95 protein-coding genes and 4 pseudogenes (2 of these 99 running past the window's edge) are annotated in these 114,428 nt (G+C 73.2%); 59 read left to right on the top strand and 40 right to left on the bottom strand.

From position 1 onward, the window contains the following. The 7 genes from ACSLIC_RS00770 to nagB form a co-directional block, all read left to right on the top strand. On the top strand, nt 1-118 hold the end of the coding sequence (locus ACSLIC_RS00770; protein ID WP_436735729.1) for a FadR/GntR family transcriptional regulator. 602 nt of this gene lie to the left of the window's left edge; only the last 118 of its 720 coding nucleotides appear in the window; the start codon falls outside the window, past its left edge; the stop codon is at nt 116-118. A gap of 264 nt (nt 119-382) precedes the next feature. Next, nucleotides 383-1,405, top strand: coding sequence for an acetylxylan esterase (locus tag ACSLIC_RS00765; RefSeq protein ID WP_436735728.1), 1,023 nt, complete (start codon nt 383-385; stop codon nt 1,403-1,405). A 26-nt stretch (nt 1,406-1,431) separates the two neighbouring features. Continuing rightward, complete coding sequence (locus ACSLIC_RS00760) at nt 1,432-2,901, top strand: exo-alpha-sialidase (protein WP_436735727.1); 1,470 nt, start codon at nt 1,432-1,434, stop codon at nt 2,899-2,901. Between the two features lie 112 nt (nt 2,902-3,013). Next, the gene (locus ACSLIC_RS00755) at nt 3,014-3,973 is read left to right on the top strand and encodes a dihydrodipicolinate synthase family protein (RefSeq protein ID WP_436735726.1); all 960 of its coding nucleotides are present in this window, start codon (nt 3,014-3,016) and stop codon (nt 3,971-3,973) included. Continuing rightward, nucleotides 3,970-4,917, top strand: a complete 948-nt coding sequence (locus tag ACSLIC_RS00750; protein WP_436735725.1) for an ROK family protein — start codon at nt 3,970-3,972, stop codon at nt 4,915-4,917. Before ACSLIC_RS00755 ends, ACSLIC_RS00750 begins: the two co-directional genes overlap by 4 nt. Next, a complete protein-coding gene (locus ACSLIC_RS00745) occupies nt 4,914-5,600 on the top strand; it encodes an N-acetylmannosamine-6-phosphate 2-epimerase (protein ID WP_436735724.1) in 687 nt (228 codons plus the stop codon). Before ACSLIC_RS00750 ends, ACSLIC_RS00745 begins: the two co-directional genes overlap by 4 nt. A 104-nt stretch (nt 5,601-5,704) precedes the next feature. After that, a complete protein-coding gene (gene nagB / locus ACSLIC_RS00740; RefSeq protein WP_436735723.1) occupies nt 5,705-6,490 on the top strand; it encodes a glucosamine-6-phosphate deaminase in 786 nt (261 codons plus the stop codon). 346 nt (nt 6,491-6,836) lie between these two features. On the opposite strand, the gene ACSLIC_RS00735 is transcribed toward nagB, so the two are convergent. The 4 genes from ACSLIC_RS00735 to ACSLIC_RS00720 all read right to left on the bottom strand — a co-directional run bounded on the left by ACSLIC_RS00735 (nt 6,837) and on the right by ACSLIC_RS00720 (nt 10,480). After that, nucleotides 6,837-7,211: a VOC family protein gene (locus ACSLIC_RS00735; protein ID WP_436735722.1), complete on the bottom strand. Its 375-nt coding sequence runs from the start codon at nt 7,209-7,211 to the stop codon at nt 6,837-6,839. Between the two features lie 227 nt (nt 7,212-7,438). After that, the gene (locus tag ACSLIC_RS00730; RefSeq protein WP_436735721.1) at nt 7,439-8,944 is read right to left on the bottom strand and encodes a tripartite tricarboxylate transporter permease; all 1,506 of its coding nucleotides are present in this window, start codon (nt 8,942-8,944) and stop codon (nt 7,439-7,441) included. Nucleotide 8,945: 1 nt separating this feature from the next. Beyond that, entirely contained in the window at nt 8,946-9,500 is a 555-nt protein-coding gene (locus ACSLIC_RS00725) for a tripartite tricarboxylate transporter TctB family protein (protein WP_436735720.1), read from the bottom strand. Then, nucleotides 9,497-10,480, bottom strand: a complete 984-nt coding sequence (locus ACSLIC_RS00720) for a Bug family tripartite tricarboxylate transporter substrate binding protein (protein WP_436735719.1) — start codon at nt 10,478-10,480, stop codon at nt 9,497-9,499. The genes ACSLIC_RS00725 and ACSLIC_RS00720 overlap by 4 nt, the downstream gene beginning before the upstream one ends. Nucleotides 10,481-10,688: 208 nt before the next feature. Here ACSLIC_RS00720 and ACSLIC_RS00715 point away from each other — a divergent pair, with 208 nt between their 5' ends. Beyond that, nucleotides 10,689-11,378, top strand: coding sequence for a response regulator (locus ACSLIC_RS00715; RefSeq protein WP_436735718.1), 690 nt, complete (start codon nt 10,689-10,691; stop codon nt 11,376-11,378). A gap of 101 nt (nt 11,379-11,479) precedes the next feature. Here the strand turns inward: ACSLIC_RS00715 and glpK are convergent, their stop codons facing one another. From glpK to ACSLIC_RS00700, 3 genes are all read right to left on the bottom strand, one after another. Further along, nucleotides 11,480-12,997 (bottom strand): glycerol kinase GlpK, encoded by a 1,518-nt coding sequence (gene glpK / locus ACSLIC_RS00710; protein ID WP_436735717.1) that lies wholly within the window; start codon nt 12,995-12,997, stop codon nt 11,480-11,482. Between the two features lie 24 nt (nt 12,998-13,021). Continuing rightward, a complete protein-coding gene (locus ACSLIC_RS00705; RefSeq protein ID WP_436735716.1) occupies nt 13,022-13,867 on the bottom strand; it encodes an MIP/aquaporin family protein in 846 nt (281 codons plus the stop codon). 146 nt (nt 13,868-14,013) lie between these two features. Continuing rightward, nucleotides 14,014-15,312, bottom strand: a complete 1,299-nt coding sequence (locus ACSLIC_RS00700) for an MFS transporter (protein ID WP_436735715.1) — start codon at nt 15,310-15,312, stop codon at nt 14,014-14,016. A 408-nt stretch (nt 15,313-15,720) separates the two neighbouring features. Between ACSLIC_RS00700 and ACSLIC_RS00695 the strand changes: the two genes are divergently transcribed. From ACSLIC_RS00695 to ACSLIC_RS00670, 6 genes are all read left to right on the top strand, one after another. After that, nucleotides 15,721-16,068, top strand: coding sequence for a BatC protein (locus tag ACSLIC_RS00695; protein WP_436735714.1), 348 nt, complete (start codon nt 15,721-15,723; stop codon nt 16,066-16,068). Next, the gene (locus ACSLIC_RS00690; protein WP_436735713.1) at nt 16,065-17,282 is read left to right on the top strand and encodes a cupin domain-containing protein; all 1,218 of its coding nucleotides are present in this window, start codon (nt 16,065-16,067) and stop codon (nt 17,280-17,282) included. Before ACSLIC_RS00695 ends, ACSLIC_RS00690 begins: the two co-directional genes overlap by 4 nt. Further along, a complete protein-coding gene (locus ACSLIC_RS00685; RefSeq protein ID WP_436735712.1) occupies nt 17,275-18,171 on the top strand; it encodes a sucrase ferredoxin in 897 nt (298 codons plus the stop codon). Before ACSLIC_RS00690 ends, ACSLIC_RS00685 begins: the two co-directional genes overlap by 8 nt. 379 nt (nt 18,172-18,550) lie before the next feature. Then, nucleotides 18,551-19,327, top strand: a complete 777-nt coding sequence (locus ACSLIC_RS00680) for a LamB/YcsF family protein (RefSeq protein ID WP_436740232.1) — start codon at nt 18,551-18,553, stop codon at nt 19,325-19,327. A 1-nt stretch (nt 19,328) separates the two neighbouring features. Further along, nucleotides 19,329-19,943: a 5-oxoprolinase subunit B family protein gene (locus ACSLIC_RS00675; RefSeq protein WP_436735711.1), complete on the top strand. Its 615-nt coding sequence runs from the start codon at nt 19,329-19,331 to the stop codon at nt 19,941-19,943. Next, on the top strand, nt 19,940-20,803 hold the full coding sequence (locus ACSLIC_RS00670) for a biotin-dependent carboxyltransferase family protein (protein ID WP_436735710.1): 864 nt from the start codon (nt 19,940-19,942) through the stop codon (nt 20,801-20,803). Before ACSLIC_RS00675 ends, ACSLIC_RS00670 begins: the two co-directional genes overlap by 4 nt. A 441-nt stretch (nt 20,804-21,244) precedes the next feature. Here ACSLIC_RS00670 and msrA read toward each other — a convergent pair whose 3' ends face one another. After that, a complete protein-coding gene (msrA, locus tag ACSLIC_RS00665) occupies nt 21,245-21,760 on the bottom strand; it encodes a peptide-methionine (S)-S-oxide reductase MsrA (protein WP_436735709.1) in 516 nt (171 codons plus the stop codon). Between the two features lie 257 nt (nt 21,761-22,017). Here msrA and ACSLIC_RS00660 point away from each other — a divergent pair, with 257 nt between their 5' ends. Beyond that, a complete protein-coding gene (locus ACSLIC_RS00660; protein ID WP_436740231.1) occupies nt 22,018-22,578 on the top strand; it encodes a sugar O-acetyltransferase in 561 nt (186 codons plus the stop codon). A gap of 82 nt (nt 22,579-22,660) precedes the next feature. Here ACSLIC_RS00660 and ACSLIC_RS00655 read toward each other — a convergent pair whose 3' ends face one another. From ACSLIC_RS00655 to ACSLIC_RS00640, 4 genes are all read right to left on the bottom strand, one after another. Beyond that, on the bottom strand, nt 22,661-23,770 hold the full coding sequence (locus ACSLIC_RS00655; RefSeq protein WP_436735708.1) for an AI-2E family transporter: 1,110 nt from the start codon (nt 23,768-23,770) through the stop codon (nt 22,661-22,663). Nucleotides 23,771-24,104: 334 nt separating this feature from the next. Next, the gene (locus tag ACSLIC_RS00650) at nt 24,105-25,475 is read right to left on the bottom strand and encodes an amidohydrolase family protein (protein WP_436735707.1); all 1,371 of its coding nucleotides are present in this window, start codon (nt 25,473-25,475) and stop codon (nt 24,105-24,107) included. A 98-nt stretch (nt 25,476-25,573) separates the two neighbouring features. After that, nucleotides 25,574-26,491, bottom strand: a complete 918-nt coding sequence (locus ACSLIC_RS00645) for a DMT family transporter (RefSeq protein ID WP_436740230.1) — start codon at nt 26,489-26,491, stop codon at nt 25,574-25,576. 229 nt (nt 26,492-26,720) lie between these two features. After that, on the bottom strand, nt 26,721-27,599 hold the full coding sequence (locus ACSLIC_RS00640; protein ID WP_436735706.1) for an NAD-dependent epimerase/dehydratase family protein: 879 nt from the start codon (nt 27,597-27,599) through the stop codon (nt 26,721-26,723). A 109-nt stretch (nt 27,600-27,708) separates the two neighbouring features. Here ACSLIC_RS00640 and ACSLIC_RS00635 point away from each other — a divergent pair, with 109 nt between their 5' ends. Next, nucleotides 27,709-28,629: a LysR family transcriptional regulator gene (locus tag ACSLIC_RS00635; protein WP_436735705.1), complete on the top strand. Its 921-nt coding sequence runs from the start codon at nt 27,709-27,711 to the stop codon at nt 28,627-28,629. A gap of 238 nt (nt 28,630-28,867) precedes the next feature. Here ACSLIC_RS00635 and ACSLIC_RS00630 read toward each other — a convergent pair whose 3' ends face one another. Continuing rightward, nucleotides 28,868-29,491, bottom strand: coding sequence for a helix-turn-helix domain-containing protein (locus tag ACSLIC_RS00630; protein ID WP_436735704.1), 624 nt, complete (start codon nt 29,489-29,491; stop codon nt 28,868-28,870). Between the two features lie 146 nt (nt 29,492-29,637). On the opposite strand from ACSLIC_RS00630, the gene def reads away from it, so the two are divergent. Next, nucleotides 29,638-30,258 (top strand): peptide deformylase, encoded by a 621-nt coding sequence (gene def / locus ACSLIC_RS00625; RefSeq protein WP_436740229.1) that lies wholly within the window; start codon nt 29,638-29,640, stop codon nt 30,256-30,258. 166 nt (nt 30,259-30,424) lie between these two features. Here the strand turns inward: def and ACSLIC_RS00620 are convergent, their stop codons facing one another. Next, nucleotides 30,425-30,934, bottom strand: coding sequence for a hypothetical protein (locus tag ACSLIC_RS00620; RefSeq protein WP_436735703.1), 510 nt, complete (start codon nt 30,932-30,934; stop codon nt 30,425-30,427). Nucleotides 30,935-31,549: 615 nt separating this feature from the next. Continuing rightward, nucleotides 31,550-32,182: a TetR/AcrR family transcriptional regulator gene (locus ACSLIC_RS00615; protein ID WP_436735702.1), complete on the bottom strand. Its 633-nt coding sequence runs from the start codon at nt 32,180-32,182 to the stop codon at nt 31,550-31,552. 129 nt (nt 32,183-32,311) lie between these two features. Here ACSLIC_RS00615 and ACSLIC_RS00610 point away from each other — a divergent pair, with 129 nt between their 5' ends. Continuing rightward, nucleotides 32,312-33,763: an amidase gene (locus ACSLIC_RS00610; protein WP_436735701.1), complete on the top strand. Its 1,452-nt coding sequence runs from the start codon at nt 32,312-32,314 to the stop codon at nt 33,761-33,763. A 259-nt stretch (nt 33,764-34,022) separates the two neighbouring features. Here the strand turns inward: ACSLIC_RS00610 and ACSLIC_RS00605 are convergent, their stop codons facing one another. Then, entirely contained in the window at nt 34,023-34,586 is a 564-nt protein-coding gene (locus ACSLIC_RS00605; RefSeq protein ID WP_436735700.1) for a TetR/AcrR family transcriptional regulator, read from the bottom strand. Nucleotides 34,587-34,900: 314 nt separating this feature from the next. Between ACSLIC_RS00605 and ACSLIC_RS00600 the strand changes: the two genes are divergently transcribed. From ACSLIC_RS00600 to ACSLIC_RS00585, 4 genes are all read left to right on the top strand, one after another. After that, a complete protein-coding gene (locus tag ACSLIC_RS00600; RefSeq protein ID WP_436735699.1) occupies nt 34,901-35,971 on the top strand; it encodes an aldo/keto reductase in 1,071 nt (356 codons plus the stop codon). A gap of 113 nt (nt 35,972-36,084) precedes the next feature. Further along, nucleotides 36,085-36,264, top strand: coding sequence for a hypothetical protein (locus ACSLIC_RS00595; protein ID WP_436735698.1), 180 nt, complete (start codon nt 36,085-36,087; stop codon nt 36,262-36,264). A gap of 259 nt (nt 36,265-36,523) precedes the next feature. Then, nucleotides 36,524-37,141, top strand: coding sequence for a TetR/AcrR family transcriptional regulator (locus ACSLIC_RS00590; RefSeq protein WP_436735697.1), 618 nt, complete (start codon nt 36,524-36,526; stop codon nt 37,139-37,141). A gap of 55 nt (nt 37,142-37,196) precedes the next feature. After that, entirely contained in the window at nt 37,197-37,847 is a 651-nt protein-coding gene (locus tag ACSLIC_RS00585; protein ID WP_436735696.1) for an NAD(P)H-binding protein, read from the top strand. 797 nt (nt 37,848-38,644) lie between these two features. Here ACSLIC_RS00585 and ACSLIC_RS00580 read toward each other — a convergent pair. From ACSLIC_RS00580 to ACSLIC_RS00570, 3 genes are all read right to left on the bottom strand, one after another. After that, the gene (locus tag ACSLIC_RS00580; RefSeq protein ID WP_436735695.1) at nt 38,645-39,610 is read right to left on the bottom strand and encodes a pirin family protein; all 966 of its coding nucleotides are present in this window, start codon (nt 39,608-39,610) and stop codon (nt 38,645-38,647) included. 46 nt (nt 39,611-39,656) lie between these two features. Beyond that, the gene (locus ACSLIC_RS00575; protein ID WP_436735694.1) at nt 39,657-40,754 is read right to left on the bottom strand and encodes a type III polyketide synthase; all 1,098 of its coding nucleotides are present in this window, start codon (nt 40,752-40,754) and stop codon (nt 39,657-39,659) included. An 88-nt stretch (nt 40,755-40,842) separates the two neighbouring features. Then, complete coding sequence (locus tag ACSLIC_RS00570; RefSeq protein WP_436735693.1) at nt 40,843-42,066, bottom strand: cytochrome P450; 1,224 nt, start codon at nt 42,064-42,066, stop codon at nt 40,843-40,845. Nucleotides 42,067-42,429: 363 nt separating this feature from the next. Between ACSLIC_RS00570 and ACSLIC_RS00565 the strand changes: the two genes are divergently transcribed. The 3 genes from ACSLIC_RS00565 to ACSLIC_RS00555 are packed head-to-tail and all read left to right on the top strand — an operon-like array spanning nt 42,430 to nt 44,725. Continuing rightward, on the top strand, nt 42,430-43,113 hold the full coding sequence (locus tag ACSLIC_RS00565) for an ABC transporter permease (protein ID WP_436735692.1): 684 nt from the start codon (nt 42,430-42,432) through the stop codon (nt 43,111-43,113). After that, nucleotides 43,110-43,781 carry an ABC transporter permease gene (locus ACSLIC_RS00560; RefSeq protein WP_436735691.1) on the top strand — a complete coding sequence of 224 codons (672 nt, stop codon included), beginning with the start codon at nt 43,110-43,112 and terminating at the stop codon, nt 43,779-43,781. The genes ACSLIC_RS00565 and ACSLIC_RS00560 overlap by 4 nt, the downstream gene beginning before the upstream one ends. Then, nucleotides 43,781-44,725, top strand: coding sequence for an ABC transporter substrate-binding protein (locus tag ACSLIC_RS00555; RefSeq protein WP_436735690.1), 945 nt, complete (start codon nt 43,781-43,783; stop codon nt 44,723-44,725). Before ACSLIC_RS00560 ends, ACSLIC_RS00555 begins: the two co-directional genes overlap by 1 nt. 15 nt (nt 44,726-44,740) lie before the next feature. On the opposite strand, the gene ACSLIC_RS00550 is transcribed toward ACSLIC_RS00555, so the two are convergent. Continuing rightward, nucleotides 44,741-45,904 (bottom strand): ATP-binding cassette domain-containing protein, encoded by a 1,164-nt coding sequence (locus tag ACSLIC_RS00550; protein ID WP_436735689.1) that lies wholly within the window; start codon nt 45,902-45,904, stop codon nt 44,741-44,743. A 132-nt stretch (nt 45,905-46,036) separates the two neighbouring features. On the opposite strand from ACSLIC_RS00550, the gene ACSLIC_RS00545 reads away from it, so the two are divergent. The 12 genes from ACSLIC_RS00545 to ACSLIC_RS00490 all read left to right on the top strand — a co-directional run bounded on the left by ACSLIC_RS00545 (nt 46,037) and on the right by ACSLIC_RS00490 (nt 57,905). Further along, nucleotides 46,037-47,350 (top strand): alpha/beta fold hydrolase, encoded by a 1,314-nt coding sequence (locus ACSLIC_RS00545; RefSeq protein WP_436735688.1) that lies wholly within the window; start codon nt 46,037-46,039, stop codon nt 47,348-47,350. A 51-nt stretch (nt 47,351-47,401) separates the two neighbouring features. Next, entirely contained in the window at nt 47,402-48,133 is a 732-nt protein-coding gene (locus ACSLIC_RS00540) for a PIG-L deacetylase family protein (RefSeq protein ID WP_436735687.1), read from the top strand. A gap of 64 nt (nt 48,134-48,197) precedes the next feature. Next, on the top strand, nt 48,198-48,833 hold the full coding sequence (locus ACSLIC_RS00535) for a helix-turn-helix domain-containing protein (RefSeq protein ID WP_436735686.1): 636 nt from the start codon (nt 48,198-48,200) through the stop codon (nt 48,831-48,833). A 164-nt stretch (nt 48,834-48,997) separates the two neighbouring features. Continuing rightward, entirely contained in the window at nt 48,998-49,966 is a 969-nt protein-coding gene (locus ACSLIC_RS00530) for an NADPH:quinone oxidoreductase family protein (protein WP_436735685.1), read from the top strand. After that, on the top strand, nt 49,963-51,147 hold the full coding sequence (locus ACSLIC_RS00525) for an acyl-CoA dehydrogenase family protein (protein WP_436735684.1): 1,185 nt from the start codon (nt 49,963-49,965) through the stop codon (nt 51,145-51,147). The genes ACSLIC_RS00530 and ACSLIC_RS00525 overlap by 4 nt, the downstream gene beginning before the upstream one ends. Further along, on the top strand, nt 51,144-52,265 hold the full coding sequence (locus ACSLIC_RS00520; RefSeq protein ID WP_436735683.1) for an acyl-CoA dehydrogenase family protein: 1,122 nt from the start codon (nt 51,144-51,146) through the stop codon (nt 52,263-52,265). Before ACSLIC_RS00525 ends, ACSLIC_RS00520 begins: the two co-directional genes overlap by 4 nt. Before the next feature lie 153 nt (nt 52,266-52,418). Continuing rightward, nucleotides 52,419-54,026: an ABC transporter substrate-binding protein gene (locus ACSLIC_RS00515; protein WP_436735682.1), complete on the top strand. Its 1,608-nt coding sequence runs from the start codon at nt 52,419-52,421 to the stop codon at nt 54,024-54,026. Nucleotides 54,027-54,058: 32 nt separating this feature from the next. After that, nucleotides 54,059-55,024, top strand: coding sequence for an ABC transporter permease (locus ACSLIC_RS00510; protein ID WP_436735681.1), 966 nt, complete (start codon nt 54,059-54,061; stop codon nt 55,022-55,024). Continuing rightward, nucleotides 55,017-55,886: an ABC transporter permease gene (locus ACSLIC_RS00505; RefSeq protein WP_436735680.1), complete on the top strand. Its 870-nt coding sequence runs from the start codon at nt 55,017-55,019 to the stop codon at nt 55,884-55,886. Before ACSLIC_RS00510 ends, ACSLIC_RS00505 begins: the two co-directional genes overlap by 8 nt. Beyond that, a complete protein-coding gene (locus tag ACSLIC_RS00500) occupies nt 55,883-56,884 on the top strand; it encodes an ABC transporter ATP-binding protein (RefSeq protein ID WP_436735679.1) in 1,002 nt (333 codons plus the stop codon). Before ACSLIC_RS00505 ends, ACSLIC_RS00500 begins: the two co-directional genes overlap by 4 nt. Then, a complete protein-coding gene (locus ACSLIC_RS00495; protein WP_436735678.1) occupies nt 56,877-57,590 on the top strand; it encodes an ABC transporter ATP-binding protein in 714 nt (237 codons plus the stop codon). The genes ACSLIC_RS00500 and ACSLIC_RS00495 overlap by 8 nt, the downstream gene beginning before the upstream one ends. Nucleotides 57,591-57,710: 120 nt before the next feature. Next, nucleotides 57,711-57,905, top strand: coding sequence for a hypothetical protein (locus tag ACSLIC_RS00490; RefSeq protein ID WP_436735677.1), 195 nt, complete (start codon nt 57,711-57,713; stop codon nt 57,903-57,905). A 379-nt stretch (nt 57,906-58,284) separates the two neighbouring features. On the opposite strand, the pseudogene ACSLIC_RS00485 reads toward ACSLIC_RS00490, so the two are convergent. After that, nucleotides 58,285-58,540 (bottom strand): annotated as a pseudogene (locus ACSLIC_RS00485) (IS1380 family transposase); the annotation flags it as partial. Between the two features lie 114 nt (nt 58,541-58,654). After that, nucleotides 58,655-59,278 (bottom strand): TetR/AcrR family transcriptional regulator, encoded by a 624-nt coding sequence (locus ACSLIC_RS00480; RefSeq protein ID WP_436735676.1) that lies wholly within the window; start codon nt 59,276-59,278, stop codon nt 58,655-58,657. 733 nt (nt 59,279-60,011) lie between these two features. Here ACSLIC_RS00480 and ACSLIC_RS00475 point away from each other — a divergent pair. The 3 genes from ACSLIC_RS00475 to ACSLIC_RS00465 all read left to right on the top strand — a co-directional run bounded on the left by ACSLIC_RS00475 (nt 60,012) and on the right by ACSLIC_RS00465 (nt 62,988). Further along, a complete protein-coding gene (locus ACSLIC_RS00475) occupies nt 60,012-61,022 on the top strand; it encodes an alpha/beta hydrolase (RefSeq protein WP_436735675.1) in 1,011 nt (336 codons plus the stop codon). Between the two features lie 130 nt (nt 61,023-61,152). Then, on the top strand, nt 61,153-62,172 hold the full coding sequence (locus ACSLIC_RS00470) for an SDR family NAD(P)-dependent oxidoreductase (protein ID WP_436735674.1): 1,020 nt from the start codon (nt 61,153-61,155) through the stop codon (nt 62,170-62,172). A gap of 39 nt (nt 62,173-62,211) precedes the next feature. Next, on the top strand, nt 62,212-62,988 hold the full coding sequence (locus tag ACSLIC_RS00465; RefSeq protein WP_436735673.1) for an SDR family NAD(P)-dependent oxidoreductase: 777 nt from the start codon (nt 62,212-62,214) through the stop codon (nt 62,986-62,988). Between the two features lie 617 nt (nt 62,989-63,605). Here the strand turns inward: ACSLIC_RS00465 and lepB are convergent. Both lepB and ACSLIC_RS00455 read right to left on the bottom strand, forming a co-directional pair. After that, a complete protein-coding gene (gene lepB, locus ACSLIC_RS00460) occupies nt 63,606-64,178 on the bottom strand; it encodes a signal peptidase I (RefSeq protein WP_436735672.1) in 573 nt (190 codons plus the stop codon). Nucleotides 64,179-64,416: 238 nt separating this feature from the next. After that, nucleotides 64,417-65,322 (bottom strand): SDR family oxidoreductase, encoded by a 906-nt coding sequence (locus ACSLIC_RS00455; RefSeq protein ID WP_436735671.1) that lies wholly within the window; start codon nt 65,320-65,322, stop codon nt 64,417-64,419. A gap of 314 nt (nt 65,323-65,636) precedes the next feature. Between ACSLIC_RS00455 and ACSLIC_RS00450 the strand changes: the two genes are divergently transcribed. The 3 genes from ACSLIC_RS00450 (at nt 65,637) to ACSLIC_RS00440 (ending at nt 68,238) form a co-directional block, all read left to right on the top strand. Then, on the top strand, nt 65,637-66,800 hold the full coding sequence (locus ACSLIC_RS00450; RefSeq protein WP_436735670.1) for a tetratricopeptide repeat protein: 1,164 nt from the start codon (nt 65,637-65,639) through the stop codon (nt 66,798-66,800). Then, nucleotides 66,797-67,921: a polyprenyl synthetase family protein gene (locus tag ACSLIC_RS00445; protein WP_436735669.1), complete on the top strand. Its 1,125-nt coding sequence runs from the start codon at nt 66,797-66,799 to the stop codon at nt 67,919-67,921. The genes ACSLIC_RS00450 and ACSLIC_RS00445 overlap by 4 nt, the downstream gene beginning before the upstream one ends. Nucleotides 67,922-68,064: 143 nt before the next feature. Beyond that, the gene (locus tag ACSLIC_RS00440) at nt 68,065-68,238 is read left to right on the top strand and encodes a hypothetical protein (protein ID WP_436735668.1); all 174 of its coding nucleotides are present in this window, start codon (nt 68,065-68,067) and stop codon (nt 68,236-68,238) included. A gap of 210 nt (nt 68,239-68,448) precedes the next feature. Here the strand turns inward: ACSLIC_RS00440 and ACSLIC_RS00435 are convergent, their stop codons facing one another. After that, on the bottom strand, nt 68,449-69,825 hold the full coding sequence (locus tag ACSLIC_RS00435) for a globin domain-containing protein (protein WP_436735667.1): 1,377 nt from the start codon (nt 69,823-69,825) through the stop codon (nt 68,449-68,451). A 580-nt stretch (nt 69,826-70,405) separates the two neighbouring features. Here ACSLIC_RS00435 and ACSLIC_RS00430 point away from each other — a divergent pair. From ACSLIC_RS00430 to ACSLIC_RS00415, 4 genes are all read left to right on the top strand, one after another. Continuing rightward, entirely contained in the window at nt 70,406-71,296 is an 891-nt protein-coding gene (locus tag ACSLIC_RS00430; protein ID WP_436735666.1) for a peptidoglycan recognition protein family protein, read from the top strand. A gap of 129 nt (nt 71,297-71,425) precedes the next feature. Then, the gene (locus tag ACSLIC_RS00425; RefSeq protein WP_436735665.1) at nt 71,426-73,051 is read left to right on the top strand and encodes a sigma-70 family RNA polymerase sigma factor; all 1,626 of its coding nucleotides are present in this window, start codon (nt 71,426-71,428) and stop codon (nt 73,049-73,051) included. An 88-nt stretch (nt 73,052-73,139) separates the two neighbouring features. Continuing rightward, nucleotides 73,140-74,480: an LAETG motif-containing sortase-dependent surface protein gene (locus tag ACSLIC_RS00420; protein ID WP_436735664.1), complete on the top strand. Its 1,341-nt coding sequence runs from the start codon at nt 73,140-73,142 to the stop codon at nt 74,478-74,480. 434 nt (nt 74,481-74,914) lie between these two features. After that, the gene (locus ACSLIC_RS00415; protein ID WP_436735663.1) at nt 74,915-76,024 is read left to right on the top strand and encodes a right-handed parallel beta-helix repeat-containing protein; all 1,110 of its coding nucleotides are present in this window, start codon (nt 74,915-74,917) and stop codon (nt 76,022-76,024) included. 89 nt (nt 76,025-76,113) lie between these two features. Here ACSLIC_RS00415 and ACSLIC_RS00410 read toward each other — a convergent pair whose 3' ends face one another. Genes ACSLIC_RS00410 through ACSLIC_RS00390 form a run of 5 tightly spaced genes read right to left on the bottom strand, consistent with a single transcriptional unit; the run spans nt 76,114 to nt 80,170 of the window. Beyond that, nucleotides 76,114-76,710 (bottom strand): hypothetical protein, encoded by a 597-nt coding sequence (locus ACSLIC_RS00410; protein WP_436735662.1) that lies wholly within the window; start codon nt 76,708-76,710, stop codon nt 76,114-76,116. Beyond that, nucleotides 76,707-78,017 carry a hypothetical protein gene (locus tag ACSLIC_RS00405; RefSeq protein ID WP_436735661.1) on the bottom strand — a complete coding sequence of 437 codons (1,311 nt, stop codon included), beginning with the start codon at nt 78,015-78,017 and terminating at the stop codon, nt 76,707-76,709. Before ACSLIC_RS00405 ends, ACSLIC_RS00410 begins: the two co-directional genes overlap by 4 nt. Continuing rightward, nucleotides 78,014-78,808, bottom strand: coding sequence for an ABC transporter ATP-binding protein (locus tag ACSLIC_RS00400; protein ID WP_436735660.1), 795 nt, complete (start codon nt 78,806-78,808; stop codon nt 78,014-78,016). The genes ACSLIC_RS00405 and ACSLIC_RS00400 overlap by 4 nt, the downstream gene beginning before the upstream one ends. A 25-nt stretch (nt 78,809-78,833) precedes the next feature. Then, nucleotides 78,834-79,634, bottom strand: coding sequence for a hypothetical protein (locus ACSLIC_RS00395; RefSeq protein ID WP_436735659.1), 801 nt, complete (start codon nt 79,632-79,634; stop codon nt 78,834-78,836). Then, complete coding sequence (locus tag ACSLIC_RS00390) at nt 79,631-80,170, bottom strand: RNA polymerase sigma factor (protein ID WP_436735658.1); 540 nt, start codon at nt 80,168-80,170, stop codon at nt 79,631-79,633. The genes ACSLIC_RS00395 and ACSLIC_RS00390 overlap by 4 nt, the downstream gene beginning before the upstream one ends. Nucleotides 80,171-80,614: 444 nt before the next feature. Here ACSLIC_RS00390 and ACSLIC_RS00385 point away from each other — a divergent pair. Next, a pseudogene (locus tag ACSLIC_RS00385) lies at nt 80,615-81,234 on the top strand (PAS domain-containing protein); the annotation flags it as partial. A 671-nt stretch (nt 81,235-81,905) separates the two neighbouring features. Then, nucleotides 81,906-83,123 carry an FAD-dependent monooxygenase gene (locus ACSLIC_RS00380; protein WP_436735657.1) on the top strand — a complete coding sequence of 406 codons (1,218 nt, stop codon included), beginning with the start codon at nt 81,906-81,908 and terminating at the stop codon, nt 83,121-83,123. 100 nt (nt 83,124-83,223) lie between these two features. Here the strand turns inward: ACSLIC_RS00380 and ACSLIC_RS00375 are convergent, their stop codons facing one another. The 6 genes from ACSLIC_RS00375 to ACSLIC_RS00350 all read right to left on the bottom strand — a co-directional run bounded on the left by ACSLIC_RS00375 (nt 83,224) and on the right by ACSLIC_RS00350 (nt 90,866). After that, entirely contained in the window at nt 83,224-83,952 is a 729-nt protein-coding gene (locus ACSLIC_RS00375) for an ABC transporter ATP-binding protein (RefSeq protein WP_436740228.1), read from the bottom strand. A gap of 8 nt (nt 83,953-83,960) precedes the next feature. Beyond that, nucleotides 83,961-84,800 (bottom strand): ABC transporter ATP-binding protein, encoded by an 840-nt coding sequence (locus ACSLIC_RS00370; RefSeq protein ID WP_436735656.1) that lies wholly within the window; start codon nt 84,798-84,800, stop codon nt 83,961-83,963. After that, the gene (locus tag ACSLIC_RS00365) at nt 84,797-86,839 is read right to left on the bottom strand and encodes an ABC transporter permease (protein WP_436735655.1); all 2,043 of its coding nucleotides are present in this window, start codon (nt 86,837-86,839) and stop codon (nt 84,797-84,799) included. The genes ACSLIC_RS00370 and ACSLIC_RS00365 overlap by 4 nt, the downstream gene beginning before the upstream one ends. Before the next feature lies 1 nt (nt 86,840). Further along, nucleotides 86,841-88,040: an ABC transporter substrate-binding protein gene (locus tag ACSLIC_RS00360; protein ID WP_436735654.1), complete on the bottom strand. Its 1,200-nt coding sequence runs from the start codon at nt 88,038-88,040 to the stop codon at nt 86,841-86,843. Nucleotides 88,041-88,143: 103 nt separating this feature from the next. After that, the gene (locus ACSLIC_RS00355; RefSeq protein WP_436735653.1) at nt 88,144-88,548 is read right to left on the bottom strand and encodes a roadblock/LC7 domain-containing protein; all 405 of its coding nucleotides are present in this window, start codon (nt 88,546-88,548) and stop codon (nt 88,144-88,146) included. Further along, entirely contained in the window at nt 88,548-90,866 is a 2,319-nt protein-coding gene (locus tag ACSLIC_RS00350; protein WP_436735652.1) for a sensor histidine kinase, read from the bottom strand. The genes ACSLIC_RS00355 and ACSLIC_RS00350 overlap by 1 nt, the downstream gene beginning before the upstream one ends. 867 nt (nt 90,867-91,733) lie before the next feature. On the opposite strand from ACSLIC_RS00350, the pseudogene ACSLIC_RS00345 reads away from it, so the two are divergent. From ACSLIC_RS00345 to ACSLIC_RS00325, 5 genes and pseudogenes are all read left to right on the top strand, one after another. Continuing rightward, nucleotides 91,734-91,799, top strand: a pseudogene (locus ACSLIC_RS00345) (RNA polymerase sigma factor); the annotation flags it as partial. Between the two features lie 178 nt (nt 91,800-91,977). Continuing rightward, complete coding sequence (locus ACSLIC_RS00340; RefSeq protein WP_436735651.1) at nt 91,978-92,829, top strand: MBL fold metallo-hydrolase; 852 nt, start codon at nt 91,978-91,980, stop codon at nt 92,827-92,829. Between the two features lie 162 nt (nt 92,830-92,991). Continuing rightward, nucleotides 92,992-94,032 carry a vWA domain-containing protein gene (locus ACSLIC_RS00335; RefSeq protein ID WP_436735650.1) on the top strand — a complete coding sequence of 347 codons (1,041 nt, stop codon included), beginning with the start codon at nt 92,992-92,994 and terminating at the stop codon, nt 94,030-94,032. A 741-nt stretch (nt 94,033-94,773) separates the two neighbouring features. Next, nucleotides 94,774-95,133 (top strand): AQJ64_40280 family protein, encoded by a 360-nt coding sequence (locus tag ACSLIC_RS00330; protein ID WP_436735649.1) that lies wholly within the window; start codon nt 94,774-94,776, stop codon nt 95,131-95,133. A gap of 458 nt (nt 95,134-95,591) precedes the next feature. Further along, on the top strand, nt 95,592-95,831 hold the full coding sequence (locus ACSLIC_RS00325) for a hypothetical protein (protein WP_436735648.1): 240 nt from the start codon (nt 95,592-95,594) through the stop codon (nt 95,829-95,831). A 566-nt stretch (nt 95,832-96,397) separates the two neighbouring features. Here the strand turns inward: ACSLIC_RS00325 and ACSLIC_RS00320 are convergent. Then, complete coding sequence (locus ACSLIC_RS00320) at nt 96,398-107,170, bottom strand: amino acid adenylation domain-containing protein (RefSeq protein ID WP_436735647.1); 10,773 nt, start codon at nt 107,168-107,170, stop codon at nt 96,398-96,400. Then, entirely contained in the window at nt 107,130-108,494 is a 1,365-nt protein-coding gene (locus ACSLIC_RS00315; RefSeq protein WP_436735646.1) for an MFS transporter, read from the bottom strand. Before ACSLIC_RS00315 ends, ACSLIC_RS00320 begins: the two co-directional genes overlap by 41 nt. A gap of 520 nt (nt 108,495-109,014) precedes the next feature. Between ACSLIC_RS00315 and ACSLIC_RS00310 the strand changes: the two are divergent. Beyond that, nucleotides 109,015-109,245 (top strand): annotated as a pseudogene (locus ACSLIC_RS00310) (WhiB family transcriptional regulator); the annotation flags it as partial. 106 nt (nt 109,246-109,351) lie between these two features. Continuing rightward, entirely contained in the window at nt 109,352-110,278 is a 927-nt protein-coding gene (locus tag ACSLIC_RS00305) for an Imm49 family immunity protein (protein WP_436735645.1), read from the top strand. A 266-nt stretch (nt 110,279-110,544) separates the two neighbouring features. On the opposite strand, the gene ACSLIC_RS00300 is transcribed toward ACSLIC_RS00305, so the two are convergent. Together ACSLIC_RS00300 and ACSLIC_RS00295 are read right to left on the bottom strand one after the other, a co-directional pair. Further along, entirely contained in the window at nt 110,545-111,129 is a 585-nt protein-coding gene (locus tag ACSLIC_RS00300; RefSeq protein WP_436735644.1) for a hypothetical protein, read from the bottom strand. 398 nt (nt 111,130-111,527) lie between these two features. Continuing rightward, nucleotides 111,528-112,196 (bottom strand): RNA-binding domain-containing protein, encoded by a 669-nt coding sequence (locus ACSLIC_RS00295; RefSeq protein ID WP_436735643.1) that lies wholly within the window; start codon nt 112,194-112,196, stop codon nt 111,528-111,530. Between the two features lie 114 nt (nt 112,197-112,310). Between ACSLIC_RS00295 and ACSLIC_RS00290 the strand changes: the two genes are divergently transcribed. From ACSLIC_RS00290 to ACSLIC_RS00280, 3 genes are all read left to right on the top strand, one after another. Next, nucleotides 112,311-112,553 (top strand): hypothetical protein, encoded by a 243-nt coding sequence (locus ACSLIC_RS00290; RefSeq protein ID WP_436735642.1) that lies wholly within the window; start codon nt 112,311-112,313, stop codon nt 112,551-112,553. Nucleotides 112,554-112,678: 125 nt separating this feature from the next. Next, nucleotides 112,679-113,338: a hypothetical protein gene (locus ACSLIC_RS00285; protein ID WP_436735641.1), complete on the top strand. Its 660-nt coding sequence runs from the start codon at nt 112,679-112,681 to the stop codon at nt 113,336-113,338. A 323-nt stretch (nt 113,339-113,661) separates the two neighbouring features. Beyond that, a protein-coding gene (locus ACSLIC_RS00280) for an ALF repeat-containing protein (protein WP_436735640.1) crosses the window boundary here: on the top strand, nt 113,662-114,428 show its 5' portion. 2,680 nt of this gene lie beyond the right edge of the window; only the first 767 of its 3,447 coding nucleotides appear in the window; its start codon is at nt 113,662-113,664; its stop codon lies beyond the right edge, outside the window.

Raw genomic sequence — 114,428 nt, 5'->3', positions numbered from 1 at the left:
CCACCGGCGCATCGTGGACGCCGTGCGCGACCGGGACCCGGCCGAGTTCGCGGCAGCGCTGACGGAGCACTACGCGCCGGTCCGCCGGCGGATCGCGGAGGCCCGCGCCCGCCGCTGACCGGCGGTGAGTACAGAACAAGGCACCCCTCGGACGGAGGGGTGCCTTCGTCGTGCTCCGGGGCGGGTGGGTGCGAGGAGGTGCGGACGGCCTGACGTGCGGGGGCACTTGACGGTCGGCGTCCGGGTCTCTAGTGTCCCGGAATCAAGGACATCAGACGTCTGACTTCCTTGCTCCGAGGCCGGCTCGACCGGCCTCCGCTCCCTTCCCCACCTCCCGCTCCCAGCGGCGCGCCCCGCGCCCGCCTCACCCCCCGGGCCCCTCATGCCACTCATGGACCTCACCCTCGCCGAATGCCTCGCGCTCCGGCCCGAGCTCGACGAGCCCGCCGACCTCGACGCCTTCTGGTCCCGCACCCTGCACGCGGACCGCGCCGACGGCACCGCCCCGCGCTTCACCCCCGTGGAGACCGGCCTGGTCCAGGTCACCACCTACGACGTGGTCGTGCCGGGCTTCGCCTCGGAACCGGTCCGGGGCTGGCTCCACCTGCCCGCCGGGGCCCGTGAACCGCTCGGCTGCGTGGTGGAGTTCCTCGGCTACGGACGCGGGCGCGGCCTGCCGCACGAGCAACTGCTCTGGGCCAGCGCGGGCTACGCGCACTTCCTCATGGACACGCGGGGCCAGGGCTGGTCCACCGCCCACGGGGACACCCCCGACACCGCCCCGCTCTCCGGCAGCGTGCCCGGCTTCCTCACCCGGGGTGTCGAGACCCCGCAGGACCACTACTACCGGCGGGTCTTCACCGACGCCGTGCGCTGTGTGGAGGCGGTCCGGGCCCACCCCGCCGTCGACCCGGACAAGGTCGTGGTGACCGGCGTCAGCCAGGGCGGCGGCATCGCCCTCGCGACCGCCGCGCTCGTCCCCGGCCTCGCCGGCGTCATGCCCGACGTCCCGTTCCTGTGCGACATCCGGCGCGCCGTGCGCATCGCGGCCCAGCCGCCCTACACGGAGGCGGCGGAGTACCTCCGCCTGCACCGCGACCGCGCCGAGACCGTCCTCGACACCCTCTCCTACGTCGACGCGGCCCTGCTCGCCTCCCGCGCCACCGCCCCGGCCCTCTTCTCCATCGCCATGATGGACGAGATCTGCCCGCCCTCCACCTGCTTCGCCGCCTACCACCGGTACGGCGGTCCCAAGGACCTGCGTGTCTACGAGTTCAACGGACACGAGGGCGGCGGCGGCCACCACCGGCGCGAACAGCTCACCTGGGTACGCGAACTGCTCGCCACCCCCCGCCCGGCGGCCACCGACGCTCCCCCCACCCCGCACGACCCCCAACTCGCCTGATCCGCCCACCGAGAAGAGGTCCGTCCATGCAGCGCCGCACCCTCCTGGCCGTCGTCCCCGCGACCCTCGTCCTCCTCACCGCCACCGTCCCCACCGCCCAGGGCGCCACCGGCCCGGCAACCGCCGACTTCACCTCGCAGGACATCGCCACGGCGGGCACCGGCTCCCCCTACTACCGCATCCCCGCCCTGACCCGGACCACCAAGGGCACCCTGCTCGCCGCGTACGACGCCCGCCCCACCCTCGGCGACCTGCCCGGCAACCTCGGGGTCGTCCTGCGGCGCAGCACCGACGGCGGCGCCACCTGGCAGCCTCAGCAGGTCGTCCGCAAGGACCCCGCGCCCAAGGGGTACGGCGACCCCAGCCTCCTGGTCGACCGGGAGACCGGGCGGATCTTCGTCTTCTACGCGGCCGCCGTGAACCAGGGCTTCTTCGGCTCCGCCACCGGCAACGACGAGAGCGACCCCGACGTCCTCCAGGCCGACTACAGCTACTCCGACGACGACGGCCTCACCTGGCACCACGAGCGGATCACCGCCGACATCAAGAACCCCGCCTGGGCCGGCATGTTCGCCGCCTCCGGCGAGGGCATCCAGCTGCGGCACGGCACCCACAAGGGCCGCCTGATCCAGCAGTACGCCATCCGGAACGACGGCGCCAACTACGCCGTCAGCGCCTACAGCGACGACCACGGCGCCACCTGGAAGATGGGCACACCGGTGGGACCCGGCGGCGACGAGAACAAGACCGTGGAGCTCTCCGACGGCCGCGTCCTGCTCAACAACCGCTCCGCGCCCTACCGCACCGTGGCGTACTCCACCGACGGCGGCGTCACCTACACCCCCTTCAAGCAGGACACCGAACTGCCCGACCCCGCCAACAACGGCTCCATCACGCGCTTCGCGCCGGACGTTCCCGCCTCCCACCCGCGCGCCTCCTGGCTGCTGTTCAGCAACACGGCGACCACCAGCGGCCGCAGCAACCTCACCGTCCGCCTCTCCTGCGACAACGGAGAGACCTGGCCCGTCCGCAGGACCGCCGAGGCCGGCTCCGCCGGCTACTCCACGCTCACCCCGCTCAGCGACGGCACCGGCGCCAACCCCCGGGTCGGCATGGCCTGGGAGCGCGCGAACAACCAGCACATCACCTACTCCTCCTTCGACCTGCGCTGGCTGGGCGGCGTCTGCGCCCCGGTCACCGTCACCCCGCCCGCCGCCCTGCCCGCCGGGACCACCACCGACGTCACCGTCCGCGTCACCAGCCAGAACGACGTGGACCTGCCCGCGGGCAGCGTCTCGCTCTCCCTCCCCCAGGGGTGGAGCGCCCCGACCGTCACCATGCCCGCGCTCAAGCCCGGCCAGGGCGCCAACGTCAAGATCCCCGTCACCGTCCCCGCCGGCACCGCCGCGGGCGGCGTCAAGGCCACCGCCACCTACCAGGTGCGCGGCTCCCAGCACGCGTACGGCGACACCAACCTCACCGTGACCGCTCCCTAGGGCCCTGTCCGGCCCCAGCCTCCCCGACCACGGCCCGCCCGCCGTCCGCCCGACGGGCGGCGGCCGGGCCGTCTCCACCCGTACCACCATTTCGCACAGCCCAGGAGTCCTCATGTCCCCGTCCCAGCCCCTCCGCGGTGTCGTCCCGCCCGTCTGCACCCCGCTCGACGCGGCGGGAGAGGTCGACACCGCCTCGCTCGCCCGGCTCGTCGAGCACCTCGTCGGCGGGGGAGTGCACGGGTTGTTCGCCCTGGGCTCCAGCAGTGAGGTCGCCTTCCTCACCGACCCGCAGCGGGAGGTGGCGCTGCGGACCGTGGTCGAGGCCGCCGCCGGCCGCGTCCCCGTCCTCGCCGGCGTCATCGACATGACGACCCCGCGCGTCCTCGCCCACGCCGAGGCCGCCCGCGAGGCCGGTGCCGACGCCCTGGTCGCCACCGCCCCCTTCTACGCCCGCACCCATCCCCGGGAGATCGCCCGCCACTTCCGCACCGTCCGGGACCGCTCCGGCCTGCCGCTGTACGCCTACGACCTCCCCGTCTCGGTCCACAGCAAGCTGTCCCCGGCCCTGGTGCGCGAACTCGCCGAGGACGGCACCCTCGCCGGGCTCAAGGACAGCAGCGGTGACGAGGGCTCCCTGCGCCGGCTCATCGTCGAACTCGGCGGCCGCGACGGCCGTGCCGACGGGCCCGCCCCCGCCTTCAGCATCCTCACCGGCTCCGAACTCACCGTGGACGCCGCCCTGCTCGCCGGCGCCGACGGCGTCGTCCCCGGCCTCGGCAACGTCGACCCCGCCGGCTACGTACGCCTCTACGACGCGATGCGCGCCGGCGAACTGGACCGCGCCGTGGCGGAACAGGAGCGGCTGGTCACCCTCTTCGACCTGGTCGACGCCGGGCCGGAGAGCGAGATGGGCCGCAACTCCTCCGCGATCGGCGCGTTCAAGCACGCCCTGCGACTGCTCGGGGTGTTCACCCACGGCGCCACCGCGGCCCCTCAGATCCCGCTGGACGAGACGGCGGTCGCCCACGTCGAGCGGCGGCTGCGCGCGGCCGGCCTGCTCCCCGTCCGATGACGGCACCGCACGGCACGGGTCCGGTCGTCGGCCTCGACCTGGGCGGCACCAAGATCGCCGCCGCTCTGGTCGCGCCCGACGGCACCGTCCTCACCCGGCGGACCGAGCCCACCCCGGCGACACGGGGCCCCGAAGCGGTGCTCGACGCCCTCGCGGCCGCCGCCCGCGCGGTCGGGGCGGACGGCGCCACCGCGATCGGCGTCGCCGCCGCCGGCGTGATCGACCCGGTCTCCGGGACGGTGGTCAGCGCCACCGACACGATCAGCGGCTGGGCCGGCACCCCGCTGGGCCCCGGCCTCGCTGCCCGCACCGGCCTCCCCGTCGCCTGCGACAACGACGTCCGCGCCGCCGCCGCGACCGAACTGGCGACGCTGCCGGAGGCGGCCGTCCTGCTGTACGCCGCTGTCGGCACCGGGGTGGGCGGCGCCGTCGCCGCCTCGGGACGGCTGCTCCACGGCACCGCAGGCGTCGCCGGCCACCTCGGGCACCTCCCCAGCCCGGAGGCGGACGGGCTGCCCTGCACCTGCGGTGCGACGGGCCACCTGGAGGCGATCGCGGCGGGCCCCGCCATCACCGCGTACTACCGGCGGATCAGCGGCGAACCCGCCGAGAGCCTGCACACCGTCGCGGGGCGCGCGGCCCAGGGCGACCCGCTTGCCGCGTCCGCCGTCACCCACGGCGCCCGAGCCGCGGGCCGGGCCCTGGGCGGCCTCGCCAACCTGCTCGCCCCGCACCGTGTCGTCGTCGCCGGCGGCGTGCCGCGCATCGGCGCCCTGTACTGGGACGCCCTGTGCGACGCCTTCACGGCCGAACTCATGCCACCCCTGCGCGGACTGCGCCCCGCCCCGCCGCACGGCGGGGCCGACGCCGCGGTCCTCGGCGCCGCCGCTCTGGCGCGCACTCTGCCCCCGCGTCCCGTCCCGACCACCGGAGCCCTGTCATGACCCCCCCGCCGACCCCCTCCCCGCTCGCGGCCCTGACCGGCCGTCTGATCGTCTCCTGCCAGGCCCCGCCCGGCGACCCGATGCGCCACACCGACACGCTGGTCCGCATGGCCCGATCCGCGCAGGCCGGCGGCGCGGCAGCGGTCCGGGTCAACGAGCCGGAGGTCGTCGCGGCCACCGCCGCCGCCGTGGACCTCCCCGTGATCGGCCTCTGGAAGGACGGTGACACGGGCGTCTACATCACCCCGGGCGTCCGCCACGCCCTCGCCCTCGTGGACGCCGGAGCGGTGATCGTCGCGGCCGACGCCACCGCGCGCCCGCGCCCCGACGGCAGCACCTTCGCGGAGCTCGTCGCCGCCGTCCACGCCGCCGGGGCGTACGTCATGGCCGACGTCGCGACCCTGGACGAGGGACGCGAGGCCGCCGCCCAGGGCGCCGACCTCGTGTCGACGACCCTCTCCGGCTACGCGCCGGGCTCCCCCCGGCAGACCCTGCCCGACCTGGAGCTGGTCGCCGCACTGGCCCGGGCGATCGACGTCCCGGTGGTGGCGGAGGGGCGCGTCGCCACCCCGGACCAGGCAGCCGCCGCGCTGGCGGCGGGCGCCACGAGTGTGGTGGTGGGCACCGCGATCACCGCCCCCACCGCCCTGACCCGGCTGTTCGCGGCGGGCCTGACGCCCTGACCGCGCACCGGGAGAAGGGGGAGGCGGGCGCGCGGGCCCCACACCGCCGTCCGCCTCCCCCTTCGCACCCTGTCTCCGAACGTCTTTGAATCGGTGGAACCAGCATGGAAGTTGTCATCGTCGAGGACGCCGCGGCGGGCGGCGCCCTCGTGGCCGAGGCCGTCGCCCGGCTGCTCGCCCGCCGACCCGACGCCCTGATCGGGGTGGCCACCGGCTCGACCCCGGTCCCGGTGTACGCAGCGCTCGCGGCCATGGCCCGGCGCGGCGAGGTGGACCTCTCCCGCGCCCGCGTCGCCCAACTCGACGAGTACGTCGGGCTCCCGCCGGGCCACCCCGAGTCCTACCGCTCGGTCCTCGCCCGCCAGGTGCTGGAGCCCCTGGGCATCCCCGAGGAGTCCTTCCTCGGACCTGACGGGGCGGCCGACGACCTCCCCGCGGCCTGCGCGGCGTACGACCGGGCGCTCGCCGCCGCCGGCGGAGTGGACCTGCAACTGCTGGGGATCGGCACGGACGGGCACATCGGCTTCAACGAGCCCTGTTCCTCGCTGTCCTCGCGGACCCGGCTCAAGACGCTCACCGAGCGGACCCGCGCCGACAACGCCCGCTTCTTCGGCCGCGACGCGGGCCAGGTGCCCCGGCATGTGATCACCCAGGGCGTCGGCACCATCCTGGAGGCGCGCCACCTGGTCCTCCTCGCCACCGGCGAGGCCAAGGCCGAGGCGGTGGCGGCGACGGTCGAAGGGCCGCTCTCCGCGAGATGCCCGTCCTCCGCCCTGCAACTCCACCCGCACGCCACCGTCGTCGCCGACGAGGCGGCGGCCTCCCGTCTGGAACTGGGCGACTACTTCCGCCACACCTTCGCGGCCAAGCCGCCGTGGCAGGGGATCTGACGGACGCGACCCGCCTCGTCAGGAGGTCCACCCGGTCCGCCTTCGCCGGCCAGGTGCCGAAGGCGGACCGGGAGCGGCCCGGGGGAGGTCCGGACGCTCGACCGCCAGAGGCCGGTTCGCCCGCGGCCTCTTTCGTGGACAGACCGGAGAACTCGCGGTCCTCGAAGCCGGCCACGGCGGCGTCGTGCCGGCCGGCCGCGTACCCGGGCCGGCCGACGCGCGCCACCGAGTGGTCGGAAGTCGCAGCGGGCACGGCGCGCAGGAAGTGAACAGGACGCAGCCCGCGAGGGGAAGAAGACGGGCGCCTCCTTGCGGGCCCGGCCGGCGCGCGGAGCCGGGTAGATCCCTACGCGGCCCGGTCGGAGGCGCTGCGCAGCACGCAGAACTCGTTGCCCTCCGGGTCGGCCAGGACCGCCCACCCCGAACCGTCGGGAGCGCGGCGGTCGGCGACGAGTGTCGCGCCGAGGCCGAGGAGCCGCTCCACCTCCTGCTCGCGCGTGGTCTCGGGACGCAGGCACAGGTGGAGCCGGTTCTTGACCGTCCTGGGCTCGGGCACGTGGTGGAAGTAGAGCGCCGGGCCCCCGGCCGGCGTCACCTGGACCTCCGGATCACCCGGGCGGTCGCCTGGCCCCAGCGGGCCCCCCGTCACCTCGCTCCAGAAGCGCGCCAGCTCATACGCGTCCGCACAGTCGATCGCCACGTTCTGCACCACGGAAGACATGCCGGCGATCTTTTCTCATCGTCGTCTCGCGCGCCAGCGCGTCGGCCCTCACTCCCCGCGCCACGACCCGCCGCGGCTGGCCGCGGACGGCCCCGGGCCGCTCCCGCACCGGCTCGTGCCCCCCACCTCGGCCCCGTGCGAGCGCCTGGTGCGCCGGAGTGCCCGCGCCCGTACACGCGAAGCGGCCCGCCCGGGTCACCAGGCGGGCCGTCAGACGGGCGCGGGGGTCAGCCCCGGCGGGCCGAGGCGCGCGGGCGGGCGGGGAGCAGCCTGCGGAGCAGGGGCCAGGCCAGGATCAGCAGGATCAGGGCGTAGACGGTCACGGAGAAGGGGGTGTTGACGAGGCCGGAGACACTGCCGTCGCTGATCTGGAGGGCCCGGCGCAGCTGCTGTTCGGCGGCCGGGCCGAGGATGACGCCGATGACGGCGGGCAGCACCGGCAGCCCGTACCGCCGCATGCCGAACCCGATCAGGCCGATGACCAGCAGGATCACCAGGTCGATCGACTCGCCGCCCACCGCGTAGGCGCCGACCGCCGCGAAGAAGAGGATGCCGGCGTAGAGGTAGGGGCGGGGGATGCGCAGCAGCTTGGCCCAGACCGGGGCGAGCGGCAGGTTGAGGGCGAGCAGCAGCACCATGCCGACGAAGAGCGAGGCGATCAGGCCCCACACCAGCTCGGGTTCGCGCTCGAAGAGCAGGGGGCCCGGCTGGATGCCGTACTGCTGGAAGGCGGCGAGCATGACGGCGGCGACGGCGGTGGTCGGCAGACCCAGGGTCAGCATGGAGACGAGGGTGCCGGCGGCCGAGGCGGAGGCGGCCGACTCGGGGCCCGCGACGCCCTCGATGGCGCCCTTGCCCCACTCGTCCTGGTGCTTGGAGAGCCGCTTCTCGCCGACGTACGAGAGGAAGGTCGGGATCTCCGCGCCGCCCGCGGGGATGGCGCCGAACGGGAACCCGATGAACGGCCCGCGCAGCCACGGCTTCCAGGTGCGCCTCAGGTCCTCGCGGCCGAGCCAGGGGCGGCCGACCGGGATGGCCTCGGCGCTCGTGCGGCGCAGGTGCGCGGCGACCCACAGGGCCTCGCCGATCGCGAAGAGGCCGACCGCGACGATGACCACGTCCACGCCGTCGGCCAGCTGGAGCGAGCCGAAGGTGAGGCGCTGCTGCCCCGTCATCTGATCGAGCCCGACCAGGCCGATGGTGAGGCCGATGAGGAGCGAGGCGAGGCCGCGCACCCGGGACGAGCCCAGGACGGAGGTGACGGCGATGAAGGCCAGCACCATGATCGCCAGGTAGTCGGGGGCGCCGATGTCGACGGCGAGGGAGGCCACCGTCGGGGCCAGCGCGACCAGCAGGACCGTGCCGATCATGCCGCCCGCGAAGTGGCCGATGGCGGCGGCCGCCAGCGCTTGGGCGCCCCGGCCCGCCTTGGCCATGGGGTTGCCCTCCATGGCGGCGACGACGGCGGCGGACTCGCCGGGGGTGTTGAGCAGGATGGAGGTGGTCGAGCCGCCGAACATCGCGCCGTAGTAGATCCCGGCGAACATGATGAAGGCGCCGGTCGGGTCGAGTCCGTAGGTGACGGGCAGCAGCAGGGCCACCGCCATCGCCGGCCCGATGCCCGGCAGGACGCCGATGGCGGTACCGAGCAGGACGCCGACCGCCGCCCAGAGCAGGTTGAGCGGGGTGAGGGCGGTGCCGAAGCCGTCCATCAGGGAGGAGAAGGCGTTCATGTCACAGCACTCCCATCAGTGGTCCGCCGGGCAGCGGCACACCGAGCAGGTTGTTGAAGACGACGTAGGTGAACAGGGCGAGGACGGCGGCGATCAGCGGGTCCCGGTCGACGCGGCGGCTGCCCAGGGCGTAGGCCGTGCCCCAGAAGAGCAGCGCGCCGGCGATGGGGAAGCCCACCGGCTCGATCAGGACGGCGGTGGCCAGGAAGACCCCGACCAGCAGCAGGACGGTGCGCAGGTCGGCCGGTTCGTCCAGGTCGATGTCCTCGCCTCCCTCGGCCTCGCCACGGCCGCCGCGCAGGACGTCCACGGCCAGCAGCAGCGCGACGACCAGCAGGCCGGCGCCGATCACGAGCGGGACGGTCCGCGGGCCGACGGGGCCGCGCTGGGAGATGTCGACGTCCATGGCGAGGGCGTCGGTGAGGACCAGCACGCCGAGCGCCAGCAGCAGTACGCTGACGCCCAGTTCGGAGTGGTCACGCAGCCAGGCCCGGCGCCCGGACGGGGCCGGCCCCTCCTCGGGCACGGGGCGGGGGGCGGTGGGTCCGGCGGTCACAGTCCCAGCTCCTTCAGTACGTCGACGACCCGCTGGTCCTCGGCGGCCAGGAAGTCACCGAAGGCGTCACCGGTCAGGAAGGCGTCGTCCCAGCCGTTCCGCTTCATCGACTCACGCCACTGGGGCGAGTCGTGCAGCTCCTCCAGCAGCCCGACGAGCCTGTCCCGTTCGGCCTCGGTGAGTCCGGGCGGGGCCACCACGCCCCGCCAGTTGGTGAAGTTCACGTCGTACCCGGCCTCCTGGAGGGTCGGCGCGTCCAGGCCCTCGGCGCGCTCCGGTCCGGTGACGGCCAGCAGCCGCAGCTCCCCGGACTCGATCTGGTCGAGGTACTCGCCGACCCCGGAGACCCCGAAGCCGATCTTGTTGCCCAGGATCGAGGCGAGCAGTTCGCCGCCGCCGTCGAACGGTACGTAGTTGACGTCCTTCGGCGGGATGCCCGCGGCCCGCGCCATCTGCATCGGCGCCAGGTGGTCGGGTCCACCGGGCGCCGAGCCGCCGCCCACGGAGACCTTGCCCGGGTCCTCCCGCCAGGCGTCGACGAGCTGGTCGATCGTCCTGTACGGCGAGTTCTTGGCGACCACCACGACATCCGGCTCCTCGGTCAGCCGGGCGACGGGTGTGGTGTCGGCGAGCGTGCTGGGGGAGTGGTTGGAGCGGGCCGCGCCCACCACCCCCAGCCCCATGGACATGGCGAGCTTGCCGTTGCCGCGCTCGGAGACGAGCCGGCTGAGGCCCACCGTGCCGCCGGCCCCGGGCAGGTTGAACACCTCGACGCCGCGGATGAGTTCCGCGTCCTCGGCGTCCTTGACCAGGGTGCGGGCGGTGATGTCGTACCCCCCGCCGGGGGAGTTGGGAACCATGACGCGGAGTCCGGGGATGTGAGTGCCGGTGTCGGCGCCGCTGCCCTTGGTGAGCAGCGGCGGTCCGGTGAGTACCAGCAGCGCGGCCCCGAGCAGGGCGAGGGGAGTGCGCAGACGCACGCGTGCCACCACCTGTCGGTCGAGTACGGGGGACCCGGGGCTCGGCCCACGGGTCCGGTGCGGGTCCTGTCCTTGCGAAGGCTCAAGTCCGCTTCGTTGCGGGCGAAGCGGCGAGGTGGCCCACATGTTGCCCGCGTGTCGACGCGCTGTCGCCCTTCCGCAAACAACGGACGTTGTGGTCGTTGTGATCGCGCCCTACGCTGGCGCGATGCTCAGGGTGCTGGTGGTCGACGACGACTTCATGGTGGCGAAACTGCACAGCCGGCAGGTGGCCGCGACGCAGGACTGCACGGTCGTCGGCGTGGCCCACACCGGCGCGGACGCGCTGCGCGCCGCCGAACGGCTCCGCCCCGACCTGCTGCTCCTCGACGTCTACCTGCCCGACATGGACGGCATCAGCGTCCTGCGGGAACTGCGCGCGGCGGAGGAACGCACACTGGCCTCGGGCCCGGGGACCGACGCCCTGTTCATCACGGCGGCCCGGGACGGCGCGACCGTACGCTCCGCGCTGCGCGCCGGAGCCCACCACTACCTGCTCAAACCCTTCCACCAGGCGGCCCTGCGGGAGCAGTTGCGGCACGTGGCGGCGGCGCGGTCCCGGCTCCGCGCGCTGGACGTCGCCCGGCAGGAGGACGTGGACCAGCTCTTCGGCACCCGGCCGCCCGGCTCGCGGGAACTGCCCAAAGGGCTGGCCGCGCACACGGCGGACCTGGTCGAGCGGACGCTGCGGGACCATCCCGCCGGGCTCTCCGCAGCCGAGTGCGCGGGCGCCGGCGCGCTCTCCCGGGTCAGCGCCCGCCGCTACCTGGAGTTCTTCGCCGAGACCGGCCGCGTCCAGGTCGCCCTGCGGTACGGCGGGACAGGACGCCCCGAGCGCCGGTACACGTGGGTGGCGTAGGGTCCCGGGTCAGTTCTCCCGCACCGCCGTCCCGGGCGTGACCCCGTACGCCTCCGTACGACAGCGAAGCGGGGGAATCATGTACGTCGGCGGGTGCCCCGTCAGGGCACCCGCACCCAGTCCAGGGTGCGTTCGACGGCCCGCTTCCAGTCCGCGTACCCCGCCGCGCGCCGCTCCTCGGTCCACTCGGGTTCCCAGCGCTTCGACTCGTGCCACTGCGTGCGCAGTTCGTCCGTGTCGCGCCAGAAGCCGACGGCCAGCCCGGCCGCGTAGGCGGCGCCGAGGGCGGTGGTCTCGGCGACCACCGGGCGGCTGACCGGGACGCCGAGGACGTCGGCCTGGATCTGCATGCACAGGTCGTTGGCCGTGACACCGCCGTCGACCTTGAGGACGTCGAGGTGGACGCCGGAGTCCTGCTCCATCGCCTCCACCACGTCGCGGCTCTGGTAGCAGATGGCCTCCAGCGTCGCCCGCGCCAGGTGGCCGCCGCTGTTGTACCGGGCCAGACCGACGATCGCGCCCCGGGCGTCCGAACGCCAGTAGGGGGCGAACAGGCCCGAGAAGGCGGGGACGAAGAACGTACCGCCGTTGTCCTCGACGGTCCGGGCCAGCTCCTCGCTCTCCGGCGCCGACTTGATGATCCTCAACTGGTCGCGCAGCCACTGCACCGCGGAACCCGTCACCGCGATGGAACCCTCCAGCGCGTACACCACCGGCTCGTCGCCGAACTTGTACGCCACCGTGGTCAGCAGCCCGTGCTCGGAGCGGACCAGCTCCGTCCCGGTGTTCAGGACGAGGAAGTTGCCGGTGCCGTAGGTGTTCTTGGCCTCGCCTGGCGCGAAGCAGACCTGGCCGACGGTGGCAGCCTGCTGGTCGCCGAGGACCCCGCCGATGGGCACGGCGCCGCGCAACGGCCGCGAGGTGCGCGTCGTGCCGTACGCCCGGGCGTCCGAGGACGGGTTGATGGCGGGCAGCATCGACCGGGGGATGCCGAAGAAGCCCAGCAGCTCGTCGTCCCAGTCGAGGGTCTCCAGGTCCATCAGCATGGTGCGGCTGGCGTTGGTCACGTCGGTGGCGTGGATGCCGCCGTCCGGACCACCGGTCAGGTTCCACAGGACCCAGGCGTCGGTGTTGCCGAAGAGCGCGTTGCCCGCCTCCGCGGCCTCCCGCACGCCCTCGACGTTCTCCAGAATCCACTGGATCTTGCCGCCGGAGAAGTACGTGGCCGGCGGCAGGCCCGCCTTGTGGCGGATGACGTCGCCGCGTCCCGAGCGTTCGAGGTCGGCCGCGATGGCGTCGGTCCGGGTGTCCTGCCAGACGATGGCGTTGTAGTAGGGCCGCCCGTTGCGCGGGTCCCAGACCACCGTCGTCTCACGCTGGTTGGTGATGCCGATGGCCGCCAGGTCGCTCGCCGACAGACCGCCGAAGCGCAGGGCGTTCTGCATCACCGAGTTGGTGCGCTCCCAGATCTCCACCGGGTCGTGCTCCACCCAGCCGGAGCGAGGGAGGATCTGCTCGTGCTCCAGCTGGTGCTTGGCGACCTCGTTGCCGCTGTGGTCGAAGACCATGAACCGTGTGCTGGTGGTGCCTTGGTCCACCGCACCGATGAAGTCCGCCATGGTGTGCCCTTCCGCCTGGTGCCGTCAGCTCTCGGGATTCGGGGTGCGTCCCGGGGGCTCGGGGACGTCGCTGGGCAGGAACCGCCCGACCAGGGCCTTGTACAGGCCCGCACCGAGCAGGCCGCCGACCAGCGGCCCCAGAATGGGTACCCAGAAGTAGAGATTTCCGTACTGGTCGCGCCAGGCCCCTCCGTACCCGGTGAGGAAGCTCGCCAGCCTGGGGCCGAAGTCGCGGGCGGGGTTGATGGCGTAGCCCGCGTTGGTGCCCCACGCCATGCCGATCGCCACCACGACCAGGCCGATGACGAACGGGCCCATGTTGGCGCCCGGCGGTGTGTTGAGCAGGTCGGTGATGGCCATGATCAGCAGCAGCAGGATCGCGGTGCCGATGACCTGGTCCCGGAAAGCGCCCCACTCGTGCACCGGCAGCGCGGGGTTGCCGTTGGCGGGCAGCGTGGAGAAGACCGACTGCGTCTTGATGGTGTGCCCCGGGTCCGCCTTGGCCAGCGCCTCGCTGTAGTTCCAGCGCACCAGGAGGGCGGCGACGAACGCGCCCGCCGTCTGGGCCAGCGCGTAGGGCAGCACCTTCCCCCAGGAGAAGCCCCGGAACGCGGCGAGGGCCACGGTCACCGCGGGGTTGAGGTGGGCGCCGCTGAGCCGCGCCGCCGTGTAGACGCCCAGGGTGACGCCGAGGCCCCACGCCCACGAGATGCTGTCGTGGTCCCCGAGGCCGCCGGGAGGGTCGGTCAGATCCCCGCCCGCGGCCACCTGGGCCACCACGCCGCATCCGAAGAGGATGAGGATCATCGTGCCGACGAACTCCGCCGACATCTCACGCAGCAGTCCGGACTTCGCACCTGGCTCAGCCATGGAAGCTCGCCCTCCGCCGGCCGAACCGGCACTTGACTTTCCGACCAGTGCGAGCAGGCTATGATTCCGGGCCCATCGCCGCACACCAGGACGAACCCTGCGTGGCAGACGGGTGGTGCGGCGCGAAGGGCGGGTCCCGGCGCCCCTCAGACGGTGTCCGGCAGTTCCTCGCCGGACGTGGGGATGTGCGCGTCGCGGCGGCGCAGGGCGTCCTCGTCGGTGTGGGCGTCGTACGTGACGAGCCTGGGCAGCACGGCGGTGAGCAGACCCACTGAGACGACGCAGGCGAGGCCGCCGGTCCAGATGGCCGGGCGGGCCCCGGTCCAGCCGGCCATCGCGCCCGCCCGCACCTGGCCGAGCTGGGGGCCGACGCTGTAGGAGAGGACCTCGATCCCGGCCAGCCGGCCGCGCAGTCCGTCGGGGATGGTCTGGTTCCAGATGGTGGAGCGCCCCAGTCCGCTCAGCATGTCGCCCGCCCCGGCCAGCGCCAGGCAGACCAGCACCAGCCAGACGTTCGACATCCACCCGGCCGCCGCGATGGCCAGCCCCCAGCCGGTGGCGCCGAACACCACCAGCAACCCGTGCCGCCGCATCCGCGAGGCCCAGCCGCTGGTCAGGCTCACCAGCAGGGAGCCCGCCGACCCGGCCGCGTACATCAGGCCCAGCGACCAGTCGGCGTCCAGTTCGTCGGCGAGGAAGGGGAAGATCGTGTTCGGGAAGGCGAAGCACATCGCCGCCAGGTCGATCGCGTACGTCCCCAGCAGTACCGGCCGTGACCAGGCGTAGCGCGCCCCCTCCGCGATACCCCGCAGCGACGGTTTCGCGGCGTTCTCGAAGGGCGGGGCGGGCGAGAGCCTGAGGCACATCAGCACCGACACGGCGAAGCAGGCGACCGTGGTGGCGTACGCCGGTACGTTGCCCGCGTACGCCACGATCAGGCCCGCCGCGGCGGGGCCGGCGATGGCGCCGGCCTGCCAGCGCAGCGCGTTCAGCGCGGCCGCCGCCGCGAGCTGCTCGTGCGGCACGATCCGGGCCAGCAGGGAGTCCAGGGCGGGCCGTTGCAGCCCGGCCAGTGCGGCCACACCCGCCGCGACCGCGTACAGCGGCCACAGCATCGGCTCCGGCAGCGTCGAGTTGACCAGCAGGACCAGCGCCAGCAGCCCCAGCCCGGCCTCGGTCGACACGATGACCTTGGCGCGGTCGACGGCGTCCGCCAGCGCCCCGCCGTACAGCCCGAAGACGACCAGCGGTACGAGCTCGACCGCGCCCATCGCCCCCACGGCCAGCGGCGACCCGGTCAGCTCCTTGATCTGGAGCGGCAGCGCGACCAGCGCCATGGTGCTGCCGAAGAAGGTGATCAGGCCCTGCCCCCACAGCAGCCGGAAGTCACGGGAGGTGCGCCAGGGGGAGAGGTCGGGCAGGACGGTCGAGAGCATCGACTTCATGAGCGGCCGCCTTCACGCGGGCGGGACGGAGGCAGGGCGGTACTCCACGAGGTGCTGGGGCCGCAGGTGCCGGTTCACCCGCGCCCGGCCACGGGGCGGTCGTCGTGGAGCGGTCGCGCGGAGCCGGAGCGGGCAACTTGGGCAGGTCCTACTTGCGGGGTGCACTGTGGAAGTCTGCCCGCCCCTGCCGCAATCGATGGATCGGGACACTCGATGTAGTGATCCGGGCAGGCCCGCGCCCGCTCTCCCTCTCACCTCCGGCACGTCCCGCCCCGACCTCCCCCCTCTGCCCCGAATCGTGACATTCCCCCCATAGCGGTACGCTGATTCGAGCGGTGCCGAGGGGGTGTACGCAGCCCACGCCTGGGCGCCGCACGGACGTCCAGCCCACGACGCGCGGGAGGAAAGATGACCAACCCCGAGCAGGACCCGAACCAGCAGGAGGGCCCCGCGGACGGGGGCGCGGCCGGTACGCCCGGTGTGCATGACGGTGGTGCCGATGGTGCTGCGGAGGGTCCGGCGGACGGGGGCGCGGCGGGCACGCCGGGTGTGCACGACGGTGGTGCCGACGGTGCTGCGCAGGACCCGAACCAGCAGGAGGGTCCGGCGGACGGTGGTGCGGCGGGTACGCCGGGTGTGCATGACGGTGGTGCCGATGGTGCTGCGGAGGGTCCGGCGGACGGGGGCGCGGCGGGTACGCCGGGTGTGCACGACGGTGGTGCCGACGGCAGCGCCGACGGGCCCGGGCGCCGTTGACCACTCTTCGGACCGCACGCGAGGACCCCGGAGCCACCGGCCCCGGGGTCCTCGGAGCGCGCTTGACCGGCCTGACCCGCGAGGAGTTCGCCCGAGACGTCTGGGCGCGCACCGCCCTGCTCGCCCGACAGGCCGGTGACTTCTCCGACCTGTTCTCCGCCGCGGCCGTGGACGAGCTGATCGCGCGCCGCGGACTGCGTACCCCGTTCCTCCGCGTCGCCAAGAACGGGGCCACGCTCCCCGACACCGCCTTCACCTCGCCCGCCGGCGTCGGCGCCACCATCGCCGACCAGCTCGACGACACCGCCTTGTGGCGGGAGTTCGCCGACGGCGCCACCCTCGTCCTGCAGGCCCTCCACCGCACCTGGGAACCGGTCGCGGAGTTCTGCGCCGGGCTCAGCACGGAACTGGGGCATCCCGTCCAGGCCAACGCCTACGTCACCCCACCGCAGAACCGTGGTTTCGACGACCACTACGACGTCCACGACGTCTTCGTCCTCCAGATCGAGGGCACCAAGCGCTGGCTGGTCCACCGGCCCGTCCATCCCGACCCGCTCCGGGACCAGCCCTGGACCGATCGCCGCGCCGCCGTCGCCGAGGCCGCCGGGAGCGAGCCGTACCTCGACACGGTGCTCTCGCCCGGCGACGTCCTCTACCTCCCGAGGGGCTGGCTGCACGCCGCCCGGGCACAGGGCGCCGTCTCGGTCCACCTGACCCTCGGCATCCACACCTGGACGCGGTACGCACTGGCCGAACACCTCGCCCGGACCGCCCTGGCCGTCCTGCGCGAGGACCCCGCGATGCGGGCCACACTCCCGCTCGGGGTGGACGGGCCCGACGGCGAACTGGACCTGGTCCGCGAAAGCCTCGCCGCCGCCCTGGCCCACGCCGATCCCGCCCCGCTCTTCCACCGGGCCCGGCGCGGCCAGGGCAGACCCGCGCCGCTCGGGCCGCTGGCACAGCTCGCGGCCGTCGACAGGCTCGGCCCCGGCACCTCCGTACGGCTGCGCGCCGCGCTCGCCCCTCGGCTGGAGGGCGCCCGCCTGACCACCCGGGTCGGATGGCTCGACTTCCCGGACGGTGAACTCCCTGCGGTGGCCCGGCTGCTGGACGGGGAGCCCCACCGCGCGGGTGACCTGGGCGTGGCCCTCGTCGCGCGCCTGCTGCGGGCCGGCGTCCTGGTCCCGACGACGAGCGCCGCCCGCGGTGACTGAGCCGCCCCGCTTCTTCTGCGCCGACGCGGCCCGCCGCCGCGGCGACCCGCTCGCGGGGACCGCGCCGTTCGGCCTCGTCTGGGTCCTCGTCGAGTACCCGGGCGGCTGGCCGCCCGACGGCTTCGACGGTCTCGACCTGGAACCGGGCGTCAAGGCCCTGGTGTTCGCCGCCGCCCAGGCGGTCAAGGCCCGCATCCTCCTGATCAGACGCCACGGCCGCCGCACGCTCGGGGGCCCGCGGCGCTGGGCCGTCCTGCGGTACGGCGGTTCCGGCCCCCACCGTCAGCAGTGGGGCACCTGGACCCGCGACGAGGAACTGGCGGGGATCGTGGCCGCCCTCGCCGCTCCCGGAGAGCCGGGTCTGCCGCCCGTCGTCCTGGTCTGCGCGCACGGACTCCACGACACCTGCTGCGCGGTGCGCGGTCGGCCTGCGGCGCGCGCCCTGAGCCAGCTCCGTCCCGCACTCGTCTGGGAGTCGACGCACGTCGGCGGCGACCGGTTCGCCGCCAACGCGGTCGTCCTTCCCGACGGCGTCTACTACGGCGGCCTCGACGCAACCACCTCCGTCGCCGCCGTCGAGGAGCACCTGTCCGGCCGCATCCACGCGGACCACCTGCGCGGATACACCGACCTCGTCCCGGCCCAGCAGGTGGCCGTCGCCGCTGCCCTCCAGCACTTCGGCCCGGCAGGCCGCCACGCCTGGACCGTCACCCACACCACCCGCCTCGCCGACCACTGGCACGTCCGCCTCGCGGGCCGCCCCCCGCACCCGGCGGCCGTCGAGGTGGAGGTCCGCTCCCGCCGCACGCCCCCGCACCAACTGACCTGCCGAGGACCGGCGAGAAGCTCGACCGTCGTCCACGAGGCCACTTCGCTGCGCCGGGGCTGAACCGGCGGGTGCCGAGGAGCCCGGAAGGTACGACCCGCGAGCGCCGCCGGGACGGGAACCGGTCGAGCCCGATGAGCCCCCGCCCCGGCGGACCCGCCCACGCGGAGCCGACTCCCGTTCGCCCACGGAACCTCGCCACCGGTGAGGGTGCCGGAGAGCGGGGGAGCAGCGCCTTGACCGCGTAGCGCTCCGGTGCCCGGCCGGGTTCCGGGACGCCGGAGCGCACCAGGCATCGGGGCACCGGCTCATTCGGGCGGTCCGCCCGCACCGGGTGGCACACGCAGGGGGACAGGGCGGGGCGGCGGCGATCAGCTGTGGTGGACTGGGGGCAGCCCGGCGCCGCCCACGCCGGCCCCGTCGCCGCCCTGGACCGGAAGTGGTGATCCCCATCCGCATCGACCTCAACGCCGACCTCGCCGAAGGCTTCGGCCGCTGGGAACTCGGCGACGACGACGCTCTCCTGACGGTGGTCACCAGCGCCAACGTGGCCTGCGGCTTCCACGCGGGCGACCCCACCGTCATCCGGGGCGCCTGCCGCCGGGCGGCGGCCGGACAGGTCGCGGTCGGCGCCCAGGTCGGCTACCGCGACCTCGCCGGATTCGGCCGACGCTTCATCGACGTGCCGCCCGGCGAACTCGCCGACGACGTGCTGTACCAGATCGGCGCCCTCGACGGACTGGCCCGCGCCTCCGGCACCCGGGTGCGCTACGTGAAGCCGCACGGGGCGCTCTACAACGCGATCGTCCACCACGAGGAGCAGGCCGGGGCGGTGGTGGCGGCGGTCCGCGCCTGGGACCCGGAGTGCCCCGTGCTCGGCCTGCCCGGCTCGCGCTGGCTCGCGCTGGCCGCGAAGGCCGGACTCCCGGTCTTCCGCGAGGCGTTCGCCGACCGCGCGTACACGCCCCTCGGCACGCTCGTCCCGCGCCGGGAGCGGGGCGCGGTGCTGCACGACGCGGCCGAGATCGCCGAGCGGTGCGTCCGGCTGGCCCGCGGCGAGCCCATCACCGCCGTCGACGGCACGCCGCTCGTCGTCCACGCCGACTCGCTCTGCGTGCACGGCGACACCCCGGGCGCCGTGGTCGTCGCGCTCGCCGTCCGCGAGCGGCTGGAGGCCGAGGGGATCACCCTGCGCGCCTTCACCGCGGAGCGGCGCTGACATGCGGTTCCTGCCCTGCGCCGACCAGGGGCTGCTGGTCGGGACCGACTCGCTCGACGAGGCCCTGGCGCTCTACCGCGCCCTGGCCGAGAGCCTCCCGCCCGGCGTCGAGGACCTCGTCCCGGCGGCCCGCACGGTCCTGCTGAGACTGGCACCCGGAGCCGACCCGGCCCGCGTCGAACAAGCCGTACGCGGCCTGCGACGGGGCGAGGTCCGGGCCGGGGCGGGCGAGCTGGTGCGGATTCCCGTGGTGTACGACGGGGAGGACCTGCCCCGGGTCGCGGAGCTGACCGGCCTGCCGGCCCGGGAGGTCGTACGGCTGCACACCGGGTGCACCTGGACGGTCGCCTTCGGCGGCTTCGCCCCCGGTTTCGGCTACCTCACCGGCGGGCCACCGGAGTTGGCTGTCCCCCGGCGCGCCGAGTCGCGCACCCGTGTTCCGGCCGGGGCGGTCGGCCTCGCCGACGAGTTCAGCGGGGTCTATCCGCGCGCCTCGCCGGGCGGCTGGCAGCTCATCGGCCGCACCGAGCGGGAGATGTGGCGCGAGGACCGCACGCCCCCGGCCCTGCTGCGGCCCGGCGTGCGGGTGCGCTTCGAGGAGGCGGAGCGGACATGACCCGTGACGCGGACGCGCTGGAGATCCTGGCCCCCGGACCGCTGGCCACCGTGCAGGACCTCGGACGGCCGGGCCTGGCCGCCATGGGGGTCGGTGCCTCGGGAGCGGCGGACCGCTCGGCCCTCCGCCTGGCCAACCGGCTCGTCGGCAACCCGGAGGGCGCCGCCGCCGTCGAGGCGACCCTCGGCGGACTCGCCGTACGGGCGCTGCGGCCGCTGACCGTGGCGGTCACCGGGGCCCCGGCACCGCTCAGCACCGGGGCACCCCACGCGGTGATCCAGCTGGCCGCCGGGGAGCGGCTGGAGCTGGGAACGCCCCCTGCGGGGCTGCGGAGTTACCTCGCGGTGCGCGGCGGGATCACGGTGCCCGAGGTGCTGGGCTCGCGCTCCCGCGACGTCCTCGCCGCCCTGGGCCCGGCCCCGTTGACCCCCGGCGACGTGCTGCCCGCCGGGCCCGCCCCCGCCGCCTTCCCCAGCGTGGACCTGGCACCCGTACGCACCCCGTTCGGCGGCGAGCCGGAACTGCGCGTGGCACTGGGCCCGCGCGACGACTGGTTCACCGCCGAGGCCGTACGCCGCCTCCTGTCCGGGCCGTGGACGGTGGGCGCGGCCAGCGACCGGGTCGGCATGCGCCTGGAGGGACCCGCCCTCGAACGCGCCGTCGGCGGCGAACTCCCGAGCGAGGGCATGGTCCCCGGCGCCCTCCAGGTACCCCCGGGCGGCCGTCCGGTCCTCTTCCTGGCCGACCACCCGGTGACCGGCGGCTATCCGGTCATCGCCGTCGTCCTCCGCGCCGACCTGGACCTCGCCGCCCAGACCCGGCCGGGACAGGGCTTGCGCTTCCGGGTGGCACGGGGCTGACCCGGCGGGACGGGGCGCCAGGCGTCACCGCCCGACCGGGTGCGCCGCCCCGTCCCCCGGGGCGAGCAGCGCGAGGTGGTCCGTCGTCCACCGGGACCGCAGCGTCAGCGTGTCGGTCCCCTCGGTGTGCCCGGCATCGACGAGGGGGAACTCGCCGTGGCCGTCCCGGCCCACCGCGACCGGCGGACCGCCCCGGGGAGGCCGTCACCGCCCGGCGCTGGACGCCGTGCCGCGCGCCCGGCCATCGTGCGCCGGGCCGACCGGCTCATGGGTCGGGAGCACGGCCGGATCGTGGAGGAGGGCACCTGGGAGGAGCCGGTGGTCGTCGGCGACGCCTGCTGTCCCGGGAGACCGGGGCCCCTGACCCGTGCTGCCACGGGAACGCGGGAGGGCCGGGCCCCTTGCGGGAACCCGGCCCTCCCCGGTCCGGCGCTACCTGGCTCAGGAGCTCTCCGCCCGCCGCGGCAGCTTCCAGCCGGGGCGGGGGAAGTGGCAGGTGTAGCCGTTCGGGTACCGCTCCAGGTAGTCCTGGTGCTCGGGCTCGGCCTGCCAGAAGTCGCCCAGCGGCTCCACCTCGGTCACCACGGGCCCCGGCCACAGCCCGCTCGCCTCCACGTCGGCGATGGTGTCGCGCGCCGTGCGCAGCTGGTCCTCGTCGGTGTAGTAGATCGCCGAGCGGTAGCTGCGGCCGACATCGTTGCCCTGCCGGTCACGGGTGGTCGGGTCGTGGACCTGGAAGAAGAACTCCAGCAGATCGCGGTAGCTGGTGCGCGCCGGGTCGTACAGGATCTCGATCGCCTCGGCGTGGTCACCGTGGTCGCGGTAGGTGGCGTTCGGCGTGTCCCCGCCGGTGTACCCGACCCGCGTCGACACGACCCCCGGCTGCTTCCTGATGAGGTCCTGCATGCCCCAGAAACAGCCTCCGGCGAGTACGGCCTTCTGCGTTCCGGTGTCCATACGCTGTGCTCCCGACTGGCATCGACATGCGCCCGGCCGCCCTCGCGGCGCCCAGGGCCTCTCAGCCGGGACAACGCTCCAGGTGGCGCCCCCATTCCCGGGATGCGGCCCTGACGCGCCGAGCCCCGGGGCGGCCCGTTCCGGTGGACGGCGCGCCCTCTCCCGCCACGGCGGTACCGCCGGGCGCCGCCGGAAGGGCAGAGTGGGCCTGTCACTGTCACAGCGAAGGGACCGTAGTGGCCAGTCAGAAAGAACGCATGCTCGCCGGTGAGCTGTACCAAGCCGACGACCCCGAGATCCAGGCCGACGCCGCGCGGTCGGCGAAGATCAGCGAACGGTTCAACGCCTCTGTGTCCGACGACCCCGAGGCCCGCCGGACCCTCCTCGTCGAACTCCTCGGCAGCGTCGGCGAGGACGTGGACGTACGGCCGCCGCTGCGGGTGGACTACGGCACCCACATCACCCTCGGCCGCGGCACCTTCGTCAACTTCGGTGCCGTCTTCCTCGACGTGGCGCCCATCACCATCGGCGAGGACGTGCAGCTCGGCCCGCACGTCCAGCTGCTGACGCCGACGCACCCCATCGACCCGGTCGCCCGGCGGGCCAAGTGGGAGGCGGCGGAGCCGATCACCATCGGCGACAACGTGTGGCTCGGCGGCGGCGTCATCGTCTGCCCCGGGGTGACCATCGGGGAGAACACCGTGGTCGGGGCCGGCGCCGTCGTCACCAAGGACCTGCCGCCCAACGTGGTGGCCGTGGGCAACCCCGCGCGGATCGTCCGCGAGATCCCCCTGCCGGAGGCACCTCCGGCTCCCTGACGGGAGTACGGCGGCGTCCCCGCCCGCCCCGGGCGGGCCCGGCCCCCGGCGCGGCGGGGACGCCGCCCGCGTACCTCAGCCGTCAGCCGGCCGTGGCGCCTTCCAGATCCTCGGGCCCCGGCTCCTCCGCGGGTTCGGCGAGCTGCTCGCGTACGTAGTTCCACACCACCCCGATCAGGGCGGTGGCCGGGACGGCGAGCAGGCTGCCGACGATGCCCGCCAGGCTGCCGCCGAGGGTGACCGCGAGCAGGACCACCGCCGCGTGCAGGCCCAGCCCCCTGCTCTGGATCATCGGCTGGAAGACGTTCCCCTCCAGCTGCTGCACCACGATGATGATGGCGAGCACGATCAGGGCGTCGGTCAGGCCGTTGGAGACCAGCGCGATGAGGACCGCCACGAACCCCGCGAAGAGCGCACCGATGATCGGTACGAACGCCCCGACGAAGGTCAGCACCGAAAGCGGCAGCACCAGCGGCACGCCCAGAATCCACAGGCCGAGGCCGATGAAGACCGCGTCGATCAGGCCGATGAGCGCCTGCGAGCGGATGAACGCCCCCAGCGTGTTCCAGCAGCGCTCGGCGACGGTGGGGATGTCGACGGCGAGCCGGCCCGGCAGCTGACGGGTCAGCCACGGCAGGAACCGCGGGCCGTCCTTGAGGAAGAAGAACATCAGGAAGACGGCGATCACCGCCACGACGACCCCGTGGACCACCGTGCCCAGCCCGGTCGCCACTGTGGACACCGTGGTGCCGAGGCTGTTCTGGAGCCGTTCGATGCCGGCGTCCATCGCCTTGGTGATCTCGGCGTCACCGATGTTCAGCGGCGGCCCGGCCGCCCAGGTGCGCAGCTGCTCGACACCGGCGATCACCCCGTCGGCCAAGGTCTCCGACTGGGAGGCCACCGGCACCGCGATCAGCGCGACGACGCCCACCGCCGCGGCCAGCGCGGAGACGGTCACGGCCGAGGCCGCGAGGGCCGGCGGCCAGGAGTGGTTGCGCAGGAACCGGGCCAACGGCCAGGTGAGCGTGGTGATCAGCAGGCCGATCACGAGCGGCCACACCACGGACCACATCTGACCCAGCAGCCACAACCCGGCGGTGACGGCGACGGCCACCAGCAGCAACTGGGCAGAGGTACGCGCCGACGTGTGCAGCGCGGCACGGGACTTGGTGGAACTCAGCCTGGTCGACATGCGGACCACCCTACTGACCGGCTGGTGCCGCTCTGCCCCGTACCGCTCGCCGGCTTCGGGTCAGCTCCGCACCGCCCGTGGCCGCGACGCCGGGGCCGGGTGCGGCCACCGCCAGTGTGAGGGGGCCGCACCCGGGCCCGGCCGGTCTCGGGGCACACGTCGAGCGTCGGCGTTCAGGCACAGCACCTCGTCGGCCCGTGCGGCGGACTCGTAGAGCATCTTCCACTGCGTCTCTCCCGCAGTGGGACGTCCAGGCGCCACAGGGCGGCGATCTGGTTCTCCGCCAGGGCCTTGGTGCGGTCGGGCGTCGGCCCCGTGGTGCCTGGTGGTCGGCTCAGACCGGGAACGGCAGACCGGCGGCGTGGAAGAGCCGGTCACGGGAGGCCGCGGCCTCGTCGAAGACGGTGTCGCCTCCCTTCAGTACGCCGTTCTCCTTGAGGACGGCACCGGCCACCACGACCAGGTCGACATTGCCGGCGTGGCCGCCCGCGACGATCGTGGCCGCGACGTCCGTGGCGGGCAGCATGTTGGCGTGATCGAGGCGGATCATGATCAGGTCTGCCTCCTTGCCCGGGGTCAGGCTGCCGGTGCGGTCGTCGATCCCCGCGGCCCGTGCGCCCTCGATGGTCGCGAAGGACAGCAGGTCGGCGGCGTTGAACGTGGGCAGGCCGGGAACACGGTCCATGGGCCCGGCCGCACCGGCGAGGATCAGCTGCTGGTAGGCGAGGGTCGCCCGCATGACGCCGAACATGTCACCGCTGACGATCGTCTCGGTGTCCACGCTGAGGCTCGGGCGGACACCGGCGGCCAGCAGCCGGTTGGTGGCCGGCTGGCCCAGGCCCGGCATGAAGACCTCGAGGGCGCCGGCCACGGACGCGGTGGCGCCGCGTGCGGCCAGCATTCTCAGCTCCTCGTCGGTCGACGTGCACAGGTGGATGAACGTCATGTCGGAGGCGAGCAGCCCGGCCTCCTCCAGTTGCCGTACGGCCTGCTGCTGCGCCCCCCACTCGCCGAGGCCCACGTGCATGCTGATGCGCAGGCCCAGTTCACGGGCGAGCCGGATGTCACGCTCGGACACATCGGGGGTGGACAGCTCCGGTCCGCGGAGCATTGCGTTGAGGGTCACCCGCGCCGAGTCGTCGGAGAGCACCTCGTTGCGGATGCGCCGAAGGTCGTCGGGGTGGGTGCGGTCGCTGCCGAACTGCCACTGTTCGGCCTCCGTCGACGGCCAGCCGTGGTCGAAGACGGCACGGATGCCCGACGCCCAGTGCGCGGCGATCGCCGCGTCCGAGTGCTCGGGGCTGTTGCTGATGTGCGATTCGTCCCGAACGGTCGTCACCCCGGAGTCGAGGGACATCAGGTCCGCCGCCAGGTTGCCGATGTGCACGTCCCGGGGGGCGAAGTACTGTCCGAGGCCGATCTGCACCTGGCTGCGGTACTCCTGGTAGGTCCAGGCGGGGCCGAGATTGCGCAGCGCTCCCTGCCAGTTGTGGCGGTGGGTATCAATGAAACCGGGCAGCACGGCGTTCCCCGTGCCGTCGATGACCCTGGCCCGGTCGTCGGACAGGTCCCGGCCGACCTTGAGGATCCTGCCGTCGGCGATGAGGATGTCGCCCACGAAGTTGCCGAGGTCGTCGTCCTGCGTCATCAGGTACGCGCCCTTGACCAGGATGCGTTCGTTGCTCTGCGGCTGGTTCTGGGACATCTGCGGTTCCTTTCGTGCCGGGGGCGGCACTGTGTTGCTTCTCCGTCGGGAGAGGGGTGGTGGGTCGGGTCCGCGTCCGGTCCGGGCGCGGACGTGGATCACTTCGCGGGGGTGTCACGAGGGCGTCGGGAGGCGATCCAGACGGCGCCGAACGTGAGCAACGCACCGAGGACGGTGAGGACGGAGGGGGACCGACCGCCCGAAGGGACCAGGAAGTCCAGGGCGATCGAACTGGCGAGCTGCCCCGCGATAGAGGCCATGCTCAGCAGCAGGACACCGATCCGGCGCACCAGGAACGCCGAGGCGCCGATGAACACCACGCCGCACAGACCACCGAGGTAGACCCACAAGCTGGTGGGCAGCGGGCCCCCCGCGGTCCCCTGCACGAGTGTTCTCACCCCCCAGGCCGCGGCGAGGAACACCGCACCGACAAGGAAGTTGAGCCAGGTCGCTGCGATCGGCGAGCCCGACGCGGCCGTCGTCGCTCCGTTGAGTGCCTGCTGCACACCGAGGAGGAAGCCGGCGGCGATGGCGGCGAGGGCCGGCAGGATGATCGTGGCCGGCGCGAGGGTGTCGGCGAAACGGGGCAGGGCGGACACGACTGCGGCCACCAGGATGACGGCCGCTCCCGTGAGCCGGGCAGCGCCCGGGCGCTGCCGCGGGCCGCCGCCGATACCCCGGCTGTCCACGATCAGACCGCCGAAGGTCTGACCGGCGACGGCCGACACGGTGAACACGGCGACTCCAGTGACCAGCGCGGCGGTGGACTGGGCCAGGGCGAACGTGCCGCCGAGCACACCGGCCAGCAGGTACCGGCGGGGGAGCCGGCCACCCCGTGAAGCGCCGGCCAGGCGGCGCAGCGCGCCGCGCAGCCCGGGGGAGAAGAGCGCGAGGAGGGACAACAGGACGAGTCCGCCCGAGAAACTGATCGCCGCCGCGGCGATGCCGTCGTCGAGGCGATGGCTCAGCTCGCCGTTCAGACGGGCCTGTACCGGCACCACCATGCCGGCTGCGATGGCTGCCGCGACGGCCGGCGAGCCGCCGCGAGGAACGGACGGGCGGGACTGTTCCGCCGACTGGGGACCGGGCCCAGCAGGACGGCGATGACCTGACCCGGTTGGAGCGGTGGGAGTACTCATGTCGAAGTTCCTCAAGAAGGGTTGCGGCCGGGCAGGGCCCGGTCGGCCCGGCCGCCGATGGCCGGTCGGGTCCCGCCTGCGGCGGGGCCCGGGGCGCGGGCCTTTCTCAGAAGTCAGTACGCGCGATGTCGTCGAGGACCGACGGTCCCGTGGGGGTCCAACCCAGGACGCGCCGGGCCGTGTCGCCCGAAGCCTGCTGGTCGAGGAGAAGGGCCTCGCCGAGCAGGCCGAGCCGGTCGAGCGTCTGCACGACGGGTTCGGGCTCGACGCGTCCGGCCAGTCCGACGGACCGGCTCACCGCTTCGGTGATCTCCCGTAGGGTCGGGCTCGTACCGCTGGCGCCGATGAAGTAGGAACCGGCCGGGGCCTTCTTCAGCGCGAGCACGTAGAGCTCGGCCAGGTCGTCCACGTGCACGGTGCTCCAGTGCTGGTCACCGGAACCGATCATGGTGAGCGCCGGGGTGTTTCCGGTGGTTCGAGGACCGGCGGCGACGAGGTTCAGCAGACCGCCGCCGTGGCCGTACACCACTGCCGGTGCGATGACCGAGGTCCGGACGCTCTGCGCCTCGCGCACGAGCTTGTCGAGCGGCGCCCGCCAGGCGGTCAGCCGCGGGGCGTTCATTCCGGACGACTCGGTGATCGCCGAACCGCTGCCGTGCAGCCAGACGCCGGTGGTGTGCACGAACGGCCGGCCCGTGTTCCGCAGCGCGTGCAGGAAGCTGGTGACGGCGACCTCGTCGACGGTCGCGCTGGTCTCGTCGCCGGGCGACGCCAGGTGGATCACGCCGTCGCTCGCAGTGGCGAGTTCCTCCAGGGCGTGGCCGTCTGCCAGGTCGGCAACCGCAGGCTCGGCGCCCTTGGCCCGCACCAGCTCGGCCTTCTCGGCTGAGCGGACCAGGGCAGTGACCTGGTGGCCGCCGGAGATGAGCTGATCGAGCACCGCGGCTCCTATGTAGCCGGTGCCGCCGGTGAGCAGTACGCGCATGGTCATCCTCTTTCGCTGACGTTTCCTGGTCCGGGCGTTGGCCGGTACGACAACAGTCGTCCTGCCCGGCTATCGTGTCCAACGAATGTTTTCGAATGTCCGATCGGACATGTCGATGAATGAGGTGGGTGTGGACCAGAAGCGGCTGGAGTACTTCATCACCGTCGCGGAGGAGCTGAACTTCACGCGGGCGGCCCAGCGGCTGCACGTCACTCAGTCCACGCTCTCGGCCGGCATCAAGGCCCTGGAGCACGAACTCCGGACCGAACTGCTCCTCCGCTCCACGCGGTCGGTCAGACTGACGGAGGCCGGCTCGGTGTTCCTCCCCGAGGCGCGGACCGCGATCGAGGTACTCGACCGGGCCCGGGCGGCAGTGGAGCCGCTCTCCACGGGGCTGCGCGGCAGCCTCACCGTCGGCGTCCTCAGCGGGTTGACGGTGATCGACGTACCCGCGCTGGCCGGTGAATTCCACCGCCGTCATCCCGGGGTCCGGTTGTGCACCGAGACCTCCCAGCGGGGAACCTCCGGGCTGATCGAGCGGATCAAGGAGAGCCACGTCGACGTGGCCTTCGTAGGGGCCGACATCAAGGACGAACACCTCAGGTCGAGGGCCATCAAGAGGTACGAGGTCCAGCTGCTGGTCCCCGCCGATCACCCACTGGCCCGCCGGAAGCGTGTGCGGCTCAGAGACATCGCCGGGGAATCCTTCGTCGACATGCCCGCCGGTTTCGGGCAACGCCAGATCGCGGACGACGCGTTTGCGAAGGAGGAGCTGTCCCGACGGGTCCTCATCGAGGTCTCGGACATCACCACGATCGCGGACTACGTGGCGCACGGCCTGGGCGTGGCGCTGTTGCCCCCGGACTTCGCCGCGGCGGCCGGGGACGCCGTTCGTACCGTCCCTCTCGCGGACGCCCGACTGGCCTGGACGCTCAGCGTGGTCGCCTCCGCGACGCGTCCGCCGACGCGGGCGCTGCATGCCTTCCTCGACCTGATCCCCCACCACATCCGGCGCGACCGCGTGTTCTGAACGGACATCCCCGGCCATGTCCGGATCACTTCCCGAAATCCATCCGGTTCGCGGGGGCGGGGTACTTGCTCATGGCCGGTGACCCGGTTGAAACAGTTCATGGAGATGGGCCTTGACCCCGAATCAACAGCGCCTCGTGGCGCACTGACGACGTTCTTACCGGCACCCCGTCTCGCGAAGACCGGCGGAGGGCGGCGTCGCGGGCGGGTGGGCGGAGCAGGGTGCCCGCCGGCTTCGGTCAGGAGGCGTCCGGGTCCTCCCCACGCCTCCCCGGCGCGGCCCGCGACGGCGCCTGGGGCTCGCCGAGAAGTGGGAACAATCGGGTGACGGCCGCGACGGCGACGGCGTCCGGTGGGCGTGCGGCCGGATGCTCCTCGCGCTCGCGGTAGGCGGCGAACAGGCGGCGGACGGAGGTGGCCAGCTCGGCCGCCTCGGCCGGGGTGAGGTGGAGCACCGTGCTGAACGACTCGTCCTCCCGCCACGCCGTGGGCCCCTGGTCCCGGTGGGCCAGCCAGTGCCGGTAACTCTCGTCCTCCAGCTCTCGGTCGAGGGTGCTGAACCTCTCGCGCTCCTCCTCTCCGCCGGCGCCGGGCGTCTCCCACCGCAGCCGCCACGGCCGGGCCCGGCCCCCTCGGTGCGGCACCTCCTCGATGAGGCCGTACCGGGCGAGCTGCCGCAGATGGAAGGAGCACAGCCCCGAGCTGTGCCCGAGGCGGGCGGCGGCCTCGGTGGAGGTGAGGGTGCCGTGCTCGGCGAGGAGATCGAGCAGTGCCACCCGCACGGGGTGGTCGGGCAGGAGCCTGCGGGCCCGGTCCCGCAGGGCCTGGGCGGCGTCGTCGGCTCGGCGGTCCTGGTCACTCATTTTGCAAAGTCTGCTACTTTGCAAAGCCGCTGGCAAGCCGTCAGGCCCCGGACGGCGGGGCCGCGAGCCAGACGGAACGCTGCGCGGAAGGTGGACGATTCGTGGCTGTTCAGTTCGAGGGCACGGGACCCGACCGGCGGACGCGGGTGCAGGGGGAACCCGTCACGTACTGGCCGAGGGCCACCCCGGAGGCGGAACGCGGTGCGGTCCGCGGGATCACCGTGGTGGGGGAGGAGGTCCTGCACCGCCCCTGCCGGGAGGTTGCCGAGACCGCGTTCGGCACGCCGGAACTGGCGGCGCTGGTCGACGACATGGCCGCCACCAACCACGCGGCCGAGGGCGCCGGACTCGCCGCCAACCAGGTGGGCGTGGACCTGCGGCTGTTCGTGTGGGACATCACGGACGAGTGGGGCGTGCGCCACGTCGGCCACATCGCCAACCCGGTACTCGACGACGTACCCGCCGAAGACCGCCGCCTGGTGGAGGAACCCGAGGGCTGCCTTTCGGTCCCCGGCCCCTACCGCGTGGTGCCCCGCCTGGACCGCGCCGTCGTCCGGGGGCGCGACCAGGACGGCCGGCCCCTGGTGATCGAGGGCCGTGGCTACTTCGCCCGCTGCCTCCAGCACGAGACCGACCACCTGCGCGGCCACCTGTACCTCGACCGCCTCGCACGGAAGGAGCGGAAGTCCGCCCTCCAGGAGATGCGGGACTCCCGGGACCAGGTGTTCGCCCGGCGCGCGGCGGCGGCGAGGCGCCTCGGCAAGTGAGCGGTGCCCGCTGCCGGGAGCAGCCGGCGGGCCGACCGGCTGCTCATCGGGCTGCGGTCGCGCGGACGGTGTCGGCGCGGCCTTCCCCTGATCGGCGCGAGCTCTCACTCGCAAGGGCGGCTTCCGGCGCGCACGGTGGAAACGCCCAAGGTGCCGGGTGTGGCTGTCACGCTGCCGCGAGCGCGGCGCGTGCGTCGACGCGCTGGTGGTAGCGGCGCATGACCTGCCGGGCCACTGGCTGGGCGAGCAGTGCCTCGATGACGAGTGCGATGGCGAAGTTCCGCGGCCACAGGAGTGCGAACTGCTTGAGGGGTTCGGCGGAGACCTGCCACGTGCCGATCCACGTGCCCACCACCGTCATCATCGCGGAGATCAGCAGCACGCTGCACAGGGCGTTCAGGAGCATACGGGTACGGAAGCCGTGGCTCGGGCGCACGAGCCGTGCGGTCAGCAGCTGGGCGGGCTTCATCGTCAACAGCACGACTGCCACGACCGCGACCAGCAGGACCGGCACCACCCGCAGCAGACCGGTCCACATGGCCAGGGTGAAACCGGCGGACAGGCCGCCGATCACCACCGGGATGGTGTTCACCGAGATCACCGCGATGACCAGCATGAACGCCACTGATTCCTTCGCGTTTCGCGGCAGGTGCGTGTGGAAGGGGCTGTCGGTCATGGTTGCACTCCTGGTAGGTCGACAAGGAGACCGGCAACAAAAAAAACAGCGCCCGTCCCCGAGTCGTTCGGGAGACGGGCGCTGTTTCGACATGCTTATACGCGCCGGACTTCGAGGCCAAGGATACAGGCCCGCGGCGTCTGTACCGGACGAGGACGGCGAGGTGCGCACGTCGGGGTCGTTGTGCTGCCCGAGCGGTATGGCGCCTCCGGGGCAGCGGTCCGGCGAACGGCCACTCCGCCCGAGAGCGGAGCCGTCGACCGGCGCCCGGGGGGAAGTCCGGGGTGTCCCGTACCACTGTGTTCCGCCGCGGCGCCGGTGCCGCCGGGGTGGCGGGCCGAGGCCGAGCCCTGTCCGAGCTGACGCCGATTCCCTGCGGCAGGCGCTCCCACGGACCCCGGCGTGCAGCACGAACCGGATGGCCCGGACGCCGCCTGGTCCCGGCGCCTCGTGCGCCTTGACTGCCGACTTCGGCGTTCGGCCTGGGGCGGCGCGGCAGTGGCTTGAACGCGGCCCGCGACCTGGCGTCGAACCTCCCGCGGCTCTGGCCCGCGCCACGGCACGCCTCCCGGTCAGCGCTACCGCCGCGGTCCGACCCCCTCGAAGACCATTCCGTCAGGAGTCCTCAGGGGATGCCGGGGGCGCGTCGGGAGAGGAGCCGTGCTGGGTGAGGATTCCCTCGACGATCCTCATCAGGTGGTCTCCCGCCTGATCGATGCTTCCGTTGTGGGCGCTGACCTGGGCGCCTTCCAGGACGAAGGTGATCGCGGCGGCAGCCTGCGCGGGGTCGCGCAGCCCGGCTTCGGTGCACATGCCGACCAGGCTGCGGGTCTGATGGGCCTTGTGCGTCTCGATCACCTGCCGTGCGGGGTGGGAGCGGTCGGGCAATTCGGCGATGGAGTTGATGAACGGGCAGCCCCGGTGCGAGATCGACGGCAGCCCATCGGCGATGAAGCGGGCCAGGCCCAGGATCTGCTCTCGGGGTCGACCGGGGTGTCGGGCCTCGACCCTGTCGAAGGCTCCCTGGTAGTCGGCGGCGACGATGCGCAGCCACTCCATCACCAGCGCGTCCTTGGTTTCGAAGTGCCGGTAGATCGCCATTTTGGTCGTTTCCGCACGCTCGGCGATCGCCTGGACACCCACCCGTCGAATCCCCTCGCTCTGGAAGAGCTCTTCCGCGGCGTCGAGGATGCGTTCGCGAGGCGGCAGTTTGGCCACCCTGCGCGGCCTGCTGGTGCTTGCTGTCATGGCTCCTCGGTGAAGTCCGTTCCGCTGCGGGGCCTTTGAATTCTCCTGTACGGTACCATCCGGTCCCGTGTGATACCGCTCGGCATCACACGGGACCGGATGGTACCGCCGTTGTGGAGGGGAGTGGCAGTGAGAATCGCGGAATACGTCAGCTTCGACGCCGTCGGGCTCGCGGAGTTGGTAGCCAGAGGCGAGGTGACTGCGGCCGAACTGGAAGCAGCCGCGCGGGAGGCCGTGCGGGAGGTCGACCCGCGGATCAATGCCGTCGTGGAAACATGGCCGGCCGACGCCGGGCCCGGCTCCGGCCGGGCGCCACTGGCCGGAGTCCCCTTCCTGATCAAGGACATCGCGGTCGCCATGGCCGGCAGGCGCATGGAACTGGGCAGCCGCCTCGCGAGGGGCAACGTCTCGAGCGCCGATTCCTCCCTGATGCGACGCTTCCGCCGCGCCGGACTCGCGACGATCGGACGTACCGCGACGCCGGAGATGGCCTACAGCAACACCACGGAACCCGTCCTGTACGGCGCGACCCGCAACCCGTGGGACCTGACGCGCAGCGCGGGCGGGTCCAGCGGGGGAGCGGGAGCGGCCGTCGCTGCCGGCGTGGTGCCGCTCGCGCACGCCACCGACGCCGCCGGATCGATCCGTATCCCGGCCGCCTACAACGGGTTGTTCGGGTTGAAGCCCACCCGCGGCCGGGTCTCCGTGGGCCCCCAGTTCGACGAACTCTTCAACGGTCTGGTCGTGCACGGCGGTGTCAGCCGGACGGTGCGCGACAGCGCGACGCTGCTCGACCAGATCAGAGGCCCGGAACCGGGCGATCCGTACTTCGCCCAGGAGCCGTCCCGGCCGTACGCGGACGAGGTCACCCGCCATCCGGGCTCGCTGCGGATCGGTTTCCTGACGCACGCGTGGGGCGGGCGCCGCACGACCGGCCCGGTGGCCGACGCGCTCTCTCGCACCGCGAGCCTGCTGGAGTCCCTCGGTCATCGCGTGGAGGAGGCCGAGGCCGACCTCGGGGTCGATTGGGAGGAGTTCGTCCTGGCCAGCGCCCGTCAGTGGACGGCGAATCTCACGGCCTCGGTCGACCAGTTGGCGGTCGCCCTCGGCCGGCCCGTCGACCCCTCCACCCTGGAACCGTCCACGCTTGCCAGCTACCACTACGGGCGGCAGGTCTCTGGCGCCCAGTTCGTCACCGCTCTGGAGACCCGCAACCGGATCGCCCGGAGCCTGGCGCGCTGTTTCGGCACGTACGACATCCTGCTCACCCCGACCGCGCCGGAACTCCCCCCGCTCCTGGGCGCGCACGCGAAGGGTGCGGAGGAACTGGACGGACTCGGCTGGCTCCGCCGGCTTTTCGACGTCTCACCCTTCAGCGCCGCGTTCAATGTGGCGGGCACGCCCGCCATGTCCGTGCCCCTGACGGCCGACGCGGAGACAGGGCTCCCCATCGGTATGCAGTTCGCCGCCGGATACGGACTCGAAGGCCGCCTCTTCCGCCTGGCCGGCCAGCTCGAACAGGCAAGTCCTTGGTCGGGCAGGTTCCCCGCTGTGTGGGCGGGGCACCACGCGGATCGCTGAGGAGCGCGGCGCTCCGGCGCTGTCTGGGGCTCGATACTCCGAGCGGGCAGTTGATCCAGGCGTATTGCCCCGTGTCGCCTCGCAGTCTCCCCGCCCGGGTCACGCGGTCTCGATCACCGTGTGCTTGGCGGGGTTGTTCGGGGGAGGTGACGCGGGCCGGTGCGTGGCGCTGGCGGGGAACGGGGTCGACCGGACGGCTCGGTCGAGGCGAGGCCGCGCCGCTCGGTGAGGGCCGGCGCCTCGCCGAACCGCTGGCCGCTCAGCGGGATCTGAGGCCGTCGACGACGATGCGCAGCATGCTGTGCAGTTGGGGGCGCTGTTCGGGGGCGCCGGCCACGGAGAGCAGGCCGGCGAGGATGCCGCCCACGTCGGCCGGATCGATGCCCGAGCGCAGTTCTCCCGCGGCGGCGCCGGCGTCGAGCACCGTCCCGAGGATCTGCTGGACCTCGTCGCAGACCGGTCCGGTGCCGAAACGACCGGAAGCGCTCATGGCGACCAGGGCCTCGCAGATGCCGCGTCGTTCGCCGGCCCAGTCGGCGAATCGGAGCATCCACGTGTGGAGGGCCCGTGCGGGCGGCTCGGCGGCCAGCAGGGTGTGCGCATCGTCGCGCAAGGGGCGGATCTGGTCCCGGTAGACCTCCTCGACCAGATCCTCTCGGGTGGGGAAGTGCCGGTACAGGGTGGCGTTTCCGACTCCCGCGCGCTTGGCGATCGCATCCAGTGAGACCGGGCGCCCGGAGGAGAAGGCTTCGGCGGCGGTGGCGACCAACTGCTCGCGGTTGCGCCGCGCGTCGGCGCGCAGGGTGTGGCGTGGAGGTGTCATGACCTTCGCGATCGTGAGTGGCGGATGAGGCTGGGGAGCGAACCGGGGAAGTCCCCAGTTAGTGTACGGTGAGCCAATCGGGGAGGTCCCCGGTTGTGGGCGTCCCGCCTGCCGCTTCAGCGATGAACGGGTTGCGGGGTCGGCCTGGGAGCCGGGAAGGCGTCACCTTCCTCGCCTGCGGGTGCCGCCGTCCGCGGCGCAGGCCAAGGCGTTCCCGTGAGTGGCGGCCCTGTGCCACGCGCCGGAAACCCGTGCCAACCGGACATCCATCCGCACCTCTTGAACGCCGCGAACCACGACTGGAGGAGAACGCGATGCCGCTCACTCTCGACACCTACCGGCTGCTGGGCCGTTCCGGACTGCGCGTCTCACCGCTGGCGCTGGGCACGGCGACCTTCGGAACCGAGTGGGGCTGGGGCGCCGAGCGCGACGAGGCGCGCAAGCTCTTCGACCGCTACACCGAGCTCGGCGGCAACTTCTTCGACACCGCCAGCACCTACACCGACGGCAGCTCCGAGCGACTGCTCGGCGAGTTCACCCGTACCCGTCGCGACGAGATGGTGCTGGCGACGAAGTACTCGACGCTGCGTCAGCCTGGCGACCCGAATTCCGGGGGTACGCACCGCAAGAGCATGCTGGCGTCGGTGGAGGCCAGCATGCGGCGGCTGAACACGGACTACATCGATCTGCTCTACGTGAACGTATGGGACTTCAGAACGCCGGTGGAGGAGATCCTGCGCGGTCTGGACGACCTGGTGAGGCAGGGCAAGGTCCTGTACGTGGCGATCTCCAGCGCCCCGGCCTGGCAGGTGTCGCGCATGCAGGCGATCGCCGACCTGCGGGGCTGGTCGCCGCTGGTCGCGCTCGAGATCGAGTACAGCCTGATCGAGCGGACCGGGGAGCGTGACCTGATCCCCATGGCGCGCGAGATGGGGCTGGGCGTGGTTTCCTTCTCTCCGCTGGGCGGCGGGGTGCTCACGGGCAAGTACAGCCGGGAGGACCGGAATGCGGCGGGTCCCGTTGCCGGCGAAACCGCCGGCGATCGCAAGAGCCTCAACGTCGCCCTGGGGTGGGTCACCGACCGCAACCTCGCCATCGCCGACGTGGTGAAGGAGGTGGCCTCGGAGCTGGACCGCACGCCCGCCGAGGTCGCGCTGGCCTGGGCCCTGAACGCCCCTGGCGTGACGGCACCCATCATCGGCGCCCGCACCCTCGCGCAGTTGGAGGGCAACCTGGGTGCCCTGCGGGTAGACCTCGCTCCTTCCCAGCTGGCCCGCCTCGACGAGGTCAGCGCCATCGACCTCGGCAATCCGCACGACCTCCTCGCCGGCGACCACATCCGCACGGTCACCACGGGCGACATGAAGATCGAAGCGCGCGGCTGATCCACACCGCGAACCGCAGGCGGCGCGAAGGCCTCCGCCGCGAGATCCCGAGGCCGGGGCGGACTTCGTGGTCCTCGGGCCGTAGTCGGTGTAAACGGTGCGGCCGGACGGGCGTGTGCTCGACCGCGTGGTGGAAGAAGCGCACGCCGGAGAACGTGTGCGACGCCCCGTTCGGTGATGGCGGCGCGGAGGCCGGGCTGCTGCGGCGGAAGGCGCTGCTTGCCGTGGTCGACGCGTACGCGGTCCCCGAGGTGCTCGCGCCTGTCGTGCACGAGTACGGGTGGTGCTGGTGATGCGCATCCTGACCGGTTGTCTCGCGGGTGCGGCCGTGGGGCTGGCGATCGTCCATGCCGCCAGGCTCGCGCCGAGTGCGGGCGTCATCGGCGAGGCGTGTCGATCGTGCTCGGCGGCATCACCGTCAAGACTGCGGTGGCGCGTGTGCGATCAGCGGTTTCGGCGTGTGGTCGCGCAGATCTACCGCCCATAACCTACCGGTAGTAGGTTACTTCGAGTAGGTACTGCGGGCGGGTCAGCGAAGGAAGGAGTGGCGAAGTGAGCGAGCGCGAGTCGACGACAGCACCGCGGCGGGCGTCCCGGAGGCTCTCCAGAGCGGAGCGGCGCCGCCACCTGCTGGAGACCGCCCTCGTGATCGTGCGGGAGGAGGGAGCGGACCGTTTGACGCTCGGGCATCTGGCTTCCCGAGCCGAGATCTCGAAACCGGTCGCCTACGACCATTTCGGCACGCGGTCGGGCTTGCTGATCGACCTCTACCGATGGATCGACACCCAGCGGATCAATGTGTTCCGTGAGGGGTTGAGCGCCGGTGGGCGAACCCTCGCGGACACGGCGGAGATCCTCGCGGCGGCCTACGTCGCCTGCGCCGGCAACACGGGGGACGAGTTCCACGCGGTGGGCGCGGCACTGGCCGGCAGCGCGGAGAAGGCGGAGGTCTATCAGGAACTGCTGGATCAGAGCGTGCAGATGTTCGTGTCCGTCCTGGAGCCGTACGCCCAGATCTCCCGTTCTGAACTGGAGCGCCGCTGCGTCGGCCTGGTCGGAGCAGGAGAGGCGCTCTCAGCCGCACTGGTACGCCGCAGGCTCACCGAGGAGGCAGCCGTCCAGTCGTTCGCCTTGCTGATCAAGGGCGGTCTGCAGACGTCCGCCCGGTAACACGGCGCTGTTCCACCTCAGGTCCCATGCCCCTCAGGAAATCGGAGTCGACACCATGGACGTTTTCATCATCGGGCTCAGCGGCGGCGTGGGCTCGCTTCTCGCGCGGAACCTTCGGGCACGTGGAGACGGTGTCCACGGACTCGTCCGTCGCGAAGAGCAGAGAGCCGATCTGGCGTCGCAGGGTGCGGATGCCCGCGTCGGCGACCTCGCGACCATGACAGCGGGAGAGTTGGCGCCCCTCTTCGGCGCCTCGGATGCCGTGGTGTACAGCGCCGGTTCCAACGGAGGCGGCAGGGAGGTCACCGATGCCATCGACCGTCGAGGTGTGGTGAAGGCGATCGAGGCGGCCCGCCTTGCCGGCGTCCCACGGTTCGCCCTGGTGTCGGTGCTTCCCGAGGCCGGGCGCGGACAGGGCATGAGCGAGGAGGAGGAGTACTACTTCGCGGTCAAGAAGGAAGTGGACGTCGCCCTCACCCGAAGCGGCCTCAACTGGCTGATCCTGCGCCCGTCCATGCTGGACGACGGTCCGGGCACAGGGCTGGTGTCCCTGGGGCCGGCGGAGTTCCATGACGAGATCAGCCGCGAGAACGTCGCCGCGACCCTCGCCGAGCTCCTTCACGAACCCCGCATCGGCCGTCAGATCCTCGAACTGAACGCGGGGGTGACCCCCATTCGAGAAGCCGTCCAGGCGAACATCCGCTGAGCCGGGGGCCCGGAGCGGTGAGTGCCGGTGCCCTTCGCCATGGCCAAGCCCGGTCGGTTTCGGCAGGGCTCGTGCCCGATCCGGCTGATGAGCAGACACGGAGACCTGACCGGCCGACACCTGAGTCAGCATGGGGGCGGCGTCAGTCCGGCCGATGATGGCTGCGGGCGGCGGAGTTCCCGTCTCCACGTGCAGCAGGTTCTCCTCGGTGGAGAGGTTGGTGTGTGGGGGAACGTCGTTGGGCGGAAGCAGGAGGACATCGGTCAGGCGCGCGTGGAGTGATGAAGGGATCGAGGTCCGGTGTGGTGAACGAGTACGGCGGCGCTCCGCTGCTTGCTCCCCGTCCGCCGGCCGTTCCGCTCACGTCACGGGGCCGACCGCGCTGAAGGCGGCCCCGGGGCGGTGCTGCCGTGGGAGACGAGGCAAGCGGTGGGGTCGTGGGTGCCGTCTCCGCCGAGGGCGAGGGCCTGCCGGGGTGCGCCCGGCCCCGGCGCGGAGCAACTCCCCTCCGGACCGGGCGCCGATGCTCGCCACGATCGGTGGACAGGGTGACGCGTGTCCGTCCGGGGGCGGTCTGGAGGGTGGCCGAGTCCGTGACGGCCACGCCCTCGCCGAACAGTTCCTCGCCCCCGACCAGGATGGCGAAGGCCGTCCCGAGGACCACGGCTGGCGAACCTGCACCTCTGCGTGCAGAAGATCCCTCCCGGCGCAGGCGTGCGCCAAGGGCGTCACGCGAACGTGTGTGGGTCCGCCCTGACTGAACGGTGGTCCGTGTTTCGACGCGAGAACGTTCCAGCTCAGCGCGTGCGTCCCCGTGGTTTGAGGGCAACGGGCGGTAGTTGGGGGGCCGGTAGCGGAGCGCCGTCGTACCCGTTCACTTGGCCGAACCTCGACCCGTTCATCCAGTCCTCGCGCGCCTGGCTGATGTCCTCCTGGGTACGCCCGACGAAGTTCCACCACATGATCAGTTCCTCCTCGAACGGCTCGCCGCCCAGGAGCATGAAGGAGGCGTCGGAGTCGGCGCGCAGCGGCAGTTCGCGGCGTCCGCAGCCCAGGTAGAGCAGGGAGCCGGGAAGGAGCGGGACGCCGTCGGCGTGGAGGGCGCCGGACATGGTGAGGATGCCGTACTCGAAGTCGGGCTCCAGGGGGAGCCGGGTCTCGGCGCCCGCGGTGAGGGAGGCGTCGAGGCCGACCAGCGGTGAGTAGGTCGTACCGGGGGAGCGGGCGCCGTCCACCTCGCCGAGGACGACGGTGCCGGTGAGGCCGGGGGCGGTGACGACGGGCAGGTCCCCGTGGTGCTCGAAGTGCGGGTCGACGTGGCGGTGCGCGTCGGGCAGGGCGACCCAGAGCTGTGCGCCGTGCAGGAAGCGGGCGTGCGGGCGCGGGCTCTCCTCGGAGTGCGAGATGGCCCGGCCCGAGGTCATCAGGCCCAGCTCGCGCGGGCGGATCGTCTGGAGGCTGCCGGTCGAGTCCCGGTGCAGGACCTCGCCCTGGTGCAGCCAGCTGACGGTCTGGAGGCCGATGTGCGGGTGCGGCGGGACCTGCATGCCGGGCTCGTCGGCGATGTCGTCGGGGCCGTAGTGGTCGACGAAGGCCCACGCGCCGATCATCCGGCGGCCCAGGCTCGGCAGCAGCCGCCGGACCTCCGTCGACTCGCCGAGCTTCACCCGGCGCGGCGGCAGCAGTTCGCGTACGGGCTCGCCGAGGACGTCGCCCCGGCCGCCGCAGAGGGTGGGCACGGCCTCACGTTCCAGGTTGCTCATGACGCCAACCTAACCGTGGGCCGTGCCCGGCCGGAGAGCGCCCCGCTCAGTTCTGACGGTGGACCTCGGCGCTGGCCAGGGCGGCCGGGTGGTCCTGACCGGTGGCCCAGGTGCCCAGCGAGATCTCGGCGGTGATGCCCGGCCCGAAGCCGGCCAGCATGCCCCGGGCGCCCTCGGTGGCCTTGCCCGAGGCGAAGTAGCGGTCGAGGGCGTCCAGGACGACGCAGCTGGCGATGTTGCCGCGCTCGGTGAGCGTCGCCCGGCTCTGCGCGAACATCTGGGGCGGCAGCTCCAGGTGGGTGCAGAGGTCGTCGAGGATGCGGGGGCCGCCCGCGTGGATGATGTAGAAGTCCAGCTCGCCGACGTTCCACGAGTGCTCCGCGCAGAGCGCCTTCAGGGCGGGCGCCAGCATCGACATGGTGCCGGGCACCCGCTTGTCGAGCTGGAAGTGGAAACCCGTCTCCCGTACCGCGTACGAGATCCACTCCTCAGTGTCGGGCACCAGGTGGGAGCCGTTGCGCTCCAGGCCGAGCCCGGTGCCGCCCTCGCCGCGCACCACGACGGCGGCCACCGCGTCGCCGAACAGGCCGTTGGAGAGCAGCGAGCCGACGCCCAGGTCGGTGGGCTGGTACAGCAGGGAGCAGAACTCGCAGGCGACGATCAGGACGTTGCTGCCCGGGTAGGCGGTGGTGAAGTCGTGCGCCCGGTTGACGGCCGCGCCGCCGGCAGCGCAGCCCAGCTGGGCGATGGGGAGCTGGCGGGTGTCGGAGCGGAAGCCCAGCGAATTGATCATCCAGGCCGTCATCGACGGCATCATGAAGCCGGTGCACGAGACGTAGACGATCAGGTCGATGTCCTGCGCGGTCAGCTCCGCCTCGGCGAGCGCCTGATGGACGACCTGCGGGACGCGGGCCTTGGCCTCGCGCTCGTAGACCTTGTTGCGGGCCTCGAAGCCCGGGTGGGCGAGGGTCTCACCGATGGGCTGGACCAGGTGCCGGGTGGCGACACCGGTGTTGCGGATCAGCCGCAGCACCAGGCCGAGCTGGTCGTGGCCGGCGTGGGTGCTCCGGGCCAGGTCGAGGGTCTCCTCCATGGTGATGACGTGCGGCGGGACGGCAACGGCGGGACGGCAGAGAACGGCCATGGGATTCTCGTCATCTCTTCAGGGCGCGCGAACGCGTCTTGGGGGGCGCGAAGGCGCGGGGCCGCGCGAGCGCGAGGGGGGAACGGCGTCACCAGGTGACGGGCAGGGCGAGCGGGTAGCGCCAGATGGACGTGGCGTTCCACTCGACCTCCCCGGGCTCCACGGCGAGCGCCAGATCGGGGAAGCGGCGCAGTAGCGTGGAGAGGGCGATCTCCAGCTCCATCACCGCCAGCGGCGAGCCGAGGCAGTGGTGCGAGCCCCAGCCGAAGGTCATGTGCGGGACGGCGGGCCGGTCGAGATCGATCTCGTCGGGCCGCTCGAACTTCTCAGCGTCGCGGTTGGCGGTCAGGTACGAGACGTGCACGGTGTCCCCGGCGCGGATCAGGGCGCCGCCCAGCTCCACGTCCTCGGTGGCGATCCGGGGGATGCCCACGCCCTTGCGGAACGGGATGTGGCGCAGCAGCTCGTCCAGGACGCGTGGCAGCGAGCCCGGGTCGCGGCGCAGCCGCTCGCGGATGTCGTCGCGGGTCAGCAGCAGGTAGGAGATGTTGCCCAACTGGTAGGTGGTGGTGTCCTGCCCGGTGATGAGCAGCACCATCGCCATCACGGTCAACTCGTCCTCGCCGAGCGTCTCGCCGTCCTCGCGGGCGGTGGCGAGGGTACTGATCATGTCGGCGCCGGGGGAGCGGCGCCGCTCGGCGGTGAGCCGCGCGAAGTACTCCCGCAGCTCGCCCTTGGCGCGGACCGCCGCGTCCTTCCCGCCCGGCTTCATGTTCATCATGGTCATCGCGTGGGCCCGCAGCCAGTGCCGGTCGGCCTCCGGGATGTCCAGCACCTCGCAGATCGTCACCAGCGGCAGCGGCAGCGCCAGGTGGGCGAAGAGGTCGGTGGGCGAGCCGGTCCCGGCCATGCCGTCCAGCAGCCCGTCGACCACGGACCGGGTGCGACCGCGCATCCGCTCCAGGTGGCGCGGCGCGAACGACTGCCGCACCAGCCGCCGCAGCCTGCTGCTGTCCGGCGGGTCCATCAGGTTGATGGCGCCCGTCTGGACGATGGGCTCCGGGGTCATCCGGGGGAAGTCCTTGCCGGTGACGGCGTTGCGGCTGAACCTGCGGTCGGTGGTGACGGTACGCACGTCCTCGTACCGCGTCACCAGCCAGGCGTCGCCTTCCCCGTACGGCATCCGGACCCGGGTCACCCGCTCCTCGCTCCGCAGCATGCTCAGCAGCGCCGGGTCGAAGTCGAGGCCCTCGGCGAAGTCGAACGGGCAGGTCGGTACTGCGGGTACGGCGGGTACGGCTTCTGCGCTCACGGCGGCGGGCCCTTCTGTCGGTCCTGGATGTACTCACGCGGATCAGGCGTGTCCTTCTCGACACCGCACCGGGGGCGGGAGGGGTGTGCCACGCCGCGCCGGTGGCGATACCCGAGGTCCCACGGACAGCCGAACAACGCCATCTGGTCACGCCCTGGTGTACCCGTGCCGCGCCCGGAAAACCGGCGGTCAGGCCCAGCTCCCTCCCTCGGGTGAGCGCACCCCGGCACACCGCGCGCCACGCCGTGCGCCTCTGCGGGCGCGGGCTCCCGACGGCCTCGAACGCACGCCGGTGGCACGGCGAGGCACCCGCCCGGGCCAACCCGGGGCGCCGCCCTTCGCCGGGGGCGGTCCAATGGACCGATGAGCACGCCCGCGCCTGACGACTGCCTGGCCCGCAACACCTGGATCTGCGGCGAGTACCTGAGCACCCGCCGCGACATCCTCCTCGACGCCGTGCTCGAACACCTCCAGCTCACCGCCGTGCCCGTCGCTCTCGCGCTGGCACTCGCCGTGCCGCTGGCGGTGCTCGCCCGCCGCCGGCGCTGGCTGGCCGGCCCGGTGCTGGCCGTGACGACGATCCTCTACACCATCCCCTCGCTGGCGATGTTCTCGCTGCTGCTCCCGGTCTACGGACTCTCCGCGTCGCTGGTGGTCACCGGGCTCGTCCTGTACTCGCTGACGCTGCTGGTCCGCAACATCCTCGCCGGGCTGCGCGCCGTCCCCGAGGAGACCCGGCAGGCGGCGCGCGGCATGGGGTACGGGCCCGTGAGGCTGCTGCTCACCGTTGAGCTGCCGCTGGCGCTGCCCGCCGCCATGGCCGGGCTGCGGATCGCCACCGTCTCGGCCGTCTCCCTCGTCACCATCGGCGCCATCGTCGGCTTCGGCGGCCTCGGCAACCTCATCTACGCCGGGATGAACACGTACTTCAAGGCGCAGGTGCTCACCGCCTCCGTGCTCTGCGTGGCCATCGCCGTCGCCGCCGACCTGCTCCTCCTCGGCGTGCAGCGGCTCCTGACCCCCTGGACGAGGGCGGCCGGCCCGTGAGGACCGTCGCCGAAGCCTGGCGCTGGCTCACCGACCCCGCCCACTGGCCGGGCGACGGCGGCATCACCCAGCGGCTCACCGAGCACCTCGTCCTCACCGTCGTCTGCCTCGGCGTGAGCTGTCTGATCGCGCTGCCCGTCGCCCTGGTCCTCGGCCACCTCGGCAAGGGCGGCGCCCTCGCCGTCAACCTCGCCAACATCGGCCGTGCCGTGCCCACCTTCGCCGTCCTGGTCCTGCTCCTGCTCACCCCCGTCGGGCGCTGGGGCGAGGGCCCCACCGTCGTCGCCCTCGTCCTCTTCGCGATCCCACCGCTGCTCACCAACGCCTACGTCGGCATGCGCGGCGTCGACCGCGACACGGTCCGCGCCGCCCAGGGCATGGGGATGACGGGGCGCCAGGTGCTGACCGGTGTGGAACTGCCCCTCGCCCTGCCCATGATCATGACCGGTGTGCGGATCGCCGCCACCCAGCTCGTCGCCACCGCCACCATCGCCGCTCTCGCCGGAGGCGGCGGCCTCGGCCGGATCATCACCGCCGGGTTCAACCTCGCCAGCACCCCTCAGGTGGTCGCCGGAGCCGTCCTCGTCGCCGCCCTGGCCCTCCTCGTGGAAGGCGCCTTCGTCCTCGCCGACCGGCTCTCCCCGTACCGGGCCCGGGAGCGTGCCTGATGCGCGCCCGCGCCGTGCTCGCCGCGCTGCTGCTGACCGCCTGCGCCGCCTGTGCCACCGGGCCCGCCCTGGAGGACCAGGGCGAGGTCACCGCCCCGCCCGGGGACAGCTCGCGCCTGACCGTCGGCTCCGCCGGTTTCACCGAGTCCGACCTGCTCGCCCAGATGTACTCCCTGCTGCTGCGCCGGGCCGGCTACCGGACCGAGCTCATCACCGTCGCCAACCGCGAACTGTACGAACCGGCGCTGGAGAGCGGGCGCGTCGACGTCGTCCCCGAGTACGCGGCGACCTTCGCCGACTGGCTCAACGCCAAGGAGCACGGGCCCGAGGCCGAGCCCGTCGGCTCTCCCGACCGCGCCACCACCGTGCGGGCACTGCGCCGCCTCGCCGCGCCGCGCGGCCTCGCCGTCCTGGCTCCTGGCAGGGCCGTCGACCAGAACGCCTTCGCCGTCACCCGCGCGTTCGCCGCCGAGCACTCCCTGCGCACCCTCAGCGACCTGGGCGCCTCCGGCGTCCCGGTCCGCCTCGCGGCGGGCGACGAGTGCGTCTCGCGGCCGTACTGCCGACCGGGGCTGGAGAAGACGTACGGCATCGACGTCACCGCCGTCGACCCCAAGGGCGTCGGCACCACCCAGGCCAAGCGGGCGGTGCAGAGCGGCCAGGACCAGATGGTGCTCACCACCACGACCGACGCCACCCTCGACGCCTTCGGCCTGGTCCTGCTGGAGGACGACAAGAAGCTCCAGAACGCCGACGCCGTCGTCCCCGTCGTCAACCGTGCCCGCGCCGGGAGCGAGCGCGTCGCCCGCGCCCTGGACGCGCTCGCCCCGGTGCTGACCACCGCAGACCTCGCCGGCCTCAACCGGCAGGTCGACAGCTGGCGGCGGCTGCCCGAGGACGTGGCCCGCACCTACCTGAGGGAGAAGGGGCTGCTGAAGTCCTGACCCCGGGCCGCCGGCTCAGGCGTCCGTCACCGAGTCGAAGTCCACCTCGCGGCGCGGCACGCCCTTGGCGTCCGACTCCACCGAGCGGCGCAGCGCCTCGTGCAGCTTGGCGGGGGTCAGCACCCCGAGGAAGCGGTCCCCGTCCAGTACCGCCACCCACCCCGCGTCGTGCTGGAGCATCACCCCGAACGCCTGCTTCAGCGGCACCCCCACCGTCACCCACGCCCCCATCCGCCGGGCCAGCGCCCGCACCCGCCACCCCTCGGGCGCCGAGGCCAGTTCCTCCAGCCCCACCCAGCCGTGCAGGCTCCCCCCGGGGTCCAGCACCACCGCCCACCGGGCCCCGTGCTCCCGCAACCGGGCCGCGGCGCACCGGGCCTCCTCGTCCGTCCGCGCCACCGGAGGCTCCTCCACGTCGCCCGGCTCGACCGCGGTGACCGACAGCCGCTTCAGCCCCCGGTCGGCGCCGACGAACTCCGCGACGTAGCCGTCCGCGGGGCGGCCGAGCACCGCCGCCGGGGTGTCGTACTGCTCGATGCGGCCCCGGCCGTAGACGGCCATGCGGTCGCCGAGGCGGACCGCCTCCTCGATGTCGTGGGTGACCAGCAGCACCGTGGTGCCCAGCGAGCGCTGGATGGCGGTGAACTCGTTCTGCAGCCGCTCGCGCACCACCGGGTCGACCGCGCCGAACGGCTCGTCCATCAACAGCACCGGCGGGTCCGCCGCCAGTGCCCGCGCCACCCCCACCCGCTGCCGCTGCCCGCCCGAGAGCTGCGCCGGGTAGCGGCTCCCGAACTCCGCCGGGTCCAGCCCCACCAGCTCCAGCAGCTCCTTGGCCCGGGCCCGCGCCCGGCTCCGCCGCCACCCCGTCAGCGTCGGCACCGTCGCCGTGTTGTCCAGCACCGTGCGGTGCGGGAAGAGCCCGACGTGCTGGATGACGTAGCCGATGCGGCGCCGCAGGTGCACCGGGTCGAGGGCCATGACGTCCTCGCCGTCGACCAGGATGCGGCCCGAGGTCGGCTCGGTGAGGCGGTTGACCATCATCATCGTCGTCGTCTTGCCGCACCCCGACGGGCCTACCAGCGTTACCAGTTCACCCCGGCCCACCTCGAAGGAGAGCCCGTCGACCGCCACGGTGCCGTCCGGGTAGCGCTTGGAGACCTCCTCGAAGCGGATCATGGTGTTCAAGCTAGCCGCGCCCCGCCGCCCCCGCCGCCCGGTGGCACCCGTACGGCCCCCGGCGAGGGACCTGTGCTGAACTGGGCCCCGGGGGACCAGCCGCACCACCGCACCACCCGCAGGGGAGAGAACGTGACCGACACCCGCACCGCCGCCTACCGCCAGCCCGGCGTGGTCCTCACCGACCACCGCTTCAGCGTCCCCCTGGACCACGACGAGCCGGACGGCGAGCGGATCGAGCTGTACGGCCGCGAGGTGGTCGCCGCCGAACGGGAGGGCATGCCACTGCCCTGGCTCCTCTACCTCCAGGGCGGCCCCGGCTTCGGCGCCCACCGCCTCGTCGGCCGACCGCACTGGCTCGGCCGCGCGCTCACCGAGTTCCGGGTACTCCTCCTCGACCAGCGCGGCACCGGCGCCTCCACCCCCGCCAACCGCCAGACGCTCCCGCTCCGCGGCGGCCCCGAGGAACAGGCCGACTACCTCTCCCACTTCCGCGCCGACTCCATCGTCCGCGACTGCGAGGCGATCCGCCCCGGCCTCACCGGCGGCGCTCCCTGGACCGTCCTCGGCCAGAGCTTCGGCGGGTTCTGCACCGCCACCTACCTCTCCACCGCGCCGGAAGGTGTCGCCACCGCCCTGTTCACCGGCGGTCTGCCCTCCCTCGACGCCCACGCCGACGACGTCTACCGCGCCGCGTATCCGCGCGTCGCCCGCAAGAACGAGGCGCACTACACCCGCTACCCGCAGGACGCCGAACGCGCCCGCCGCATCGCCGCCCACCTGCTGGAGAAGCCGGTGGAACTTCCCGGCGGCCACCTCCTGACCGTTGAGGCGTTCCAGTCGCTCGGCATCCTGCTCGGCTCCGGCGACGGCAGCCACCACCTGCACTTCCTCCTGGAGGACGCCTTCGTCCGGGTCCCCGGCGGCCACGAACTCTCCGACGCCTTCCAGGAGCAGGTCCGCGCCCACCTCTCGTACGCCGCCAACCCCCTCTACGCCCTCCTCCACGAGGCCATCTACGCCCAGGACGAGCGGCCCACCGCCTGGTCGGCCGAGCGGGTGCGCGGGGAGTTCCCCGACTTCGACGCGGCCCGTGCCCTCGCCGGGGACCAGCCCGTCCTGTTCACCGGCGAGACCATCCACCCCTGGCAGTTCACCGCCGACCCCGCCCTGCGCCCGCTGCGCGAGACCGCCGCCCTCCTCGCCGCCCGCACCGACTGGACCCCGCTCTACGACGCCGGCCGGCTCGCCGCCAACAAGGTCCCCGCCGCAGCCGCCGTCTACCACGACGACATGTACGTCGACACCGCCGACTCGCTGCGCACCGCCGCCGCCATCCGCGGCCTGCGCCCCTGGATCACCAACGAGTACGAGCACGACGGCGTCCGCGCCGGCGGTCCGCGCGTCCTGGACCGCCTCCTCGCCCTCGCCCGCGACCGCGCCTGAGAGCGCCCGGGACAGGGCGCGCCGCCCGCCCGCTCGCCCTACGCTGGCCCCATGGCCGAACAGCTCGCCCCGATGCCCGAGGACTGGCAGCGCGCCCTCGCGGTCGTCGCCCACCCCGACGACCTGGAGTACGGCTGCGCGGCCGCCGTCGCCCACTGGACCGACGGCGGCCGCGAGGTCGCCTACCTCCTGGCGACGCGCGGCGAGGCCGGTATCGACAGCCTCGAACCCGCCATCAGCGGCCCCCTGCGCGAACAGGAGCAGCGCGCCTCCGCCGAGGTGGTCGGCGTCGGCGCCGTGGAGTTCCTCGACCACCGCGACGGCGTCATCGAGTACGGGCCCGCGCTGCGCCGGGAGATCGCCGCCGCCGTCCGCCGCCACCGCCCCGAACTCGTCATCACCCTCAACCACCGCGACACCTGGGGCGGCACCTCCCGCAACACCCCCGACCACGTCGCCGTCGGCCGCGCCGCCCTGGACGCCGCCGCCGACGCGGGCAACCGGTGGATCTTCCCCGAGCTGGGCGCCGAGGGCCTGGTCCCCTGGGACGGGGTCCGCTGGGTCGCCGTCTTCGGCAGCGACCGGCCCACCCACGCCGTGGACGCCAGACCCGGACTGGAGCGCGGCATCCAGTCCCTGCTGGCCCACCGCACCTACGTCGAGGCGCTCACCGAGGAGGACCCCGAGCAGTACTGCCGGAACCTGCTCACCGACGGCGTCCGGCAGGCCGCCGACCGCTTCGGCGGCAGACCCGCCGTCGCCTTCGAACTCTTCCCCCGCTGAGCCCCGGCCCGGCGGCTGCTTGCCGTACCGGCACGCCCGGTTGCCGATACGGCACCATGGCTCCATGAGCCCCCGCCCGCGCCGCCCCGCCCCGCCCGAGCCCACCCCGCCCCCGGCCGGTACCGACGCCGTCCTCGCCGGGGTCGGCCCGCGCCTGCGCGCCCTGCGCAAGGAGCGCGGCGCCACCCTCGCCGGGCTCTCCGCCGCCACCGGCATCTCGGTCAGCACCCTCTCCCGCCTGGAGTCCGGCAACCGCCGCCCCAGCCTCGAACTGCTGCTGCCCATCGCCGCCGCCCACGACGTCCCCCTCGACCGCCTGGTCGGCGCGCCTCCGGCGGGCGACCCGAGGGTCCGCCTGGACCCCATCGAACAGGGCAACCGCACCGTCATCCCGCTCAGCCGCCGCCCCGGCGGCCTCCAGGCGTTCAAGTGGGTGCTGCGCCCGGGGGAGCGGTGCGACCCCGCCGAGGAGCAGCGCACCCACGAGGGCTACGAGTGGCTGTACGTGATCTCCGGACGCCTGCGGCTGCTCCTGGGCGAGCACGACTTCGAACTCGGCGAGGGTGAGGCCGCCGAGTTCGACACCCGCATGCCGCACTGGTTCGGCGCCATCGGCGACCATCCGGCCGAGGTCCTCAGCCTCTTCGGCCCGCAGGGGGAGCGGATGCACGTACGGGCGCGGCCGAAGGCGGCGCGATGACGCGCCCTCCGTTCGGTGACCGATGGGCGAGAACGGTTCCCCTGGGCCAAGCGACCGCTTAGTATGCGCCGGGAGTCCGGTGTGCGCCGACCGCCGCCCCCTCCGGGGCGCGCGGTCCGTGCCGGACCCGGACGCCCGCGACACGTACCGCAGTGGAGGCCGCAATGCAGGCATGGCAAGTGCACCGGAACGGTGAGCCCCGCGAGGTGATGGCCCTCGCCGACACCGCCCGCCCCGAGCCGGGTCCCGGGCAGGTCCGCCTGAAGGTCCGGGCCGCCGACATCAACTTCCCCGACGCCCTGCTCTGCCGGGGCCGGTACCAGGTGCGCCCGCCGCTGCCGTTCACCCCGGGTGTGGAGATCTGCGGCGAGACCGAGGACGGGCGGCGGGTGATCGCCACCACCGCGCTGCCGCACGGCGGCTTCGCCGAGTACGCCCTCGCCGACGAGGCGGGGCTGCTGCCCGCCCCCGAGGCCCTGGACGACGCCGAGGCCGCCGCCCTGCACATCGGTTACCAGACCGGCTGGTTCGGCCTCCACCGCAGGGCTCACCTCCAGGCCGGCGAGACCCTCCTGGTGCACGCCGCCGCGGGAGGCGTCGGCAGCGCCGCCGTCCAGCTCGGCAAGGCCGCCGGCGCCCGGGTCATCGGCGTCGTCGGCGGCCCCGACAAGGCCCGCGTCGCCGAGGAACTCGGCTGCGACCTGGTCATCGACCGCTGCGAGGCCGACCTCGTCGCCGCCGTCAAGGAGGCCACCGGCGGCAAGGGCGCCGACGTCGTCTACGACCCGGTCGGCGGCGACGCCTACACCAAGTCCGCCAAGTGCGTCGCCTTCGAGGGGCGCATCGTCGTGGTCGGCTTCGCCAGCGGCACCATCCCCGCCCCCGCCCTGAACCACGCTCTGGTGAAGAACTACTCGATCCTCGGCCTCCACTGGGGCCTCTACGCCGTCAAGGACCCCGCCTCCATCGGCGCCTGCCACGCCGCCCTCACCGAACTCGCCGCCAAGGGCGGCATCAAGCCCCTGGTCAGCGGTCGCGTCCCGCTCGCCGACGCCGCCGACGCCGTCCAGCGCGTCGCCGACGGCAGCACCACCGGACGCCTGGTCGTCCTCCCCGAAGGAGTGGCCGGATGAGTGAGGCCGACGACCTGCGCGCCCGTACCCGCGCTCTGCTCGACGACCATCCGCCCGCCACCACCCCCCGGGCCGTTTTCCTCGCCGCCCGCTTCGACGCGGGGCTGGCCTGGGTCCACTACCCTCCCGGGCTCGGCGGTCGGGGTGCCGCGCGCAGCCTCCAGGCGGTCGTCGATGCCGAACTCGCCGCCGCCGGCGCCCCGGACAACGATCCCCGGCGGATCGGCATCGGCCTCGGCATGGCCGCGCCGACCATCCTCGCCCACGGCACCGAGGAGCAGAAGCGCCGCTTCCTGCGGCCGCTCTGGCTCGGCGAGGAGGTCTGGTGCCAGCTCTTCAGCGAACCGGGTGCCGGCTCCGACCTCGCCGCGCTCTCCACCCGCGCGGTCCTCGGCGAGGACGGCGTGTGGACCGTGAACGGCCAGAAGGTGTGGACCTCCAGCGCCCACCTCGCCCGCTGGGCCATCCTCATCGCCCGCACCGACCCCGAGCAGCCGAAGCACCGCGGCATCACCTACTTCCTCTGCGACATGACCGATCCCGGCGTCGAGGTCCGGCCGCTGCGGCAGATCACCGGCGAGGCCGAGTTCAACGAGGTCTTCCTCACCGGCGTCCGCATCCCCGACACGCACCGCCTCGGCGAGGCCGGCGACGGCTGGCAGGTCGCCCGCACGACGCTGATGAACGAGCGCGTCTCCATCGGCGGCAGCGCCGGACCGCGCGAGAGCGGCATGATCGCGCCGCTGGCCCGTACCTGGCGCGACCGCCCCGAGCTGCGCACCCACGCCCTGCACCAGCGGCTGATCCCGCTCTGGGTGGCGGCGGAGGTGGCCCGCCTCACCGGCGAACGCCTGCGCCAGCAGCTCGCCGTGGGGCAGCCGGGTCCCGAGGGCAGCGGCCTCAAGCTCTCCTTCGCCCGCCTCAACCAGCAGATCAGCGGCCTGGAGGTGGAACTCCTCGGCGACGAGGGCCTGCTGTACGACGACTGGACCATGCGCCGCCCCGAACTCGTCGACTTCACCGGCCGCGGCCCCGGCTACCGCTATCTGCGCTCCAAGGGCAACAGCATCGAGGGCGGGACCAGCGAGGTACTGCTGAACATCGTCGCCGAACGCGTCCTCGGGCTGCCCACCGAACCGCGCACCGACAAGGACGTCGCCTGGAAGGACCTGGCCCGATGAGCGCCGCACCCCGCCTGCTCGCCACCGAGACCGAGGACGACCTGCGTACCGCGGTCAGCTCCCTGCTCGCCACCCACTGCGCCCCCGACCGGGTGCTCGCCCGCGCCGAGAGCGGCACCGCGTACGACCGTGAGCTGTGGAAGACCCTCACCGGCTCCATGGGCCTGGCCGGACTGCTCGTCCCCGAGGCCGACGGCGGCCAGGGCGCCGGCCACCGGGAGGCCGCGGTCGTGGTGGAGGAACTGGGCCGCGCGGTGGCGCCGGTGCCCTACCTGACCGGCGCCGTCGTCACCCCGGCCGCGCTGCTCGCCCTCCCGGAGCGCACCGCCGAGGTGTCGGCCCTCCTCGCCGACGTGGCCGGCGGCGCGACCGTCGCCGTCCTCGCCGTGCCGCTCACCACCGCCCCCGGCGACCCGCTGCCGGAGGTCGCCACCGACGCCGGGGCCCTGCACGGCACCGTCCGCTCCGTCGCCGACGCCGCCGGGGCCGACGTGCTGCTGATCGCCGCCGACTCGGGCCTGTACGCCGTCCCCCGCGACGCGCCGGGCGTCACGGTCACCCCGCTCACCGCCCTCGACCTGACCCGTCCGCTCGCCGCCGTCCAGCTGGACGGCGCCCGGGGCGCGCTGCTCGCCCCGGCCGCCGACACCGCGTGCGCGGTCGCGGCCGGGCTCCTCGCCGGGGCCGCACTGCTGGCCAGCGAGCAGCTCGGCCTCGCCGAGTGGTGCCTCACCGAGACCGTCCGGCACCTGAAGGGCCGTCACCAGTTCAACCGGCCGCTCGGCTCCTTCCAGGCGCTCAAGCACCGTCTCGCCCAGCTCTGGTCGGACGTCTCGGGCATCCGCCCCGCCGCGACCGCCGCCGCCGACCTCCTCGCCACCGGCGAGGGCGGCCCCGCCGAGGCCGAACTCGCCGTCGCCGTCGCCCAGGTGTACGCCTCGCCCGTCGCCGTCCGCGCCGCCGAGGAGGCCTTGCAACTCCACGGCGGGACCGGCATGACCTGGGAACACCCCGTCCACCTCTACCTCAAGCGCGCCAAGGGCGACTCCGTCGCCTTCGGCGGCGCCGGGCGCCACGGCGAGGCCGTCGCCCGCCTCGCGGAGCTGCCCGCACCCTGACCGACCGCCACTTTCCACCCCGCTCACGCCCGGCCCACCGGAAATCCCAGGTGGTCCGGGCGTTCCGGTCTTCGTGCACCTGTTGCATAATTGCGCATCAGGTGCAATAGCCGAGGGCCTTCAGAAGGGTCCACGACCTGGGGTGGAATGCACATGACGAGCAGGACCGACCGCCGGCCCGTACGTCTGGCCGGAACCCTCGCCGCGGCCGCAGCCCTCATTCTCGCCGCCACCTCCTGCTCAGCGCCCGGTGGCGGCACCCATTCCAAGGGCTCCGCCGCCGGCGCCGTCGTCGTCGGCATCGCCTACGAACCGGACAGCCTCAGCCCGCTCCTCGGCTACGGCAAGGACGGCAACTCCAAGATCTTCGACGGGCTCCTCACCCACGACGAGAAGCTCGGCCTGAAGCCCGCCCTCGCCACCGCCCTCCCCGAGATCTCCGAGGACGGCCGCACCTACACCTTCCACCTGCGCGAGGGAGTCGCCTTCACCGACGGCAAGCCCTTCACCGCCCGCGACGTCGTCTTCACCTACGAGACCATCCTCGATCCGAGCACCAACAACGCCAGCCGCACCGAACTCGACGCCGTCGAGAGGATCGAGGCCAAGGGCGACCACACCGTCGTCTTCCACCTCAAGTACCCCTACGCGCCCTTCGCCGAGCGCGCCGTGCTGCCCATCGCCCCCGCCCATGTAGCCGGCGAACAGGACGTCAACACCGGCGGCTTCACCACCAAGCCGATCGGCACCGGACCCTACGAACTGGTCGAGTGGTCCAAGGGAGAGAAGCTCACCTTCAAGGCCAACCCCGACTACTGGGGCGGCGCGCCGAAGATCAAGAACCTCACCATGGCCATCGTCAAGGACGACGACGTACGCGCCACCCGGCTGCGCTCCGGTGACCTCGACGGCGCCATCCTCCCGCCCAACCTCGCCAAGGCGTTCAAGGACCGGTCCACCGCCACCTACGCCGCCAAGAGCTTCGACTACCGCGTCGTCACCCTGCCCACCGGCAACAAGGTCACCGGCGACACCGACATCCGCCGCGCCCTCGACCTCGCCGTCGACCGCGAGGCGATGGTCGCCTCCCTCCTCGACGGCGCAGGCAAGCCCGCCTACGGGCCCGTCCCCACCGACAGCCCCTGGTTCACCCAGGGCACCGAACGCGCCCACGACCCGAGGGCCGCCGCCGAACTCCTCGACGAGGCGGGCTGGACGAAGGGCAAGGACGGCGTCCGCAGCAAGAACGGCGTCCGCGCCTCCTTCCCGCTCTGGTACCTCTCCGGCGACAAGATCCGCCAGGACCACGCCCTCGCCTACGCCTCCGACGCCAAGAAGCTCGGCGTCGAGGTCGAGGTCCAGGCCGGCACCTGGGAGGTCATCCAGCCCCGGATGCCCAAGGACGCCGTCCTCGCCGGCGGCGGCTCCCCGGCCGACCCCGACTTCGACCAGTACACCCTGCTGAAGTCATCCCTCGCGGGGGACGGCTTCAACAACATGGCGCACTACGACAACCCGGCCGTCGACAAGGCCCTGGAGAAGGGCCGCCGCAGCGGCGACCGGGCCGAGCGCCAGGCCGCCTACGACACCGTCCAGCGCGAACTGGTGAAGAACCCCGGCTACACCTTCCTCACCCACATCGACCACCTCTACGTCGTCGACAAGCGCTTCGGCCCCCTCACCACCCAGGTCGAGCCGCACGACCACGGCCTCGCCTCCGGCCCGTGGTGGAACGTCGAGGACTGGAAGCCCGTCAAGTGACCAGGGCCCGGCCCGGACTGCCCTGGATGCCCATGGCACGCATGACCGGGCGGCGGCTGCTGTTCGCCGTCCCCGTCCTGCTGGCCGTCACCTTCGCCGTCTTCTCCGTCGCCGAGGCGTCCCCCTTCGACCCCGTCAAGGCGTACGCCGGGGCCGCGGGACTCACCGCCTCACAGGAGAACCTCGACCAGATCCGCGCCAACCTCGGCGTCGACCAGCCGCTCGCCCTCCGCTGGTGGGAGTGGATCACCGGCGCCGTCACCGGCGAGCTCGGCCACTCCGCCGTGATGCGCCAGCCCGTCGCCGACGTCATCGCCGAACGCGTCGGCTGGTCCGTGCTGCTGGCCGCCCTCGCCTTCGCGGCCGCCGTCCTCATCGGCACCGTGCTCGGCGTCCTCGCCGCCCGCCGCCGGGGCTCCCTCGTCGACCGGGCCGTCACCTCCCTCGCGTACACCCTGGAGGCGGCCCCCACCTTCTGGCTCGGCCTGCTCGCCGTCTGGTTCTTCGCGCTCCGGCTCGGCTGGCTCCCGGCCGGCGGCCTCACCGACACCGGCAGCACCACCGTCACCGGCGGGCAGCTCGCCACCCACGTGATCCTGCCCGCCGCCGTCCTCGCCGCCTCCCAGCTCCCGTGGTTCGCCCTCTACGTCCGCCAAGGTGTCGGCGACGCCCTCGACGAGGACCCCGTGCGCGGCGCCCGCGCCCGCGGCCTGTCCGAACACACCGTGCTCCTCGGCCACGCCCTGCGCTCCGGCCTGCTCCCCGTCCTCACCCTCATCGGCTCGCGCGTCCCCGAACTCATCACCGGCGCCCTGCTGGTGGAGACCGTCTTCAGCTGGCCCGGCATCGCCGCCGCCACCGTGCAGGCCGCCACCGCCGTGGACTTCCCGCTGCTCGCCGCCACCACCGTCCTCGCCACCGCCGCCGTCCTGCTCGGCAACCTCCTCGCCGACCTGCTGTACGGCCTCGCCGACCCGAGAGTGGGCTTCGATGGCTGACCTCGCCCTGCCCGCCGCCCCCGGCCGCGGCGCCCGCACCGCCCGGACCTGGAAACTGCGGATCAGCGCCACCCTCGTCGCGGGGTTCGTCCTCGCCGTCCTCCTCGTCCCGCCCCTGGTGGGCCTCGACGAACAGGCCGTCGACCTCGGCGCGAAACTCCTGCCGCCCTCCCTCGACCACCCCTTCGGCACCGACGACGTCGGCCGCGACCTGCTCCTGCGCTGCGTCTACGGCCTGCGGGTCTCGCTCCTCGTCGGCGTCGTCGCCGCCCTCGTCGCCACCGTCCTCGGGACCGTCGTCGGCGCGGCCGCCGGAGCCCTGGGCGGCTGGAGCGACCGGCTCGTCATGCGCTGCGTCGACGCCTTCTCCTCCGTCCCCCACCTACTCCTCGGCATCTTCATCGTCGCCCTCTTCCGCCCCGGGGCCTGGCCCGTCGTCGTCTCCGTCGGCCTCACCCACTGGGTCTCCACCGCCCGCATCGTCCGGGCCGAGATCCTCTCCCTGCGCTCGCGCCCCTACATCGACGCCGCCGTCTCCGGCGGCGCCTCCCGCCTGAGGCTCGCCCGCCGCCACCTGATCCCCGGCGTCCTTCCACAGGCCGGACTCGCCGCCGTCCTGATGGTCCCGCACGCCATCTGGCACGAATCGGCCCTCTCCTTCCTCGGTCTCGGCCTGCCCACCCATCAGGCCAGCCTCGGCACCCTCGTACAGAGCGCCCGCGGCACCCTGCTCACCGGGGACTGGTGGCCCACCCTCTTCCCCGGCCTGTTCATCATCGTGCCGACCCTCGCCGTCGCCGGGCTCGCCGGCGCCTGGCGCGAACGGCTCAACCCCCGGCGCCGATCGGAGCTGATGCTGTGACCGTCCTGTCCGTACGCGGACTCACCGTGCGGTTCCGGATGCGCGAGAGCGCCCCCGTCCGCGCCGTCACCGACGTCTCCTTCGACCTCGCGGCGGGGGAGTGCCTCGCCCTCGTCGGCGAGAGCGGCTGCGGCAAGTCCGTCCTCGCCTCCGCCCTCCTCGGCCTGCTCCCCGGCAACGCCGAGACCGCCGGGTCCGCCCTGCTCGCCGGGGCCGGCGACGAGCCCGCAACCGACCTGATCGCCGCCGACGAGGCCACCCTCGCCCGCACCGTCCGGGGCCGCCGCGTCGGCCTCGTCCCGCAGAGCCCCGCCGCCCACCTCACCCCGGTCCGCACCGTCCGCGCCCACCTCACCGAGACCGTCCGCCGCCTCACCGGCACCCGCGGCCGCGCCGCGCTGCGCACCGCCACCGAGGCCACCGCCGTCCGCGTCTCCTTCCCCGCCGACCACCTCGACCGGCACCCCCACGAACTCTCCGGCGGCCTCGCCCAGCGCGCCGCCACCGCCCTCGCCCTCGTCGGCGACGCCCCGCTGCTCCTCGCCGACGAACCCACCACCGGCCTCGACCGCGACCTGGTCGACCGCACCGTGGACGAACTCCGCCGCCACACCGGCTCCACCCGCGCCCTGCTGATGATCACCCACGACCTCGCCGCCGCCGCCCGTATCGCCGACCGGGTCGCCGTCATGTACGCCGGGCGCCTCGTCGAGATCGCCGGCGCCGACACCTTCTTCGGCGCCCCGGGCCCCCGCCACCCCTACGCACGCGGCCTGCTCGACGCCCTCCCCGAACGCGCCTTCCGCCCCGTCCCCGGACGCCCGCCCGAACTCGCCGCGCTGCCCGAAGGATGCGCCTTCGCGGCCCGCTGCGTCCGTGCCGACACCGCCTGCACGGTGCAGCCGCCCCTCACCGGCGGTCTCGCCTGCCACCATCCCCGCCCGGCGCCCGCCGACCCCGTCCGCCCGTTCCAGACCGCGGAGGCGCCCGGTGCTTGAACTCCGCTCCGTCACCGCGGGATACGACCGCCGTGCCCCCGTCGTCCATGACGCCACCCTCACCCTCGCGCCCGGCGAGGCCGTCGGACTCCTCGGCCCCAGCGGCTGCGGCAAGTCCACCCTCGCCCGTGTCGCCGCCCTGCTCCACCGGCCCGACTCCGGCCGCGTCGTCATCGACGGCCAACCCGCCCGGGGTTACCGCCACCGCGCCCCGCGCGAGCAGCGCACCGCCTTCGGCGTCGTCTTCCAGCAGCCCCGCCAGTCCGCCGACCCCCGCCTGCGCCTCACCGACCTCATCGCCGAACCCCTGCGCGCCACCGGCCGCTCCGAGGGCGCCGCCGACCGTGCCGCCGAGCTGGCCGAAACGGTCGGCCTCGGCGCCGACCTGCTCGGCCGCCGCCCCCACGAGGTCAGCGACGGCCAGCTCCAACGAGCGTGCCTCGCACGTGCGTTGATCCTCCGTCCGCGCTACCTCATCTGTGACGAGATGACCGCGATGCTCGACGCCTCGACCACCGCCGCCCTGGTCGGTGTCGTCGAGGTGTACCGCCGGGAGACCGGTACCGGCCTGCTCGCCGTCGGGCACGACCGGGTGCTGCTCGACCGCTGGTGCGACCGCACCATCGACTGGGCCGAACTCGGCACCCGAGGAGCAGACTTGACGGCCGTCAAGCCCGCGCCGGGCCGGTCACCCTCGGTGCGCTGATCTGTCACGCATCGTCAGTCACCCGGACGGCGGCCATGCCGTTCGCCTGCCCGCCGCTCACCGCGCGCCACACTGGCCGCCGACAGCCACGGAGTCGGCGTGGCGGTGAGGAGACTTCCGATGGCGATTACCGTTTCCGTGGCGCTGCTGCTCCTGATCCTGGCGGTGGTCTTCATCCGCAACGGCGGACTGAAGACCTCGCACGCGATCATCTGCGTCCTCCTCGGCTTCCTGCTCGCCGGAACCTCCGCCGCCCCGACCATCCACCACACGCTGGTCTCCACCGCCAACATGATCAACGGTGTGGGCCGGTAGACCGCGGCACGCCGGCGCGGTGCGGGGGCCGGGGCCCCGGGGCGCACGATGCCTCGCACGCCCGGCGGCGCACCGCCGTAGCGGCCCCGAGGGCGGCCGTCGCGGCCGGTGAACCCGAAGCACTCGCCGCAACGGCGTCGCCGGAGGCCGGGTTGGCCGGCGCCGAGACGCAGCCCCCTGCCCGAGCCGGGAGGTGGGAGCGAGACCCGCCCCGCCCGACAGCCCGGCGGGGCCGCCCCGCGCCGCGGAGTCCGGCCCCGTGACTCGTGTGCGGCCACCTCCGCGGGCGGTGTGCCCGGCCGGTGGTGTTGGTGGCGAAGCGCGTACTCCGCATGCCGCCCGCTTCCGTGATCCTCGATGGGGCGCCGGGACGGGGCCGTTCCCTGCGGATCAACGTCCGCCGCCCTCGCCGGTACTTCTTCGGCAGCTGAGCCAGGGCCGTCTGGGCGGTGGCGATGTGGTCGGCGGCCGTGTTCGAGCCCGCGTTGCCCGGTCTGAGGGGAGCGGCAACAGGTTCTCCGGTCCCGCCCGGGCCGTGGTCGACGAAGGCCGTCAGGAGGTGATGGCCGTGGGTTCTGCTTTTCCCAGGTTGCGGCCGCGTCCTCCTTGTCCGAGTGCGCGATCACGAGGACGGCGCCTTGGTAAGTGCCTGAGTGCGGATCGCGCAGCTTGGGCGGAGCATCGTGAGGCGGCAGGGGGCACCAGCTCACGCGACGACTTCCCGCTGCGCGTCAGCTCGCCGAGGTGCCCTATTCCGTCGGACTGATCGAGGAGAGGAACTCCTCGAACACGTCCTCCATCGTGAAGTCGCCCTTCCCGTAGAGCCACTGCAGCTCCAGGCCGTCGAGCATGGCCCCGAACGTGTACGCGAGGGCGCGCGGGCTCATTGACGTGTTCAGGTGGCCACGGGCAGCCATCTCCTCGAAGCGCGCTTCGTAGTACGTGCGGAAGAACTGATACCGCTCGCGGAAGTAGTCGTGTGCAGGATGGTCCGGATTCGTGGCCTCTGCTGACAAAGAGGCATGGAGGGCGGCGAGGCCCGGTTCCAGTTCGTTGGCCACGACGGCTGCGAGCAGCGACCGCACGGTGTTCTCAGGGGTCTCCCCGAGGCGTTCGAGGGCGGCCTGCCAGGCCACGGTGTTGCGGTCGTCGCGGTACTGCAGCACGGCGACCAGGAGTGACTCCTTGGTGGGGAAGTGATGCAGCAAGCCTGTGTGGCTCATCCCGGCACGGGCTGCGATGTCCTTCATCGTGGCGCCGTAGAAGCCTGACTGACCGAACGCCTCGATGCAGGCGTCGACAACCCGCTGACGGATCGCTGCGCTCTTGGCGTACCGCTTGCGCGGCGGCGTCCCTTCCTCGGCGGGGGTCATCTGGGCCCTTCTTCCTGCACGTTCGGTATCGATCAGGCGTCCCGCTCGGAGCTTACCGCAAGCAAGTCGAATCGCGTTTCGAGTTTCCGTGGTAGCGTGGCCCGCGAAAGTCGAATCACGATTCGAGATTGAGACTCCCGGCTGGACGAAGGGGTTCCGTTGGCTGGTACCGATCAGGCTGGTGGCCGGTCCTGGAAGAACCGCCGACACCGGTCGGTGCGTAAGCCGGCCAGCGGGCCCGGTGTTCCGTGCGCGGAGGCCGACGCCCCCAGGAGGGGGGTGGTCAACGCCCGTGATGCGGGTCGGGGAGAGGTTCGGTGTTTCCGGGGGGCCGGCTCGCGAACTTTCTGGTGCGGGCCCCAGTGTGTTCTCGCTCGCCACCAAGATCGGCGAGCTTGCCCCGGTCGGCTGGTGCTCTCCCGAACCCCGTCGGGGCGCGCGGCGACCGCGCACAGTCGCTGTTCGGTTGTCGCCTTCCCCGCTTTCTCCGGGGGCCGAAGGCGACGTGGCGGTGAACCCCACCGCGATCGCGACGCGGGGGCGCAGCCCGCCCGCCCCCGCAGGTTCCCCCGGCTCGCCGAGGCGGTGACGCCCTCGTGGGTCGGTGGCCTGCCCTGACACCTACGGCATACAAGTCCGCTGACCGGGGCCGCGCACGTTCCGACGGCTCTACGGCAGCGCTGTAACCGCCTTCCGCTTGGCAAGAACGGTCCGAGAACGCTGAGGAGTGATCATGACTGACATCGGCCGGAAGTCTTCTGATGAGCCGGCACCCGTACGGCGCAGTCACCCGCCCACCCCGGGCAGTGTCAGCGAGCAGGCACAGAGAACGCTGTCTGTGCCTGCCGCAGCGGAGACTCCTCCGTACCCCGACCTCAAGGACGCAGCAGCGTGGGCAGCGCACGTGGAGATGCTGGACACCTTCGTCCGGCCCATCTTCGAGGCGACGCTCCCTCCGGCGGAGACCTTCGACGTCAGCGCCGAAGCAATCGACGGCGCCGCGAACTTCGTGATCCGTCCCGCCCACCTTGCCGAAGCCGACGACACGCCGCTCTTCATCGAGATCCACGGCGGCGCGCTGTACCTGGGGGGCGGAGAGCTGGCGTGGATGCCAGCGGCGGCTCACGCCGTCGGCCGGAACGGGGTCACCTGGGCGCCCGACTACCGCATGCCGCCTCTGCATCCCTTCCCCGCTGCGCTCGATGACCTGATGACCGTCTACCGGGCGGCGATTGCAGCCGTCGGCCCCCACCGCGTGGTGGTCAGTGGCACCTCCGGCGGCGGAAACCTCGCGGCGGCGCTCCTGGTCCGGGCAAAGGACGAGGGCCTCCCCATGCCGGCCGCCCTCGTGCTCCTCACGCCCGAAGTGGATCTCACCGAGTCCGGCGACACGTTCGTCACGAACGCCGGGATCGACAATGTGTTGGGCTCACTCAAGACGGTCAACCTTCTGTACGCCGCAGGGGAAGACCTCACCCACCCCTACGTATCTCCCTTGTTCGCCGACCTGAGCGGATTCCCGCCCGTCTTCCTGCAGAGCGGCACTCGGGACCTGTTCCTCTCGAACACCGTGCGCATGCACCGAGAACTGCTGCACGCCGGTGTGACGGCGGAGCTTCACGTCTTCGAGGCCATGCCACACGGCGGATTCGGTGGAGTCACCCCCGAGGACGACGAACTTCGTGCGGAGGCCCGCCGGTTCGAGTCGGTCCACCTCGCGCGAGCGGCCACCGAGACGAACTGAACGGCCGCAGCACATCTCCCGCCGCCAGACGAGGGCAGCTCGCCTGGCGGCGCGGGCGGGACACCAGGCTTGACGACAGTCGAGAAGCCGCGGCCCAAGGCTGGGCGCGAAACCGGAAGGATTGATTTCAGTGAGTGACGAACTGCGCTTCGACGGACGGGTTGCCCTGGTTACCGGGGCAGGAATGGGGATCGGTGCGGCGCACGCGCGACACCTGGCTGCCCGGGGCGCGACAGTGGTGGTCAATGAGCTTCCGTCCAACCTGCATCGTGCGGAGGCGGTACGCGACGACATCCGTGCGGACGGCGGTGTGGCGATCGCTGTCGGAGGCAGGATCGGTGACGACGAGGATGCGCGAGCTCTCGTCGCGAGGACGGTCGAGGAGTTCGGGCGAATCGACATCGTGGTCCATAACGCGGGCGTACCCGCGGGACGTGTCATGGACGGGTCCGAGCTCGTCCCTCACGCTCCCGCGGCGGGGATGGACCTCTACTTCGACATCAACGTCCGCGGATCGCTGCAGCTCAATCGGGCTGCGTGGCCCCACATGGTCGAGCAGAACTACGGCCGCATCCTGTTCACCTCGTCAGCCGTCGGAACGGGTTTCTGGTACGGGCCGACCGGCTACGAACTCGACTACGCGGTCTCCAAGCTCGGTGTCTTCGCCGCGGCGCGACAGGTCTCAGCGGCCGGCGCCGAGCACGGAATCATCGCGAACACCCTCATGCCATGGGCGTTCAGCGAGACCGTGGCCAAAAGCGGGGACGGTGCGGAGACCGATCTCATCACCTTCATGAGGAACACGCTGCAGCCGGAGAAGGTCGCCGTCGCGATCGCACCCCTGCTCCACGAGAACGCGCCGACGAGCGGCGAAGCGTTCACCGTCGGCGGCGGACGAATCGCCCGCGTCTTCCTCGCCGGCACCCGCGGGTACTTCAACCCGGACCTGACCAGCGAGGACGTCCTGGCGAACTGGGACCAGATCATGGGTTCCACGGACGCATCAGGAGCGCTGGTGGACATCTTCGAACAGAGCCAGCCTCGTGAGGAGCGGCTCTTCTTCAAGACTCTCGAACTCGGACACACACCCGATCTCACGTGGATCGCCGAGCAATCGGTGAAGGAGTCCACGCGGTCGGCCGCCAGCTGAGTACTCCCCGCACAACTCCGATAAGGAAGAAGGAAGCCCATGTCGTACACACACCCCGAGTCCCTCGCCGGCAAGGTCGTCATCCTCACGGGAAGTGGCCGTGGCATCGGCCGTGGCATCGCCCGGACCCTCGCGCGCAACGGTGCTCGACTGCTGCTCACCGACGTCCTCGCCGACGCCGTCGCCGAAGCCCGCGACGAGCTGACCTCTCTCGGCGCCCAGGTGCAGAGCGTCGCCGCCGACCTGCGGGACCCCGATGCGGCTGACGCTATCGTCGGTGCCGCCATCGAGCGCTTCGGCCGCGTGGACGGACTCGTCAACAACGCCATGGCGATCAAGCCGCCCTCGCCGTTCGTCTCTCAAACCGCTGACGACTTCGACCTGTCCACCGCCACCGGCCCTCGTGCGACGTTCCTTCTCATGAAGGCGGCGCACCCGCACCTTGTCGCCGTCGGCGGTGGCTCGATCGTCAACTTCGGGTCCGGAGCGGGCTCCGCAGGCGAGAGCGGCTTTGCTACCTACGGTGCGGCGAAGGAATCGATCCGAGGTCTCTCCCGAGTCGCGGCACTGGACTGGGGCCCCGACAACATCCGCGTGAACGTCGTGTTGCCCTTCGCCGAGACCGAAGGCACACGGAGCTGGGAGCAGAACGATCCCGCCTCGTTCCGAGCGGCCATGGACACCGTGCCGCTCAAGCGGATCGGCGACGCCGAGAAGGACGTCGGCGCCCTCGTGTCCTTCCTGCTGGGCGATGACTCGACCTACCTCACCGCTCAGTCCATCTATGTCGCCGGCGGCTCCGGGGTATACCGGTGACCGGCGCGACGCTGCTGGACGAACGTATGACCGTGAGGACCACACGTTCGTCCACACACCGACGTCGATGACCATCCCCGACAGCGTGGGCAAGCGACCGTGTGCGCTGGGGGTGGCTGAACGGTCATGGATGCCAGGCGGCTACGTGACCGGGTCGCGCCCGGGTGCGGCGGCGTGCAGCGGTTGCTACCGCTGGAGCCGCCGGCGTCAGAGCCTGTGAACACCGTGGTGATCGCTCGAAAGAACGATCACCACGGTTCTCTCCGACCGCGCCCCGTACGTGGATTCACCGCCTGCTGTGTGGTACCGATGCCGGTCCTGCCGTGCCCAGGACCCCGGGATGCGCGTAGGCCACCCCTTCCCGCACCGCCAGGGAGCCACCGTGGCCCTTCGTCGCCGTCCTGCTGCCGACCGTTCTGCTCGGCGCCGTGCTCGCGTTCGGCCGGTACGAGGAGTTGACGCCCGGCCCGCCCCGGCGCCGGGGCGGCATCTGCGGCTGTCCCGATCCGGTGGAGCACCGGGCCCACGAGCACCGCCACCGCCGAGGCCCCACCCGGTCCGGCGGCACGCTGCCTGAGCGGGGCCGTCATCCACCGGCGTCCCGCGCGGCGGCGCGCTCACAGTTCGCTCGACGGGCGCAGCCGTACCCCGGCGTCGACCGGCCCCGCCCGGGAGAGCGGCCACGTCCGCATCCACACCCGGCTCGTCACGGCGTCCAGGTCGGCCCATCCGAAGGTCCGCGCGTCGTCCGACCGGTCGGCGTGGTCACCGAGGAAGAAGAACTTCCCCCCTGGCACCGTACGCGCGGCCGGGGCCGCCGAACGCCTCCCGTCGGCGGCGCAGCACGGGGTGACCAGACCGGCCGCGTCCGCGCCCGGCACCGTGAACTCGTACCACCGCTCGGCCCCCGCCCGCCGGACCAGGACCCGCTGCCGCCCCGCCTGGGGCCCGGGCGCGATCCGCACCTGGTCCCCGGGGAGCGCCACCACCCGCTTGACCAGCAGGACGTCCCGCCCCGGGGTCCGCATCAGCACCACGTCGAAGCGACCCACCCCGCCCCCCTCCACCGGCAGCGGCAGTACCCGTTCGCCGTCGCGCAGGGTCGGCTCCATGCTGTCGCCCTCGATCCGCACGCTCAGCAGCGCGACCGCCGCGGCGGCGAGCACCACCAGCCCCACGAACACCGCCACCGCGACCCTCACCGCCCGGGGCGCCCTGCCGTCCGCTCGGCCGGGTCCCGCCCCCAGCCCTTCGCCATCCGCCGTCACCGGCCACACCTCTTCGCCGCGCCGCCGGCGGCCCGCACCGGCCCCGGCGTCGCGTTCATCGCCTGGGGGTACGCATCGCTCCCGGGGGGCTCCGGAGCCGTGGCCTCCCGGCGCGCACGGCGGCAGACTCCACGGCTCGCGGGGCTTCCCGCGCCTCCGCTCAACTCTGCGGGGGCCGGGCGACCGGACCGCCCGGCCCCCGCGCCTTCCAGTCGGCCCGGCCGCCCGGCCCGAGCACCCCCGTCGTCCGCCGCAGCTCCTCCGCGGACATCCTGCCGAAGCTCCGGCGCGCGAGGTGGGAGACGAGCATCGGCAGGAGCGGACGCACGGGCTGGACCAGGCGCAGCCACCAGGGCGCGTACACGGCCGGCGCACGGCGCTCGATCCCCCGTACCAGCCACGCGGCGACCTGCTCGGCGGAGTGCACCCTGCCCCCGGGGCCGGGCTGGTGCGCGCGCAGCTCCCGCAGCACGGGATGGGCCTCGATCCCCTCGATCATCCCGGTGCCCGTCCAGTGCAGATAGGCGATCCCCACCCCGACCCCCTCGGGCTCCATCTCCGAGCGCAGCGCCTGGGCGTACGACTCGACCCCGGCCTTGGAGGCGCAGTACGCGCTCATCAGCGGCGCCGAGCCGAAGGCCGCCGTGGAGGCGACCTGGAGCAGATACCCGCGGGTCCGGACGAGCTGCGGCAGGAAGGCGCGGGCGGTGGCCGCGCTGCCCGTCAGGTTCACGGCGATCACCCGGTCCCACAGGGCCGCCTCGGTCGTGGCGAAGGGTCCCGCCGCGGCGATGCCCGCGTTGGCCACGACCACCGAGGCCGGCCCCATCCGCTCCGTCACGCTGTTCGCCGCCCCGCGCAGGGCGGCCTCGTCGGTGACGTCGACCTCCAGGGAGCAGGACTCGGTCGGCAGCGACCGCGCCACCGCCTCCAGCGTCGCCAGTTCCCGTCCGATCAACGCCACCCGCAGCCCGCGCTCGGCGAGCCGCCGCGCCGTCGCGGCGCCCACTCCGCGGGCGGCCCCCGTCACCACCGCGACCCGCCCGGGATGTCGTTCTGCGGCCATGCGCACCCTCCTCGCCCGCACCGGGACGCGCACCACGCCGCCGTACTCCGGCCAGTCGACCACGGCGGCCGGGCGGGGGCCCGGCCGGTTGCTGCCATCGGGTGAGCGGGCTGGTCACGGGGGGGCGTCGCGGTGAGCGCGCCCCCCCACCCGGTCGTACGTCTCCGGGCCCACCCGCCCCTTCGGCATAGCACTTGAGGATGACACCCCCGCCCCCTCTGCGGAGGAGATCGCTCCGTTCCCGGAACCACCCACGCCGGCAGGCGTCTTGGCCATTGTCATGATCGTCGGCGAGTGGACCGGAGGTGGACCTGATGGCGGGTCTGGCGGAGCAGGTGGAGGCCGTGGAAGCGGGCGGGGCCGGTAAGGCGTCGGCGCCCGAGTACCAGGGCGCGCTCGGCACCTTGTCGGTGAACGCGTCGCTGACCGACGTACTGGCCCGGGGCATCGACGAACTGCGCGCCGCGGAGTCGGCCGGGGACCTCCGGGAGACGGCGCGCTGCGGACTCGCCGTCGCCGAGGCGTACCGGCGGCTCGGCAGGACGGCCGAGGCCGACCAGGCATGGAAGGCCAGCTACCGCACCGCCCGCGCCGCCGGCCACGCCGGGGCGATGGCCTGGGCCCTGTGGAGCGGCGGCACCCTGGCCCGCCAGCGCGGCGCCTTCCGCCTCGCGTACCGGCTGCTGGCGCTGGCCGCCGAGTGGGGCGAGCGCGGCGGGGACGTCGTCGTCCGTGGCTACTCGCTGGCCGGGCTCGCCGAGACCGGACGCATCCAGGGCGACTACGCGGCCGTGGAGGAACTCCACGAACAGTTGCTGGCCGAGGCCCGCCGACGGGGCGAGGCCCGGCACACCGTCTGGGCGCTGGAGGGCATCGCCCAGATGCACCGGAACACCGGCGCGTACGACCGGGCCTACGCGCTCTTCGAGGAGGCGGCCCAGATCGCCGAGCGGGCCGAGGACCGGCGGGGCTGGGCGTGGGCACTGCGCGGCATGGCCGACGTGGTCTCGGTGCGCGACGGCGACGTGGAGCAGGCCCTGTCGCTGCTCACGCGCGCCGAGTCCGCCTGCCGCTCGATGGAGTTGCGCGGCGCGCTCGCCTTCAACCACAAGATGCGCGGCAACGTCCTGTACCGGGCCGGCCGCTACGCGCAGGCCCGCGACATGTACACGCTGGCACTGGCGGAGTTCCGCGAGATGGCAGAGCCCCGGGGTACGGCCCTCTCCCGCCTCGGACTGGCCAAGGCGCTCGCCCGGCTGGGCCGTGAAGGCGACGAGACCGTCACCGAACTGGTCTCGCTGCGCGACCAGTTGAACCGCATCGGCCTGCATCACGCCCGCGACATGGTGGACAAGGCGGCCGTCGAGCTGGGCGTGGGGCCGCTGCCGGACCCCGAGCCCCGTTCCGCGTCCGCCTCGGGGCTGCCCGCCTACCGCGCCGAGACGCTGCGCGCCACCGACGTGGCGGGCCTGCGATGAGCCGCGCCACCCGGGCCGCCGCGCCCCTCGCCCCCACCGTCCCTCAGACGCCCCTCGCCGCCCCCGGCGCGACATCGTCGCCCCCGCCCGCCGTCCGGGCCGCCGCCGTCCTGGCACGCTGCCGGGAGCTGACCCGGCCCGCCCTGGTGGACGCCGTCGGCCGGCTCGACCCGTGGTCCGCGCGGATGGCGGCGTACGCGCTCGGCTGGCGCGACCCGGGCGGCGCCCCCGACCCCATGGGGTCGGGCGGCAAAGGCGTCCGGCAGGCCCTCGCCGTCCTGTCCGCCGAGGCGGTCGGCGCGTCGGCCGCGACGGCCCTGCCCGCCGCGGTCGCCGTCGAACTGGTGCACACCTTCTCCCTGCTGCACGACGACATCATGGACGGCGACCCGGTACGGCGCCGGCGCCCCGCGGTGTGGCGCGCCTACGGAGTGGGCCCGGCCGTCCTGGCCGGCGACGCCCTCCACGCCCTCGCCGTGCAGAGCCTCGCCGAGGCGCCGGGGGACCGGGCGCCCGCGGCGGTGCGCCACCTCAGCCGGACGCTGAGCGCGCTGGTCCGGGGCCAGGCCGACGACCTGCGGTTCGAGGAGCTCCCGTGGACGGGCCCCGACGCCCCGGGGGTGGCGGCGTACCGCGCCATGGCCGAGCACAAGACCGGTTCACTGCTCGGCTGCGCCGCCGCGCTCGGCGCCGAACTCGGCGGAGCACCAAAGGTGACGGTCGCCGCGCTGGACCAGGCCGGCCGACACCTGGGCGTCGCCTTCCAGGCCGTGGACGACCTGCTCGGCATCTGGGGCGATCCGGCGCTCACGGGCAAGCCCGTCCACGGCGACCTGCGCCAGCGCAAGAAGACCTACCCCGTCCTCGCCGCACTGGCCGGGAGCGGCCCCGCCCGCCGGGAGCTGGCCGCGCTCCTGGACTCGGCCGAGCCCCTGGAGGGCGCCGCCGCCGCCCGTGCCGCCGCCCTCGTCGACGAGGCGGGCGGACGCGCGGCCACCCGCACCGAGGCGAGCACACACCTCGACGCGGCCCGCGCCTGCCTGCGCGCCGCCTGCCCCGACCCGGCGGCGGCCCGGGATCTGGACGCCCTCGCCGGCGCCCTGCTCGACCGGGTCTGGTGACCGGAGCGGCGGCCATCTCGTGCGGAGTCACGCCACCTCCCGCACGATGGACGTGTCCGTCGGCCCACGGCCGAGGACGGCGCGTCCCACGCGCCACCGGGCGGCGGTCGGCCGCCACCGAACCGAAGCGAGGAGACCACCCGATGAGCGTCCCCGAGGAGAAGCGCCGGAAGACCGGCAAGACCGATCCGGCCGCACTGGGGAACATCGAGCGGAAGCAGCCGCGGCGCACCCGCCGGGACGAGCGGAGCGAGGGCCGCACCATGGGGGAAGCCCTCCAGGAGGCGGACGTGAAGCCGGAGGACTACGAGAAGTAGCCCGCCACCGACGCCTCGCCGTCGGCGAGCCCGTCCTCGCCCCGGCCCTCGGGACAGCGTGGACGGCCACTGGCTCGCCTTCGCCACCGGCCGCACCGACGCCACGAGCCGGCTCCTCGTCCCGCCGGCCGGGCGTCCGTGCCCGGCTCGGCCCGCACGACACCCGGCCGCCCTTCGAGGAATGAGGGCCGACGTCCCGGAGCCGTCCGCTCAGGACGGCATCGGCTGGTGCGCGTACGCCGGGCGCCCTGCCGCCCGCGCCGGCTCCGGCGAGCCGTGCCGGAACTCCGGCCCGGTCGGCAGCAGATCGTGCCGGACCTGCTCGTCGGCCACCCCGGCCGCGGCGAGGGCGGCCGTCACGGTGCGGACCATCGCCGGCGGGCCCGACAGCAGCACGCGGCCTGCCGAAGGGGCGGCACTGCGCGTCACCGCGGAGGCCAGCCGCCCGTACACGTCACCGTCGGGCGCGCCGGTCACCGGGACCACGGAGAGCCACGGGCGGCGGCGTTCGAGCCCGGTCAGGTACTCCGTGTCGTACAGGTCGCTCACGTTGCCCGTGCCCAGGAAGAGCCGCACCTGGCGCACCCCGTGGCCGGGTGAGGTGCGTACCCGGCGGTCCAGCTCCTGGAGCAGGGCCTTCATGGTGGCCCAGCCGGTGTCCCAGGCGACCAGCCTGAGGTCCCCCGCCGGTCCGTCGCCGAGCGTCAGGTTGCCCTTCGGCGGCCCCAGCCGCACCTCGTCCCCGACGACGGTGCGGTGCACCAGCGCCTCGCTCACCCCGCCCGGCCCGGTGCAGCGGACGTGGAGCTCCACCTCGCCGCCGGCGCCGGGCTCACCCGCCAGGTAGTACGGGCGCCAGGTGTGCGGCAGGAGCGGGGACTCCAGGTCGGTGTACTGCCCGGCCTCGTACGGGAAGGTCTCGTGCGGCAGTACGCGGAGGACCGCGAGATCGGGGCCCGCCAGCTGATGTGCGGTCACCGTCGCACGCCAGAAGGGCGGTTCGTGCAGGGCGGCGTCCGCACCCTGGACCATGGCCGTGACGCCGAACCGCACCATCCGCAGCCACGCCTCCTCCAGGTGCGCGCCCCCGCGCTCACCGGCCCGAGCCCGCAGCGCCGCACGGAGCGCGTCCTCGAACGCCGCGTACTGCGCCGGCCGCACCCCCAGCTTGCGGTGGTCGCGGCCCAGTCGGGTGAAGGTCCGCGTGATCTCCTCCGGCCGGTCCAGGTGCTCCAGCAGGTACCAGAACGCGCGGGCCAGGTGGGCCTCCTGGAAGGCCATCTCGCCGGGGAAGAGGCGGCGCAGCGCCGGGTGCCGGGTGAACAGCACCTCGTACAGATGCGTGATCAGCTCCTCGAAGGGCGCCACCAGCTCCAGGTGGCGCATGATGACCCGCTGGTCGGCGGCCCCGTCGTAGACCTCCGCGACCGGCCGCCGGGCGCCGCCGCCACTCTCGCCCGCCCCCGAGCTGCCTCCCGGGGACAGCAACTGCTGACGCAGCCGCATCGCGTCGTGCCGGGCGAGGAGCGCGTGGTACGCGCCGTTCTCCGTGCTCGTGCTCCCCGAGAGCTGAGTGGGTCGGGGCATGGGAGGGCTCCTTGGCAGATGTGGGGGCAGAAGGGACAGGGCCACAGAAGGGCAGACTCCCGTCCGCCGGTCCCCGTCAGGTGAAACCGCAGGTCAGTATGGCATTGGGGGGAAATGCCCCAAGGGCCCTGCCGTCCGGGGCCATTGGTCCCTGGACAGGGTGCGCCCCGGTGTGCCGGGCGTGTGGGCGAGCGCGGTGAACGCGACGGGCGACAGGGTGTCCCCGGCGTGGACGGCTCGCTGACATCCGGGCCCACAGCGTGGACGCACGGCGCCACCGCCCGCCGTGACCTCGCCTGCGACAGGGACCCCACGGGCAAGGCCTCCCTCCCGGCCCTCCCTCTCCACGCGCTCGACGACTCCACCGCCTTCGTGGAGCACGAGGCGGCCCACCCGCCGCGCTCCACGGCGCCGGCGGCCGGTACCTGGTCCAGACGCCCACTACGGGCACCGGGCACAGCGGGCTGAGCGCGAGCCGTCGTACTCGCCCGCGACGCGGAGTCCTCACGACGGCCCAGCCGGTTCATCCGGAGTAGCCGGAGAGGCGGACGCGGCCCCGGGCACGCAGGCTGGGGGAGACATGAGTGATGTGCGAGGTCCTGGCCGACGTGGGTATCGCGTTCGTTGGGTGGCAGCCGGCTGCGGAGCCGTGGCCGCCGCCGTCCTGCTCGCGCTGCCCCTGGCCGGTGTCCCCCCGTTCGGCGGCGGCCCGGCTCCGAAGGCCCGCACCCCCGTCGCCCCGGCCGACCCGCTCGTCTGGGCCAGGACACTGAAGCCGCCGATCGTCACCCGCGCCCAGTGGGGCGCCGATCCGAAGCTGCTCGACCAGAAGCCGCACTACGCCGACGCGGTACGGGCGGTGGTGATCCATCACACGGACCACCCCAACGGCTACGACTGCGCGGACAGCCCGGCCCTCGTCCGGGAGATCTACGCGGCCCACGCGGTGAACAAGGCGTGGGGCGACATCGGTTACAACTTCCTCGTCGACACCTGCGGCACGATCTTCGAGGGCCGCCTCGGCGGTACGGACCGTGCCGTGATCGGCGCGCACACCGTCGGCCTGAACACGGGCACCACCGGGATCGCGGCGATCGGCACCTTCACCGCCGGCACCCCGGTGCCCGAACCACTGCGCCGGTCGATGGAGAGGCTCATCGCCTGGAAACTGGGACTGGCCCAGTCCGGCCCGGCCGCGCGTACCCACCTGGTCTCCCGCAACAGCGACAGCCGCTTCGACAAGAACACCACCATCACCATGCCCACCGTCTTCGGCCACATCGACGCCTACGAGACCAACTGCCCCGGCGACGCCCTGATGCGGCTCCTCCCCTCCCTGCGCAAGGGCGCCGCCCGCCTGCAGGGCGAGGCGAAGGTCCTCGTCCACGAGAAGGACCGGCGGGCCCGCCGTCAGACGGACGGCGCACCGGGTGGCCCCGTCGCCCGCCCCGCGCCGTCCGGAACCGGTTGACGGTCCCGCCCCCGCCGACCGGCGGGGACACGACTCCGCCGCGTTCGGCCGGTCCGCGCATCGGTAGGCTGACCGGATGGCAGTTGAGCGGAGGGAGCCCGCCGGACCGGCCGGCGCGGGGGGCCGGCGATGACCGGCGTCGAGGACCGGCGGTCCGACGAGGCGCTGGCCGCCGCCTTGCGGGAGACCGCGGAGGCGGGCGCCGTCGAGGAGCTGTACCGCCGTCACGCTCCCGCCGTCCTGGCGTACGCGCGCCTGTGCTGCCGCGACCCGCACACCGCGGAGGACCTGGCCTCGGAGGCGTTCACCCGGACGGTGCAGGCGGTGCGCGGCGGGCAGGGGCCGGAGCAGGCGTGGCGCCCCTATCTGCTGGCCGTGGTCCGCCACACCGCGGCCGACTGGGCGGCCCGGGCCCGGCGGGTGGAGCTCGAACCCGGCTTCGGGGAGTGGCTGGAGTCCCAGGCCGGGCCGGCGGGCGAGGGGCCGGCCGGTGCGCTCCGTGAACCGAGTGGGGAGGAACGGGCCATACGCGCCGAGGAGGGCGGCCTGATCGCGGCGGCCTTCCGCTCCCTGCCCGAGCGGTGGCGGGCGGTGCTCTGGCACAGCGTGGTGGAGGAGGAGCCCGCGGCACGGGTGGGCCGGCTGCTGGGGCTCACCCCTGGTGGCGTGGCGTCGCTGGCGTCGCGTGCGCGCGAGGGGCTGCGTGAGGCGTACCTCGCCGCGCACGCGGAGCAGGGGGCGGCCGACGAGGAGTGCCGCCGGTGCGGAGGCCGCCTGGCCGCGGCGGTACGTCGGTCACGCCCGCGCAAGGACACCCTCCTGGACCGGCACCTGGAGCACTGCGCACGGTGCCGCAGGGCGGCGCGGGAGCTCACCGACCTCAACCAGCGGCTGCGCGCGGTACTGCCCGCCGCGGTGCTGCTGTTCGGCGGGACGGACTACCTGGCGACGCGGCCCGCCGCCTCGGGCGCCGCCCCCGCGGAGGCGGCGCCCGAGGCGGCGGGCGGCCAGGTGGCCGGCGCGAAGGCGGCGCTGGCCGTGGGGAGCGTGGCGGTGCTCCTCGGCGGCTGGCTGTTGTGGCCCGGCGGCGAGACGCCGGACCGACCCGCCGCCGGGGCCTCTGCCGGGGCCTCTGCCGGGACGAGGGCCGAGCGGACGCACTCGGCGAGCGCCGGCCTCTCGCCGCCCCCTTCGCCTTCGCCTTCGCCTTCGCCGGTGCCGTCACCGTCCCGGTCCGCGGTGGGCTCTCCTTCGGCCACGGCTGTTCCGAGCCCGCCTCGGGGCGCGTTGGGCGGACCGAGCGCGCTGCGGTTCGTGTCGACCGGCGGTTGCCTGGCGATACCGGGCGGCGCGGCGGAGGCCGGGACCCGCCCGGTGGAGGCCGCGTGCGACGGTGGTGCCGCCCAGCGCTGGGTGCTGCTGGAGCCGTATCCGGGGGACCGGTCGCGGACCCAGGTGCGCAACGAGGCGACGGGCCTGTGCCTGACGCGGTCGGGCGGTACGGAGGACCACGCGCCGGTGGAGCAGCACCGCTGCGACGCCGCGCGCGAGACCCAGCTGTGGAACCTGTGGACGGACACCGCGAAGAGCGAGATGGCCCTGCGTGACGCGGGTGGCACCCGGTACCTGGGGCTCGTCGAATGGGCGCGGGCGGACCAGGGGGAGGACCACGCCTCGGCGATCGGTACCACCCGCTACTACTACGGGTCCGCCTCCATGAGGCTCCGGTTCGGACCGGCCCTGCTGGAAAGGTAAAGGGTTCGCAAAGTCGCGGGACGGTCGAGGAGCAGCGCACTCCTTGTCTGCGCAAGCACCTCCGAACCCTCGCGAAGGAAACAGGACCATGAAGACATCCACCGCCGGCCGCGTCGCACTGGCCACCGGTATCGCCGCGCTCACCGCGGGACTCCTCCCCGCGACGGCGCACGCGGCCGACGCACAGGGCGAGCGCAAGACCCTCCCCGTCCTGGTGGAGTTCAGCGACAGCGCCTTCCAGCACCCTGGCCAGGTGAAGGCCGGCACGCCGGACACCTACTTCGGCCCGGGGCGGGAATCGCTCGCCTCGTTCCTCTCCGAGGTCTCGCGAGGGCAGTTCACCACGGTGCCGGCCGTCCCGGAGAAGGCCGTCGGCCCCATCCGGCTGCCGATGGCCGCCGCCGGCTGCGACCACGGCCGGATCAACTCCCTGACCCAGCAGGCGCTGACCGAGAAGGGCCTGGTGCGCGGCGAGGACTACGAGAGCCTGTCGATCATCTTCCCGGCGCAGAAGACCGGCTGCGCCTGGGCCGGCCTCGGCAGCGTCCCCGGCCCCTACACCTGGATCAACCTGTACGGGACCGCCAGCGGCCTCGGCGTCCTCGGCCACGAGTTCGGGCACAACCTGGGCCTGGGCCACCAGGGCCGTGAGAGGTGCACCGACGGCGACCTCGTCAACTGCGAGAAGAACGGCACCAGTTCCAAGTCGCTGATGGGCGGAGGCGGCCCCGCGGCCGGCTTCTCCGCGCCGGAGATGATCCGCACCGGTTGGCTCTCCGGCAGTGAGGCGGTCGAGGTCACCGAGTCGGGCACGTTCACCCTGCGCCCGCTGCACGGCGAGGGCGGCGGGACGCGGGCCCTGGACATCCCGATGGGTGAGGACCGCCTCGTCGTCGAGTACCGCCACGCGGCGGGCTCCTTCGACGCGGACATCGAAGGCGTGCACGCCTACCGGGTGCCCAAGGACGCCTACGGCTCCTCCTCGCTGATCGACCTGACCGAGGCGAACAGCACGGCCGGCAACGGGGCACCCGCGGACGCGGACGCCGTCACGACCCTGACGGACAAGGCCGGCCAGGTCTCCGTGGCCGTCATCGCCGCCGCCGACGGCCGGGCCGAGGTCGAGGTCGCCCTCGACGGCGACGCCCTGACCTCCGCCGGGGGCGCCGCCAAGGGCAAGGACCAGCGGGCCGGGGCTCCCGAGCCGGAGCACACCGGCACGGAGAAGGATGCGGGTGACGGCCTCCCCGGCGGCGTCAAGGCCGACAGCGCCGGCCGCGAGCAGGCCCGCCCCGCCGCCGGCGCGGCGGAGGACCTCGCCGCGACCGGCGGGGGCGCGAGCACCCTGCCGCTGGCCGCGGGCGGTGCCGCCCTGGTAGCGGCCGGAGCGGGGGCCCTCGTCGTCCTGCGCCGCCGCAAGCGGGCCTGAACCAACCGTACGGGAGTACCCCGGTCCCGTACGGGGGCCGGGGCGGCGGCGGCCGGGGGCGCCCGTCGCGCCGGAGATGGCCGACCGGGCCGGGGTGCGGCATGAGGCCGGTGTGCGTGCCCCCTCCGGACAGGGGGCACGCACACCGGCGTGGGCTCCTCCGGGGGCATCGCGCAGGTCTCGCCACCGACCTTGACGTGCCGTCCCCCGCGGCTATACCTTCCGCCAGATCAGACATCTGATGTCCGAGGTCCATGCCCCCGCCGCCAACCGCGCCCGAGTCAGGACGAGTCCGGCGCGAGGAAGCACCCCGCACGCATCTGGTGAGAGCGCCGGGCCCGAGCCCCCGGTCGTCACCCCTCCCCCGGAACCGCGAGAGGCTCCAGACCTCGGCAGGCCGTACCGCGCCCCACGATCCACCGAGAGGAATCCCCATGGTCCGTGCTTCCGAAGCCCCCGTCCTCAGCCGTCGCCGCGCCCTGACCGGCATCGGCGCGGCCGGTGTCGCGACCGCCCTCGCCGCGGAGGCCTCCGCCGCCCCCGCCGCCGCGGCGGACCCCTCCGGCGCGCTCCCCGTGCTGCGGCCGGGCCAGGACTGGGCGGAGGTCCTCGCCGTCACGCCCCGGGTACAGCTTCAGCCGGGAACGGTCCACACCCTCGCCTCCGGTGTCGAACTGCCCAGCGGATGCCTCATCGTGGGGAACGGCGCCACCGTCACCGTGGCCGACGACACCACCCCGGCGCTCACCGCCACCGGCAGGAACGCCGTCACCATCACCGGCGTCCGGTTCCTCGGGCGCTCGGCCGACCCGGTGGGCACCTCCCAGAGCGTCGGGCACGTCGCCGTGGCCCTCGACCGCTGCACCGACGCCCGCGTCAGCGACTGCGACTTCCGCCACTGGCGCGGAGCCGGCATCACCGTGTCGGGCTCCGCCGCGGACGACTACTTCCGCTATCGCCTGATGCTGCGCCACAACACCTTCCACGGCTGCTACTTCGGCGTCTCGATCACCGACCGCAGCGAGTACTCCCAGCTCACGAACAACAGCTTCACCTCCTGCCGGCTGGCGATCTGGAACTCCTCCGGCAACTGGACGGTCAACGGCAACACGGTGGCCGGCTGCTACGGCGCCTACTACTCCTACGCCAGGACCAGCCCCTACGGCGATCTGACCAGCGACAACTGGAACCACGGTTCCCTCGTGGGCAACACGTTCAACCACTCCAACGGCGGCGCCGGGCAGCTGTGGAACACGAACGCCGCCTTCGCGATCGGCGGGGAGAGCCTGGACCCGGGCCCGGGGATCGTCGTCGACGGCGTCCTGCCGCCCACCTTCAGCGGCAACACGCTCTGGTACAGCGACGTGACCGCCGCCGGCCTGCGCGGCACCCGCTGGATACTCTCCGGCAGCACCCTCTCCAACCTGACGGTCAGCTGCGCCGGCGAGGTCCCCGTGGTGCTGGCCGGCACCCAGTCCAACGGTGCCGCGAACGCGCCCGCTCTGGTGGGCAACGTCAAGGACGTGTTCGCCGGCCTGTACTGAGTGAGGGCCGCCCGCCCCGACACCGCCGCACTTCCGGGGCGGCCCGGCCGGACAGGCCAGGCCGCCCCGGAAGGCCGGCCGCCGCCCGCTCAGACGTTCTCCGCCGACGTCCGGGGGAGCGGGCCCCGGCTCACGTAGGCGGCGAAACCCACCACGGCCAGCACCCCCGCGACCACGGCCGCGGGCCGGCTGTCGGCCGCCTGCGTCTGCCAGGCCAGCACCTCAGCAGCCGTACCCGTGCCCTGGAAGGCGGCCGCGCCGAGCGTCCACCCCAAGGGCAGGAACCACGACCGGGCGGTACCGGCGGCCACCGCCCCCAGGGCGGTCAGACCCAGCAGGCCGACCGTGTCCCGGACGACGGCACCGAACGGCCCGAAGCGCGTCGCGGTGAACAGCGTGACCACCAGGAGAGCGAGCACGCATCCGAGGATCGCCGTCAGGTGGAGCATCCGCAGCACCCCCCACCGCCTCGCCGCCGTACGGTCCAGCCTGTCGTCCTGGCCGCCGAGGGTGACGGTGAGGGCGGTCACCAGGAGCAGCACCGTCAGGGCGATCACGATGCCGCCCACCTCGCCCGCCCCCGCGGAGGCGGCCGTCAGCAGCCAGGTGAGGAAGGTGGCCGCGACCGCGCCGCCGACGGCGCCCGGAACCCGGCGCGAGCGCAGGAAGAGCCTCAGCCCGCTCATCGGGTGCTCCCGGTCAGCAGGCCGGTGGTGTCCTGGCACTGCTGCGCGGCCTGGTGGACGGCGGCCACCCGGGCGTCGGCCTCGGCCGGCTGAAGTGCCTTCAGCCCGTTCCAGAGGTCGACGGCCTCCGGGTCGTCGAGTTCGAGGCCGTCGGGGCCGGTGGTCGGTTCCCGGTCGAGCAGCCAGTGGGCCACGGCGGTGGCGACCGAGAAGTTCCGGGTGTCTCCGCAGCTGAGCGGCCCGGCGAACAGGCTGGTGAGCATCGTGGGTGCGAGCCGGTCCGGGTGGGCGAGGCGGCCGTCCGCGCCGACCTCGATCTCCATCAGCGCGATGTCGGCCCGCGGTGCCGGCGAGGTGGGAGGGAAGAAGGTCGTGGTGTCCTCGTGCGCCTCGGTGACCGACTTCACCGGCAGGAGTCCCAGGGCGTTCCGGGCTCTGGACGCCACTGCCGGCAGCAGCCCCTCGTGCACGCGGCTGACGCAGACCCGGGGGGTGTCCGCCGTGCAGACCTGTTCCTGGGCGACGGCGTCGAGCCTGCCGCGTTCGTAGGCGTCGCCGGTCGGCACGATCAGGGCGGTGGCCGTCGCCCCGACCACCAGCGGCACCAGCGCGACCGGTGTCAACCTGCGGTTGCGGACGGCGAAGAGCACGAAGGCGGCCACGGCGACCGCGCCCATCCATAGGGCCTGGGCGAGGCTGACCCCGCCGGCGACGGTGTCGTAGTCGCTGTACAGGCTCATCCCCATGGCCGGGGAGAACGCCGCCGTGACCCCGCCGTCCGGAAGAGTGCGGGGCGCGAACATCAGCAGCGCGAAGCCGGTCACGGCGAGCGCGGGCGCGGTGGCGAGGGCCGGCACCAGGCGTCCGACCGCCAGTCCCAGCCAGACCGAGGCGATCATCGCGACCAGCCCGGCGGCCACCACGGCGAAGACCGTCCCCGGCAGGTACTGGGCCGTGCCCGCGATCCGGGGCGCCGCCGCGAGGAGCACGAGCAGGTACGCGGCGACGACCGCGAGCCCGCTCACGACCAGGATCGGTATCACGCGCCGGGGCCGCGGCAAGGGGGTGCTGGCGAACAACTCCGCGATGTCGGCCCGGTGTTCGCGGTAGGACTGCCAGGCACCGGCCGCCATCGCGAGGGGCGCGAGGAATCCGAGGTACTCGCGCTCCGTCATGACCAGCGCCTGCCACCCGGCGGACCAGCGGCCCGCCGTGAGGTGGAGCACGGTCGCGCCGGTGACGGCGATGAGCAGGGCGGCGCCGAGCGCGGCGGACCGGCGCAGTTCGATGCTGAGAAGGCGTGTCATGCGTTGCTCCGGTGCTCACGCAGGAGCGCGGAGTAGCCGCGCTCGGCCGGACTGTCGCCGGCGTCGTCCTGGCCGCCACGGGCCATCAGGTCCTCGGGGGTGCTCTGGAAGAGGAGCCGGCCCTCGTTCATGAGGAGGACGTCGGTGCAGGCGGCGACGACGTCCTCGACGAGGTGGGTGGAGACCAGCACGCAACTGTCCGTACCGACGTCACGCAGCAGTTCGCGGAAGTCGAGCCGCTGCTCGGGGTCCAGCCCGACGGTGGGCTCGTCGAGCAGCAGCAGCTCGGGGTCGTTGACGATGGCCTGGGCGATGCCGGCCCGGCGCAGCATGCCGCCGGACAGCGCCTTCATCCTGGTGTCGGCCTTGGTGGTGAGGCCCACCCGCTCCAGCGCGCGTTGCACCGCGTCCGGCACGGCGGGTTTGGGCACCTCCTTGAGCCAGGCCATGTACTCGACGAACTCACGGACCGTGAACCGCGGGTAGAAGCCGAACTGCTGCGGCAGGTAACCCAGTTTGCGCCGTACCTCGCGCAGGTCGGCGCGGCCGTCGGCCCGCGTGCCGAGCAGCGTCAGGGAGCCGCCGGCGGGCTTGACGACGGTGGACAGGGCGCGCATCAGCGTGGTCTTTCCGGCGCCGTTCGGGCCGAGCAGACCGTGCACACCGGTCCGCAGGGCCAGGTCGAGGCCGTCGACGGCCAGGTGCCGGCCGGCTCGGACCCGCAGCCCCTCCGTGTGGACGCGCCAGGGATGGAGGGTGGGGGCCGTTTCGGCAGCGCTTGTCGCTCGCAAGGGGTCTCTCCTGTTCGAGGGTGGGTCAGTTGCCGCTGGAAAGGCGGCGGAAGTGCGTGGCGGCGAGGGCGGTGGCCAGGGCCAGGGCGACGCTCGCCACCGCCCAGCCGGTGTCGCTGCCCGGCTGGAGGAGCGGGGGGAGGGACTGGGTCGCCAGGCTCGGCAGCAGGACTGCCGCGGACCAGGCCGCTCCGAGACCGGCCGCCGCGCGCCGGACCCCGACGAAGGCGCCGAGCGCGAGGGCGGCCGTGGTGAACGCCAGGCACGGCAGCAGCGTGAGGGCCAGCGAGGTTCCGGTGCTCGCCCCTGCCAGCAGCAGCGCCGGGACCACGACGACCAGCACGGTGAGCGTCCGCCGCAACACCATGGCCAGGCCGGCCGCGGGCGTGGTGGCGATCAGCTCCCAGGCCGGGTCGATCCGCCGGCTCCAGGCCACCGCGACGCCGGGCAGCGGAGCCACCGGGGCCAGCAGCAGCACGAGGGACGGCAGGCTCGGATGGGCGAAGTCGAGGAGCACGCCGCAGCCCAGCACCGCGACGCTCACCGCGAGCCAGGGCAGCAGCGTCCAGGCGAGCCACCGCCGGTGCACCGCGACCGCAGGGGTACGGGCCCGGGCCGGTGCCGGGCTCGTACGCACCGCCTCGTCGAGTGAGACGGCGACCCGGTCGAGCAACTCCGTGGTGGTGGGGGCGAGGTTCTCGGCGAGCTGCGCGCGGCATCGCGCGCACACGTCGAGGTGGGCCTCGACCGACCAGAGCGCGGCGTCGTCGAGGCCGCTCCCGCCGGCCGCGTAGCGGGTCAGAACCGTCGTGGTGGGGTGAGTCATGAGAGTGCCTCCCGCAGTGCGATCCGGGCCCGCCGCGCGCGGGTCTTCACCGTGCCCTCCGGCATGCTGAGCAGTACCGCCGTCTGCCGGACCGACAGGTCGTCGAGCACCATCGCCTGCAGCACCTGCCGCAACTCGGGGGGCAGCCGCAGCAACGCCTGTTCCAGGTCCTGGTCGACGCGGGTCGCCATCACCTCGTCCTCGGCGGCCGGTGCGGTCTTCTCGACCGGTGCGACGCTCGGCACCCGCTCCTGGCGGGCGCGCCGGCGGAAGGCGTCGACGAGGCGGTTGGCGGCGATGGTCCACAGCCAGCCGACCGCACTGCCGTCGGTCACCGAGCCCGCGAAACTCCCGGCCGCCCGCCAGACCGCCAGATAGGTGTCCTGGAGCACGTCGGCGACGAGGTCGTCGTCACTGCAGCGGCGGCGCAGCCGCGTCGCCAGCCACGGTGAGGTACGCCGGTACAACGCGTCGAAAGCCGCCCGGTCACCACGGGCGACGCGACGGACGAGCTCTGCCTCGTCGAGGTCTGCCATTCTTTTCACGCCCGGAGAGACGAAGCGACCATCGATTCGGGTTCTCTGCCGGTTCGGCGCCGGGTCCGTGCCCCCGGGAGATCTCCTGGCCGCCGCCTGGACCGAGCCCGGCCTGACGGACCAGTTCCACCTCGGCGGCCTCGACGCCGAGTGCGCAGGGGCCGCACCGGCGACCCGTACGCGCCACGCACCCGATGTGCCGGCAGGAGCCAGCCCGGCGGCCACGTGGTGGACGCCGGAGCCTCGCACCTGGTCCGCGAACCACCCGCAGCACCTTCGAGCACGTCGGCCTCGACCGGCCGAAGCGCGTCGTCGCTCCGGGCCCGGTGCGCCCGGCCGCAGCGGGGACTCCCTGTGCCGACTCCGAGAACGGCCCGCCGGGAGCCGAGGTCGCGCGAGTCCGGTGCGGGGTCAGCGCAACCGTGTGTACGGCGCACGCGCCCGGTGCCTGCTCCGTGGGAGCGGCGCGGCACCGCCCGCCCGGCCGGCTCCACGGAGCAGGCCACCGTGCGCACGGAGGGGCTCGACCAAGCCGACGCCTACCTCGCCTGCCTCGACCCGTCCCTCACGATCCAGCAGGTCAACCAGGAGTTCGACCGCCGCTTCGGCGGACCGTCCGCCGGACTCTGCGGCAGCCGCTTCGGCGACCTCGTCCATCCGAGCGTCCAGCAGCCCCTCATGCGTCAGTTCGCGCGGATACTGGAGGGCGAAGACACCGCTTCGCCACCGAGGTCATCGCGGTCGGCCGTCAACACACCGCCTCCACCTTGCCGTTGAACGCGTCGGCGGTTAGTGGCGGCCGTACACCGGAGGTGGCCGCGATCCTCGTGGCGATGAACGCCGCGGACGAGGAGGCCGGGGACGCGGACGTCATGGCGCCGCGCAGGAAGCTCCTCAGCGAGATCGACGTGCGCATCCCGGAGGGCATGGCCGCCGGGGTCTCCACCGTCCCGCTCGCCTCGCGCCTCCACCTCGGCCGGCAGGGCGTGGAGTACCACGTCACCGGGCTGCTCCGGAAGCTCAAGGCGCCCCACCGCGCCGCCCTCGCCCTCACCCCCTACGCGGCCACTTCACCGCGCTGCTCGGGGAGGACGGGCGGGTGCGCGGGCCCGGCCTCCACCTGGAGTGCCTGGTCCGCGACGGCCGGAGCCTCTTCGGCGCGGCACTCGATCCGGACCGCGTGCGGGCACTCGCCCGCCGGGCGGTGCCGGAACGCTGGCCGCCGGACGGTCCGCATCACCGTGTTCGACCCGGACCTGGACCTGGGGAACACCGACGCGGACGTCCACCCCTCGCGTCCTGGTGACCGCCCGCCCCGCCGCTCTCGCCTTCACCCTTCCGATCCCCCATTCGTCCGCACCCCGGACATTCCCCCTGTAATTACTCCGGGTCAAAGGGGGGACGACGGAGCGCTCCGTGTAGAGGAAGGGAAAGCGGGAGGGAATGATTTCGTGTGCTTCGGGGCGGGCGGGCCGGGTGCGGAGCCCGGAGAGGGGGCCGGGCGCCCCGAAGCGCTCAGGAAGGCGCGAGATCTGCGGTATTCGCGTACGTCTGGAAGGAGTTGACGGCCGGTGGATGCCCTGGGCGGCCCCGGCGCGCGCCTCGATAAGGTGCGCGGGTGTCCTCGCCGCGGGTGAAGGGCGGCGACGCCCAGGACGGCTGATCGCCCGGCCTGACGCACCCGTGCGAAAAGGCCGGAATGGGCGCCGTAAGGCGAAGAAATGGGGAGCCAGTCATGCGTGGAGGCAGCATAGCCGTGGTCGGCGGCAGTATTGCGGGGTGTGCCGCGGCTCTGGCGGCGTCGCGCGGCGGAGCGGACAGGATCACCGTCTTCGAACGTGCCGACGCGCGACTTCGCGACAGGGGAGTGGGGATCGGCGTCCACGACGCCCGGTACGCCGAACTGCGCGACGCCGGATACCTGGCCGACGAGATGCCGTGGGCGCCGCTGAACCGCCGGGTGTGGAGCGTTGGCGACGGCGCCGCGGAGCACGGCAGGACCATCGGCACCCAGCCGTTCCCCTTCCGGGCCTACAACTGGGGTTCGCTGTGGAGCGAGTTGCGCCGCAGGGTTCCCCAGACGGCCACGTACCGGGCGGGCGCCAAGGTGGAAGCGGTGGAGCAGGACGCCGACGGGGTGACGGTGCGCCTCGCCGACGGGCAGCGGGACCGCTTCGACCTGGTCATTGGCGCGGACGGCTACCGTTCCGTGGTCCGGGAGGCCATGTACCCGGGCACCGGCGCCGTGTACGCCGGCTACATCGGCTGGCGCGGCACCTCTCCGGACGTCTCGGGCCTGCCCTCCGACGGCCTGGACGCGCACAACATCACGTTCCCCGGTGGCCACTGCATGGCCTACCGCATCCCGGACGGCGCCGGCGGCCACCGCCTGAACTGGGTGCTCTACACGGTGCCCCCGCAGGCCGACGGCCTCCACCCCGACCTGCGGACCCCGACATCCTTGCCACCGGGCCGGCTCAACGCGGAACTGACGGAGCACTTGCGCGCCCTGGTGACCGAGCACTTCCCGCCCTTCTGGGCCGCCAAGCTCCTCTCCACCCCCGCCGAGACGACCTTCATCCAGCCCATCTACGACCTGGACGTGCCGCACTACGCCACCGACCGCCTGGTGCTCATCGGGGACGCCGCCAGCGTGGCCCGGCCCCACCTCGGCGCCGGCAGCGTCAAGGCCCTCCAGGACGCCACCGCGCTGGAGGCCGCCTGGGTGGCCGGGGACGACTGGAAGGAGATCCTGGAGGGCTACCACGCCGCCCGCGGCCCCGTCGGCACGGCCATGGTGGGGCTCGCCCGCAGGATGGGCGCCGCCCAGGTCGAGTCCACCCCCGACTGGGCGGCGATGGGCCAGGCGGAGTTCGACGCCTGGTGGCAGGAGCAGAACAACGGCTCCGACCGGCGCAGCGGCTTCGGCGGACACAGCCTCAAGCCGCGGTAGCCGGGAAGGCCCCGACGCGAGGGGGCGGCGGCCGGGTCTCCGGCCCCGCCCCCCTCACGTGGTCGCGGTCCCCGGAACTGCCCGCCCCGGGACCGCCGCCTCAGGCCCGGGCCGGGGACAGTTCGAGCGCGGCGTTCAGCGCGGTGGCGTCGGCGCGGGCTGCCTCGCCGTCCGAGCGCAGGGCCGCCCGCCCCGAGGTGAGCACCGTGAGGCGGTCGGCGCAGCGGACCGCCTGCGCCGGGCTCGGGGAGACCAGGAGCACCGCGATCCCCTCCCCGGCCAACGTCGTCACCAGCTCGTACACCTGCTGGACCAGGGCGGGCGCGAGGCCCTCGGTCGGTTCGTCGAGGAGCAGCACGCTCGGCGAGGCCAGCAGGGCGCGGGCCAGCGCCAGCATCTGCTGTTCACCGCCGGACAGGCTGGCGCCCCGGTGACCGAGGCGTTCGCCCAGCCGGGGCAGCAGGTCCAGGACGCGCGCGGGCGTCCACAGGCTGGGGCGCGCCGCACCGCCGGAGCGCGTCGGGCGGTGGGAGAGCCGCAGGTGTTCGGCGACCGTGAGCCCCGCGAACACCCGGCGGCCCTGCGGCACCAGGCCGATCCCGGCGCGGGCGATCCGGTGCGCGGGCAGCCCCGTCACGTCCCGGCCGCCGAGCCGCACCGCCCCGGCGCTCGGGCGCATCAGCCCGGCCACGGTGTGCACGAGGGTCGTCTTGCCCGCGCCGTTGTGCCCCACGACGGCGTGCACCGCGCCGGCGGGGACCGACAGGTCGAGCCCGTGCAGGACGGTGCCGCCGTGGTAGCCCGCGGTCAACCCGGTCAGTTCGAGCATCGCGTCGCTCACCTTCTCGTGGTCGTGCCGGAGGTGGCGGGTGCGGAAGTGCCGCCGTCACCCAGGGGCGCGGGCGCGGCGCCGGCGCCGCGGTAGGCGTCGCGGACCGACGGGTGCGCGAGCGCCTCCCCGGTCGGCGCGGTGACCAGGACGCGCCCGGCGGCCAGCACGGTCACCGTCTGCGCGAAGTGGGCGACGACCTCGACGTGGTGCTCCACCAGGATCACCGCGACGCTCTCCGGGAGCCCGTCGAGGATGCCGAGCAGCCGTCCGATGTCGCCGTCGGTCAGTCCGGCCGCCGGCTCGTCCAGGAGCAGCAGCCGGGGCTCGCTCGCCAGGGCGGCGGCCAGGTCGAGCATGCGCCGCTGTCCGTGGGAGAGCCGGGAGGCCGGCCAGCGCGCGGCGTCGGCGAGACCGACGGCCTCCAGGTGGTGGCCGGCCGCCGCGGCCCGCGCGCGCAGCCGCGCGGGCCGGCGCCAGGCTGCCCGCGCGGCTGCGCCGTGCGGCCAGCCCGCCAGGACCACGTTGTCCAGCACCGTCAACTCACCGATCACCGTGGGCTGCTGGAAGCTGCGGGCGATGCCGGTGCGACTGCGCCGGGCGGTGCTCGTACGGGTCACGTCCGCCCCGCCCAGCACGATGGAGCCCCGGTCGGGCCGGTCGGTCCCCGCGATCAGGTTGAGCAGGGTGGTCTTGCCCGCGCCGTTCGGTCCGATGACGGCGTGCCGGGCCCCCGAAGGGAGCCGCAGACTCACCTCGTCGACGGCGGTGAGGCTGCCGAACGCGCGGGTGACACCGGTCAGTTCCAGTGCCGCGTCCGGGCGGGCCACGGTCTGTGCGGACGTCATGGGGCCTTCCCGGCAGGGCTCGGAGCGGGGGCGGACGAGGGGGAGGAAGCGAGGGGAGGCCGCTCCACGGGGCCACGAGGGACGGGCCCCGCCTCCTCGCCGCCGGCGGTGCCGCGCAGTCCCGCCAGCCCCCGGGGCAGCAGGTACACGGCCGCGACGAAGAGCCCCCCGAGCAGCAGCGGCCCGTGTCCGGGCCACGCACCGGCCACCCAGTCCCGGGTGGCGACGATGAGCCCGGCGCCGAGGAGCGCGCCGATCACGGACGTCGTCCCGCCGATGACCACCGCCAGCAGCGCGAACGCCGCGATCTCGAACCCGACGTCGGCGGGGGAGAGGTACTGCTGGACGGTCACCATCACCGAACCGCCGATGCCCGCCAGCGCGCCGGCCCCGATGTAGGCCACCAGCAGGTAGCGCCACACCGGGTGTCCGGAGGCGCGCATCCGCGCCTCCGCCCCGCGCGCCCCGGTCAGCAGTCTGCCCGCCGGGGAGCGGAGCACCAGCAGGGTGGCGGCGAGGGCGACGGCCGCCACGACGAGGGCGTAGGTGTACAACTCGCCTTCCTCGGACATGCCCTCCCCGCCCCACAGCGCCCGCGTGGCCGGGAAGCCGACGAGGCCGTCGGCGCCGCCCGTGACGGACTTCAGCTGGTTGACGGCCGCGCTCGTCAGCTCGCCGACGGCCAGCGTGATCATGAGCACGGTCGTGCCGCGGGCCCGGATCACGGCGGGTCCGGTGACCGCGGAGAACACCGCGGCGGCGAGCGCCGAGAGGAGGACCTGCACGGGGCCCGTGGTCCAGCCGGCGGACGCCAGGTTCGCCGTCGTGTAGGCCCCGACCGCGAAGGGGGCGGTCTGCCCGAGCGTGGGCAGCCCCGCGTAGCCGGTCAGGACGGTGACGCTGACGGCGAGCAGCCCCAGCGCCAGCGCCGAGCCGGCCAGCGAGATGGTGTACGCGTCGAGCAGTGCCGGCAGGGCCAGGAGCGCCGCGCACAGAACGAGCAGGGGAGCCGCCCGCCGCCAGGCGGCACCGGAGAGGAGCCGAGCGCGTCCCGACGGCGCCCCGGCCGCGGTCGGGGACGACGCGGCCGTACGGCGGGCCCCGCGCAGCCGGGCGCCGAGGCGGCCGACGAGCCGGCCCAGCGGGTCCGGGGCCGGTCCGTCCGTGCCGTGCCCGGTGGCCGGCTCCGCGAACCGGGACCGCAGCACCAGGACCGCCGCCATCGCGGCGAACAGCAGGTACGGAGCCAGCCCCGGCGCCACCGAGACACCGAGCGTCTGGACCTCGCCGACGCCGATCGCCGCGAAGAACGTCGCCCACAGCGAGCGCAGCCCGCCGAGTACGACCACCACGAGGGAGAGCATCAGCACGGTCTCGGCCGTGCCCGGGCCGGGGCCGATGATCGGGGCTCCGAGGACCCCCGCGGCGCCGGCCAGCGCGCCCGCGGCGGCGAGCACGCCGAGGTGCACCGTCCGGGGGCTGTACCCGGTGGCCGCGAGCATCTGCGGGTCGTCGGCGGCGGCGCGCACCGCCGCACCCACCCGGGTCCGGACCAGCACCCAGGTGCCCAACGCCGCCAGCAGCACCGCCATCACGATGAAGCAGAGCCGGTAGGCCGGGTAGCGGTGGCCCAGCAGCGACACCGAGGAGTCCAGGGCCGCGGGGACGCGCACCGGCAGATCGTCGGCCCCGAAGAACTGGATGAGCAGGTCACCGCCGATCAGGGCGAGACCGAAGGTCAGGAGTGCCTGGGCGAGGTGCCCGCGCCGCGCCAGCGGGAACGAGGCGGCGGACAGGCCCGCCCCCACCAGGCAGGCGGCGGCGGTTCCGGCGCCCAGCCCGAGGACGAGGCCGCCCCAGGTCCCGTCGCTCAGCTCGGCCCCCGTGTACGCGCCGACCGCGTACAGCATGCCGTGGGAGAGGTTGAGCACGCCCGCGGTGCCGAAGGCGAGGCTGAGGCCGGAGGCGACCACGAACAGCAGCAGCCCGTAGGCCACCCCGTCCACCGCCGGCACGAGGTGGGCGTCGAGGAGTCCCATGTCAGCCGCCGAGTGTGGCCAGGTCCTCGACCATGACGTTGGCCAGCTGGTCACCGTCCGGACGTACCTGCCGCAGGTACCAGCTCTGCACGGGGGAGTGCGCCTTCTCGCCGAACTCCCAGGCACCGCGCGGGCTGTCGATCTGGCCGAGGCCGTCGATGGCCTTGTTGACGGTCTGCGGGGTCACCTCGCCGGCCTTCGCGGCGTCCGCGACCGCCTTGTCCAGCACGGCCGCGGCGTCGTACGAGGACATGGCGTAGGTGGTGGGCTGCGAGTCGTGCTTCGCGGTCCAGTCCGCGACGAACTCGCGGTTGGCGTCGTTGTCCAGGTCGGCCGCGTAGTTGAGGACCGAGTAGATGTCCTTCGCCGAGTCGCCCTGGGCCTGGAGCACGCTGCCCTCGGTGACGAACGCCGTGTAGAGCGGCAGGTGGGCGACGTCCGACTGCGCGTACTGCTTGGCGAAGTCGATGGCGGCCTTGCCGGCGTAGAAGCAGTACACGGCCTTGGCGTCCGTCTTGGCGATCTCCGCGAAGTACGGCATGAAGTTCGTGGTCTTCGGGAACGGCGTCCACGTGGTCTTGCCACCGGGGTTGGCGAGCTTGCCCTTCACCCGCTCGAACTCTTCGGTGAAGCCGCGCAGTTCGTCGTAGCCGCCCTGGTAGTCCGGGCCGATCGCGTACACCGGGCCGTCGACCTTCTCCTTGATGTACGGGGCGATGGCCTTGCCCGGCTCGTCGGACATGAAGCTCGTCGTCCAGATGTACTCGAGGTTCTTGACGGGCGGCCGGGCGTTGGACCCGAGGAAGGGGATCTCGGCCTGCTCGACCAGGGGGAGGACGGCGTTGACCGAGCCGCCGCTGACGAAGCCGGTCAACACGTCGACCTTGTCCTTCTTGACCAGCTTGGTCGCCGCGGGCACGGCGGTCGGCGGGCCGTCCCCCTCGTCGGCCACGATCAGCTCGACCTCACGGCCGCCCAGCTTGTTGCCGTGGGTCTCCAGGTACAGCTCGAAACCGGCCCGCAGCTCGGTGCCGACCGGCTTGTAGGTGCCGGAGAGCGAGGCGACGAGGCCGACCTTCAGCTTCCCGTCGGCGTCGCCGCCACCGGAGCACCCGGTGACCGCCGCCAGGCCGAGGGCGAGGGCACTGGCGCCGAGCGCCCGGATTCTGCGGCGGGAGGAAGGGGGCCTGTGAAAGGACATGGGGGTCTCCATCGGGGGAGGGGGTGGGATCACGGGGGGTGTGCGGGCCGGGCGCGCGGCGGCACGGCAACGGCGCGCCGCGCGCCCGTACGGAGCGGCCGGGTCAGTTCGAGGGCTGGGCGTGCGGCTCGCGGATCTGCGGCGAGAGGGAGTCGCCGACCTGGTTGATCAGCTCGGCCATCATGTAGCTGACCTCGCCGATGTCGGCGTCCCGGGTGGTCGTCACCAGCAGGGAGGCGCCGGTGGAGACGGCCATGGAGAACATGTAGCCGCCCTCCATCGCGGTCAGGCTGTGCTCCACGGGGTCGGTCCCCGTCGACTGCGCGGCCGCGGACAGCAGGTTCACGATGCCGGAGGCGATGGCGGCGAGCCGGTCGGCCTCGTCGCGGTCCAGACCGGCGTAGGCCAGTGCCAGCCCGTCCACGGACACGGCTATCGCCCGCGTGACCTCCGGGATGCGCCCCGTGAAGTCGCCCAGGATCCAGCTCAGTTCGGTGGGTTCGTTCATCACTTGCTCCGTTCGGTGTTGCCGTCGTCGGTGGGCCGACCGTGGCGGGTCGTGCTCCTGTTGACGCCCTGGGCGTAGGCCGCCAGAACGTCGGACACCTGCCGGGAGTCCCGGCGGCGCGGCGGCTTCCGGGGGCCGGTGGCCCCGGGACGCCGCTCGGCGTTCTCACGCTTGCCGGCCGTGGGCCACTGCTGCGGCGCGTTGCGCTTGCGGACCGGCAGGCCGGAGGCGCTGACCCCGGCGACCCGGCCGGCCGGCTCGCCCGCCGGGGGTACGGCAGGTGCCGCGCCCGGTTCCCGCTGCGCCACCGCGGCCGTTTCCGGCCGGTGGGGAGCCTCCCGGCGGGCGGGCCGGGGACGGCCCCCGGCGAGGTCCGTGCCGGGCCTGCCGGGCGCGGCACCCGTCTCCCAGGGCGGTGCGGCGGCGTCCCGTTCCAGCGTGACCAGCACGCCCGGGGGCAGGGTGATCTCGGCGATGGTGCCGGGGCCGGAGGAGTCGCGCAGTTCCACGACGATGCCGTGGCGGGCGGCGAGCCGCGCCACCACGTGCAGACCCATGAAGCGGACGTCGCCGACACCCGCCCGCGGTTCGCGCAGGGCGGCGTTGTGGACGGCACGGCGGTCGGGCGGGATACCCACGCCCTCGTCCACGATCTGCACGACCGCCTGCTCCCCCAGCCGCCAGACGGTGACGCCCACCGGTGAGGCCGGGGAGGAGAAGCGGGTCGCGTTGTCGAGCATCTCGGCGAGGATGTGGGCCACGTCGTGGACGGCGCGGGCGGCGATGCCGACGTCCGCCTCGACGACGCCGAGCGACACCCGTTCGAAGCGCTCGATCTGCTGTGCCGCGGCCATGACGACCGTGGAGCAGTCGACGTCGTCGGTCCGCACCCGGCCGTGCCCGTACCCCCCCAGCACCAGGATGTTGTTGGTGTTGCGCTCCATGCGGACGGCGAGGTGGTCCAGGGCGAAGAGGGTCTTCATCCGCTCGGGGTCGGCCTCGTCGCGCTGCACGGTGTCCAGCTCCGACACCATGATGCTGGTGAGCTGCGCGCCGCGGCGGGCGACCCCGACCAGGGTCTCCGCGAACTGCGCGTGGATGTGGGCCTGTTGGGCGGCAAGCCGGACGGCCTCGTGGTGCACGGCGTTGAACGCCTCACCGACCTCGCCGATCTCGTCGTCCCCCGTCGCCTCCACCGGATCGCCGGTCCGCTCGGCGACCTCCTCGGGCGTGGCGCCGCGCAGGGCGCCGGGCTGGGACAGTTCGCTCATCACGGCGGGCAGACCGGTCTGGGCGACGCCGCGCGCGGCGTTACGCAGACCGTGCAGGCGGCGGATCATGACGCGACCGAGGCGGAAGGCCACGACGACGGCACCGACCAGGGTCAGCACCACCAGGACCAGTTCGCCGCCGGCCGTCCAGAAGAGCAGGGTGCGCTCGGCGGCGACGGTCTCGTGGACCGAGGCGTCGATCCGCTTCTCCACCGACCTGAGCAGTTCCTGGCGGTCGGCCGACGCCTCGCGCCACTGCTTCGGGGTGACGTCGATCTCCCGGTCGGTGCCGGTGCGGCTGATGCGGTCCTCGAGTCTGCGGGCCTCCAGCGCCTTCTCGCCGGAGAGGGTGCGCTCCAGCCAGGTCCGCCACTCGCCGGGGCCGAGGCCGTACAGGACTCCGATGGACTCGGTGTAGCCGAGGCGGTCGGCGTCGAAGGTCCGTCGCGAGGCGGTCGTGAAGCCGCCCGTGGCCTGCGCGCGCATGACCGTGACCTGCTCCTGCGCCGTGTACTCGGCGGCTTCGGAGAGGGCCGCGGCTGCGCGGACCCGGTCGGCGATGTCGGCGTCGACGCCGTCCGCCTGGGCGATGCCGTCCCGGTAGGCGATGAGGTCGGCGATCACGATCCGGTAGCCGAAGACGAGCGCGGAGATGGTGCTGCTCCCGGAGCGCGCCTGGGCGCGCAGGGACACCAGCTTCTCGACGGAGCGCTCGATGCGGTCCAGCGTGACCCGGGCGTTGTGGGGTACCTCGGACAGGTCCGCGATCCCCTGACGGAATCGGATGACGCTCCGGTCGGTCGCCTCGGAACTCTCACGGAAGGCGTCCAGGTCTCCCTGGCCGGAGACGAGCGCGGTCGCGGCGGCCCGTTCGCGCTGAAGATGTCCGGCCAACTCCGCCGCCCCCGCAGCGGCTTCGACCATGGCGGTCAGCCGGCCGGCCTGGAGCGCATGGCTGGCCGCCGGGGCCAGAGCCAGGCCCGAGAAGGTGACGGCCACCACGAGGGGAGCGGCCACGAGCAGGGCGAGGCGGCGATTGATTTTCACTGAACGGCTCCAGCGCAGGAACCGGTGTGGAGTATCGGTGACACGCAGATACCTAGGGATGGAAGGGGAAGTGGGGGTGGAGCCGGCACACCGCGCGCGTCGTCAGGAGAGGGCGGACGGGGCAGCGATGGCGCGGCCTGATCCTACGTGGTAGTCAGTGACCGCGGATGTACGCATTGTTGAGAATTCCGAGCGCTCCAGCGCACATGATCACCTCGATTTGATCACACGTGGCGTCGGTGTCGAACCCTCAAGTCACGCTGGAGAAGGGGTGGTTGAGTGTCCGGTGGGTGTTTTCAGGCCCTTCGGGCCGCCGTCCGGGGTCGCTTCGGGTGCGTCACCTGCGCACGGAGCCCGAGCACGTCAAGCGCCGCTACGTGAAGGCGGCGTGACGACCCGGCAGGTAGCTTCACAAGCGGTTCACTCGCGTCCTGTGCCGGTGCGTCGAAGGCCGCGCGTACGCCCCGCGACCTCCCTCGGCTCGCGCAGTCGCCGGGTGCCGACGCGAAAGTGCACGTGAGAGGGGGTTCGGCCGCATCCAGGGACGGTGCCGAAGGCCGCCGAGCGGGCGCGGGGCGCGCCTGCGGACCGGGGACACCGTGAGGGAAACACCTCAAGGATGTGAGAAGTGCATGGTCCCAAAGGGCGCCTCCCGGCCGGTTCAGGCCACCCGGCCGGGGTCCTGCGGGACGGGGTCGCCCCCCGTCGACACGGTGTCGCGCAGGAGCCGCATCGCCGTGAGCGCGTCCTGAGGGGAGGGGCGCACGGCCAGGCGCCTGGGCCGTGAGACGAGCAGCGCGGAGGGCCGGCTCACGGCACGAGGCCCACTCGCTCGACGCCGTGCACATCAGCGACGTCCTGGACCGCATGTCCGAGGCTCACCGCCAGGTGCTGACCCTGCGCGTCCACGGCCTGAACCAGGGGGAGATGGCCGAGACCCTCGCCCTTCCCGTCGGCACGGTCCGCTCCCGGCTCCACCGGGCCCGCCGCCGCTTCCAGGAGGCGTGGCAGCCCACAGCCGCCTGCCCGCCGGCGACGGCCGTCTCACGAAGCGGACTCCCCACTCCTCCGCCCCCTGTTACGGTCAGCTGTGGCCGACAGCGAGGCACCCGTGATCTCGACATACTTCGGGACGTCGACCATCCACGTCACCGACGGCCGGTCGAGCCTCCTCGTCGACGGCTTCCTGACCCGCCCCCCGCTACTGCGGGTGGCGCTCGGGCGCATCGCCTCCGATAGCGGACGGATCGCCTCCGCCCTCGCGCGAGGCGACGTCACGCGGCTGGACGCGCTGTTCGTCGCCCACTCCCACTACGACCACGTCCTGGATTCCGCGGAGGTCGTCAGACTCCTCGGCGGTGGACTCCACGGCTCGCACTCCACCCTCAACGTGGGCCGTGGAGCCGGACTCCCCGAGCGGTCGATGACCGTGATCCACGACGGCGACCGGATCACCGTAGGCGCGTTCACCGTCCGCGTCCTCGAAGGACCGCACAGCCCCGGCGACCGGTACCCCGGCACGATCGACACCCCTCTGGTGCCACCCGCCAAGGCCCGCGACTACCGCACCGGCAACTGCTACTCGTTCCTGATCACCCACCCCACCGGAACGATGCTCATCCACCCGAGCGCGAACTACACACCCCACAAGTACGACGGTCTGGACGTCGACTTCCTCTACCTGGGAGTCGGCGCGCTCGGTGCCCGGACGCGGCGTTTCCAGGACGCCTACTGGCACCACGTCGTCGAGGCGACCCGCCCCGGCCACATCGTTCCGATCCACTGGGACAACTTCGGCCGCCCCCTCACCAGGAAGCTCCGCCCTCTGCCTTTCCTCTTCGACAGGTTCCGCCGCACGAGGAGACTCCTCGACCGCAGGACGGCCGCCGACGGCATCCCCTGGCACTTCCAGCAGCCCTTCGAACCCCTCACGCCCTTCCGCCTCCGCGAACCCGGACGCTGACACCCCCTCAATGCCGAAGAACCCGTGGGCCCCGGGTACGCGCACACGGCGCCCACCGCCCGAACCCGTCCCACTGTCCACGCGATCCGGCGCGGGCCAAGATCGACTGTCAGTGGCGGGTGGCACGGTAGGGACATCGAGTCGGAACGAGGGGGAGTTCTCATGTCCGGGAGCCAGAACTACATCAACCACGTCGCTCTTGTGCTGGACGCCAGTTCGTCCATGTCCCGCCTGAGTGGCAAGGTCGTCGAGGTCGCCGATCAGCAGATCGCCTATCTGGCGCGCAGGTCGCAGGAGTTGGACCAGGAGACCCGCGTCACGGTCTACGTCTTCGCGAACGAGGTGGAGTGCGTCATCTACGACAAGGACGTGCTGCGGATGCCTTCGCTGCAGCAGATGTACCGGGTCGGCGGAATGACGGCCTTGTTGGCGGCCACGCTGAAGTCGCAGCGGGAACTGGCGCAGACGGCGCAGCTGTACGGCGACCACAGCTTCCTGACGTTCGTCCTCACCGACGGGCAGGAGAACGCGAGCCAACGCTGCTCGGACACCCCCGCCCGGGACCCGCGCGCCCTGGTCAAGGCGGTCGCCGACATGATCGCCACGCAGGAGGACAACTGGACGCTGGCCGTTCTGGTGCCCGACCAGATGGGCAAGCGCGAGGCCATGCAGTACGGATTCCCGAAGGACAACATCGCCATCTGGGACGCCACCAGCACGCAGGGCCTCCACGAGGCGGGACAGGTCATCCAGGAGGCCACCGAGAAGTTCATGGTGGGCCGCACCCAGGGCATCCGGGGGTCGCGAGCGGTGTTCTCCACCGGTGCGGAAACTGTCAACAAGGACACCATCAAGGCCGCCGGTCTCGCCCCGGTCGACCCGTCGGCGTACGAGCTGATGCCGGTGACCCGCGACGCGGCGATCCGTGACTGGGTCATCGAATGCGGACACGTATACCGCACCGGCGGGGCGTTCTACCAACTGAGCAAGTCGGAGAAGATCCAGGCCCGCAAGCAGATCTCGGTGCTGGAGAAGAAGACGGACCGCGTCTACACAGGCCCCGAGGCCCGAGCCCTGCTCGGCCTGCCCGACGTGGAGGTCCGCATCAAGCCGGACCACAACGACGACTTCACGATCTTCGTGCAGAGCACCAGCGTGAACCGGAAGCTCGTGCCGAACACGCGCCTGCTCCTCATGCTCTGACACCGGGTCCCCCTTCGCGGGCCCCGGGAGACCATTCCCCCATCGAGCCGCCCTCCCCCGCATCCGTCGTCGCCCGGAGCGCCGCTGGCTGCGGGCGGCTCGGCCTGCGCGCCCTGGACTCGTGGAAAGCGCAGGGCTGTTGGCCTCATCGACGGTGCCGGGTGTCCTTCGCGGCAGCAGCCGGGTGCACCCACCCCCCCCGCGTGCGGCTGGCCGAAGGTGTCGAGGTGCGGGTTGGCTGGGAGTGGGGTACAGTTGATCTTGAAGGCGCCGGGCCGTTTCGATGGTGTGGTTGCCAGTGCGTTGGTGGTCCAAGGAAAGACGCCCCGCTTCCTGCGGGGAGATGCAGGTGCAAGGCCTGCCCAGCGCTCCACGAGAAGGGCCTCGTTCCTGTCGCGACAGGAACGAGGCCCTTTGTCGTAGGCCACCGGCGCGTGGGCTCGTGGGAGCGGTCTGCATGAGCAGACCGAGCGTCGGCACCGTGACGAGAAACCCGTCCACTCGTGGATACGCGCGGTCGTCTCGGCCTGGTCGATGCGATGGTCGCCGACTCCCACCGAGCCCCGGTACCGGGTGCCCGCCGTACGCGCTGACGTCGGCCGAGACGCCGTCCCCGGGGTGCTGTCAACCTTCGCGGGCATCACGCGGTCTTGCCGGATGACGTGCGCTACGAGGTTGTCGGCGTGCCCGCGCCGGCGGGACGAAGGGGATGAGGAGGGGATGGCGGCTATGCGGGCCACAGTGACCTGGGTCGACGTGCGAGAGGGAATGCCGGAGATCGGGATGCCTGTCGCGGTGGCGATCACCGGGCGGTACCCGGGGGAGGGCGACGACGGCGGCAGGGCGTCGGGTGAAGAGTTCTGGCTGGTGAGGACGATGTACTTCACGGACTGGTTCGAGTCGCAGGACGGCGTCACCCACTACGACTGCTTCGTCGATTCCGACGAGGTCGTACGCTTCCCCTACTCTGCGGACAGCGACGACAGCGTGACGCACTGGGCGGAACTGCCCACTTTGCCCGGCACGGAGGCGCATTTTCTCGCTGGGGAGGACGTGGGGCCCGCGCTGCGCAACGTCTGGGGCACCTCTGCCGGTGTATGAACCGTGGCGGGCTTGCCGGTTGAAGGGCCGGCTGGCCCCAGCCGATATCTTCTCGGGTTGCGTTCTGGCTCCGAGGCCCTGGGAGGAGACGTCGGGTGCACGTTCGACCAGGCGCAGGCACGCGGCGGTGGCGTCCAGGACGCGCAGGTCGGTGATGCTCCGTTCGACGACGTCCATGCCGGTGAGAAGCAGGGAACACCCGGACCTCCCGGCGAAGTCGCGCGGCGACGACGCGTCCGCGCGCTTCACCGAAGCCGATACGGGTGCCACGGCATGGGCTTGCCTCGTGGCCGCAGCAGGACCACCCCGTACACAGGGCCGCACCGGCGAACCCGCCCGCGTGCCCGACCGGACGTCCGGCCGCGGAGGTGGGTGAGCGCCCGAAGCTGCTCGCGGGTCTGCTGTGGACCAGCCCGGCTTGGTGGTGCTCGCCGGCCGGGGCTCTCGGCCTGACGCCGATGGCATGCAACGACGGCAGTGCCGGCGGCGCGCCTTCTCCCGGTAGTGGTTCGTCGTCGGCGGCCTCGTCGTCCTCCTCTCCGTCCGATGCCGCAGAGGGCAAGTCGGCGGGCACGCCCGCCCAGTCCGGTGTGAAGTGCACGGACCAGATCGACCATGCCGCTGACCCGCGCTCCAATGCCGAGATCAACTCGATCGGTGTGGAGACGGGTACCTGCCCGCCGGTCCACAAGAAGTGACGCACCCCGGTTCGAGGGCGTCGGGCGCGGTCGCCTGACGGTGTGCTGACGGACAGCGGCACGTCGCGCACTCGGGGCGCCGCGTCGGGCGATCACGGGCCCAGGGCTTGGGCCTGAAACCACGCATCGACAGGCTGCCGCAACTGCCGCCGAGGCAGCTGCGTCCTGGCCCGCCCGTGCGGCCCGACGGAGAAGCCCGAGGCCGACGGCCGTGCCGGACAGGCCACGGCCACCCGTCCCGCCTTCCCCGTAGCGCAGGCGCGCATGTCCGGCCGTGCGAGTCAAGCGCCTGCGCAGGCGGTGGAGGGCGACGGTGGGATGGCCGAGTGACACCGGCGACGTACCGATCACCCCACGGGTACGCCTGCCGCCCACCGTGCCGTTGCACCCGCCCGACGGGCACCGGCCGGACCACCTCGACCGGGTCCCCACCGCACCCGACCGCGTGGCCGCCCCACCCGCCGGCCGACCATGCTGAACGCTCGGCCGGGGAAACCCCGGCCGAGCGCCTTTCGGAACCGCCTGCCCCTCACGTCAACGCTCACGGGAGGACCCGAGGCCCGGGATCAGGGAGTTCGCGTGACCTGGGCCAGGAGCCGGGTGAGGGTGTCCGCCCAAGTGAGGATGGTGCGTTCGTCGAAGAGGTCCGTGGAGTACTCGAAGGTGATGGTGAGTTCCTCGGGGCCGGGGACCACGACCACGTACAGCTCGTTGCGGGCCACCCTGGACGTCGGGAGGTCGCGTACCGAGGCGGACACGGAGTGCATGGCGAGGGTGGGTGGCGGTGTGGTGACCACGGTGAACAGCACCGTCGGGAAGAAGGAGCCCTCCGTCTCCTCCGAGACCAGTTCCACCACTTCGGTCAGGGGCAGGTCCTGATGGTCGAGCGCGGTGAAGAGTGCCGCGCCCACTTGCTTCACCAGATCGGCGAAGGCGTCGGCCTCGCTCAGCCGGGCACGGAGCAGGACGGCGTCGCCCAGCAGGCCCACCACACCGGACCGTTCCCCGGCGGTGCGGTTCGCGCTGGACGCGGCCAGCACCACATCGGGCAGGCCGCCGCACAGCCCGCCGGCCCAGGTCGCGAATGTCGCGGCCAGCACGACGTACGGCGTCGTCCCCAGGCGGGTGGCGGTCTCGGCGACCTGCCCGGGAACGTCCCCGCCGACGCGCCAGGTGTGCACGGCCCCCTCGCCGGACAGCTTCGCCGGCCGAGGCCGGTCGTAGGGGAGCGGCAGACGCAGGGGTACGCCGCCGAGTTCGGCGTGCCAGAACTGTTCGAGCTTCGCCCTGCGGCTCCCGCTCAGCGCGTGCTCCGCCCGGGCGCAGTCCGTGAACTGCACCGTTGGCGGCGCCGGACGCTCCCTGGAGCCCGACCGGCGGGCGTCGTACAGCTCGCGCAGTTCGCGCCAGACGACTCCCATGGACCAGCCGTCGCACACGGCGTGGTGGAAGACCGTCACCAGTACCCAGCGATCCGGGCCGAGCCGCGCCAGCCGGAAGCGGAACAGGGGCGCGCGGTCCATCGCGAACGGGCGCGTGGCCTGCTCCAGGCACCACTGCTCGACCGCTTCGTCACCGGCCCGTGCCGTCAGGTCGTCCACTGCCAGCTCCACGGGCACGCGGGCCAGCACCTCGAATCGGTGCCGCCCGTCGCGGAACGAGGCTCTGCCGCGCAGCGCGTGATGGCGGCCCACCAGGTCCTCCAAGGCTCCTGCCAGGTGCCCGGGGTCCAGCTCTCCCCGCAGGTCGACGCGGTGCGCGACGTTGTAGACCGCGGGGTCGGAGTGGGCGTGATGCCGGTGCCACAGCCTGCGCAGCGTGGAGGTCAGCGGCACCGAGTCGACCACCTCGCCGACGGGCGCGGGCCGGTCACCGCGTTCCGCGAGGGCGCGGATCGTCGGGTTCAGGAAGAACTCGGCCATGGACAGCTCGACGTCCAGCTGCTCCGCCATCCGGTTCAGTACTCTGATCGCGCCCAGGGAGTGGCCTCCGAGTTCGAAGAAGGACCGGGTGACCGGCACCTCGCGCACACCGAGTTCCTCGCACCACAGGTCGTGCAGGGCCTCTTCCGCAGCGGTGGCGGGCAACTCGTCCTCGCCCGGGGCCACGAGGTCCGGCCCCGGCTCGGGCAGCGCCGCACGGTCCAGCTTGCCCGAGGTGTTCACCGGCAGGCGGCCGAGGCGCACCCAGTGGCGCGGTACCAGATGGCTGGGGAGCACCGCCGAGAGCGCCGCCCTCAGCTCTCGCAGGTCGGCCTCCGGCTCCGTGGGCACCACGTAGGCGACGAGTTCGTGGTCGCCGTGCTGGTCGCGCCGGGAGACGACGGCCGCGTCCCGCACACCCGGCAGGGCACCCAGCGCCGTCCGCACCTCGGCCGGCTCGACCCGGTGGCCCCGGATCTTGACCTGGTCGTCCGTCCGGCCGCAGTACTGGAGGGTGCCGTCCGTGCGCCAGCGCCCGAGGTCGCCGGTCCGGTACAGCACGGAGCCCGAGCCGTCTGCGAGGAACGCGTCGGCCGTCTCCGCCGGCCGGGCGTGGTAGCCGTACGCCACCGGGGCCCCGCCCACGTGGATCTCTCCGACCGCCCCGGGCAGCACCTTCCGCCCGACGCCGTCGAGCAGGGTGATCCGTGCGCCCGGCACCGGCGTGCCGACCGGTGGCCACGTCCCGCCGTCCGGGTCGACCCGGTGCGAGGTGACGATGACGGAGGTCTCCGTCGGCCCGTACTGGTTGTACAGCGCGCATCCGGGGTGCGCGGAGAGGAACCGGCGGATCGCGGGCGTCAGGTGCAGCGCCTCGCCCGCCGAGAACAGCTCGCGCAGCGAAGGCAGCTCGGGGCCGGTCTCCAGGACGTACCTGAGCGGGGTGCACGGCATGAACAACCGCTCCACGCCGTGGCGCCGCACCACCTCGGCTACCGCCGCCGCGTCGTGCCGCACCTCGTCCTCGATCAGCACCAGTTCCGCCCCGGCGCACAGCGTCGTGAAGATCTCCTGCACGCTCACGTCGAAAGCGGGCGACGTCCACTGCAGGGTGCGCAGCGGGGAATGGCTCCGCCGGTGCCCCCGCACGAGGTTGACCGGCCCACGGTGCGGCACGACGACCCCCTTGGGGAGACCGGTCGAGCCCGAGGTGTACATGCAGTACGCGGGGTCCTCGGGGCGTGCGCCGGCGTCCGGGGGACTCGTGGCGAGACCGCCGTCGACCTCCTCCACCAGGCGCACGGGCAGGTCCGCCTCGTCCGCCCCGAGACCGGCGTGCCCGGCGAGGACGGAAGCGGTGGTCAGCAGCAGCACGGGCGAGCCGTCGTCGAGCAACGCGGACAGCCGCGGGGTGGGCAGCGACGGGTCCAGCGGCAGATACGCGGCGCCGCTCTTGAGCACCCCCAGCACCGCCGCGATCAGCTCCGGGCCGCGCGGCAGCAGCAGCGCCACGCGCTCGCCCGGCACGGCCCCGCGGGCGCGCAGGTCATGGGCGAGCATGTTGGCGCGGCCGTCGAGCTCGCCGTACGGGATGCTCCGCGCCCCGCTCACCAGGGCGACGGCCTGCGGGGCCCGCCGCGCCTGACGCTCGAACAAACCGTGCAGGGTGTCCTCGACGACGGGCGGCGCCTGGTCCAGACCTCCCAGCTGTTCGAGAGCCGTGCGGTCGGCGCGGGTCAGGGCGGTCAGTTCGCCCAGCGGAGCGCCGGGGTCGTCGAGGGCCCGGCGCAGTACCTCTTCCACGTAGTGCGTGAAGCGGGCGACGGTGGCCTCGTCGAACAGGGCCGTGTCGTACTCGACCATGAACCGCACGCCGTCGCCGTGGTGGGTGAAGTAGACGCTCAGGTCGAAGGGGGCCCGCGCGCTCGGCACGTCGATCAGCGTCGCCGCCGGCCTGGACGGGCCGAACTCCACCTCACCCGCGTTCTCGTACTCCACCATCACCTGGAACAGCGGGTTGCGCCCCGGGTCCCGGCGCGGGCCGAGCGCCTCCACCAGCTCGTCGAAGGGGACCCCGCTGTGCTCGAAGGCCGCCGCCCCGCCGGCGCGTACCCGGTGCAGCAGGGTGGGGAAGTCCGGGTCGCCGGCGAGGTCGATGCGGAGCGGGACGGTGTCGAGGAAGAGGCCGACATGGTGCTCGGCGCCGGCGGGCCGGGTGGTGAGCACGGTACCGAGCACCATGTCGTCCTGGTTGCTGAGCCGGCCGAGCACCGCCGCGACGGCGCCGGTCAGGGCCATGAAGACGGTGACCCGGGTCCTGGCCGCGAACGCCCGGAGCGCCCCGGTGAGTTCCGTGTCCAGCTCGCGCGTGAGGCTCGCCCCTGCCCCTGATCTGACCGGGGGACGCGGCCGGTCGGTGGGAAGAGCCAGCTCCGGGGCGCCGGCCAGTTCGCGCCGCCAGAAGGCGAGGGACGCCGCCTGGTCGGCCGGACGGGGCGGGGCCACCCGCGGCGGTGGCGGCGGCACGGGGGCGCCGTGCTCCGCCCGGTAGCAGGCCGCGAGATCGCGGACGAGTACCGCTGTGGAGGCCGAGTCGAAGACGATGTGGTGGGCCAGGAGGAACAGCAGGTGCCGCTCGTCGGACAGGCGCAGCAGCCGCGCTGTCACAAGTGGCCCCTCGCGCAGGTCGAGGAGCCGACGCCCCTCCGTGGCGAGCGCGGCGCTCAGCGCCTCCTCCACCGTGGCCCCCGTGCGGTCCTCCACCGGGCAGTCCAGCCGGACCCGTTCGCGGACCTCCTGGTACGGGACGCCGCCGTCGTCCAGGAACACCGTGCGCAGGGCCGGGTGCCGGTCGGCGACCCGCTGCAGGGCACGGCCGAGGGCGGACGGGTCCAGCGGCCCGTCCAACAGGACCGCCTTGGGCTCGTGGTACATGCTGGTCCCCGGGTGCAGTTGCTCCAGGAACCAGATGCGGCGCTGCGCGGGAGTGAGCGGCAGCCGCTCGGGCTGGGGCGACGCCCGCTCCGTGCCGCCGGGTCCCGCGTGACGGCGAACCCGGTCGAGCACCGGCAGCGCGGCCAGGACCTTGTCCTTCGGGACGCCGAAATCGACGAAGCAGGCGATCTCGTCCGCTCCGGCCGCCACCAGGCCGCGGACCGTCTCGGCGGCCGCGTCCTCGTCACCGATCAGGGCCCGCGAGGCGCAGTAGCGCTCGTAGGCCCGTTCGAGCAGGAACTCCACGTCCTCCTCGGGCGTGGTGTCGAGGTCGGCGGTGAGACCGAGACTGTTGGTGACCTGGCCGAACAGGGAGAGCGAGGAGCGCAGGTACGACACGAACGGCCGGTACGCCTCCGCCCGCGCGCGGTCCCCGTCCTCGTCGAGGTACGTGTGCACCAGTACCACCACCCGGCCGGTCTGCGGGTCGAGCCCGTGCTCGGCACGGGTGCGGCGGTACAGGGCGATGTTCTCCGCCAGCTGCTCGACCGTCTGCGTCATCAGGTTGGTGACCACCCCCAGGTCCTCGGCGGCGGCCCGGCGATAGCTGTCCGGGTTCCCCACGACCGCCACGTACAGGGGGAGTTCGCGCTGAAGAGGAGCGGGGTGCAGACGGACCTCGACGTCCTCGCCGTCACCGGCGGCCACCGGCAGCGGCTGCCCCGACCAGAGCCGGCGCACGGTCTCCAACTGCTCGTACATCACCTCGCGGTGGCGCCCGAAGTGCTGTGGGGCGAGTGAGAAGTCGGTGGCGTGCCAGCCGCTCGCGACGCAGAGGCCCGCTCGGCCGCCGGAGATGTTGTCGACCATCGACCACTCCTCGGCCACCCGCACCGGGTGGTGCAGGGGCAGCACGACCGAGCCCGCGTGCAGCCGGACGTGCCGGGTGCTCGCGGCGAGCGCCGCGGCGAGCACGGAGGGATTGGGGAACAGCGCGCCGAAGGAGTTGAAGTGGCGCTCGGGAAGCCACAGCGCGTGGAAACCGTGTGTGTCGGCGTACTTCGACGCCTCCATGATCAGCGCGTACTTGTCGCGGTCGGCGCCCTCGGGGTAGTCGCCGAAGAAGTACAGACTGAAGTCGCACCCCGGGACGGAGCCAGGCGCGCGCCGCTCGCCGTGCTCCTCCGGTGCGGCGGGCGGGGAGGCCACCGGCGCCGCGGGTACGGCCGGTGCCGGGGGAGCGGGCCGGGGCTGAGGGACGGCCCGTGTGGGCGGGTCGGCGGGTGCCGGTGCCCGGGGCGCCGCGGGCGGGGCCTTCGTGGACGCGAGGACGTCGAGCTGCCGGGACATCACGCCGGTCACCTGGTCGATGAGGTGCTCCGTGAGCTTCAGCTGCTGCCCCAGCAGCTCGTGCAGCCCGGTGGCGGCCCCGGATTCCGGAACGGGGAAGGCTGGTGCCGGTGGTGCCGGTGGTGCCGGTGGTGCCGGTGAGGCAGGGGCGGGCGCGGGCGCCTCTTCCCCGTGCGGTCGCGGGCGCGCCGCCTGCGGCTGCCGCTCCGCGTCCCCGGGTGCTCCGGCGGGAGCCGGGGCCGGCGCGGCGCCCAACTGCGCCAGGCGTTCGGCCAGCGCGCGCGGGGTGTCGGCGGTGGAGAACAGCTCCCGTACCGGGACACGTGCGCCGTACCGCTCCTCCAGCTCCGCCGTCATGCCCATCAGCGCGAGCGAGTCCGCGCCCAGCTCGAAGAACGAGGTGTCGGGCCTGACGTCCGGCACCGCCAGGCCGAGCTTGCCGGCGGTCAGACGGCGTACGTGGTCGAGCAGTTCGTCCGGCATGGCGTTCTCCTTCGAAGGGGTGGCCGGTGGCGTGCCCGGACGCGGCACCGGTCGCCTGCGCAGAGGGTGCCCCGGCAGCGGGACCCTGCCCCCGCCGTTGTCGACCGCTGCCCACTCCAGATCGGCACCCCTGCGGTACAGCGAACCCAGCGACATCAGCAGACCGCGTGTCTGCTCCTCGGTGTCCCGGCCCGCACCCTGCCCGCCGAGCCAGCGGCTCCGCGGTACGCAGTGGCGGCCCAGACCGGTGAGCGTGTCCCCCGCACCGAGCTCCAGGAAGTCCTCGCAGCCCTCGCCCGCCGCCGCGGCCATGGCCAGGTCGAACCGGACGGGGCCGCGCGCCTGGTGCAGGAGGTAGCCGACGTCCGGCGTCCAGCCCACCGGGCGCACCCGCCCGTCGGCGGCGGTCACCATCGGCGTGTGCAGGGGACTGTACGCCGCCTTCTCGATGTGCGGACGGAACGCGTCCAGAGCCGGTTCGACGGCAACCGAGTGGAACGCCCGGTCGACGGGGAGTGCTCGCCACCGCACGCCCTCCCGGTCCATCAGGCGCACCGCCTCCTCCAGGGCGTCCGGCGGGCCGGAGAGCACCTGTGCGCGTGGCCCGTTGAACGCCGCCACGACGGCCCCCGCGGCCCGCGCGACACGCTCCGCCTCCGCCGGCCCGGTCCGCGCGGCGAGCATGCCGCCCGGGGAACAGGACGTCCCCATCAGCCGCCCGCGCCACGCCGTCAGCCGCAGTCCGTCGTCGAGCGTGAGGGCGCCTCCTGCGTACAGGGCCGCGTACTCGCCGACGCTGTGACCGAACAGCAGGGCCGGGCGCACCCCGGCGGCGCGCCACACGTCGGCGAGCGCCGCCTGGTGGGCGAAGAGGGCGGCCTGCGCAGTGTCGGTGGGCCACATGCCGTCGTCGGCGGAACCGTCCAGCAGCAGGGGGAGCAGCGTGCCGCCGAACGCGTCGGCGTACAGCTCCTCGCACCGGTCCAGCACCCGCCGGGCGACCGGGTGGGCGGAGTACAGCCCGCTCGCCATGCCGCGCCGGCCGCTGCCCTGGCCGGCGAAGGCGAACGCCAGCGGGCCGAGCGGGGTCGGAGGTCCGGCCTCCCGGTCGTCCAGGGCGTCGGCCAGCTCCTCGGCGGTCCGGCCGACGGCCGAGGTCCGCGAGGCCCGGTGGGGCCTGCCGAGCGCCATGGTGGCCGCAACGTCCGCCGCGGCGAGGTCCGGCTCCTTCCGCAGCCGGTCGCGGAGCAGACCGGTGAGCTCCTCCAACGCCTCCGGGTCACGGGCGGACACCGGGACGAGCACCGGCACTTCGGGCGTGAGGGGAGCGGCCCGTACGGGGGGCTCCTCCAGCACCACGTGCGCGTTGGTGCCACCGACCCCCAAGGCGCTGACCCCGGCCCGGCGCGGCACCCCCTCCCGCGCGGGCCACTCTCTCAGCTCGGTGCCCAGGACGAGGGGCCCGCCGTCCAGCCGCAGCTCGGGATTGGGCCGTGCCAGGTGCAGTGTGGGCACCAGGGTGCGGTGGCGCAGCATGAGGACCGTCTTCAGGAAGCCGGCCATCCCGGCGCAGCTGTCGAGATGTCCGATACTCGGCTTCACCGAGCCCACCGTGCAGAATCCGGTCCGCCGAGTGCCTTCCCCCAGCGCCCGGCCCAGCGCCTCCAGCTCCACCGGATCGCCGAGCCGGGTGCCCGTCCCGTGGGCCTCCACGTACGAGATCGTCTCCGCGGGCACGTCGGCCCTGCGCAACGCCTGGCGCACGACTTCCACCTGGCCCGCGACACCGGGCGCGCTGAAGCCGACCTTGCCCGCCCCGTCGTTGTTGACGGCGGAGCCCAGAATGACCGCGTGCACCGAGTCGCCGTCGGCCAGCGCCCGGTCGAGCCGCTTGAGCAGCACGGCCGCGACACCGTTGCCGCCGACCGTGCCGTCCGCCTCCGCGTCGAAGGCCCGGCAGCGCCCGGTGGGGGACAGGACCGACCCGGGGTGGCTGCGGTAGCCGCTCTCCTGCGGCAGGTGGACGGCCGCCGCGCCCGCCAGCGCCATGGACACCTCGCCGCTCAGCAGCGCCTGCACGGCCAGGTGGACGGCGACCAGTGAGGTGGAGCAGGCCGTCTGCACGCCGATGGCGGGGCCGGTGAGGCCCAGCCGGTAGGCGACGCGGGAGGCGAGGAAGTCGGACTCCCGTCCGATGGCCGCCTGCATAGCCGCGGCAGGGTCCTCCGGTGCCGAGGGCGCGTGAGCCGCCGGCCGGCTCTGATGGCCGTAGAGGTGCATGCCCGCGCCGGCGAACACGCCGGTCCTCGTGCCCGCCTCGGGTGCCGCGTAGCCGCCGTCCTCAAGCGCCTCGTGACAGCACTCGAGGAAGAGCCGGTGCCCGGGATGGGTGAGGCCCGCCTCCACGGGGCTCATCCCGAAGAAGTCCGGGTCGAAGTCGTCGACCCGGTCGACGACACCCCCGACCGGTACGAGGCCGGGGGCGCGCCGCTGCTCCAAGGACACACCGGCGGCGGCGAGCTGCTCCTCGTCGAAGACCCGCACGCTGTCCACGCCGTCGCGCAGGTTCGCCCAGAACCGGTCGGCCGAGTCCGCGCCGGGAAAACGCAGCGACAGGCCGATGACCGCGACCCGGCGCTCGGCCGCGTCGTCCGCCGGAGCGGTGGACGCGAGCTGCGGCGGGACGGCGGGGGCGGAGCCCAGGTGCGCGGCGAGCGCCGCGGCCGTGGGGTGCTCGAACAACGCGGTCTGGGGGACGGGCACCGCGAGCCGGGTTTCGAGGCGGGAGCGGAGCCGGGTGAGGAGCAGAGAGTCCAGCCCCAGCTCGTAGAACGGCACGCGCGCGTCCACAGGGCGCCCGAGCAGGACGCCGATCTCCTCGCACACCACCCCCGTCAGGTCGTCGGAGGCACCGCCGCCGACGACCTGACCGGTACCGGTCGGGAAGCCGCCGGTGATCAGCTTGTGGCGCAGCTCGGCGCGGCGCACCTTGCCGGCGGGGGTCCTCGGGAAGTCACCGTGCGCGACGGGCAGGACGTGAGTGGCGGTCAGACGCAGCCGGGAGAACAGCTCCGCCTTGACCTCCCGCACGATCCGCGGGTCCTCATCGGCGCCCCGGCTCACGAAGAACACGGCCAGCCGCTCCGTACCGCTGTCCTCGTCCGGCACACCGCACGCCGCGACCTCACCCTGGCGGACTCCCGCGACGGAGGCCGCCGCCCCCTCCACCTCGTGGCAGTACACGTTGTTCCCGTTGACGACGATCAGGTCCTTGCGCCTGCCGGTGATCACGACCTGCCCCTCGTCGAGGAAGGCGAGGTCGCCCGTCTCCAGCCACTCCCGCCCGGCGGGAAAGGCGTCCGCGTCCGCCTCCGGGTTGTTCACGTAGCCGGGCGTGACACGGGCGGGGCTGCGCACCTGGAGGCGGCCAATCCTGCCGGGCGGCGCGAGTCGGCCGCGGTCGTCCACGACCCGCAGGGTGACTCCGTGCGCCGGCGAGCCGGCGGCGACGAAGGTGGCGCACTCCTCCTCCGGAGTTCGCGCGCCGGCCCGCACCAGGTCGCCGCCCAGGCTGCTCTTGAGCAGCCGGTGCACGGTGCCGGGCCGGTCCAGCCGCCCGTAGGCGACGGCGGTGACCGTCTCGGCCATCCCCCACACCGGCACGATGTGCCCCTCCCGGACCCCGGATGCGGCGGTGGCGTCGAGGAAGCGGCGGAGCACCGGCAGCACGATCTGCTCGCCGCCGCACAACAGCGTCTTGAGACCGCTCAGATCCCGGGCGCGGGGCGGCCCTTCGGCGAGGGCGTCGGCGACCAGCCCGTACCCGAACGTCGGTGCCCAGCTGTGCTGCGCCTCGTAGGTCTCGACGAGGTCGAGCCAGCGCAGTGGCTCGGCCAGGACGTGGTCGGTCGGTGCGTGGACGTTGGTGCACCCCGCGAAGACCGCCAGCAGGTGGTACAGCAGGAACGCCCCGCTGTGGTCGACGGGCAGCCAGTTCACCATCGTGTCGTCCGGCCCTACGTCCAGTGTCCGCCGGGCGCTCGCGGCGAAGTCCGTCAGACCGGCGTGGGTGAGCCGCGCCGCCTTGGGCACACCGGTGCTGCCGGACGACAACATCAGCAGCGCGACGTCGCTCCCGGCCGGCTCGACGAGGCCCTCGGCGGGGGGCGTGTCCAGGCACGCCCCGGCGACCGCCACCCGCAGGTGGGGAGCGGCGACGGCCAGCTCCCGCGCCCCCGGGCCGTCACTGAGGACCAGAGGCGCGTCCAACGTCGCGCAGGCGTGCAGCAGGCGTTCGTACGCGGGCGAGCCGGGAACGGCCCGGTCCGCGATCGCCGCGGGCCTGGCGCCGCCCAGGAGACAGGCCCAGAAGGCGGGGAAGAACTCCGCGAGGGGTAACCCGCACAACACCACGTCGTCGCCGGCCCGCAGCCCTCGTGCCCGTAGCCCGGCGAGGAGCCCGCGGGCCTGGGAGAGCAGCTCACCGTAGGACAGGCTGGTCGGGGTACCGTCCGGCGCGATCGTGACGACTGCGGCGCCGGTGGCCGCGTCGGCGGCGCGCAGCAGGGCGTCCACGGCGGTGCGTGGGTCGTCCTCGGTGTACTCCTGCTCAGGCCCCCGGCAGAGTGCCTGACCTCGGACTCGTTCCATGCGTGCCCCCTTCTGATCCGCTGGTGGGTGACGGCGACCGGGGCACTGCGGCGGCGAACAGCAGCAGGAGCAGCGCTCCGCACACCGCCGCACCGTGGAAGATCCCGACCACCGTCAGGGCGGGCAACGTTTCGAGAGCTGCCGCGGCGAGCACTGTGCCCACGGCGAAGCCGGCCGTCTCCGCCGTGGCGGACATGCCGAACAGGCGGCTGCGCTGGCGGTCCGACGCTGCCTGGAGGCGCGAGGTGAAGACGATCTCGGTCCAGCCGTCCGCGAAGCCCGCGCAGGCGGCGACCGCCATGAGGCCGGCGTCGGGCAGACCGGTGAACGCCGCCACGAAGAACACCGACATCGCCAACGTACCCAACGCGAAGGCGCGTTCGCCCCACGCCGGCCCCTTCGCGGCACGTTTCAGCACGAAGTGCGCGACGATGGTGCCGATCGCCCACGCGACCCAGAACCGGGTCATGAACAGCGCGGGACCCGACGGCTCCGAGGCGTGCGCGACCACGGGCAGTGCGACGTTGTGCGAGGAGGACGCGAGGGCATCCACCCCGCGAAGCACGATCATGCCGAGCAGCAGCCCGGGAAGCCCGGCCGCGCCACGCCACGGAAGCCGGCGCCCCGGCCGCTCGGCGTCCTCTCTCCGGCCGCCCTCCTCCAGGCCGTGCTCCTCGCCGTCCGTACGCGGCCGCAGGACCAGCAGGGCTCCCGCGGAGACCGCGAAGCTCGCGGCGTTGACGGCGAAGGCGGTCCCGTAGCCGCCGAACGCGATGACCGGGGCGGCCGAGGCGAATCCCAGCACGGTGGCGATCGACCGCCCCGTGACCAGCAGTCCGTTGGCCCGGGTACGGAATTCCCGGCCGACCATGGCGGGGACCGCGCTGCGCAGGGCGACGGTGAAGCAGGTGTTCCCCGCGCCCATCACGACGACGGCGCAGCCCAGCAGCCATGCCGGCGTGCGGGCGGCGCACAGGGCGAGGACGGTCATGGCGAGACCTTGGGCGACGTCCGCGCCGATCATCACGCGCAGGCGGCTGGTCCTCGCCGACAGGGCCGCCGAGCTGAGCCCGGCGACGAAGCCGGAGAGCAGGCGCAGCGCCATCACCGCGCCGACCCCGAAGGCGGTGCCGGTGACCTGGTACGAGAACAGGCTCAGCGCGATCAGGTTCAGGTAGTTGCCGTACCCGGACACCGCGTACGCGCAGACGACCGCGCGGAAGCGCCCGTCCGTCCCGCTGCCCTGCCCCCCTCCGGGTTCGCGCGCGCCCGCCGGTCCTCGTTCCGAGGTTCCCGCAGGTACGCCGGCGGCCTTCGTCGCCACCGGCCGGGACTTCCGCCTCACGTGTTCGCCACGAGGGCCCCGGCGCGCAACTCCTCCAGCGCGTCGGCCACCTGACGGCCCCCCTCAGTGAGCAAACCTTCTCCCCGATGCCGATGCCGATGCCGATGCCGAGCCGGTGCTGTCGCGAAAGTACCGGAACGCCTCGGTGCCGTGCCGACCGCGGAAGCCGGCCATCTTCGCGCCGAACGTCCAAGGAATTCTGCCAACGATCATACAGAATAGGGGACTTGCGCTTCCCGGGCGGTGCGGGGCGAGGCCGCCTCGGGTGCGCCGCGCTGCGGCTGCCGCCGTGCTCGCCGTCCGTTTCCGGCTGGCTGGTGGGCGTCGGTTCGATGACGTGAACTCGTCCGGTACGAATGCCTCCGGCGGCCCACGCGGCCGTGATCGTCTTGCCGGACCCGGTGGCGGAGACCACCGGCACCCCGATCTCCAACATCCTCTCCCGTGCGTCGACGCCGGTCACCGCGGCCCGCGCAGCCGCCATCCCCTCCCCACACCCGCTAAGGCCCTTTGCACCGGCTGCCCGGTGCGCACCGAGTGCCTTGCCTATGCCCTCGACCACCGGATCGACCATGGAATCTGGGGTGGCATGACCGAGCGCGAACGGCGCTCCCTCCTGCGACGCCGACCGCTGGTCACCTCCTGGCGCCGCCTGCTCGAAGCGGCCCGATCAGAACATGAACGCATCGTCCGGTCCGACGACGAGCAGCCCTGGAACGCCACGGGGTGATCACCCCCGCTCGCACAATGCCTTCGGATCCCGCGTCACCGCAATGCGGTCGCCGGACGGAAAGCGCGAGAGCGGCGCTGTCGGTGGCGCCTGACAGGATTCACCGATGGAGATCAGCCACGCGTTACGCCACCCCGTGAAACAGCAGCGCCTCGACCAGGCCCTCGGCGACAAGACGGACCGTGTCCAGGAGCGTTTCGAGGACGTCTACCAACGCGGCTACCCGATGCGCGTGATGCTCGAGGAACTCGGGCACGAGCTGCTCGACCACGTCGCAGCGCGCACCACCCAGGACCCCGACCTCGACGACGAGCGCACCCGCCTCACCCTGCTCACCGCTGCTGAATGCCGCCTGGGCGTGCTGGACCGGGGCTGCTTTCCCCACGGCGACTGGGAGATCCCCTTGCCTTTGACCGGGACGCGTCTGACCAGCGAGGAGCTGGACTACGACGAGACGCACGACGCGACCGACACGGTCACCGCCCGCACATGGGTCGACGCCTTCGACATCTGCGTCGCCAGCGGTCTGGTGCGGGACTGGGAACGGGTGATCGGTCTGCTCCTACGCAACGACTTCGCGCCCGCCCTGCGCAACAACCTGCCCCACGCCGGCCGGGACTCCGTCTCCGATCCGGCCGACCTCGCGCACATGGATGCCCTGTGCGGCTACCTGACGCCGGCCCGGGGGCACCTGCCCCGCGACTGGCCGCAGGTGACGCTGACGAAGCCTTCGACGGACGAGCGACTGGACGCGGCCCTCGCCCTGGACGCCGGCCACGCGGTCAGCCCCGATCAGCGCCTGCTGCGCGTCCTGCTCGCCGACGATCAGAGCGCGTTCGAGCGGGCCTTGGACGAACGGCTGGCGCAGCACCGTGCCGGTGTCGGGGAGAGCCCCGCGCCCGGAACGTTGCTCCCCCTGGGCGCGGTCGCCTTGGCCGCACTCGCCGTACAGGTGCACGGCTGGGACCTGCAGACCAGGTCCGCCTACCTTCCGACCTCGCTCGTGAAGCCGCCTGCCCCTGTCGGCTCCTGACCTGGCACGCCGATCAGCACAGTCGTTGCCCGGCCGCCGAGCTGCACCACGTCCACTTCCGCGTCGACGTACCCGAACTCGCGGGCCATGCGCACCAACGCCTCCCGAAGCAGGATCTGGCGCTCCGCGCCGGCCCATGGCCGGCGCGGCGATGATGGTCACAGCCATCCGCGATCTGGGGTCGCCGTCGTTGGAGCCGAGCGGCGCCAGATCGACGAGCGTGTCCAGGACCGGCAAGGCGGCGTTGTCCGCGGGCTGTTCGCACGTCATCCGCAGTTCGGTGGTGGGCGGGGCGGCCCACGACAGCCCGGCCAGTCGCCGACGACGTCGGGCAACAGCTCGGCAGCAGTCTCCCACGCGGCGAGCAGCACGGCCTGGACCTCGCCGAAGCCCAACCGCGTGTCCCAGCCGGGGCCAAGAGCTGCTGCCCAGGCCTCCGCGTCCTCGATCAGGACGTCCGCGCAGACGACCACAGTGGACTCCATCGTGGTGGGCAGGGCGAGCATGACGGATGCCGTCAACGCCGGGCCGCCGTGCGATCCCGCGATCGTGCACGAGTAGCCGACAGAACGGGCCGAGTTGCCGAAGGGCCCCCGTTCCCAGCGAGCGGCGGGCAGATCCGCGCCTCGGCGCATGGACAGCATGGTCACCGCCCCGGCCACGACGCTGTGCGGAAGCTGCTGCTCAAGCAGCGTGCGCCGGGGCTTGCTGATCTCCAGCCGGCCCGCCTCGGCCCAGGGCAGGTTCACCATGGCGCGCAGGCGCAGCGCCGGCGTCTGGCGGGAGGTCCCGATCTCGGCCGACCGGCCCTGGTTGAGGCTGAAGCGGGGGAGCGGCTGCCACCGCCACACGCCGCGCCCCGAACACGTCAGGCGGCCCGCGCCCCAGGATCCGCCCTCGACTTCCACACTCCGGGAGTCGGCCGCGATCACCCACGGTGTGATCCGTGTCCTCAGGCGGGCGGGGCAAGCCGATGGCGGCGAGCGGGCTCTGGCCCCGTGCATGCCGGCCGGCTTCGACGATCGCCTGCCAGACGGGCACGGCGACGACGACCGGAGGGCATCCGGCCACCAGGCACAGCACCCAGCCAGGCTCGCCGTCCCGTTCGTGGTGCAGATCCTGCAGAGCGGCCGAGCCCTGCGCCCACGCCTCTCCGGCCGGCTGGCCCAGCCCCGCTTCGGTCAGTTGCTCGTAGGCCGTACGCATCTCCCGCTCGCGGTCGGGCAGGCTCTGCCCGACCCGCAGCCCGTCACCCGGCCCGGCTTCCGAGACGGCATGCCGTACGAGCTCGATGAGGGCCTGGGCGGTGGGCATCCCTGAGGCCCGGACACCGGGCGGAGCGCAGCTGCTGGATCTCGCTCCGTGGCAGCCAGTACGTGCTATCGCCGTCCCGCATCGGCACGGCGACCGTGTCCGTGCGCGGCGAACCGGGTTTGCCCACCGGCGCCGGCACGACGAAGAGCGTGTCGACTGCCCGGGCGGGGACGTCGATGAACAGCACCCGCTCGCCGTCCGCCCCGGACCATCCGATCCGCACGCCGCGAGGAGCCGGTGTGATCCGTTGACGGATCAGCTTGCGGATCTGGTCCACGTTAACGGCGGCCGGATCGACTCCGACGATGTGCGCCAAGACCTCCTCGTCGTGGTCGGGGCGGGTGGCGATGCCGATGACGATGACTCCGCCGCCCCCGTTGGCGAACGCCGCGACGTCCTTGGTGAGCTCCTCGACCGCCTTGGGGTCCGCCAGCTGGTACGGGCCGCTCTTCGCGTCGACCCACGGCCCTCGCGCAATCCGAGCAGAGAGCCCGGCTCCTGGGCGTCCCGCGCGGCCAGCACACCCTTCAGATCCTTCACCATCCCGGCAGTATCCACCGCTACACACCGCGGTCCACCAGATCGGAAGTTCACGCTTACTCACGGCCGCTAAACCGTCGTCCGATCCGCTTACAAGAAAGTTCGCGACGGCTGTCACACGCACCGGCGATCCCACACCTGTAGCAGGTGAGACCGCTACCGACGTAGGAGAGCAACGATGATCACCGACCCTCGACCTCGACGCATTGCTCGGGATGTCTTCCACGACGACGAGGGGCCCGAGTACACCTTCCCCGGGGAGGTACGCCGCTGGGCCACGGGTGAGCCCTTCCGGCTGGCCACCGAAGAGTGCCAGGACGACACCTTGATTCCCACTGCGGTCGAGAGCCAGGCCATGGGCGCGAGGCACTCCTGCTCGATGCCCTGCTCTCCGAGTACGGTCTGCACCGACCGGCGCTGACCGGCGGCCCGTTCGGGATCATCCTGGTGACCCCACGGCCTCACGAGATCCTGATCCGCGTGGCGCCGCGGCAACTCCCCCGTTGGGCAGCAACAGCCCTGCGCACCGTCCCTGCGGGAGCGGCATTGCGCTGGACTGCCGAGGAGCACGGCATCACATTGACCTTCGCCGGCGCCCGCGTAGTGCTTGTCGCCACGTCAGAGTCCGACTGGCGCGCGGCCATGAAGCGGACAGAACACTCCGCCGGCCAGCCGGGCAGCGCGCCGGCCCACGACAACCGCATCGACTATCTGTCACCGATCGTTCCCCTGCTCTCGGCCACCCTGCGCCGCATCCACCTCCTGACTGACTCCGAGGTGCGCAGTCCGACGATCGAACTGCTCATTGCCGAACACCGCGGTGAGCCCTACCTGTACGACGCCACTGGCGGAGCCCCCTCGGCGGTGCCACTGTGGCAATCGGTGGCCGTCCCGCTCGAGCTGTGGCCGTCAGCTCCGGCCTACCGTTCACCGACCGCCGTCGATGTCCGCGCGGCGATAGGCCGACTGATGAGTGAGGCGGGTGACGGCCTCGGGTTTCTGATTCCCGACTTCTCCGAAGCGCTGTGCAAGGTGGCAGGAGTACCCGCAGTGCCACTGACCCTGCGCGCGGCCCAGGCAGTACTAACGACCCCACCACCAGTGATGTCACGCCCTGTCGGGTCCCGTGTGGTTCCATACTCGTTCTCGTGGCGTGGTTCCAGGGCCGCTCCGCCGGCTGCGGTCGTTGACTCACTTCGGAGTTGAGGTCGGCTCGGCGAGGAGTCCCGGACTCTTCTGAGGGAGGTGGCCGGGTGGTGGCGGGTGTGGTCGGAAAAGGTTGTGCTGACGCTGGTTCCGATATCGCATCTGGAAGATCACCTTCCGATCATGAAGATCTTAAAGATCTATACAACTCCCTTGCGTCCTCAGAAGATCGCCTTCTGCCCAGAAGGCCTCGTCAAGCCCTCTGGCAGGTTTCGTGACGAGAGGGGTGTGTGTTGTCCAGATCTGGGTCGCCGCTGTCTGGAGGGGGACGGCGAAGACGTGCGGCCAGGCGGGTGATCTCGCTTGCTCTCCCGTCGTTCCTGGTGACGGGACTGCTGTCGGCAGCTCCGGCAGTGGCGGAGGACTCCGATTTCACTGCCGCTGAGCAGAGGAGCATCACGGCTTCGTACTGGGCGTCTGGCGGCACGGGTGTCCGTGAAGCGGCCGAGAAGGCGCTGTTGGGGTCGGAGGCGGATATCGCCGCCTTCTTCGCGGAGGTGTCATCGCTTCAGGCGGTCGACGACCGCGTGGACGTCTCCCGCGTCATCAACTCCGGCGGGCACGGAGTCCGCGAGGCCGGCAAGGCGGCACTGCGGGGTACGCATGCCGATGTCGAGGCGTTCCTGACCGGAGGCTGGAAGGCCCCCCACGAGCAGGACCTCCGCGTGGAGGTGTCGACGATCGTCAACACCGGCGGGGTCGGGGTCAAGGAGGCGGGGCAGGCCGCGCTCAAGGGCAGCATGGAGGATGTCCGCGCGTTCCTGGACGAGGGGCAGTACACCGCCCAGCTGGCTGATGACCGCGTCCTGGTCTCGAAGCTGCTTTCCAGCGGTGGCCCGAACATGAAGGCCGCCGCCAAGTTGGCGCTCGCGGGCACGCCGGACGACATCGCGGAGTTCCTGGAGGTCGGGCAGTTCATCGCCCGTGACCGGGACCAGGAGCACTCCACCATTGCACAGCTGACGGAGCAGGCGGAGCAGGCCGGCAAGCGGGCGGAGCGAGCCACAGAGCAGGCGAAGGAGTCCTCGGAGAAGGCGGTTGCCGCTGCGGCTCTGGCCAAGGAGGCCGCCAACAAGGCCGAGGCCGAGGC

This window comes from Streptomyces sp. BBFR102 (assembly GCF_051397025.1).
Taxonomy (GTDB): Bacteria; Actinomycetota; Actinomycetes; order Streptomycetales; family Streptomycetaceae; genus Streptomyces.
This window is presented reverse-complemented; position numbering and strand designations above follow the sequence as displayed.

What these genes read in the sequence shown, in the direction of transcription:
- ACSLIC_RS00600 (WP_436735699.1), top strand. Translation starts at nt 34,901, where the DNA reads ATGCCGCTCACTCTCGACACCTACCGGCTGCTGGGCCGTTCCGGACTG.
- glpK (WP_436735717.1), bottom strand. Translation starts at nt 12,997, where the DNA reads ATGGCGGACTTCATCGGTGCGGTGGACCAAGGCACCACCAGCACACGG.
- ACSLIC_RS00535 (WP_436735686.1), top strand. Translation starts at nt 48,198, where the DNA reads ATGAGCCCCCGCCCGCGCCGCCCCGCCCCGCCCGAGCCCACCCCGCCC.
- ACSLIC_RS00320 (WP_436735647.1), bottom strand. Translation starts at nt 107,170, where the DNA reads ATGGAACGAGTCCGAGGTCAGGCACTCTGCCGGGGGCCTGAGCAGGAG.
- ACSLIC_RS00290 (WP_436735642.1), top strand. Translation starts at nt 112,311, where the DNA reads ATGATCACCGACCCTCGACCTCGACGCATTGCTCGGGATGTCTTCCAC.
- ACSLIC_RS00580 (WP_436735695.1), bottom strand. Translation starts at nt 39,610, where the DNA reads ATGAGCAACCTGGAACGTGAGGCCGTGCCCACCCTCTGCGGCGGCCGG.
- ACSLIC_RS00480 (WP_436735676.1), bottom strand. Translation starts at nt 59,278, where the DNA reads ATGACCCCCGCCGAGGAAGGGACGCCGCCGCGCAAGCGGTACGCCAAG.
- ACSLIC_RS00715 (WP_436735718.1), top strand. Translation starts at nt 10,689, where the DNA reads ATGCTCAGGGTGCTGGTGGTCGACGACGACTTCATGGTGGCGAAACTG.
- ACSLIC_RS00730 (WP_436735721.1), bottom strand. Translation starts at nt 8,944, where the DNA reads ATGAACGCCTTCTCCTCCCTGATGGACGGCTTCGGCACCGCCCTCACC.
- ACSLIC_RS00750 (WP_436735725.1), top strand. Translation starts at nt 3,970, where the DNA reads ATGACGGCACCGCACGGCACGGGTCCGGTCGTCGGCCTCGACCTGGGC.
- ACSLIC_RS00505 (WP_436735680.1), top strand. Translation starts at nt 55,017, where the DNA reads ATGGCTGACCTCGCCCTGCCCGCCGCCCCCGGCCGCGGCGCCCGCACC.
- ACSLIC_RS00640 (WP_436735706.1), bottom strand. Translation starts at nt 27,599, where the DNA reads ATGCGCGTACTGCTCACCGGCGGCACCGGCTACATAGGAGCCGCGGTG.
- ACSLIC_RS00525 (WP_436735684.1), top strand. Translation starts at nt 49,963, where the DNA reads ATGAGTGAGGCCGACGACCTGCGCGCCCGTACCCGCGCTCTGCTCGAC.
- ACSLIC_RS00380 (WP_436735657.1), top strand. Translation starts at nt 81,906, where the DNA reads ATGCGTGGAGGCAGCATAGCCGTGGTCGGCGGCAGTATTGCGGGGTGT.
- ACSLIC_RS00520 (WP_436735683.1), top strand. Translation starts at nt 51,144, where the DNA reads ATGAGCGCCGCACCCCGCCTGCTCGCCACCGAGACCGAGGACGACCTG.
- ACSLIC_RS00440 (WP_436735668.1), top strand. Translation starts at nt 68,065, where the DNA reads ATGAGCGTCCCCGAGGAGAAGCGCCGGAAGACCGGCAAGACCGATCCG.
- ACSLIC_RS00445 (WP_436735669.1), top strand. Translation starts at nt 66,797, where the DNA reads ATGAGCCGCGCCACCCGGGCCGCCGCGCCCCTCGCCCCCACCGTCCCT.
- ACSLIC_RS00635 (WP_436735705.1), top strand. Translation starts at nt 27,709, where the DNA reads ATGTCGATGAATGAGGTGGGTGTGGACCAGAAGCGGCTGGAGTACTTC.
- ACSLIC_RS00435 (WP_436735667.1), bottom strand. Translation starts at nt 69,825, where the DNA reads ATGCCCCGACCCACTCAGCTCTCGGGGAGCACGAGCACGGAGAACGGC.
- ACSLIC_RS00455 (WP_436735671.1), bottom strand. Translation starts at nt 65,322, where the DNA reads ATGGCCGCAGAACGACATCCCGGGCGGGTCGCGGTGGTGACGGGGGCC.
- ACSLIC_RS00395 (WP_436735659.1), bottom strand. Translation starts at nt 79,634, where the DNA reads ATGACTCACCCCACCACGACGGTTCTGACCCGCTACGCGGCCGGCGGG.
- ACSLIC_RS00430 (WP_436735666.1), top strand. Translation starts at nt 70,406, where the DNA reads ATGAGTGATGTGCGAGGTCCTGGCCGACGTGGGTATCGCGTTCGTTGG.
- ACSLIC_RS00660 (WP_436740231.1), top strand. Translation starts at nt 22,018, where the DNA reads ATGCTCGCCGGTGAGCTGTACCAAGCCGACGACCCCGAGATCCAGGCC.
- ACSLIC_RS00565 (WP_436735692.1), top strand. Translation starts at nt 42,430, where the DNA reads ATGAGCACGCCCGCGCCTGACGACTGCCTGGCCCGCAACACCTGGATC.
- ACSLIC_RS00335 (WP_436735650.1), top strand. Translation starts at nt 92,992, where the DNA reads ATGTCCGGGAGCCAGAACTACATCAACCACGTCGCTCTTGTGCTGGAC.
- ACSLIC_RS00425 (WP_436735665.1), top strand. Translation starts at nt 71,426, where the DNA reads ATGACCGGCGTCGAGGACCGGCGGTCCGACGAGGCGCTGGCCGCCGCC.
- ACSLIC_RS00675 (WP_436735711.1), top strand. Translation starts at nt 19,329, where the DNA reads ATGCGGTTCCTGCCCTGCGCCGACCAGGGGCTGCTGGTCGGGACCGAC.
- ACSLIC_RS00745 (WP_436735724.1), top strand. Translation starts at nt 4,914, where the DNA reads ATGACCCCCCCGCCGACCCCCTCCCCGCTCGCGGCCCTGACCGGCCGT.
- ACSLIC_RS00615 (WP_436735702.1), bottom strand. Translation starts at nt 32,182, where the DNA reads ATGACAGCAAGCACCAGCAGGCCGCGCAGGGTGGCCAAACTGCCGCCT.
- ACSLIC_RS00655 (WP_436735708.1), bottom strand. Translation starts at nt 23,770, where the DNA reads ATGTCGACCAGGCTGAGTTCCACCAAGTCCCGTGCCGCGCTGCACACG.
- ACSLIC_RS00355 (WP_436735653.1), bottom strand. Translation starts at nt 88,548, where the DNA reads ATGAACGAACCCACCGAACTGAGCTGGATCCTGGGCGACTTCACGGGG.
- ACSLIC_RS00585 (WP_436735696.1), top strand. Translation starts at nt 37,197, where the DNA reads ATGGACGTTTTCATCATCGGGCTCAGCGGCGGCGTGGGCTCGCTTCTC.
- ACSLIC_RS00575 (WP_436735694.1), bottom strand. Translation starts at nt 40,754, where the DNA reads ATGGCCGTTCTCTGCCGTCCCGCCGTTGCCGTCCCGCCGCACGTCATC.
- ACSLIC_RS00630 (WP_436735704.1), bottom strand. Translation starts at nt 29,491, where the DNA reads ATGAGTGACCAGGACCGCCGAGCCGACGACGCCGCCCAGGCCCTGCGG.
- ACSLIC_RS00510 (WP_436735681.1), top strand. Translation starts at nt 54,059, where the DNA reads ATGGCACGCATGACCGGGCGGCGGCTGCTGTTCGCCGTCCCCGTCCTG.
- ACSLIC_RS00530 (WP_436735685.1), top strand. Translation starts at nt 48,998, where the DNA reads ATGCAGGCATGGCAAGTGCACCGGAACGGTGAGCCCCGCGAGGTGATG.
- ACSLIC_RS00605 (WP_436735700.1), bottom strand. Translation starts at nt 34,586, where the DNA reads ATGACACCTCCACGCCACACCCTGCGCGCCGACGCGCGGCGCAACCGC.
- ACSLIC_RS00360 (WP_436735654.1), bottom strand. Translation starts at nt 88,040, where the DNA reads ATGTCCTTTCACAGGCCCCCTTCCTCCCGCCGCAGAATCCGGGCGCTC.
- ACSLIC_RS00490 (WP_436735677.1), top strand. Translation starts at nt 57,711, where the DNA reads ATGGCGATTACCGTTTCCGTGGCGCTGCTGCTCCTGATCCTGGCGGTG.
- ACSLIC_RS00475 (WP_436735675.1), top strand. Translation starts at nt 60,012, where the DNA reads ATGACTGACATCGGCCGGAAGTCTTCTGATGAGCCGGCACCCGTACGG.
- msrA (WP_436735709.1), bottom strand. Translation starts at nt 21,760, where the DNA reads ATGGACACCGGAACGCAGAAGGCCGTACTCGCCGGAGGCTGTTTCTGG.
- ACSLIC_RS00650 (WP_436735707.1), bottom strand. Translation starts at nt 25,475, where the DNA reads ATGTCCCAGAACCAGCCGCAGAGCAACGAACGCATCCTGGTCAAGGGC.
- ACSLIC_RS00405 (WP_436735661.1), bottom strand. Translation starts at nt 78,017, where the DNA reads ATGACACGCCTTCTCAGCATCGAACTGCGCCGGTCCGCCGCGCTCGGC.
- ACSLIC_RS00375 (WP_436740228.1), bottom strand. Translation starts at nt 83,952, where the DNA reads ATGCTCGAACTGACCGGGTTGACCGCGGGCTACCACGGCGGCACCGTC.
- ACSLIC_RS00735 (WP_436735722.1), bottom strand. Translation starts at nt 7,211, where the DNA reads ATGTCTTCCGTGGTGCAGAACGTGGCGATCGACTGTGCGGACGCGTAT.
- ACSLIC_RS00465 (WP_436735673.1), top strand. Translation starts at nt 62,212, where the DNA reads ATGTCGTACACACACCCCGAGTCCCTCGCCGGCAAGGTCGTCATCCTC.
- ACSLIC_RS00550 (WP_436735689.1), bottom strand. Translation starts at nt 45,904, where the DNA reads ATGATCCGCTTCGAGGAGGTCTCCAAGCGCTACCCGGACGGCACCGTG.
- ACSLIC_RS00695 (WP_436735714.1), top strand. Translation starts at nt 15,721, where the DNA reads ATGACCAACCCCGAGCAGGACCCGAACCAGCAGGAGGGCCCCGCGGAC.
- ACSLIC_RS00325 (WP_436735648.1), top strand. Translation starts at nt 95,592, where the DNA reads ATGGCATGCAACGACGGCAGTGCCGGCGGCGCGCCTTCTCCCGGTAGT.
- nagB (WP_436735723.1), top strand. Translation starts at nt 5,705, where the DNA reads ATGGAAGTTGTCATCGTCGAGGACGCCGCGGCGGGCGGCGCCCTCGTG.
- ACSLIC_RS00305 (WP_436735645.1), top strand. Translation starts at nt 109,352, where the DNA reads ATGGAGATCAGCCACGCGTTACGCCACCCCGTGAAACAGCAGCGCCTC.
- ACSLIC_RS00620 (WP_436735703.1), bottom strand. Translation starts at nt 30,934, where the DNA reads ATGACCGACAGCCCCTTCCACACGCACCTGCCGCGAAACGCGAAGGAA.
- ACSLIC_RS00365 (WP_436735655.1), bottom strand. Translation starts at nt 86,839, where the DNA reads ATGGGACTCCTCGACGCCCACCTCGTGCCGGCGGTGGACGGGGTGGCC.
- ACSLIC_RS00410 (WP_436735662.1), bottom strand. Translation starts at nt 76,710, where the DNA reads ATGAGCGGGCTGAGGCTCTTCCTGCGCTCGCGCCGGGTTCCGGGCGCC.
- ACSLIC_RS00390 (WP_436735658.1), bottom strand. Translation starts at nt 80,170, where the DNA reads ATGGCAGACCTCGACGAGGCAGAGCTCGTCCGTCGCGTCGCCCGTGGT.
- ACSLIC_RS00670 (WP_436735710.1), top strand. Translation starts at nt 19,940, where the DNA reads ATGACCCGTGACGCGGACGCGCTGGAGATCCTGGCCCCCGGACCGCTG.
- ACSLIC_RS00760 (WP_436735727.1), top strand. Translation starts at nt 1,432, where the DNA reads ATGCAGCGCCGCACCCTCCTGGCCGTCGTCCCCGCGACCCTCGTCCTC.
- ACSLIC_RS00450 (WP_436735670.1), top strand. Translation starts at nt 65,637, where the DNA reads ATGGCGGGTCTGGCGGAGCAGGTGGAGGCCGTGGAAGCGGGCGGGGCC.
- ACSLIC_RS00755 (WP_436735726.1), top strand. Translation starts at nt 3,014, where the DNA reads ATGTCCCCGTCCCAGCCCCTCCGCGGTGTCGTCCCGCCCGTCTGCACC.
- ACSLIC_RS00370 (WP_436735656.1), bottom strand. Translation starts at nt 84,800, where the DNA reads ATGACGTCCGCACAGACCGTGGCCCGCCCGGACGCGGCACTGGAACTG.
- ACSLIC_RS00705 (WP_436735716.1), bottom strand. Translation starts at nt 13,867, where the DNA reads ATGGCTGAGCCAGGTGCGAAGTCCGGACTGCTGCGTGAGATGTCGGCG.
- ACSLIC_RS00540 (WP_436735687.1), top strand. Translation starts at nt 47,402, where the DNA reads ATGGCCGAACAGCTCGCCCCGATGCCCGAGGACTGGCAGCGCGCCCTC.
- ACSLIC_RS00700 (WP_436735715.1), bottom strand. Translation starts at nt 15,312, where the DNA reads ATGAAGTCGATGCTCTCGACCGTCCTGCCCGACCTCTCCCCCTGGCGC.
- ACSLIC_RS00415 (WP_436735663.1), top strand. Translation starts at nt 74,915, where the DNA reads ATGGTCCGTGCTTCCGAAGCCCCCGTCCTCAGCCGTCGCCGCGCCCTG.
- ACSLIC_RS00555 (WP_436735690.1), top strand. Translation starts at nt 43,781, where the DNA reads ATGCGCGCCCGCGCCGTGCTCGCCGCGCTGCTGCTGACCGCCTGCGCC.
- ACSLIC_RS00420 (WP_436735664.1), top strand. Translation starts at nt 73,140, where the DNA reads ATGAAGACATCCACCGCCGGCCGCGTCGCACTGGCCACCGGTATCGCC.
- ACSLIC_RS00515 (WP_436735682.1), top strand. Translation starts at nt 52,419, where the DNA reads ATGACGAGCAGGACCGACCGCCGGCCCGTACGTCTGGCCGGAACCCTC.
- ACSLIC_RS00765 (WP_436735728.1), top strand. Translation starts at nt 383, where the DNA reads ATGCCACTCATGGACCTCACCCTCGCCGAATGCCTCGCGCTCCGGCCC.